98 protein-coding genes (1 of these 98 running past the window's edge) are annotated in these 115,343 nt (G+C 59.0%); 44 read left to right on the top strand and 54 right to left on the bottom strand.

Annotated elements, in window-relative coordinates:
- Both AACY18_RS13655 and AACY18_RS13650 read left to right on the top strand, forming a co-directional pair.
- A protein-coding gene (locus AACY18_RS13655; RefSeq protein WP_339465170.1) for a histone deacetylase family protein crosses the window boundary here: on the top strand, positions 1-249 show its 3' portion. 777 nt of this gene lie to the left of the window's left edge; the window shows 249 of its 1,026 coding nt (coding positions 778-1,026); its start codon lies beyond the left edge, outside the window; the stop codon is at positions 247-249.
- A 155-nt stretch (positions 250-404) separates the two neighbouring features.
- Positions 405-4,991: a dermonecrotic toxin domain-containing protein gene (locus tag AACY18_RS13650; RefSeq protein ID WP_339465169.1), complete on the top strand. Its 4,587-nt coding sequence runs from the start codon at positions 405-407 to the stop codon at positions 4,989-4,991.
- On the opposite strand, the gene pdxR is transcribed toward AACY18_RS13650, so the two are convergent.
- On the bottom strand, positions 4,948-6,501 hold the full coding sequence (gene pdxR / locus AACY18_RS13645; RefSeq protein WP_339431504.1) for a MocR-like pyridoxine biosynthesis transcription factor PdxR: 1,554 nt from the start codon (positions 6,499-6,501) through the stop codon (positions 4,948-4,950). The genes AACY18_RS13650 and pdxR overlap by 44 nt on opposite strands.
- A gap of 92 nt (positions 6,502-6,593) precedes the next feature.
- On the opposite strand from pdxR, the gene AACY18_RS13640 reads away from it, so the two are divergent.
- Genes AACY18_RS13640 through AACY18_RS13630 form a run of 3 tightly spaced genes read left to right on the top strand, consistent with a single transcriptional unit; the run spans position 6,594 to position 8,358 of the window.
- The gene (locus AACY18_RS13640; protein WP_339431503.1) at positions 6,594-7,217 is read left to right on the top strand and encodes an FMN-binding negative transcriptional regulator; all 624 of its coding nucleotides are present in this window, start codon (positions 6,594-6,596) and stop codon (positions 7,215-7,217) included.
- Positions 7,218-7,227: 10 nt separating this feature from the next.
- On the top strand, positions 7,228-7,674 hold the full coding sequence (locus AACY18_RS13635) for a GNAT family N-acetyltransferase (RefSeq protein WP_339431502.1): 447 nt from the start codon (positions 7,228-7,230) through the stop codon (positions 7,672-7,674).
- 12 nt (positions 7,675-7,686) lie between these two features.
- Positions 7,687-8,358: a GNAT family N-acetyltransferase gene (locus AACY18_RS13630; RefSeq protein WP_339465168.1), complete on the top strand. Its 672-nt coding sequence runs from the start codon at positions 7,687-7,689 to the stop codon at positions 8,356-8,358.
- Between the two features lie 254 nt (positions 8,359-8,612).
- Here the strand turns inward: AACY18_RS13630 and AACY18_RS13625 are convergent, their stop codons facing one another.
- The gene (locus AACY18_RS13625; RefSeq protein WP_339465167.1) at positions 8,613-8,978 is read right to left on the bottom strand and encodes a DUF6124 family protein; all 366 of its coding nucleotides are present in this window, start codon (positions 8,976-8,978) and stop codon (positions 8,613-8,615) included.
- Between the two features lie 599 nt (positions 8,979-9,577).
- On the opposite strand from AACY18_RS13625, the gene AACY18_RS13620 reads away from it, so the two are divergent.
- From AACY18_RS13620 to AACY18_RS13595, 6 genes are all read left to right on the top strand, one after another.
- Positions 9,578-11,653: a type VI secretion system Vgr family protein gene (locus tag AACY18_RS13620; RefSeq protein WP_339465166.1), complete on the top strand. Its 2,076-nt coding sequence runs from the start codon at positions 9,578-9,580 to the stop codon at positions 11,651-11,653.
- Positions 11,650-12,504, top strand: a complete 855-nt coding sequence (locus tag AACY18_RS13615; RefSeq protein WP_339465164.1) for a DUF4123 domain-containing protein — start codon at positions 11,650-11,652, stop codon at positions 12,502-12,504. The genes AACY18_RS13620 and AACY18_RS13615 overlap by 4 nt, the downstream gene beginning before the upstream one ends.
- Entirely contained in the window at positions 12,501-13,280 is a 780-nt protein-coding gene (locus AACY18_RS13610) for a hypothetical protein (protein WP_339465163.1), read from the top strand. Before AACY18_RS13615 ends, AACY18_RS13610 begins: the two co-directional genes overlap by 4 nt.
- A gap of 12 nt (positions 13,281-13,292) precedes the next feature.
- Positions 13,293-14,075 (top strand): hypothetical protein, encoded by a 783-nt coding sequence (locus AACY18_RS13605; protein WP_339465162.1) that lies wholly within the window; start codon positions 13,293-13,295, stop codon positions 14,073-14,075.
- A gap of 12 nt (positions 14,076-14,087) precedes the next feature.
- Positions 14,088-16,271 carry a lipase family protein gene (locus AACY18_RS13600; protein ID WP_339465161.1) on the top strand — a complete coding sequence of 728 codons (2,184 nt, stop codon included), beginning with the start codon at positions 14,088-14,090 and terminating at the stop codon, positions 16,269-16,271.
- Positions 16,272-16,354: 83 nt separating this feature from the next.
- Positions 16,355-17,329, top strand: a complete 975-nt coding sequence (locus AACY18_RS13595; RefSeq protein ID WP_339465160.1) for a hypothetical protein — start codon at positions 16,355-16,357, stop codon at positions 17,327-17,329.
- Positions 17,330-17,515: 186 nt separating this feature from the next.
- Here AACY18_RS13595 and AACY18_RS13590 read toward each other — a convergent pair whose 3' ends face one another.
- Positions 17,516-18,415, bottom strand: coding sequence for a homocysteine S-methyltransferase family protein (locus AACY18_RS13590; RefSeq protein ID WP_339465159.1), 900 nt, complete (start codon positions 18,413-18,415; stop codon positions 17,516-17,518).
- A 113-nt stretch (positions 18,416-18,528) separates the two neighbouring features.
- Between AACY18_RS13590 and AACY18_RS13585 the strand changes: the two genes are divergently transcribed.
- The 4 genes from AACY18_RS13585 (at position 18,529) to AACY18_RS13570 (ending at position 25,630) form a co-directional block, all read left to right on the top strand.
- Positions 18,529-19,350 carry an ABC transporter substrate-binding protein gene (locus tag AACY18_RS13585; protein ID WP_339431492.1) on the top strand — a complete coding sequence of 274 codons (822 nt, stop codon included), beginning with the start codon at positions 18,529-18,531 and terminating at the stop codon, positions 19,348-19,350.
- Complete coding sequence (locus AACY18_RS13580) at positions 19,347-20,183, top strand: amino acid ABC transporter permease (protein ID WP_339431491.1); 837 nt, start codon at positions 19,347-19,349, stop codon at positions 20,181-20,183. Before AACY18_RS13585 ends, AACY18_RS13580 begins: the two co-directional genes overlap by 4 nt.
- 85 nt (positions 20,184-20,268) lie before the next feature.
- Positions 20,269-23,226, top strand: coding sequence for an autotransporter outer membrane beta-barrel domain-containing protein (locus AACY18_RS13575; RefSeq protein WP_339465158.1), 2,958 nt, complete (start codon positions 20,269-20,271; stop codon positions 23,224-23,226).
- A gap of 199 nt (positions 23,227-23,425) precedes the next feature.
- Positions 23,426-25,630 (top strand): autotransporter outer membrane beta-barrel domain-containing protein, encoded by a 2,205-nt coding sequence (locus AACY18_RS13570; protein WP_339465157.1) that lies wholly within the window; start codon positions 23,426-23,428, stop codon positions 25,628-25,630.
- 195 nt (positions 25,631-25,825) lie between these two features.
- On the opposite strand, the gene oadA is transcribed toward AACY18_RS13570, so the two are convergent.
- Entirely contained in the window at positions 25,826-27,634 is a 1,809-nt protein-coding gene (gene oadA / locus AACY18_RS13565) for a sodium-extruding oxaloacetate decarboxylase subunit alpha (RefSeq protein WP_339465155.1), read from the bottom strand.
- Positions 27,635-27,645: 11 nt separating this feature from the next.
- Positions 27,646-29,061 (bottom strand): acetyl-CoA carboxylase biotin carboxylase subunit, encoded by a 1,416-nt coding sequence (locus tag AACY18_RS13560; protein ID WP_339431487.1) that lies wholly within the window; start codon positions 29,059-29,061, stop codon positions 27,646-27,648.
- Between the two features lie 190 nt (positions 29,062-29,251).
- On the opposite strand from AACY18_RS13560, the gene AACY18_RS13555 reads away from it, so the two are divergent.
- Positions 29,252-30,214: a LysR family transcriptional regulator gene (locus AACY18_RS13555; protein ID WP_339465154.1), complete on the top strand. Its 963-nt coding sequence runs from the start codon at positions 29,252-29,254 to the stop codon at positions 30,212-30,214.
- Here the strand turns inward: AACY18_RS13555 and AACY18_RS13550 are convergent.
- From AACY18_RS13550 to AACY18_RS13540, 3 genes are all read right to left on the bottom strand, one after another.
- Complete coding sequence (locus AACY18_RS13550; RefSeq protein WP_339465153.1) at positions 30,156-30,368, bottom strand: PA3496 family putative envelope integrity protein; 213 nt, start codon at positions 30,366-30,368, stop codon at positions 30,156-30,158. The genes AACY18_RS13555 and AACY18_RS13550 overlap by 59 nt on opposite strands.
- Positions 30,369-30,573: 205 nt before the next feature.
- On the bottom strand, positions 30,574-31,440 hold the full coding sequence (hexR, locus tag AACY18_RS13545; RefSeq protein WP_007962240.1) for a transcriptional regulator HexR: 867 nt from the start codon (positions 31,438-31,440) through the stop codon (positions 30,574-30,576).
- 127 nt (positions 31,441-31,567) lie between these two features.
- Positions 31,568-34,441, bottom strand: coding sequence for a putative bifunctional diguanylate cyclase/phosphodiesterase (locus tag AACY18_RS13540; protein ID WP_339465152.1), 2,874 nt, complete (start codon positions 34,439-34,441; stop codon positions 31,568-31,570).
- Positions 34,442-34,698: 257 nt separating this feature from the next.
- On the opposite strand from AACY18_RS13540, the gene uvrD reads away from it, so the two are divergent.
- From uvrD to AACY18_RS13520, 4 genes are all read left to right on the top strand, one after another.
- Entirely contained in the window at positions 34,699-36,882 is a 2,184-nt protein-coding gene (gene uvrD, locus AACY18_RS13535) for a DNA helicase II (RefSeq protein WP_339465151.1), read from the top strand.
- A 135-nt stretch (positions 36,883-37,017) separates the two neighbouring features.
- Positions 37,018-37,458 carry an EamA family transporter gene (locus tag AACY18_RS13530; protein ID WP_339465150.1) on the top strand — a complete coding sequence of 147 codons (441 nt, stop codon included), beginning with the start codon at positions 37,018-37,020 and terminating at the stop codon, positions 37,456-37,458.
- A gap of 176 nt (positions 37,459-37,634) precedes the next feature.
- Entirely contained in the window at positions 37,635-38,501 is an 867-nt protein-coding gene (locus AACY18_RS13525; RefSeq protein WP_339431482.1) for a Tim44 domain-containing protein, read from the top strand.
- Positions 38,502-38,639: 138 nt separating this feature from the next.
- Complete coding sequence (locus AACY18_RS13520) at positions 38,640-39,047, top strand: SMI1/KNR4 family protein (protein ID WP_339431481.1); 408 nt, start codon at positions 38,640-38,642, stop codon at positions 39,045-39,047.
- Between the two features lie 21 nt (positions 39,048-39,068).
- Here the strand turns inward: AACY18_RS13520 and AACY18_RS13515 are convergent, their stop codons facing one another.
- A complete protein-coding gene (locus AACY18_RS13515; protein ID WP_339465148.1) occupies positions 39,069-40,832 on the bottom strand; it encodes a cation:proton antiporter in 1,764 nt (587 codons plus the stop codon).
- A 280-nt stretch (positions 40,833-41,112) separates the two neighbouring features.
- On the opposite strand from AACY18_RS13515, the gene AACY18_RS13510 reads away from it, so the two are divergent.
- Positions 41,113-41,595 carry an acyl-CoA thioesterase gene (locus tag AACY18_RS13510; protein WP_007989648.1) on the top strand — a complete coding sequence of 161 codons (483 nt, stop codon included), beginning with the start codon at positions 41,113-41,115 and terminating at the stop codon, positions 41,593-41,595.
- A gap of 135 nt (positions 41,596-41,730) precedes the next feature.
- Here the strand turns inward: AACY18_RS13510 and pdxY are convergent, their stop codons facing one another.
- Positions 41,731-42,603 carry a pyridoxal kinase PdxY gene (pdxY, locus tag AACY18_RS13505; protein ID WP_339431479.1) on the bottom strand — a complete coding sequence of 291 codons (873 nt, stop codon included), beginning with the start codon at positions 42,601-42,603 and terminating at the stop codon, positions 41,731-41,733.
- 117 nt (positions 42,604-42,720) lie between these two features.
- On the opposite strand from pdxY, the gene AACY18_RS13500 reads away from it, so the two are divergent.
- Positions 42,721-43,134, top strand: coding sequence for a DUF3301 domain-containing protein (locus AACY18_RS13500; protein WP_339431478.1), 414 nt, complete (start codon positions 42,721-42,723; stop codon positions 43,132-43,134).
- A 1-nt stretch (position 43,135) separates the two neighbouring features.
- Here AACY18_RS13500 and AACY18_RS13495 read toward each other — a convergent pair whose 3' ends face one another.
- Positions 43,136-44,107, bottom strand: a complete 972-nt coding sequence (locus AACY18_RS13495; protein WP_339465147.1) for a CobW family GTP-binding protein — start codon at positions 44,105-44,107, stop codon at positions 43,136-43,138.
- 28 nt (positions 44,108-44,135) lie between these two features.
- Between AACY18_RS13495 and AACY18_RS13490 the strand changes: the two genes are divergently transcribed.
- Positions 44,136-44,492, top strand: a complete 357-nt coding sequence (locus tag AACY18_RS13490; protein WP_339465146.1) for an NADH:ubiquinone oxidoreductase — start codon at positions 44,136-44,138, stop codon at positions 44,490-44,492.
- A gap of 4 nt (positions 44,493-44,496) precedes the next feature.
- Here the strand turns inward: AACY18_RS13490 and AACY18_RS13485 are convergent, their stop codons facing one another.
- Positions 44,497-45,147, bottom strand: coding sequence for a DUF1826 domain-containing protein (locus AACY18_RS13485; RefSeq protein WP_339465145.1), 651 nt, complete (start codon positions 45,145-45,147; stop codon positions 44,497-44,499).
- Positions 45,147-46,352 carry a zinc metallochaperone GTPase ZigA gene (gene zigA, locus AACY18_RS13480; RefSeq protein WP_339465144.1) on the bottom strand — a complete coding sequence of 402 codons (1,206 nt, stop codon included), beginning with the start codon at positions 46,350-46,352 and terminating at the stop codon, positions 45,147-45,149. Before zigA ends, AACY18_RS13485 begins: the two co-directional genes overlap by 1 nt.
- 223 nt (positions 46,353-46,575) lie before the next feature.
- On the opposite strand from zigA, the gene AACY18_RS13475 reads away from it, so the two are divergent.
- A complete protein-coding gene (locus AACY18_RS13475) occupies positions 46,576-46,953 on the top strand; it encodes a glutamine synthetase (RefSeq protein ID WP_339431473.1) in 378 nt (125 codons plus the stop codon).
- Here AACY18_RS13475 and AACY18_RS13470 read toward each other — a convergent pair.
- Positions 46,950-48,152 carry an N-acetylmuramoyl-L-alanine amidase gene (locus tag AACY18_RS13470; RefSeq protein WP_339465143.1) on the bottom strand — a complete coding sequence of 401 codons (1,203 nt, stop codon included), beginning with the start codon at positions 48,150-48,152 and terminating at the stop codon, positions 46,950-46,952. The two genes, AACY18_RS13475 and AACY18_RS13470, sit on opposite strands and share 4 nt — an antisense overlap.
- An 84-nt stretch (positions 48,153-48,236) precedes the next feature.
- Between AACY18_RS13470 and folE2 the strand changes: the two genes are divergently transcribed.
- From folE2 to AACY18_RS13445, 5 genes are read left to right on the top strand one after another with little or no spacing between them, the layout of a single operon-like run.
- Positions 48,237-49,133 carry a GTP cyclohydrolase FolE2 gene (gene folE2 / locus AACY18_RS13465; RefSeq protein WP_339431471.1) on the top strand — a complete coding sequence of 299 codons (897 nt, stop codon included), beginning with the start codon at positions 48,237-48,239 and terminating at the stop codon, positions 49,131-49,133.
- Positions 49,130-49,798, top strand: coding sequence for a metal ABC transporter ATP-binding protein (locus AACY18_RS13460; RefSeq protein WP_339431470.1), 669 nt, complete (start codon positions 49,130-49,132; stop codon positions 49,796-49,798). Before folE2 ends, AACY18_RS13460 begins: the two co-directional genes overlap by 4 nt.
- The gene (locus tag AACY18_RS13455; RefSeq protein WP_339465142.1) at positions 49,798-50,664 is read left to right on the top strand and encodes a metal ABC transporter permease; all 867 of its coding nucleotides are present in this window, start codon (positions 49,798-49,800) and stop codon (positions 50,662-50,664) included. Before AACY18_RS13460 ends, AACY18_RS13455 begins: the two co-directional genes overlap by 1 nt.
- 11 nt (positions 50,665-50,675) lie before the next feature.
- Complete coding sequence (locus AACY18_RS13450) at positions 50,676-51,551, top strand: metal ABC transporter substrate-binding protein (RefSeq protein WP_339431468.1); 876 nt, start codon at positions 50,676-50,678, stop codon at positions 51,549-51,551.
- A complete protein-coding gene (locus tag AACY18_RS13445; protein WP_339431467.1) occupies positions 51,548-52,108 on the top strand; it encodes a gamma carbonic anhydrase family protein in 561 nt (186 codons plus the stop codon). The genes AACY18_RS13450 and AACY18_RS13445 overlap by 4 nt, the downstream gene beginning before the upstream one ends.
- Positions 52,109-52,207: 99 nt before the next feature.
- Here AACY18_RS13445 and AACY18_RS13440 read toward each other — a convergent pair whose 3' ends face one another.
- Positions 52,208-52,726 carry a DUF3617 domain-containing protein gene (locus tag AACY18_RS13440; protein ID WP_339431466.1) on the bottom strand — a complete coding sequence of 173 codons (519 nt, stop codon included), beginning with the start codon at positions 52,724-52,726 and terminating at the stop codon, positions 52,208-52,210.
- Between the two features lie 131 nt (positions 52,727-52,857).
- Here AACY18_RS13440 and cls point away from each other — a divergent pair, with 131 nt between their 5' ends.
- Entirely contained in the window at positions 52,858-54,297 is a 1,440-nt protein-coding gene (gene cls, locus AACY18_RS13435; RefSeq protein ID WP_339431465.1) for a cardiolipin synthase, read from the top strand.
- Positions 54,298-54,332: 35 nt separating this feature from the next.
- Here the strand turns inward: cls and cfaB are convergent, their stop codons facing one another.
- The 8 genes from cfaB to hflK (AACY18_RS13395) all read right to left on the bottom strand — a co-directional run bounded on the left by cfaB (position 54,333) and on the right by hflK (AACY18_RS13395) (position 63,616).
- Positions 54,333-55,520 carry a C17 cyclopropane fatty acid synthase CfaB gene (cfaB, locus tag AACY18_RS13430; RefSeq protein WP_339465141.1) on the bottom strand — a complete coding sequence of 396 codons (1,188 nt, stop codon included), beginning with the start codon at positions 55,518-55,520 and terminating at the stop codon, positions 54,333-54,335.
- Between the two features lie 84 nt (positions 55,521-55,604).
- Positions 55,605-56,393: a DNA-binding domain-containing protein gene (locus AACY18_RS13425; protein WP_339431463.1), complete on the bottom strand. Its 789-nt coding sequence runs from the start codon at positions 56,391-56,393 to the stop codon at positions 55,605-55,607.
- On the bottom strand, positions 56,384-57,229 hold the full coding sequence (gene bufB, locus AACY18_RS13420) for an MNIO family bufferin maturase (RefSeq protein WP_339431462.1): 846 nt from the start codon (positions 57,227-57,229) through the stop codon (positions 56,384-56,386). Before bufB ends, AACY18_RS13425 begins: the two co-directional genes overlap by 10 nt.
- A 65-nt stretch (positions 57,230-57,294) precedes the next feature.
- Entirely contained in the window at positions 57,295-57,546 is a 252-nt protein-coding gene (bufA2, locus tag AACY18_RS13415; RefSeq protein ID WP_339431461.1) for a BufA2 family periplasmic bufferin-type metallophore, read from the bottom strand.
- A gap of 109 nt (positions 57,547-57,655) precedes the next feature.
- On the bottom strand, positions 57,656-59,563 hold the full coding sequence (locus AACY18_RS13410) for a heavy metal translocating P-type ATPase (RefSeq protein WP_339465140.1): 1,908 nt from the start codon (positions 59,561-59,563) through the stop codon (positions 57,656-57,658).
- Positions 59,560-60,621, bottom strand: a complete 1,062-nt coding sequence (hflK, locus tag AACY18_RS13405) for a protease modulator HflK (protein ID WP_339465139.1) — start codon at positions 60,619-60,621, stop codon at positions 59,560-59,562. The genes AACY18_RS13410 and hflK (AACY18_RS13405) overlap by 4 nt, the downstream gene beginning before the upstream one ends.
- Positions 60,618-61,658 (bottom strand): protease modulator HflC, encoded by a 1,041-nt coding sequence (gene hflC, locus AACY18_RS13400; RefSeq protein WP_339465138.1) that lies wholly within the window; start codon positions 61,656-61,658, stop codon positions 60,618-60,620. Before hflC ends, hflK (AACY18_RS13405) begins: the two co-directional genes overlap by 4 nt.
- Positions 61,655-63,616, bottom strand: a complete 1,962-nt coding sequence (hflK, locus tag AACY18_RS13395; RefSeq protein WP_339465137.1) for a protease modulator HflK — start codon at positions 63,614-63,616, stop codon at positions 61,655-61,657. The genes hflC and hflK (AACY18_RS13395) overlap by 4 nt, the downstream gene beginning before the upstream one ends.
- 211 nt (positions 63,617-63,827) lie before the next feature.
- On the opposite strand from hflK (AACY18_RS13395), the gene lpdA reads away from it, so the two are divergent.
- Positions 63,828-65,228: a dihydrolipoyl dehydrogenase gene (gene lpdA, locus AACY18_RS13390; RefSeq protein WP_339465135.1), complete on the top strand. Its 1,401-nt coding sequence runs from the start codon at positions 63,828-63,830 to the stop codon at positions 65,226-65,228.
- Between the two features lie 162 nt (positions 65,229-65,390).
- Here the strand turns inward: lpdA and AACY18_RS13385 are convergent, their stop codons facing one another.
- Positions 65,391-65,864 (bottom strand): Lrp/AsnC family transcriptional regulator, encoded by a 474-nt coding sequence (locus AACY18_RS13385; protein ID WP_221731842.1) that lies wholly within the window; start codon positions 65,862-65,864, stop codon positions 65,391-65,393.
- Positions 65,865-66,008: 144 nt separating this feature from the next.
- Here AACY18_RS13385 and AACY18_RS13380 point away from each other — a divergent pair, with 144 nt between their 5' ends.
- Positions 66,009-66,638 carry a LysE family translocator gene (locus AACY18_RS13380; RefSeq protein WP_339465133.1) on the top strand — a complete coding sequence of 210 codons (630 nt, stop codon included), beginning with the start codon at positions 66,009-66,011 and terminating at the stop codon, positions 66,636-66,638.
- Here the strand turns inward: AACY18_RS13380 and AACY18_RS13375 are convergent.
- The 6 genes from AACY18_RS13375 to AACY18_RS13350 all read right to left on the bottom strand — a co-directional run bounded on the left by AACY18_RS13375 (position 66,635) and on the right by AACY18_RS13350 (position 74,827).
- Positions 66,635-68,773: a hypothetical protein gene (locus AACY18_RS13375; RefSeq protein WP_339465131.1), complete on the bottom strand. Its 2,139-nt coding sequence runs from the start codon at positions 68,771-68,773 to the stop codon at positions 66,635-66,637. The genes AACY18_RS13380 and AACY18_RS13375 overlap by 4 nt on opposite strands.
- Positions 68,760-69,944: a DUF3142 domain-containing protein gene (locus AACY18_RS13370; protein ID WP_339465129.1), complete on the bottom strand. Its 1,185-nt coding sequence runs from the start codon at positions 69,942-69,944 to the stop codon at positions 68,760-68,762. Before AACY18_RS13370 ends, AACY18_RS13375 begins: the two co-directional genes overlap by 14 nt.
- A 62-nt stretch (positions 69,945-70,006) precedes the next feature.
- On the bottom strand, positions 70,007-70,822 hold the full coding sequence (locus AACY18_RS13365; RefSeq protein ID WP_339431452.1) for a class I SAM-dependent methyltransferase: 816 nt from the start codon (positions 70,820-70,822) through the stop codon (positions 70,007-70,009).
- Positions 70,816-71,970: an acyltransferase family protein gene (locus AACY18_RS13360; protein ID WP_339465128.1), complete on the bottom strand. Its 1,155-nt coding sequence runs from the start codon at positions 71,968-71,970 to the stop codon at positions 70,816-70,818. Before AACY18_RS13360 ends, AACY18_RS13365 begins: the two co-directional genes overlap by 7 nt.
- Positions 71,967-73,268 carry a glycosyltransferase gene (locus AACY18_RS13355; RefSeq protein WP_339465127.1) on the bottom strand — a complete coding sequence of 434 codons (1,302 nt, stop codon included), beginning with the start codon at positions 73,266-73,268 and terminating at the stop codon, positions 71,967-71,969. Before AACY18_RS13355 ends, AACY18_RS13360 begins: the two co-directional genes overlap by 4 nt.
- Positions 73,262-74,827, bottom strand: coding sequence for a glycosyltransferase (locus tag AACY18_RS13350; protein WP_339465125.1), 1,566 nt, complete (start codon positions 74,825-74,827; stop codon positions 73,262-73,264). The genes AACY18_RS13355 and AACY18_RS13350 overlap by 7 nt, the downstream gene beginning before the upstream one ends.
- A 426-nt stretch (positions 74,828-75,253) precedes the next feature.
- Here AACY18_RS13350 and AACY18_RS13345 point away from each other — a divergent pair, with 426 nt between their 5' ends.
- Genes AACY18_RS13345 through AACY18_RS13310 form a run of 8 tightly spaced genes read left to right on the top strand, consistent with a single transcriptional unit; the run spans position 75,254 to position 84,242 of the window.
- Positions 75,254-76,168: a GDP-mannose 4,6-dehydratase gene (locus tag AACY18_RS13345; protein WP_339431448.1), complete on the top strand. Its 915-nt coding sequence runs from the start codon at positions 75,254-75,256 to the stop codon at positions 76,166-76,168.
- A complete protein-coding gene (gene gmd / locus AACY18_RS13340; RefSeq protein WP_339431447.1) occupies positions 76,165-77,136 on the top strand; it encodes a GDP-mannose 4,6-dehydratase in 972 nt (323 codons plus the stop codon). The genes AACY18_RS13345 and gmd overlap by 4 nt, the downstream gene beginning before the upstream one ends.
- Positions 77,137-77,139: 3 nt before the next feature.
- Positions 77,140-78,582 (top strand): mannose-1-phosphate guanylyltransferase/mannose-6-phosphate isomerase, encoded by a 1,443-nt coding sequence (locus AACY18_RS13335; RefSeq protein ID WP_339431446.1) that lies wholly within the window; start codon positions 77,140-77,142, stop codon positions 78,580-78,582.
- Positions 78,583-79,380, top strand: coding sequence for an ABC transporter permease (locus AACY18_RS13330; protein WP_339465123.1), 798 nt, complete (start codon positions 78,583-78,585; stop codon positions 79,378-79,380).
- Positions 79,380-80,633 carry an ABC transporter ATP-binding protein gene (locus AACY18_RS13325; RefSeq protein WP_339431444.1) on the top strand — a complete coding sequence of 418 codons (1,254 nt, stop codon included), beginning with the start codon at positions 79,380-79,382 and terminating at the stop codon, positions 80,631-80,633. The genes AACY18_RS13330 and AACY18_RS13325 overlap by 1 nt, the downstream gene beginning before the upstream one ends.
- A complete protein-coding gene (locus AACY18_RS13320; protein ID WP_339465122.1) occupies positions 80,630-81,997 on the top strand; it encodes a glycosyltransferase family 4 protein in 1,368 nt (455 codons plus the stop codon). Before AACY18_RS13325 ends, AACY18_RS13320 begins: the two co-directional genes overlap by 4 nt.
- Positions 81,981-83,111 (top strand): glycosyltransferase family 4 protein, encoded by a 1,131-nt coding sequence (locus AACY18_RS13315; RefSeq protein WP_339465121.1) that lies wholly within the window; start codon positions 81,981-81,983, stop codon positions 83,109-83,111. The genes AACY18_RS13320 and AACY18_RS13315 overlap by 17 nt, the downstream gene beginning before the upstream one ends.
- On the top strand, positions 83,112-84,242 hold the full coding sequence (locus AACY18_RS13310) for a glycosyltransferase family 4 protein (RefSeq protein WP_339431441.1): 1,131 nt from the start codon (positions 83,112-83,114) through the stop codon (positions 84,240-84,242). It begins immediately after the preceding gene.
- 46 nt (positions 84,243-84,288) lie between these two features.
- On the opposite strand, the gene AACY18_RS13305 is transcribed toward AACY18_RS13310, so the two are convergent.
- The 24 genes from AACY18_RS13305 to rpmH all read right to left on the bottom strand — a co-directional run bounded on the left by AACY18_RS13305 (position 84,289) and on the right by rpmH (position 108,394).
- Entirely contained in the window at positions 84,289-86,319 is a 2,031-nt protein-coding gene (locus tag AACY18_RS13305; protein WP_339431440.1) for a pyridoxamine 5'-phosphate oxidase family protein, read from the bottom strand.
- 45 nt (positions 86,320-86,364) lie between these two features.
- Positions 86,365-86,991, bottom strand: a complete 627-nt coding sequence (locus tag AACY18_RS13300; protein ID WP_339431439.1) for a glutathione S-transferase family protein — start codon at positions 86,989-86,991, stop codon at positions 86,365-86,367.
- Between the two features lie 104 nt (positions 86,992-87,095).
- Positions 87,096-88,022, bottom strand: a complete 927-nt coding sequence (locus AACY18_RS13295) for a LysR family transcriptional regulator (protein ID WP_339431438.1) — start codon at positions 88,020-88,022, stop codon at positions 87,096-87,098.
- Positions 88,023-88,097: 75 nt separating this feature from the next.
- On the bottom strand, positions 88,098-89,930 hold the full coding sequence (gene glmS / locus AACY18_RS13290; RefSeq protein ID WP_339431437.1) for a glutamine--fructose-6-phosphate transaminase (isomerizing): 1,833 nt from the start codon (positions 89,928-89,930) through the stop codon (positions 88,098-88,100).
- A 2-nt stretch (positions 89,931-89,932) separates the two neighbouring features.
- Positions 89,933-90,709, bottom strand: coding sequence for a DeoR/GlpR family DNA-binding transcription regulator (locus tag AACY18_RS13285; RefSeq protein ID WP_339465120.1), 777 nt, complete (start codon positions 90,707-90,709; stop codon positions 89,933-89,935).
- A 214-nt stretch (positions 90,710-90,923) separates the two neighbouring features.
- Positions 90,924-92,291 (bottom strand): bifunctional UDP-N-acetylglucosamine diphosphorylase/glucosamine-1-phosphate N-acetyltransferase GlmU, encoded by a 1,368-nt coding sequence (glmU, locus tag AACY18_RS13280; protein WP_339465119.1) that lies wholly within the window; start codon positions 92,289-92,291, stop codon positions 90,924-90,926.
- 117 nt (positions 92,292-92,408) lie between these two features.
- Positions 92,409-92,834 carry a F0F1 ATP synthase subunit epsilon gene (locus AACY18_RS13275; protein WP_339431434.1) on the bottom strand — a complete coding sequence of 142 codons (426 nt, stop codon included), beginning with the start codon at positions 92,832-92,834 and terminating at the stop codon, positions 92,409-92,411.
- A 45-nt stretch (positions 92,835-92,879) separates the two neighbouring features.
- Positions 92,880-94,259, bottom strand: a complete 1,380-nt coding sequence (atpD, locus tag AACY18_RS13270; RefSeq protein WP_339431433.1) for a F0F1 ATP synthase subunit beta — start codon at positions 94,257-94,259, stop codon at positions 92,880-92,882.
- A 27-nt stretch (positions 94,260-94,286) separates the two neighbouring features.
- Complete coding sequence (gene atpG / locus AACY18_RS13265; RefSeq protein WP_007911960.1) at positions 94,287-95,147, bottom strand: F0F1 ATP synthase subunit gamma; 861 nt, start codon at positions 95,145-95,147, stop codon at positions 94,287-94,289.
- A 50-nt stretch (positions 95,148-95,197) separates the two neighbouring features.
- Positions 95,198-96,742, bottom strand: coding sequence for a F0F1 ATP synthase subunit alpha (atpA, locus tag AACY18_RS13260; protein ID WP_016984064.1), 1,545 nt, complete (start codon positions 96,740-96,742; stop codon positions 95,198-95,200).
- A gap of 21 nt (positions 96,743-96,763) precedes the next feature.
- Positions 96,764-97,300, bottom strand: a complete 537-nt coding sequence (locus AACY18_RS13255; protein WP_007911956.1) for a F0F1 ATP synthase subunit delta — start codon at positions 97,298-97,300, stop codon at positions 96,764-96,766.
- 12 nt (positions 97,301-97,312) lie between these two features.
- Entirely contained in the window at positions 97,313-97,783 is a 471-nt protein-coding gene (locus AACY18_RS13250) for a F0F1 ATP synthase subunit B (protein WP_221733261.1), read from the bottom strand.
- A gap of 59 nt (positions 97,784-97,842) precedes the next feature.
- The gene (atpE, locus tag AACY18_RS13245; protein WP_003097235.1) at positions 97,843-98,100 is read right to left on the bottom strand and encodes a F0F1 ATP synthase subunit C; all 258 of its coding nucleotides are present in this window, start codon (positions 98,098-98,100) and stop codon (positions 97,843-97,845) included.
- 133 nt (positions 98,101-98,233) lie between these two features.
- Positions 98,234-99,103, bottom strand: a complete 870-nt coding sequence (gene atpB / locus AACY18_RS13240; protein WP_339431432.1) for a F0F1 ATP synthase subunit A — start codon at positions 99,101-99,103, stop codon at positions 98,234-98,236.
- 16 nt (positions 99,104-99,119) lie between these two features.
- On the bottom strand, positions 99,120-99,527 hold the full coding sequence (locus AACY18_RS13235) for a F0F1 ATP synthase subunit I (RefSeq protein WP_339431431.1): 408 nt from the start codon (positions 99,525-99,527) through the stop codon (positions 99,120-99,122).
- Between the two features lie 148 nt (positions 99,528-99,675).
- On the bottom strand, positions 99,676-100,548 hold the full coding sequence (locus AACY18_RS13230; RefSeq protein WP_339465117.1) for a ParB/RepB/Spo0J family partition protein: 873 nt from the start codon (positions 100,546-100,548) through the stop codon (positions 99,676-99,678).
- 9 nt (positions 100,549-100,557) lie between these two features.
- Positions 100,558-101,355, bottom strand: coding sequence for a ParA family protein (locus tag AACY18_RS13225; protein ID WP_221733258.1), 798 nt, complete (start codon positions 101,353-101,355; stop codon positions 100,558-100,560).
- Positions 101,356-101,373: 18 nt separating this feature from the next.
- Positions 101,374-102,018: a 16S rRNA (guanine(527)-N(7))-methyltransferase RsmG gene (gene rsmG, locus AACY18_RS13220; RefSeq protein ID WP_339431429.1), complete on the bottom strand. Its 645-nt coding sequence runs from the start codon at positions 102,016-102,018 to the stop codon at positions 101,374-101,376.
- A complete protein-coding gene (mnmG, locus tag AACY18_RS13215) occupies positions 102,015-103,913 on the bottom strand; it encodes a tRNA uridine-5-carboxymethylaminomethyl(34) synthesis enzyme MnmG (RefSeq protein ID WP_339465115.1) in 1,899 nt (632 codons plus the stop codon). The genes rsmG and mnmG overlap by 4 nt, the downstream gene beginning before the upstream one ends.
- Positions 103,914-104,466: 553 nt before the next feature.
- Positions 104,467-105,837 (bottom strand): tRNA uridine-5-carboxymethylaminomethyl(34) synthesis GTPase MnmE, encoded by a 1,371-nt coding sequence (mnmE, locus tag AACY18_RS13210; RefSeq protein ID WP_339465114.1) that lies wholly within the window; start codon positions 105,835-105,837, stop codon positions 104,467-104,469.
- An 81-nt stretch (positions 105,838-105,918) separates the two neighbouring features.
- The gene (yidC, locus tag AACY18_RS13205; protein ID WP_339431426.1) at positions 105,919-107,601 is read right to left on the bottom strand and encodes a membrane protein insertase YidC; all 1,683 of its coding nucleotides are present in this window, start codon (positions 107,599-107,601) and stop codon (positions 105,919-105,921) included.
- Positions 107,602-107,603: 2 nt separating this feature from the next.
- Positions 107,604-107,849: a membrane protein insertion efficiency factor YidD gene (yidD, locus tag AACY18_RS13200; protein ID WP_010465488.1), complete on the bottom strand. Its 246-nt coding sequence runs from the start codon at positions 107,847-107,849 to the stop codon at positions 107,604-107,606.
- Positions 107,842-108,243, bottom strand: coding sequence for a ribonuclease P protein component (rnpA, locus tag AACY18_RS13195; protein ID WP_339431538.1), 402 nt, complete (start codon positions 108,241-108,243; stop codon positions 107,842-107,844). Before rnpA ends, yidD begins: the two co-directional genes overlap by 8 nt.
- Before the next feature lie 16 nt (positions 108,244-108,259).
- Positions 108,260-108,394: a 50S ribosomal protein L34 gene (gene rpmH / locus AACY18_RS13190; RefSeq protein ID WP_003213577.1), complete on the bottom strand. Its 135-nt coding sequence runs from the start codon at positions 108,392-108,394 to the stop codon at positions 108,260-108,262.
- Positions 108,395-108,959: 565 nt separating this feature from the next.
- Here rpmH and dnaA point away from each other — a divergent pair.
- From dnaA to gyrB, 4 genes are read left to right on the top strand one after another with little or no spacing between them, the layout of a single operon-like run.
- Complete coding sequence (gene dnaA, locus AACY18_RS13185; RefSeq protein ID WP_339431425.1) at positions 108,960-110,483, top strand: chromosomal replication initiator protein DnaA; 1,524 nt, start codon at positions 108,960-108,962, stop codon at positions 110,481-110,483.
- Positions 110,484-110,522: 39 nt separating this feature from the next.
- Positions 110,523-111,626, top strand: coding sequence for a DNA polymerase III subunit beta (gene dnaN / locus AACY18_RS13180; protein WP_221733252.1), 1,104 nt, complete (start codon positions 110,523-110,525; stop codon positions 111,624-111,626).
- A 14-nt stretch (positions 111,627-111,640) separates the two neighbouring features.
- Positions 111,641-112,744, top strand: a complete 1,104-nt coding sequence (recF, locus tag AACY18_RS13175; protein ID WP_053125303.1) for a DNA replication/repair protein RecF — start codon at positions 111,641-111,643, stop codon at positions 112,742-112,744.
- A 5-nt stretch (positions 112,745-112,749) separates the two neighbouring features.
- Positions 112,750-115,167, top strand: a complete 2,418-nt coding sequence (gene gyrB / locus AACY18_RS13170; RefSeq protein WP_339465113.1) for a DNA topoisomerase (ATP-hydrolyzing) subunit B — start codon at positions 112,750-112,752, stop codon at positions 115,165-115,167.
- Positions 115,168-115,343: the final 176 nt, after the last annotated feature.

Genomic DNA, 115,343 nt, shown 5'->3' with positions numbered 1-115,343 from the left:
GCTGCGCTGGAACAGGCCTGCAACGAGATCGACCGCTACGGCGCCGACATCATCGTGGTGTCGCTCGGTGTCGACACATTCAAGGACGATCCGATCTCGCAATTCAAACTCGATAGCCCCGACTACCTGGCGATGGGCAAGCGTATTGCCGCCCTCGGCAAACCAACGCTGTTTGTCATGGAGGGCGGTTACGCAGTGGAGGAAATCGGCATCAACGCGGTGAACGTGCTTGAAGGGTTTGAACGATAAAAAGCGCCTGAAACGGATTGGCACGGCAAGACCCGCTTTGGCGGGTCTTTTTTTGTCTGCGAGATGTATGTACCGCACGCCGCTGAAACGCGGCCTCTACCTTGCCCTGATTCGACGCCCTTAAGCGTGCCCCCCAATCAGAGCAGGTGTTGCCCATGTCCGAACATTCTTCAGCCAGTGCCGTTGATGTAGTCACCCAACTGGTGACCGGCCCCTCAGTGCGAGAAGTCGCCACAAAGACATTGCGTCCGGCACTCAAGACGCTGTACCCGGACCTCAATATCGACCCGCAACTGGCGATGGTCGTGAAACCGACCTGGATCATTCAGAACGACAAAGTCATTCCCGGCCGCCCTCAGATCGAATCGCTGACTGATGCGTTGGTACGCTTGGGCCTGTCCGGCACGGCGGAGACCTACCTCGATGGTGAACACTTTCTGACCTTGCAGCCCGATATCCAGACGGCTGTCCAGTTGCCGGTCAAGATCGACGCCATCGGTTTGCTGCTCAACGAACTGGCGCCTTTGCTGTTCATCGCCTTCAAGGAACAACACGTCGACTACTGGGATGAATTCACGTATCCGGGACAGCCGCGCTGGCAAAAAATGTCCGATGCCTTGCGTAATCTGTGGAACGTCGACGCCAGTCTTGGCTGGGATGCCGACCAGCGTGCCATTGCCCACGCCGTCTACCAAAACCCGGACAAACAACAACGTCTCAACGACGCCTACAAGACTCGCGCCTGCCTGATAGACCTCGACCGGGACGACGCAAAACACCCGGAACACTTGACCCTGCTTGATTGTGCCGTGCTGATCGGAACTGTCGAAAAGCGCACAGTGGTTCTTACCCACTCGGTGGTCCACGGTTTTCAGTGCTTCGACTCGCTGGATGCATTCGGCGAAGCCCTGCCGCAGTTCTGGCAGAGCGTTTCCAGTGCTGGCCTGAAGTGGCGACTGGTCGAGCCGCAGGGCCATTTCTTCGATCATCAGGCCTGCACACTGATCGCCCTGGAGGCCGAAGCCTTGGGCAAGATCAATTTTTTTCAAGACTCGACCCTCGACAACCTCTTCCCTCGCCAGGGCTCAGCGACCACCACCCGGGCCACACCGCGTCTCAAACCGCATATAGATCGTCTGGGGCCGCTACTGCCCGCCTGGCTGGACAATGCCCTTCCCGCCGATCAAACCCGTTACAGCCGACACCTGCTGGATCTGACGACGGTGCAGCATTCCAACCAGGGAAAAACGTTTCAGAGCGAAGTGGTCAGCCTGCAAAAATTCACCCGCCAGGCCCTGAAGCAGCAGATGCTCAAGGAGCATCCGACAGCGGACAAGATCGAGATCGATGACCTCCAGATCACCATCACCAGCCTGGTGGTATGGGGCACGTTCGTATTGCCGGGCAATATTCAGACTCAGACGCTTTCGCTCAGTGAACTGGCCCTGCAAAACCTGGCGGGCCAGCCCCTGGGCAATAAAACCGTGCACTACAACGGCGACCACGCGTTACCAGACTGGCTGACCGTGACCTACCTTGAAAAACTGGTGAGTACCGTCGACATCGGCAAGACCTACCCGCAGTACCTGCAAAAATTGCTGATTGACGACACCCGGCAAGCGACAGAACTGCAAGCGCTCTACACCAGCCAGTTACCCATAGAACTGCCGCTCCTGGCGCTGCAACACAAGATCCAGGGCAAAGCAGGCATGGATGAAAAAGGGTACCGATATGTCGCCGCAGCACTGGGCAACACCGCAGAGCAGCGGCACATCGATGGCGAGGAGATTGTCATTCGGCCTTTGTCGCTCATCGCCCACCGCAGCAGTTCACGCACGGATGTCGTCAACAACATGTTTGTCATCGGTCCGAGGGAAGTGGAAAAAGGCCCCTGCGTACTCTATCGACCGCTGTTCGAAATGGCGCTGATCCAGTATCCAGGCCACGCCAACCTGCTCTACGCCATCGAGCATTCGCGACAGCTTCGCGAGTCGGTACTCGCCTGGTTGCCGGACGATGTGCGCTTCAATTACAGCCAGTTCGTATTCACCGCCAGGCTGCCCTCGGTGTGGACGATCCCGCAACTGCTGGTGAACCCGACCACCGCGTTCGACATGTCAGGGCCTGTTGCATTGGGGACCGCTGCGATTGAGAGCGATGTGCGGGGAACACTGTATGAGAGCAACGTCCAGGCCGTCATCACACAAGCCGAACGGCAATCGGTATCGGATGCGGAGGCACGCTGGGCGACACTTAAACGCGGCGGTTGGATGGTGTTCAACGCAGCGTTGCCATTCCTCGGTCGCAGTGCCGGCACGGCAGCGTGGATCTGGCAGATCATGGACGATTTGCAGGAAATCAGCGATGTCGAGAATGAACAGACCGACAAAACTGCCTGGACAGCAATCGCCGACATTCTCCTCGCCTTGGGCATGGTACTGGCCCATCGTGCAGCGGTCGGGAACAAGCCGCAGCATGAATCGATTGCGACGACGCCAGAAGAGACGCCACCCGTAACGTCCGCCCCCAAGACCATCAAACCGCAGCGTTTGCCGGACATGGCCGGTACCGAACTGCCTGTCGCTCATCACATGTCGCTCAATACGGTGACCGCACTGAAGCGCTCCCCCGTCGCACTTGCAGCGCTGCTCGACAGTTTCAAGATCGACAAACCCAAAGAACTCGGCGCCGAAGCCAACGAAGGGGTGCATCGCCACCTCTACGCAAAACAGAAGAAATGGTACGCATCGGTCGGCGACCGCTGGTTCGAAGTACTGATCAACGAAAACCAGGACGTACAGATCATCGACTCGCGCCGGCACCCCACCCTCGCGGGGCCGTTGCTGACCCGCACCGCCGGCGGTCAATGGATCATCGACCTGAGATTGCGCCTGCGTGGCGGTGGACTGCGCAGTGGGCGCGAACAGGAAAGAGGCAAGAACCTCAGAAAAGTACAGGCACTGATTGCCGAAATCGAAGCTTTCGACAACACGATGGCAGACAAGCAGAGTCAACTCGACGCGGCCCATAACGCAATGCACGATACATCGTCGACCGTGGACGAAGCCGTTGGCAAAAAGTACCTGGACACCCTCGACTCGCTCGACAAGGCGTACGCGGCAAACGTCGAGAAAATCAAGTCACTGAACCGCAAACAGACAGTGCCCAACTATCGGACAGTCATGATCGAACGCCTGCAGATGCTGTTGTTTCTGGGGCAGGAATGGCTCAGCCAGCACAACACCGATTTTCAGACCAATGTGAACGCGACCATCTCGATGATCGCTGACCACACCCATGTCGAACCGCAAAAGTTTATCCAGTCCTGTGAAAACATCACCGATCAAACCCAAGGCATCATCGAAAAGATCGAGGCTGCCCATGCCCGGTTCGCAGAACTCGAGCTGCTCGGCAAAGAAGCCGTAGAGACCGTTTCAACTTATCGAAAGGCACTCCCGAGCTACGACCTCAATGACCTCAAGCTGTTGCAGATCAGTCTTGGGCAAGAGATCTGCGTCAAGCCCGGCGAGACCGCGACTCGGGCAGACGCGCAACAGGCACTGGAAACGCTCATCGAGGATGCTGCGCTGAATATTCAGAGCTCGATGAATCTGACCGCCGATGAGAGCCTGAGCAACTTGCGCGATCGAATCGAAGCCCTGAGCAACGTTTCCGAGCAGTTTGCCGCGGTGGACCAACGTTTTGCCGACCTAGTCGCGGAGTTTCCCGATCAACTCCAGACCACTCGGCTGGGGCATGTACGGACTCGGGTCATCGAATTCAAAGCACACACAGACGTGCGTCTGGCTGACCTGCTGCGCAATAAACATCTGCTGGAGCCGTTGCCAGGCCCAGCGAAACCGACGTCGAGTCGCAAGATCATCAGCACCAGATTCAAGGGCACGCTCGTTGGGGAACGGAAAAAAAGCACGGATGGCCTAGACACCGAACTGGTCGAGGTGCGCGGAGAACTGACCGGCGTTATTGCCACGTTTCACGAAAAATCGCCCGGTGTATGGGTCGAACACGGCATCACCAAAACCCAACCTGCCAAGGCCAGACCGAACATCAAAAAAGCGGTCGAACACGCAAAAGCATTACTCGATGGCCTGGCGGCGTTCCACCGGCGCACCGAGGCGCGCATCAAACGAGGTCAACGTATCCCGGTCGAGATTGAGGAGATCTACCATGAGGAAGCCGAGCGCTTGCGCAAAGCCGGCGAAGCGCTTGATGAGGCAATGACGGCCGCCAATCTGACCGTCGACCCGAAGCATCCGACGGCCGCTCTCGGTCATGCACTGAGCAATGCGGCAACCGCACTCTACGAAAAAGGCACCAGTGCCCGCATCAGGATCATCAAACAACAACCTCCGACGGCAGCCCGAGTGGAGTGGCTCAAAAACAAGCTAGAGGTGCAGATAACGCAAACGGTCACCCGGCGCAGCCTCAAGGGGCAGGACAAGGACTTCCTCGACGAATATGAAGTGAGCGACGCCAAAACCGCAAAAGTGCTGTGGTATGCGCACTTTCACTATAAAAATGCCAGCGACGCGTCCGCTTCGTTCACCGCCGGGCACATGAAAACCCTCCAGCAACGGCGCCTGGGCGGCAAGCTTGACCTGCGCAACAAAAGTAACCAGCAACTGATCGAAATCTATCGCAGCCAGATCGGCAGTACATTGGCGCAAACCCTGTTTTTCAAACCTGCCACGCCTGTCGCAGACGCATCAGTGCGGCTCTGATCCCAGGCTCCGGCACGGCGGCAAAGCCCAGCACCAGTCCGGCACGCTGATCGGCTGAAGTCAGGGAATCGGGCAGCCAGTAATGGCTCAAGCCGTTGATTTCCACATCCACGCGGGCGGCTTGTTCAACCAATTGCTGCTCGCGCTCGATGCTGTTCACGGCCACCGTCAGGTGCAGCCCGGCAGACACCGCCGGCAGCTTGCCCACACCGGCGATTGCCGTCGGCCAGCCGTCCAGCAATGCATTGCGACGGTTGAGTGCTGCCCGACGCATACGCCGGATATGGCGCTGGAAATGCCCGGCGGCCATGAACTCGGCCATCACCATTTGCGTACTCACCTCGGAATGCCGGACGTCCACTGCCCGGCGTTGCGAGAACGCGTCCACCAGCCCCGGTGGCAGCACCAGATAGCCCAGTCGCAACGCCGGGAACGCGACTTTGCCGAAGGTGCCGACATACAGCACTCGCCCCTGTCGATCGAGCGCCGCCAACGGTGCCAATGGCGCGCCGGTGTAGCGGTACTCACCGTCGTAGTCATCCTCGATGATCCAGCCCTGGGTGCGTTCGGCCCAGGCCAGCAACTCAAGCCGTCGCGCCAGGCTCATCACCACACCCGTCGGGTATTGATGCGACGGCGTCACATAAGCCACGCGACAGTCACTGGCTGCCGACAGCGCCGAGCAATCCATGCCCTCTTCATCCACGGCGATACCGTGTAAACGGCCACCCGCCACCGCGAACGCATGGCCGGCCGCTCGGTAACCCGGATTTTCGATACCGACGCCATCACCCGGCGCCACCAGTAGCTGTGCACAAAGACTGATGCCTTGCTGTGCGCCGCTGGTGATCACAATTTGTTCAGCCGAACACTGCATGCCACGCGAACTGCGCAAATAAGCGGCAATCAGACCGCGCAAACGCGCATCGCCAGCCGGGTCGCCGTAGCACAGTTGCTGAAGATCGGGTTTGCGCCAAAAAGCCGCGTTGAGCTTGGCCCACACGTCAAAGGGGAACAGATCGAAGGCTGGAACGCCCACTCGAAATGCGCGGGGCGGACCACTGGGAGGTTTGGGTAAATGATTGTTTCTGACCCGGCACAGCGGATCGCTGTGGATAACTTTACTGGACGGATCAACAGGTAAATCCAGCCAATTTGTGGATAAGTCTGTGGGTAAGCCTGTTGAAAACCCTGTGGATACTTTTGTGGATAGTTTTTCCGCCGATAACGCGGCTTGGGGTAATTGCGCGACGTAGGTGCCATCACCGACTCGCCCCTCGATAAAGCCTTCGGCGTATAGCTGATCGTAGGCGCGCACCACACTGTTACGGGAAATGCCCAGCGCCGCCGCCAGATCACGGCTGGCCGGCAGGCGTGTGCCGCCGCACAGGCGCCCGTCCAGCACACGCAAACGCAGCGCCTGATAGAGCTGGCGGGTCAAGCCCAAGCGACGGTCGAGCTCGATACCCGCCGGATTGAAGGGCATGGACAACGTGGGCGATTCAGGCATGGCAATGGACCTATGAAATGGGTCGTCAATGGCTCTTACAACAGACCAATAGCCTGCCTAGGATGCAGGCATTCGCCAAGGAAAATTTCTCCATGTACACGCCCCGCGCCTTTGCCATCGACGAGTTGTCGCAACTCCACGAACTGATCCTCGCCACCCGCCTCGCCATTCTGGTGACCCACGGCGAAAACGGTCTGCAAGCCAGCCATGTGCCGGTGTTGCTGCATTGCGAGCAAGGCGAGAACGGCACGCTCTACGGGCATCTGGCCAAGGCCAATGCACAGTGGAAAGACTTGCGCGACGGGGCTCAAGCGATGCTGATCTTTGCCGGCCCGGACGCCTACGTCAGCCCGGGCTTTTACCCGAGCAAGGCCGAGCACGGCAAAGTCGTGCCAACCTGGAACTACATCGCGGTGCACGCCTACGGCCACGCCGAAACCTTCAGCGACGGCGGACGGCTGCTCGACATCGTCAGCACCCTCACCGACCGCCATGAAGCGGGCCGCGCACAACCGTGGAAGGTTGACGACGCCCCCGCCGATTACATCGACGGCATGCTCAAGGCCATCGTCGGTTTTGCCATTCCCATCGACCGACTGGAAGGCAAGCGCAAGCTCAGCCAGAACCGCAGCCCCGCCGACATTGCCGGCGTGCGCGAAGGCCTGGCCGCCAGCCCCGACATCAATGATCAAACCCTCGCCCACTTGATGCGTTAAGGAATTCACCATGAGTCAGATCGAGATCCGCCCAGTCACCGCCAATGATCACGCCGCCTGGCTGCCGCTGTGGCAGACCTACCTGCGTTTCTACAACACCGAGCTGCTCGAGGCCGTAACCCATAGCACTTGGCAGCGCCTGCTCGACCCCAGCGAGCCAACCCACGCCGCCCTCGCCTGGGCCGATGGCAAAGCCGTGGGCATGGTGCACTACATCTACCATCGCTCGAACTGGAGCATCGAAAACGCCTGCTACCTGCAAGACTTGCTGGTGGCGCCTGAAACCCGCGGCACCGGCGTCGGTCGCCTGCTGATCGAACACGTCTACGCCACGGCCAAGGCTGACGGTTGCGCCAAAGTGCATTGGCTGACCCACGAAACCAACGCCACCGCGATCCAGCTCTACGAGCGCATCGCCGAACGCCCAGGCTTCATCCAGTTTCGCAAAGCCCTTTAAGGAGAGACACACATGACTGCTTCACTGGCCGACTGGAAAGGTGTCCCCGCCCCCACGACCACACTGATCGAAGGCCGCTTCATTCGCCTGGAAAGACTCGACCCGGCCCGTCACGCCGACGAGTTGTTCAACGCCCTGCAAGGCCCCGGCGCCGACCCGAAACTGTGGAACTATCTGCCTTACGGCCCATTCCCTGAGCGCAGCGTGTTCAATGACTGGCTGAACAACCACGCGGCCAGCAGCGATCCGTATTTCTTCAGCGTCATCGACCGCGCCACAGGTCAGGTGCAAGGCATCCTCAGCCTGATGTCGATTGTCCCGGCCCAGGGCCGCATCGAAATCGGCCACGTCACCTTCGGTGCACCGATGCAGCGCACGCCGAAAAGCACCGAGGCGGTTTACTTGTTGGCCAAATACTCCTTTGAGCTGGGCTACCGTCGCCTCGAATGGAAGTGCAACAACGGCAACGCCCGCTCCAAATACGCCGCCGAGCGCTTGGGTTTCAGCTTCGAAGGCGTGTTTCGCCAGCACATGGTGGTCAAGGGCGAGAACCGCGACACTGCGTGGTATTCGATTCTCGATGGTGAGTGGCCGGCGATTGCGGCCGGGTTTGAGCGGTGGTTGTCCGATGAAAACCAGACGCCTGACGGGCAGGTGAAAGGGCTGGTCGAGTGCCGCTCCTGAGCGTCTGAAAGCAAAAGATCGCAGCCTGGCAGGCAGCGATCTTTTGATGTTTAACGGACATCTCGCCGAATTCGCATCACGCCCATCTTCATCCCAAACGGGCGATTGTATGTTTTCAACAAGCACAGTGCGTTCGGCAACGGTCAGGCTTATTTCAGACCCCACTTTTTCAATCGCTGGTCAATCACGCCTCAATAGCGTATTTCCCAACCAATGCGCTGGCGGCACATGCGCATGCGCCGCCAGCACGTTAATCACTCCGTGGGCACTAACCTATCCAGCACCCGATTAACCGCCAGCTCTGCCAGCATCACCACCTGCGCGATGCCTTGCAGGGTTTTGCGGTTCGAGCCTTCAACCATTGCCGCGTGGTTGTTGAGCATGACGGTGGCGGAACCGAGCGTTTCACTGGCGTCGGCCAGCAGGGATTCGGAGTCAGCCTCGGGGTGCGCCATGTACAGCGTGCTGGGTGTGTAGGGCGTGGCCATGATGGCGGCGGCCGGTGGGCAGAGATAGTGGTCGAGGGCGCGCTCGGCGGCTTCATGGAATTTCTTTGAATCGGGCGATTCGTAGGGGGATGCCGGATCTGTGACCGGCGGGTTTGGCGTTACTTTGAACATCGGAGTGTACCTCTATGAGGCCGCACCATCCCGCTGCTAAACGATAGGGTGGCGGCTGTGCGCAAGTTAGCAGACCGGTCACTCCGAAACCCGGCGCACCCGAAGGTGCCATGCGCACAGCCACCATCAAGCGCAGGCAAATGCCTGACCGGATGAGACTTGTACGACCGGAATGAAACGAAGCCGGGCTGCTAAACCCGATCACTGGGAATCAGTGACCCGATCAAGTTACGCAGCCAGCCCTGGGCGCACAAGCCGGCGGATTCTGGCGTAGCCGTAGGCAACGACGCAAGGATTTGTAGGTCGCGAGGCGTAAAGCCAATAGGTCTTAAACGAGAACAACGCCAGATGTTTACTACACAAAAATAATTGGCGATTTGTCTGACGTATTTGAGCCGCATACATGCCAAGAATCCGAGCCTCGCAATAGCGTCAGTGAAGAGGCAACCGAACCACACGAACAATCAAGGTCCTTTCCTTCAACCCCATAGGACCCCTCCTACATTTTTTCTTCGGCACGTTTGTTAGCTTTCGGCACTTGTATCTGCCTTCACGCATTCAGATACAAATTCCCTCAGCGACCGTCGAAGGAACAAAGGATGCCTAGCCCCAGCCCTCTCGCACGTTTCAATCTGACCATTGATAGTCTGGAGCACGACCTTCAAGTCCTGGAGTTCACCGGTCAGGAAGCGATCAGCACACCCTATGTCTTTGACGTGGTGCTGGTCAGCGAGAGGCCGAATCTCGATCTTGAAAGCCTGCTGCACAAACAAGCGTTTCTGGCATTCAGCGACGGTCGCAATGGCATCCATGGGCAAATCCATCGCGTTGCGCAAGGCGACGCTGGCAAACGTCTGACGCGTTACAACCTCACGCTTGTTCCTCGGGTGGCTTATTTGGGCCACCGCATCAACCAACGTATTTTTCAACAGCTGACCGTCCCGCAAATCATTGCGCAGGTGCTGGAAGAACACGGCATCCACCGCGACCTTCATCTGTTTCAGTTGGGTGCCATTTATCCGGATCGCGAGTACTGCGTGCAGTACGACGAATCAGATCTGCACTTCGTCCAAAGGCTCTGCCAAGAAGAAGGCATTCATTACCACTTTCGGCACAGTCGCGAAAAACACCTGATGGTATTTGGGGACGACCAAACCGTATTCCCCAGGCTTGACCGGCCAACACCCTACAAACAAAACAGCGGCATGGTTGCCGAGGGACCCGTGATCAAACGATTCGACCTGCGAGTCGAAGCGCGCACCAGTCGCACCACTCGCCGTGACTACGACTTCGAGAAATCCCGAATTCTTCTGGAGTCCAACTACGAACCTGGCACCGAACTCACGCAGCCTGACCTGGAAGATTACGACTACCCCGGCCGCTTCACCCAGCGTGAGCGCGGCAAGTTTTTAACCAAACGGGCACTGGAGCGCCATCGTGCCGACTATCGGCAGGCTGAAGGCAAAAGCGATCAGCAGACGTTGGTATCCGGGCATTTTATGGAGATGTCCGAGCATTCACGCACGCAGTGGAATGCGCTTTGGTTGCTGACAGAAGTGCGCCACGAATGTAAGCAGCCGCAAGTGCTGGAAGAGAGCATCACCAGCGCAGGCTCCGCGCAAGAACATGACTTTGTTCAAGGTTATCGAAATCAATTTGTCGCGACGCCTTGGGACGTTTTCTACCGACCGCCACACCATTACCAAAAGCCGCGAATACTGGGTAGCCAGACCGCCATGGTCACCGGTCCCAAAGGCGAGGAAATCCACTGCGACCCCTTCGGCAGGGTCAAGGCTCAGTTTTTTTGGGACAGAGAAGGTCGTAACGACGACAAAAGCAGTTGCTGGTTGCGGGTGTCGTCCAATTGGGCCGGCAACGCCCATGGCAGCGTCACTATTCCGAGAGTGGGCATGGAGGTGCTGGTCAGCTTCCTGGAAGGCGATCCTGATCAACCGGTGATCAGTGGCTGTCTGGCCAACAGCGCCAACCCGGTGCCCTACGAACTGCCCGCGCACAAAACCCGAAGTGTGTTTCGCTCACGCAGTTCACCCGATAGCGGCGGATTCAACGAATTGCACCTGGAAGATCGCGCCGGGCAGGAGTTGATCTACCTGCGTGCCCAACGCGACATGGAGCACAAGGTCGAAAACGACAGTCGACTTGAAGTCGGCAACGAACGCCGGGAAACCATCAAGGGCAACAGCATCACCGTGCTGGGAGCCGAAGAACACCGAACCATCACCGCCGACCGCAAAGTGCAACTCAAGGCCAATGACTATCTGCATGTCGCGAGCAACAGCCAGACCCGAGTCGACCAAACGCTGGTGGTTGAGGCTGGCCAGCAAGTGCACATCAAGGCTGGGGCGCACCTGACGCTGGATGCTGGCGCGAGCATCAGCCTCAAGGCCGGTGGGCAGCACATTGTGATCGGCCATGCGGGCATTTTCAGCAGCAGCGAAATCCAGATCGGGGGTGCCCCGGTGGCGGGTTCCGCTGCCGCATTGTCAATGCCGGGGGCCAATGACGCCTTGGCGATGCCAGCAGAACGGCCGCCCATGATTGCGCCCAGCCAGAACGAATTGATGGCCGCCAGCAGCGTTATGGGATCGGACTTCTGCCCCATCTGCGAGGCCTGTCGTGCGGGTATTTGCCTGCCCCGGGGAGCCGCCGCATGACTGACTCGCTACCCCGCCAATGGATGAGAGAACAGCAACGTTCAGGTTTTGCCTTGTGCGTCGTTCTGGACTCACAGAACGAGCGCGACCTGCGCCAATCCCTTTTAAAAACCAGCCAATTCGACCAATACCTGAGTGTTTACGGTGAAACGTTGGTGGCTGATCTGGCGGATGCCGGGCCATTCATCTTCACTTTCGATCAGCCTGACGACAGCCGCATCAGTGAACTGCTGAAGAATCCGCAACGCAACTGGGGCTGGTTTGCCAGCCTTCAAAAAGGCGATTTGAGCAGGCTGGTCAAACATTGGCACGAACGCCTGATCATCGGTGCCCGCCCACATCAGGCGCTGTACCGCTTTCACGATAATCGGGTATTGAGCCGCGCCCTCGCGCACCTGCCTGAGGACGCCTGGCCGGCCTACCTCGGGCCAGCGATCAGCGTGTGTTACTGGCAAGGCACACACTGGCAAAGCACGAACAATCCCGCCCCCGGCAGCTACCCAGTGCCAGATCAGCCGCTGTGGCATCAAGTGCCAGCGCCCAACCAACAGACGGATGAAATTCGCCGCAGCAATGCTCATCGCTATCTGCTGGCGGAGCATGTCCAGGCTTACGCCAAACTTGCCGAACACCATGATCCTGATACGTGGCTGCGCAACAGACTGGCGCAGGCGCAAACGTGGGGTTGGCTGGCACCGGAGCAACTGGAGTTTTTGCTGACCCAGAGCCTGCAGGCGCAGGGCTACACGTTGGCGCCGCACTGGCAGGTTCGGGCCGGTGAAACGCCGAGTGAGCATTTCGAGCGGGTGTCGCAAACAACAGCATTTTGGCAAGGAGAAGCCGCCCTATGAAATGCCTGATTCGCACAGCAAGTCTGGGTTTTGGCCTCGCGTTAACCGCAGGCTGTGCGAGCAGCCACAGTCAGCCGAATACCTTCACCTTCACCGCCGATATGCCGCCCGACTTTGCATACGTTGCAGTGGTTTATTACATGCCTGCCAAGGGCGAAACCTGCACCGTTGAAAAAAAGGCCAACTTGGCACCCGTGTTCAACGGCGAGTGGCGAACGGAATACAAACCTGATGCTGAAATAACGATTCGCAGAACCCGTAGCGGCTGTCCGTTGGTGATCAATCGCATCGAACTGAAAATCTACGCGACTTACGGTAAGGATCGGGGAGATTTTGGCGCCGACAGCGCCAGGGTGTTCATTCGGAATGAGGTGGAAGATCAGTACAGAAACGTTTTCAACGAAGCGGGTGAAAGTACCTTTTACGGTGAATGCCAACAGCTGTTTCGTACTTCGGGTAAGCCCCGAATCCTCAGAAAACTCCTCGACTGCAAAACGATCGGTGCCCAGGGGGAGTTGCGACGAGGCAAACCTTCCGCCGCTTATACCCCGGACCAACTGCCGGGTAAGACCGTGAAGATGCACATCAAATTGGCCAGCGAGGAAGAGCCGGCCTTCAAGGATACGTGGGTCAAGGTGCCGAACGGCTGGAAGCGTTGTATGGGCAAAAATTTTGAGGATCAAGACGCTTATTGCTTTGGCAATTACAAAGACTTCAGCAGCTTTCAGATGCCAGACGTCCGGCAATGCACCATCTATCCCGGTTGCACGGAATAAGGACATTACTCAATGACTACCTCGTATCCCCTGCTTAAAAGCTCTGTTTTGGGTTGTTGCTTCGTTGGCATTTCAGGCTGCGTGAGCAGTCAGCCGAATACGTTCACTTTCACCGCCGATATGCCGCCCGACTTCACCTATGAGGCCATCGCAGTGTATGTGCCTGCCAAAGGGGAAACCTGCACCGTGCCGGGCGGACGAGGCACTGGAGTTGGTTACAACCTGAAATGGCGTGAAAACTATCAGCCCAACTCCGAAATAGCCCTGCGCAGAACTGTCAGCGGATGCCCGCTGGTGATAAGCCGCATCGAGCTGGAAATCTATGCGACTTACGGTAAAGACCGGGGAGATTTTGGCGCTGACAGCGCCAGAGTGTTCATTCGGAATGAGGTGAAAGATCAGTACAAAAGCGTCTTTAACGAAGCAGGCGAAAGCACCTTCTACGGTGAATGCCAACAGCTCTTCCGAACGGTAGGGCCAAAACGGCGCATCGTGAAACTCCTCGATTGCAAGACTACCGATGCTCAGGGCGAGCTGAAAAGAGGCAAGCCTTCCGCGGCTTATACCCCGGACCAACTGCCGGGTAAGACCGTGAAGATGCACATCAAATTGGCCGACGAGGAGAAACCCGGCTGGGGAGATACGTGGGTGAAGGTTCCGAATGGCTGGAAGCGTTGCATGGGCAGAGGACTTGAAGATCAACGAGGTTATTGCAACGGTAACTACACCGACTTCAGCACTTTTCAGATGCCAGACGGCCGGCAATGCACCATTTATCCCGGTTGCACGGAATAAGGAGGTTTCGACATGACATCAATGGAAAAAGAGCTGGAATCTCCACTGAGCAGCCGCGTATTGACATGCCCAGCACAGGGTCGGTGGAGCAGCTTTCAATTAGTCGACGAGTTTGGTTCTGGCGAACCGTATGAAGGCTTGGCCTACGTCGTAGTCGATTCGGAAGGAAAAACCTACGATGGCAATCTCGATGGCACTGGCACAGGCAAAGTTTCTGAGCACTTCGCAGGGCCGATAGCACTCACCTTTGATCAGAAGTACCAAGGGGAAGAAGAGCTATACAAGGACTTACAAGCAAGACCTCATTACCCCCTGAAAATTACTGAACTTCAGGTACGCGCCGAACAAACCCGCTACCTGAACCACAACTCGACCCGCACCAGAGAAAACCCCGCACAAGCCTGCGCCGATGAATTCTTTCAGGTGGAAGTGCGTCATCTGGTCAAGCATGTTTCGCATTTGCCACCGCAGGTTTACAGCCATTACCCGCCCGGGTCGGGGCCGGCGAAGATCATGGGTAAGCATGGTGAGCGCGGTGTTGCCCTCATGCCGCTAAAACATACGGTGCTGGAAGTACGCCCGATGCGCGCCTTGCGCCCCATGCTGTCAATCGACGCTGGGGTCTGTGCGCTAAACCTCTATCAACTGGCGCTCATGTCCACCCTGAGCTATTGCCCGTTTGGTCAGAAGCCGGATAAACACCCCGTCGAAACGAAGACTGTGCGCTTCCCCTTGCAACCCACTGTTGGTAACTGGTTCGGGGATGCACTGGCCAAATTCGAAGAGCTTGGCAAAGTCGATGCGACGCAGACATCAGCGTATTACCCGCTTTTTGAAGATGTGCCGTACTCCAGGCGACTGGAGATCGTGCCGTTCGACCCAGATCTCTATGACGCAAACAAACCTGAACGGGAAGACGAGCAGGAGCACCCCGCCAAGATCCATTTCTTCGACGACAGGATCTTGGGTAAGCAGTCCACCGATACCCAAGCCTTCATCACCCACCACGACGAATTAATCCTGATTTCCGTGCGTGGCACCTATGAAATCATCGCGGATGGCCTGCGCGATGCCGATGCGTTTCAAGTGCCGTTCGAAGAACACGGCAGCAAGGTGCACCGTGGCTTTTACGAAGCGGCACAGAAAGCCTATGGTTTCGTCGTGAAATACCTCGACAGGTTTTATACCGGTCAAAAACTGCTGATCTGTGGGCACAGTCTCGGAGGCGCAGTGGCATTGCTGCTGTCGGAAATGCTGCGTCGGCGAGCAGACTTCAACTACAACATCCAGCTCTACACCTACGGCGCCCCCCGCGCCGGTGACGCCCTGTTCACCAAAGGCGCAGAGCCGCTGGAACATCACCGCATGGTCGCCCACAACGACCCGGTGCCCAGTGTGCCCGGCACCTGGATGAACACCAAAACGAGTGTTTACGGAACAGGTGCGGCACTGACCTTCGTCAACGTGCCCGTTGGCCTCTCGGTGTTTGTCGCCGGTATTACCAACTGGACCGGCGAACCCTACGAGCACCACGGCAAGCTGTACCACGCGATGCCGGTGCAGTTTGATCGCAATGAAAAGTCCATGATCCTGTGGGAGCCCGGTTGCGACACCGTTGCCCAGCATGCCGCCTGCTCGGTGGCCATTCAGCAAAAAAACGGCCTCCCGGATCGACCTTCGTTACTGACGCAACTCTTCAATGCCGGCAGCCACTCGATGGTCGGCAGCTACATTCCGGCGTGCTGGGCAACGCTGAAACGTTGGCAGGAAGCGCAATCAGCAAACCGATCCCTCGTATCGGATAGAGAGTTTGAGTGGATGCAAAAAGCGCTGGCGAGCATTACTTTGCAGTTGCGGCAAAAGCGCGACCAGACACGCCCGGACGCTTACGTTCGCCATCATGAAAAAACCATCGAAGCGCTCAATCGCGAGATCGACAAAATACAAATGTCGCTTGATCGCCTCAAAACCTTGCGTCAACAGCGCATCACCGAAAAAAAGGTCTACGGATCACTTTCGGACCAGCCCGAGCCGCTGTCTGAAAGCCTGTCGCGCTGGCTTGCCCATTCGGAAAACAAAGTCGTCGAGCAGTTGGCCATGGCGCCCACCAGCAAAAGTGATGACGGGCTACTGGCGTCGATCTACGGCCATACAGTGGGTGCGCCGCATACGCTGGATATCGATTCATTCATCTAAAAACAGTCCGGCACCCTCGCCATTTGCGTGTCTTGCGGGTAACCCGCGCCCGAAGGCTGCCCGGTTAACCCGCGAGGTTTTCCATGAAAGATTCAAGTTCAATGTCCGAAGCTCAAGCGCTGCCTGATTATCACCAATGCCTCCCCGCCGAACTCCACAGCCATGCGGATGATTTCATTCGCTATTTGCACGAACTGCCCAAGAGATCGCCGGTCGAGTGCCCGCTGTGCGGTCATCCACGCTTCAGACTGGAAACCAGCCAGAAAACACGCCTGCCTTTTTACCGCTGTGTGGCCTGCAACAAAGGCTTTAACTGTCTCTCGAAAACACCGTTTTCGAAAGTCGGGCTAATGCACCTCTGGTCAACCTTTGGTCAATACCTGTTGGCGGGTTGGTCGATGCGAGGTATTGCCGAAGCCATGAATATTGCCCCCAGCACCACTTCGCGGTGGAACAAACACTGCCGCACCGTCATGGCTAAAGACTTTCCAACGTTGTATCAGTGGTGGGCGGCACGCCAGGATCGAATCGATCTGGAGCCACCCGCACCTATTGCGGCTCAGGCCCAAGCGTTTCTGAGTGGGCTGGAGCATTTGCTCACGACTCCTCAAGCAGTCTGTCCAAAGTGCGGTTCACCTGACATGAAGCGTTTCGATGAGCGCCGCCCTGATTTTCGTTGCCCAGGCTGTTACAGCACTGTGAGTTTGCTGCAGGGCACGCTACTGGCCCGATTGGGTTATCCAGAGCATTGGCTGGGTTTTGTTCAAGGCTTGATCAACGGCGAGAGCGTGACTGATTTACAGCGGCGTACAGGCCTTTGCCAGCAGACGTGCAAGCGTTGGCAAGTACGTTTCATGCGGATGTTTGAAGAACAGGGCCACACCGATCTGGCACAGTGGATTACATGGCTGCGCAGCCGTCGGGTTAAAGAAGTGAGTGATTTTGTGCGAGACGGCGGGGAGCTGGAAGCGATTACAGGTTCTCGTTATTCCGCCAATTCAGGACGGCGATTTGCCGTTCCCCCGAAGAACCCGTGGAAGCGCAAACCCGATAAGTAGGCCGTAGGAGCATTTAACGCCGCGCACTTTTATCGGCGCACCGGGTTGGTCAGGGGGCGATGGCAGAAGTCATGGGACAGACCTCATCAAGCAGATGAGGCCAATCCTGGAGTCGCTATGCGTCCGTCATGTGGGATGGCCCCTACACCCTGGAGCTGCCGCAGGCTGCGATCTTTTGATCTTCTCTCAAGCGAGTTTCTGCGCCAGCACCGCAATGTGCTCCGGGCCGATCCCGCAGCAACCGCCCAAGTGACTGGCGCCGCGCTGCTGCCAATCAATCGCCCATTGCAGATAGCCGGGTGGATCGAGGTCTTCGCGCAACGGATCGAGTCCGTCATTGGCCGTCGCTTCCTTAGGCTGCGGCGGGAAGGCGTTGGCATAGGCGCCGATGTTTATCTTCACCCCCAGACGTTCGAAGGTCGCGCGTGCCGCGTCAATCGCCGCGCCGATCACTTCCGGCTGACTGCAATTGAACAACAGCGTCTCGACGCCCAACTCAGCCGCCGCTGCAGCCGCTTCGGCCACCGGCTCGCCGGAACGCAAACGCGGCACTTCGTCGGTGTCTTCGTCCTTCAAGGTAAACGACAGCCAGAACGGCTTGCCGTCCTGCGGCAGCCCGGCGTGAATGGCGCGCGCCTCGACGATCGAGCTTTGGGTTTCCGCCAGCCAAAGATCAACGTGCGGTGCCAGCCCCTTGACCAACGGGCCCAGCAACTCGGTCACCCGGGACGCCTCGAACAGATCCGGACGATAGGAGCCAAACAACGGCGGCAACGAACCGGCCACTCGCACCGCTTTGCCCGAAGCCTGCACCGCACGCCGCGCCAGTTCACCGGCCAACGCCGCCAGCGCCTGCCCTTCAGCGGCGAAACGTTCTTCGCCGATGTGGAACGGCACCACCGCGTAACTGTTGCTGGTGATCACATTGGCCCCGCTGGCGATGTAAGCGGCGTGTACCGCTTCCACCGCCTGCGGCGCTTCGCTCAACGCCAGCGCTGACCACTCGGGTTGCCGGAATGGCGCACCGGCGCGTTGCAACTCACGGCCCATGCCGCCATCGAGAATAATCGTGCTTGCTGCGCCCATATGCCTTTCACTCATAAGCTTATGAAAATAACTCACTATCAGAGTCGTTCTTATAACTATTTAATACGCACCATTCCGTTAATGACAACCTCTTTTTCAACCAGGGATCGACTGTGAAATTTCAACCGCTACTGGCCCTGGGCCTGACGATTCTGGCCGCCTCCTCCCAAGCCTTCGGCGGCGCCACACTGGATCGCGTCGAGCAGAAAAAAGAACTGGTTGGCGTGCTGATGGAAAGTTATCCACCGTTCTCGTTTCTCAACGAAGACAACCAGCTCGACGGTTTCGACGTTGATGTCGCCAAAGCCGTGGCGGACAAACTGGGGGTTAAGCTGCGTCTGGAAACGCCGTCCTGGGACGTCATCGCCGCCGGCCGCTGGAGCGGGCGCTACGACATCTGCATCTGCTCGATGACCCCGAGCAAGGCCCGCGCCGAAGTGTTCGATTTCCCGGTCGAGTACTACGCCTCCCCTGCGGTGATCGTGGTCAACGCCAAGGATGACCGCATCCACGGTGCCAAGGACCTGAGCGGTATGAAGGTCGGCCTCACCAGCGCCTCCAGCTACGAAAGTTATCTGAACAAGAATCTGGTCATCGAAGGCGCCGAAGACACGCAGTTGCAGTACCCGTTCGAAGACGTGCAGATCGCACCGTACGATACCGACAACGTTGCCTTCCAGGACCTGGGCCTGGGGGCCGGTGTGCGTCTGGACGCGATCCTCACCAACCTCGTCACCGCGCAGCCACGCCTGAACGAAGACAAACGCTTCAAACTGGCCGGTGCGCCGCTGTATTCGGAACCGAATTCGGTGGCCATCGAAAAGGGTGACGCCCAGTGGGATGCCAAAGTGCGCGAGGTGTTTGCGCAGCTCAAGCAGGACGGCACCCTGAGCAAGCTCTCACAAAAATGGATCGGCGCCGACATCAGTCAATGACTTCTTTCCCGACACCTCCACAGCCACCGCAACCGGTGGCTGCATCACGCCTGCAACGGCTCTTCGGTTTTCGTACGCGGTTGTACCTGACCTGGGCGGCGATGTTCTGCCTGTGCGCCGGGTTCTTCCTGAGCTTCGACCTGAAGTTCTCGATCATCCTCGACAAGCTGCCCAACCTGGTCGGCCTGAAGCTGGCACCCAATGGCTTCCTGCAAGGCGCGGCGCTGACGTTGTTTCTGTGCGTGTGCTCGATAGTCGCCTCGTCATTGCTGGGCTTCGTCACCGCGTTGGGGCGCTTGTCGAAAAGTGCCGTGGCGTTTGGCATCGCCAGTTTTTACGCTTCGTTTTTTCGTGGCACGCCGCTGCTGATCCAGATCCTGCTGATCTATCTCGGCTTGCCGCAATTGGGCATCGTACCCGGCGCCATCGTTGCCGGGATCATCGCCCTGTCGCTGAACTATGGCGCTTATCTCAGCGAAATTTTCCGCGCCGGCATCCTCGGCGTCCCCTATGGTCAACGCGAAGCGTCACTGGCGCTGGGCATGCGGGAGTCGGTGATTTTCTGGCGCATCACCCTGCCCCAGGCCATGCGCACGATCATCCCGCCAACCACCAACCAATTCATTTCCATGCTCAAAGACTCGTCGCTGATCTCGGTGATGGGCGTTTGGGAGGTGATGTTTCTGGCGCAGTCGTATGGTCGATCAAGCTATCGCTACATCGAAATGCTCACGACCGCCGCGATCATTTACTGGGTGATGTCGATCGGGCTTGAGCTGATTCAGGCACGCATGGAGCGCCATTACGGCAAGGCTTACGAACGCCGTACCTAAGGTGCTCTGCACTATCACCGACATCATTCTGTAAAACCCCATCGCTATACAGGACGGCCCGCTTATAACAAAAGGCCGTCCGCCCATGCCCTTCTCGCCTCAGCGATTGTCCCTCGCCATCGCCCTGTTGATCGCCACCACGGCCGCTCACGGCAAAACCGTGCAGATCGACAGCGCCACCACGGCTTCGCAAACCCTCGGTGGCAGCGACACGCTGACGATTTCGGCGCCGGGCAGCATCACCAACAGTGGCAAGGCTGTCAGCCTGAAGGACAACACCAGCGGTGTCGGCGTGGTGATCGATAACGCCGGCAACATCATCTCCACTGGCGGCCGGGCCATCGACAGCAGCGGCGACCTGAGCCAGGCACGCAATTACGCCCTCTACAACCGCAGCGGCGGGCAGATCCTCGGTGCCAATGATGCGTTGCGCATCGACAGCAACTTCGTCAGCGGCAGCCTGTTGATCGACAACAGTGGCGTCATTCGCTCCACCACCGGCCAAGGGCTGGACCTGGATGCGCTGCGCAGCGACGGGGTGAAAACCACGATCATCAACCGTGCGGGGGGGCTGATTCGCGGCGAGGCCAGCGACGGCATGAAGACCGGCGCCAATGCGACGATTACCAACTACGGCGAGATCTCGACGGGCGATTCGCACAACGCCGACCAAAAATTCGACGGCATCGATATCGATACCGCCACGGGTGTGTCGATCACCAACGACGGCGTCATTTCCGGCGGCCGCCACGGCATCACCACTGACCTGGGCGCGACACTGGTCAACTACGGACAGATCACCGGGCGCAACGGCTCGGGCTTCGGCTCCGACGGCGATGGTACGGTGATCAACCACGGCACCATTACCGGCGCGTACGCCGGGCTGCAAGCCAACGGTGATGGCGACGGCGTGGACATCGACAAGATCGCCCACATCGAAAACTACGGCACCATTCAAGGCGTTGGCGCGGGCGGTGTCGACAAGGGCGGGTTCGCCAACGGCAGTGAAGGCATCGCCCTGGGCGGCGGCTACATTTTCAACGCCAGCGGCGCCCTGATCAGCGGCGCTAACAGCGCGATCCTGGTAGACGACGGTAGCGACGGCTCGGGGCTGGCGGCAACCACGCTGGAAAACTTCGGCACCGTCCAGGGCCTCGACGGTTTTGGCGTGAAGTTCGTCGGTGAGTTCGCCGACAACGTGGTCAACGGCGGCACCCTCAGCGGCAGCAATGGCCTGGCACTGGATCTGGGCGGTGGCAACGACAGCCTGACCTTGCGCAATGGCAGCCGCTTTATCGGTGTGGTCGATGGCGGCAGCGGTTACGACCGGGTGGTGATGGACGACGTGGCGGGTGGCAGCTTCAGCGACAGTCGCAATTTCGAGTGGCTGGAGGTCAAGCAAGGCGCGTGGACGCTGACCGGTAGCGGCGATTTCAGCGACGGCGGCGCAGTGCGCAACGGCGCGACGCTAATCAACCAGGGCGCTATCGCCGGCAACCTCACCGTGGATGCTGGCGGGGTGTATGCCGGGGGCGGTTCGGTGGGCAGCCTCAACGTCAACGGTACATTGCGCACAGACACGGGCCTGGGCCGCGCGACGATTGTGCGTGACTTGAACATGGGCAGCGCAGCCACCCTCGCCTACGGCGTCAACGCCGACGGCAGCAGCGCGCCAGTGCAGGTCGGCGGCACCGCGAATCTCAACGGCGCGACCCTGGCCGTTAATCCCGGCAGCGGCACCTATCCGTGGCAGAGCCATTACACCGTGCTGCAAGCCACGCAGGTCAACGGCACCTTCGGCAAGGTCAGCAGCGATTACGCCTTTCTCACACCCACGCTGGCCTACACGCCAACTCAAGTCGGCCTGACGTACACCCGTAACGACGTCGCCTTCAAAGATTTCGCCGCCACCGGCAACGGCAGTAGCGCCGCCAACAGTCTGGCCTCAATGGGCAAGCACAACGCGCTATACAACGCCCTGCTCAACACCACCCAAAGCACTGCCGGCGCGGCAATCGAGCAACTGGCCGGGGCCAGCAATGCCAACCTGACCAGCGCCACCCTTGGCGCCAGCAGCCAGGTGGGCAACAGCATGCTCTCGGCAATGCAGCAAATCGGCGGCAGCCCGGGACTGATGGTCGGCCTCGATCAACACGAAACCCCTGTGCTGGCGGCCAACGGCGTGCCGTCCGAGGCGCGCAACCTGAACGATCCGAACGCTCGCGGCCGCCTCTGGCTGCAAGCCATCGGCGGCTACGGCAAGCTCGACGGCGAACACGGCAGCAGCGGTCTGGAGCAACGCTCAAAGGGCAGCGTGCTCGGTGCCGACTGGTCGCTGAATTCAGCATGGCGATTGGGCGTATTGGGCGGTTATTCGACAACCGATCTGGACGCCACAGGCGTCGATGGCAATGTCGAGAGCTGGCATGCCGGTGTTTATGCCCTGCATCAGAACGGCCCGCTCTCACTGCGCCTCGGCGCGGCATACAGCGGCCATCAAGGCGAAAGCAAACGCACCATCGCTTTCAACGGTTTCAGTGATCGCCCCAAAGGCGACTATGACGCCGACAGCCAGCAAGCCTTCGCCGAACTCGGTTACGCCATGGGCAGCGGCCGCCTCAGCGCCGAACCATTCGCCAGCCTCGGCTACCAGCGCTACCACCGCGACAGCTACCGGGAAAAGGGCGGCGCCGCTGCGCTGCAAGTCGACAGCCAGACCCAGGACAACTTCAGCAGCACCTTCGGCCTGCGCCTGGCGCACCTGAGCAGTCTGGACAACGGCATGAGCCTGACGCCACGCATGGCGGCGGGCTGGAAACACACTTACGGCGACGTCAGCAGCTCGACGCGCCAGGCCTTTGTGGTGGGCGGCACGGCGTTCAATGTGGACGGCAGTTCTTTGGATCGGGACAGTCTGGTGCTGGAGGCCGGGCTGGACGTGGGGATTTCTGCTCGGCATACGCTGGGGGTGGGGTATAGCGGCGAAATCGGCAGCAACAGTCGCAATCACGGGTTGATCGGGCAGTGGCAGATGAGTTTTTGATCGTTGAATAGCCAGTGTGGTCTTGATTAGTCGTAGGAAAAGGAGCCGGTATAGTCGCGTAAAAATACCGGTTCCGGATATAGCGGAAGATTTCGACAAAATGACGCGACAGCGCCTGCAAAACGGCGGGAAGTAGCCGACATCAAAATTTTTGCTGCGTCCCTAGAGTTTGGCCTTCTTTCAAAAAAGGCCTTGCTTGATGCTCATTCAACACACATTCAAACCACAACACTTGGCTTTAGCCATTGCGTTGGCGCTGGGCTGCGCAAAGATTGCAAACGCCCAGCAACTACCTGAAGCCTCTGACGCTGCGTCCACCGCGCAGGTGCCAGAACAGCCCGAAGACACCGTCTATGCAGAATCTCTTGGGAGGATTAAGGACTTTATCAACGATAAAGCGACCGTTCCGATTGCCTTCAATACACCCCAGAGCACTTTTCGAGGAACGGAACTCAACGATTTGATCGCTCTTCAAGACGACGCAAGCTTCACGGGGCAGTTGGATGGTGGCAAGGGGGACAACATGCTGCTACTGGATATCTCCGAGGGGGGCACGCTGAAAGACACCCGCAATTTCAATGCACTGTTTCTCGTACGCGGAGACTGGACGCTGAGCACAAAGGGAGACTTCAACCAAGGCGTGCTGGTAACACACAACGGTGCGCTGACCAACCAGGGCACCATCAGCGGTGGGGCGGTTACCGCTGGCAAACTCTTCAACAATGGAAGCATAAAAGGGGATGTCTATGTCGAGAACGGCGGCAGCTTTGCGGGTAAGGGCTCGGTAGGAAACTTGCACGTTAACGGCCTGCTCATGGTCAATGGATTGCATGGTAGCCCTCGAGTGAAAGGCAGTTTGAGCCTATCCCCGAATGCTGAACTGTCTTATGAGGTCGCCCCCGGCAGCAGTGGTCAAACGATCAAGGTAGACGGCACTGCCAAACTTGAAGGCGCCACCTTGAAAGTCGTTGCAGTTGCAGGGGAATACCCGCAAAGCAGCCAGTACAAAATCATCGAAGCCAGCAAGGTTGAAGGTCAGTTCGGCACGATACTGAACGATCTGGCGTTCATGACAGCCACACCTCAATACAACAAAAAATCTGTGGGACTGACCTACGCACGCAACGAGGTATCCCTGCCTAGCGTGGCCACCACCGACAACGGTCGTGCAGTAGCCGAAAGTATTGAAGAGCCATCGATCCCGGATCGACCACCGATATCAGCACCACTGCCGACAACAACGGCCGTACTGGCGACAAGTCCATCTTCCACGTCAGAAGAAGCACCCATTTCAGAAGACGCGGTGGCGGTGCGTGCCGCCCCTGTCGCCACACCGCCAGCCCCTCAAACAGCGGCCCCCCAAAACGCTGCGGTCGTCGCACTGTTGGCTAGCGACAAAAGCACCGCACCGATTGCCATCGAGCAGTTGGCCGCCGGCAGCAACGCCAACCTCGCCAAAGCCACATTGAGCAGCGTCACGCCCGTGAGCGCGAGCATGCTTTCGGCCATGCGCCAACTGGATAGCCGCTCGGGCGCTGCGTCTGGCTCTGGCAGTTCACCCCGGCAGGCGGCCGGCAGTGCAGACTCCGGACGCGTCTGGGTTCAGGCCATCGGCCATGGTGGCAAGGTCGATCGCGATCACGACAGCACCCTGAAACACGCCACCCAGGGTCTGGTCATGGGCGCGGATTGGCGACTCGATGAGCAATGGCATATCGGCCTGCTGGGCGGTAAATCCCAGACGAAACTGGATGCCCGCCAGTACGATGGCGACCTCGACAGCTGGCACCTCGGCGCCTATGCCGTGCGCCAGGACGGGCCACTGGCCCTGCGCCTCGGGGCGACCTACGCCAGCCATGACGGCAGCAGCAAACGTCGAGTGGTGTTCAAGGGCTTCAGCGACCGCCTGAAGGGCAACTACGACGCCAACACCCAGCAGGCCTTTGCCGAACTGGGCTTCAATTTCGGCCATAACAACGTGACACTCGAACCGTTCGCCAGCCTCGGCTATCAGCGTTATCAACGTGACAGCTACAGCGAAAAAGGCGGCGATGCGGCGCTGAAGGTGTTCGGGCAAACCCGCGACAACCTCAGCAGCCTCTTCGGCCTGCGTGCAGCGAAAATCAGCCGACTGGACAACGGCATGAGCCTGACGCCGCGATTCGCCGCAGGCTGGAAACATACCTTCGGCGAACTCGACAGCGATGCCCGCCAACAACTGCTCAAGGGTGGGAAACGCTTTGAAGTGGCCGGTGCCGCGCTGGATCGAAACAGTCTGGGCGTCGATGCTGGCCTCGACCTTGGCCTGTCGGCCAACCACACCTTTGGGCTAGGCATCACGGGGGATTTCGGAACCGAAAGCCGTACTCACAGTGTGATGGGCCAGTGGCGAATGGCGTTCTGATGGTCTGAACACTGTCCCTGTGGGAGATTGCTCGCGAAGAGGGAGTGTCAGTCGACATGATCTGTGACTGATACACCGCATTCGCGAGCAAGCCCGCTCCCACACGGGATTTGCGTGATTCAGTCAAAACCCGGACGAAAAAAAGGGGAGCACATGCCCCCCCGAGGTTTAAAGCGTTGTACCGAGGCTGTTATCTCAGCCTTCGATCTCGATCAGGATTTCACCCGGATTGACCCGGTCGCCCTTGGCCACATGAATCGCCGTGACCTTACCGGCAACAGCGGCCTGGACTTCGGTTTCCATCTTCATGGCTTCGGTAATCAACACCGCTTGGCCGGCCTTGACGGTATCGCCCTCCTTGACCAGCACGTCGACGATGTTGCCCGGCATGGTGGTGCTGACGTGGCCCGGCGCCGAGGCTTGCTTGCGCTTGCTGCTGCCACCGCCGACGAATTCGTTGAGCGGTTCGAACACCACTTCTTCCGGCATGCCGTCGATGGACAGGTAGAAGTGACGCTTGCCTTCAGCCTTGACGCCAACACCGGTGATGTCGACGCGGTAGGTTTCGCCGTGAACGTCGATGACGAACTCGGTCGGCACACCTTCGCCGCCCGACGACGCGACTTTGCCGGCTTCAGGAATCGGCAACAGCACCTCCGGCGTGAGGGTGCCGGCGGCTCGCTCTTCGAGGAACTTGCGACCGATTTCCGGGAACATGGCGAAGGTCAACACGTCTTCTTCGGACTTGGCCAGTGCGCCGATATCGGCTCGCAGCTTGGTCATTTCCGGCTTGAGCAGATCGGCCGGACGTACGTCGATCACTTCTTCGCTGCCGATGGCCTGACGACGCAGTTTCTCGTTGACCACGCCCGGCGCTTTGCCGTAGCCACCCTGCAAATACAGCTTCACTTCGTTGGTGATGGTCTTGTAGCGCTCGCTGGCCAGCACGTTGAAGAACGCCTGAGTGCCGACGATCTGCGAAGTCGGGGTCACCAGCGGTGGGTAGCCGAGGTCCTCACGCACACGCGGGATTTCCGCCAGCACTTCGGCCATGCGGTTCAGGGCGCCCTGCTCTTTCAACTGGTTGGCGAGGTTGGAGATCATCCCGCCCGGCACCTGGTTGACTTGAACGCGAGTGTCGACCGCTGTGAATTCGCTTTCAAACTGGTGGTACTTCTTGCGCACGGCATAGAAGTACAGACCGATCTCTTGCAGCAGTTCAAGGTTCAGACCGGTGTCGTACTCGGTGCCTTTAAGAGCGGCGACCATCGACTCGGTGCCCGGATGGCTGGTGCCCGAGGCGAAGCTGGAGATTGCGGTGTCGATGTGGTCGGCACCGTTTTCGATTGCCTTGAGCTGGCACATGGCAGCCAGACCAGCCGTGTCGTGGGAGTGGATGAACACGGGCAGCGACTGTTCGGCTTTCAACGCCCTGACCAACTCACCCGTGGCGTACGGGGTCAGCAGACCGGCCATGTCCTTGATCGCCACCGAGTCGCAACCCATGGCTTCCATTTGCTTGGCCTGCGCCACAAAGGCGTCGATGGTGTGCACCGGGCTGGTGGTGTAAGCGATGGTGCCCTGGGCATGTTTGCCCGCCGCTTTCACCGCTTCGATGGCCACGCGCAAGTTACGCACGTCGTTCATCGCGTCGAAGATGCGGAACACGTCGATACCGTTGACTGCGGCCTTGGCGACGAAGGCTTTGACCACGTCGTCGCTGTAGTGGCGGTAGCCGAGCAGGTTCTGCCCGCGCAGGAGCATTTGCAGACGCGTGTTAGGCAGCGCGGCGCGCAGTTGGCGCAGGCGCTCCCACGGGTCTTCTTTCAGAAAGCGTACGCAGGCGTCGAAGGTCGCGCCGCCCCAGCATTCCAGCGACCAGTAGCCGACTTTGTCGAGCTTGTCGCAGATCGGCAGCATGTCTTCGGTGCGCATGCGGGTGGCGAGCAGCGATTGGTGGGCGTCGCGCAGGATGGTGTCGGTTACAAAAATCTTTTTGGTCATTGTTCTATTCCTCACAGGCCTGCGTGGGCGGCGATGGCGGCGGCGATGGCCAGGGCCAGCTCTTCGGGTTTGCGCTTGATCGAGTAGTTGGTCAGTTCAGGATGGCTTTCAACGAAGCTGGTATTGAACTGGCCGCTACGGAATTCCGGGTTGCGCAGGATTTCCTGATAGTACGCGGCAGTGGTCTTCACGCCTTGCAGACGCATGTCGTCGAGTGCGCGCAGGCCACGGTCCATCGCCTCTTCCCAGGTCAGTGCCCACACAACCAGCTTCAGGCACATGGAGTCGTAGTAAGGCGGAATGGTGTAGCCGGTGTAGATCGCCGTGTCGGTACGCACGCCCGGGCCACCCGGGGCGTAGTAACGAGTGATCTTGCCGAAGCTCGGCAGGAAGTTGTTTTTCGGGTCTTCGGCGTTGATGCGAAACTGCAACGCAAAACCACGGTGCTGAATGTCTTCCTGCTTCACCGACAGCGGCAGGCCGGAAGCGATGCGAATCTGCTCACGGACGATGTCGATCCCGGTGATTTCTTCGGTGATGGTGTGCTCCACCTGCACCCGGGTGTTCATTTCCATGAAGTACACCTCGCCCTCGGCGAGCAGAAACTCCACGGTGCCAGCATTCTCATAGCCCACAGCCTTGGCCGCACGCACCGACAGGTCGCCGATGTAGGCGCGCTGTTCCGGGGTCAGTTGCGGGCTCGGGGCGATTTCGATCAGCTTCTGGTTGCGGCGCTGGATCGAGCAGTCACGCTCGAACAGGTGCACCACGTTGCCAAAGCTGTCGCCGAGGATCTGCGCTTCGATGTGCTTGGGATTGACGATGCATTTTTCCAGGAACACTTGCGCCGAACCGAAGGCCTTGGTGGCTTCGGAGATAACGCGAGGGAAGTTCTGTTCGAGTTCTTCGCGGCTGTTGCAGCGCCGGATACCGCGGCCACCGCCACCGGAGGTGGCTTTGAGCATCACCGGGTAGCCGATGCGGTCGCCTTCAGTGAGGGCTTCTTCAATACCCGATACGTTGCCTTCGGTGCCTGGGGTGACCGGTACGCCGGCCTTGATCATGCTGCGGCGCGCTTCGGTCTTGTCGCCCATGCGGCGGATGACTTCTGCCGAGGGGCCAATGAATTTAATACCGCGTTCGGCGCAGATGTCTGCCAGTTCAGCGTTTTCCGAAAGGAAACCGTAACCGGGGTGCAGTGCATCGCAACCGGTTTCAACCGCCAGGTTCACCAGTTTGCGCGGGTTCAGATAACCGGCCAGTGGCTCGGCACCGATGCTGTAGGCCTCGTCCGCACGCTTCACATGCAAGGCATGGCGGTCGGCGTCGGAAAAAATCGCAACCGAGCGAATGCCCATTTCGGCGCAGGCTCGCACGATTCGTACGGCAATCTCACCACGGTTGGCGATCAGGATCTTTGTTATCACTTGGAGGTTCCCTTGAGCCGGTGGCACCACGACCTGCTAGACCCAGGTCGACGCGTGACCAAATGTTTCAATTTAGTCGCGACTCCACACTAGCGCTCGAAAGGAATTAACAAAAATGAATAAAAATTGGGTCAGGCATAAGCAAAGACTTATAGTTGAAGCACTCGCCAGCCTTCAGAGCCTGTAAAAAATGCGTAAGTCCCTGATGCGTATGACATTGCGTCAATTGCAGATCTTCAACGAAGTGTGTGATTTGCGCTCCTACAGCCGCGCGGCGGATGAAATGTCTCTCACGCAACCGGCCGTCAGCCTTCAGATTCGTCAGCTCGAGGAGCTGATCGGGCAGCCATTATTCGATTACGTCGGCAAAAAACTCTACATGACCGAAGCCGCCGAAGCTCTGCAGCGCGCCAGCCGGGACATTTTCGGGCGCCTGGAAAACCTCGATATGCAGCTGTCGGACATGCAGGGTTCACTGCAAGGCCAACTGAAACTGGCCGTGGAATCCAGCGCCAAGTATTTCGTACCGCACCTGTTCGCCGCCTTCAAGCGTCAGCACCCGGAGGTGAACCTGCAACTGACCGTGGTCAACCGTGGCCAAGTCATTCGGCGCCTCTCGGATAACCGTGACGACCTGGTGATCATGTCGATGGTGCCTCAGGACATGGGCCTGGAGTTCCTGCCATTCCTCAACAACCCGATTGTTGCCGTGGCCCGCCCGGATCATCCGCTGGCGCACTTGGGGACGTTGCGCTTGCAGGATCTGGAGCCTTACACCTTGCTGATCCGCGAACCGGGCTCAGGTACACGACTGGCCTGCGAGGAATACTTCAAAGAGAAACGCGTGCACTTCACCCAGACTCAGGAAGTGGCCTCGGCCGAAGCTCAGCGCGAATGCGTGGTGGCGGGCCTGGGCGTGGCGCTGTTGACGCGCCACGCCCTGAACCTGGAGCTGGCGACCGGTGGCCTGGTCGAGCTGCCGGTCGAAGAGTTGCCACTGTTTCGCAGTTGGTGCCTGGTGCAAGCCAAAGCCAAACGGCTGTCACCGGTGGCACACGCCTTCCTGGCGTTTATCCGCAGCGAACGGGCACAGATCAGCGCGCTGGTTGAACGCTTCGACGGGAAGCTACCGGTGCCGCGTGCCAGTAATTGAGTTTGCCTTCCTCGGGAAAATCTCCGATCTGGGCCTGAAGCTGGCGGAGTTCGAAGCGATCTTCGATGGCACGGCGAAATTCCATGCGGCGCTGATCTTCCTGCTGACGACGGGTTTTCGCTGCGCTGTTGCGTTCTTCGTAGGGCTGAGCCATTTCGAGTCTCCCAAGGCGAGTACGGGAGTTTCACGATAGGCGCGAGGGATGACGGTTTGGCTTCGCGGGGATGACAGTGCGATGAAAGTTTCGCAGGGCGAGGGTGTTTTAGGGAATGCCTTCGCGAGCAAACCCGCTCCCACAGTGGATCTGCCGCGGACACACCTCTTGTGTCCAGGGGATCAAATGTGGGCGCGACCTTGCTTTAGTCGTCTAAGGCTTTCACAGCTTTTGGTGAGAGCCGCAAGCTGCGCAGGCTGCGCTTCACGCTCTTGAGGTGGTTGACCAGACTCGGCCCCCGCGCCATGGCCACGCCCATCGCCAAGACGTCGATGACCACCAGATGCGCAATGCGCGAAGTCAGCGGCGTATAGATTTCGGTGTCTTCATGCACATCGATCGCCAGATTGACCGTGGACAATTCAGCCAACGGCGTCTGGCTCGGGCACAACGTGATCAGTGACGCGCCGCTCTCGCGCACCAGGTTGGCAGTAATCAGCAAATCCTTCGAACGCCCGGACTGGGAAATGCAGATCGCCACGTCGGTCGGCTTCAACGTCACCGCCGACATCGCTTGCATGTGCGGGTCGGAATACGCCGCCGCCGTCAGCAGCAAGCGGAAGAACTTGTGCTGCGCGTCCGCCGCCACGGCGCCCGATGCGCCAAAGCCATAGAACTCGACGCGCTGGGCCTGGGACATCAGCGTCACTGCGCGCTGCAGTTCCACCGGATCGAGCTTCTCGCGAACCTCCATCAGGGTGTGCAACGTCGTGTCGAAAATCTTCAGGCTGTAATCGGCGACCGAGTCGTCCTCATGGATCGCGAACTGGCCGAAACTGGCACCGGCGGCCAGGCTCTGCGCCAGTTTGAGTTTCAGATCCTGAAATCCGGAGCAACCGATGGCACGGCAAAAACGCACGATGGTTGGCTCGCTGATGCCGACGCTGTGGGCCAGGTCGGCCATGGAACTGTGCATCACCGCCGCAGGGTCAAGCAGCACGTGGTCGGCGACCTTGAGCTCCGACTTGCGTAACAGGTGACGTGATTGGGCGATGTGTTGCAGCAGATTCACGGGGCTGGACTCTTCTTATGGTCGGGGATGTAGCAAGCTTGTAGTTATACTACATGAATCGGCTTTTTGCCTGCTCAATGCGTAACTCCATGCCCCCATATCAGGCGCGATGGCATACATGTAGCCCTTAAAACGTATTGTCCTGTTCGCGCAAAAGCCCGGCCAGATCGGCAGCTTCCACCGGTCGACTGATCAGATAACCCTGCACTTCATCGCAACGCTCGGCACGCAAAAATTCCAGTTGCTCCTGCCGCTCGACCCCCTCGGCCACCACTTTCAGCGACAACCCATGGGCCATGGCGATGATCGCCCGGGTGATCGCCGCGTCTTCACTGCCCTCCCCCAAACCCCGGATAAACGCCTGATCGATCTTCACGTAATCCACCGGGATGCGCTTGAGGTAACTGAGCGACGAATAGCCTGTGCCGAAATCATCAATCGCCAGTTTCACCCCCAGATCGCGCAGTTGCTGGAAGGTCGCGATGATGTGTTCGACGCTGTCGAGCAACTGGCTCTCGGTCAGTTCCAGTTCGAGGTAGTGCGGCGCCAGCCCGGTTTCTTCCAGCACCTGGCGCACCAGACTGACCAGTTTGCCTTGGCGCAACTGGTGCACCGACAGGTTCACCGAAACACGGATCGGCGCCAGCCCCTGACGCTGCCATTCGCACGCCTGCCAGCAGGCCTGGCGCAGCACGAATTCGCCGATCGGCCCGATCAGTCCGGTTTCTTCGGCCAGACCGATGAAGTCCCCCGGCGGCACTCGGCCCATGGTTGGATGATCCCAGCGCACCAGCGCTTCCGCCGCATTCAGGCGCCCGGTCTCCAGGCACAGCTTGGGCTGGTAGAACACCTTCAACTGCTGCTCTTCGATGGCTTTGCGCAACTGGTTTTCCAGTTGCAAGCGCTCAAGGGTGCTGGCCTGCAAGCTGTCGGTATAAAACTGGAAGTTGTTGCCGCCCAAATGTTTGGCATGTTGCATGGCCATGTTCGACTGACTGAGCAGCGCGGAAATCTCCCGCGCATTGTCCGGCAACATGCTGATGCCCATCGATGCACTGACCACCAACTCATGGCCTTCGACCGTCAGCGGCAGGCGCAGTTTGGCCGCCAATCGCGTGGCCACTCGGGCCAGACTCGACAGGTTGCCGTAGGCATCGAAGAGCACCGCAAATTCGTCGCCGGACAACCGGGCAATGGTGTCGGCTTCCGGTAAGGCATTAACCAACCGTCGCGCCATTTTTTGCAGCAACTGGTCAGCGATTTCGTGACCCAGACTGTCATTGAGCAGTTTGAAGCGATCCAGATTGATGTGCAGCAGCGCCAGACTGCGTCGCCCGCCCTGCCGCACCCGTTGATGCGCTTCGTGCAGGCGTTCGCGGAACAGCGAGCGGTTGGCCAGACCTGTGAGTTCGTCGTAATGGGCCAGATAACGCATGCGCTCTTCGGATTCGCGCCGTGCTGACAGATCGGCGAAAAAGCCCACGATATGGCTGACATTTCCCCGACTATCGCGCACCGCGTTAAGTTGTAGCCACTGCGGATACAGCTCACCGTTCTTGCGGGTCTCCACCAGTTCGCCCTGCCAACTGCCGTGCTGTTCCAGCGCATGGCGGATCGCAACGTAATGGCGGCGGGCATCGCGGCTGCACGGCAACTCGACGACGTTACGCCCCAGCATGTCGTCGATGTCGTACCCCGTGACCCGACTGAAGGCCTGATTGATCGCGATCAGCGCGTAGTTCGGATCGAGAATCACGATGCCTTCGCTGGCCGCTTCAAACACGGTCGCCGCCAGTCGCTGCTGTTCTTCAAGGTGTTTACTGGCGCTGATGTCGCGGCGCGTGCCGAGCATGCGGATCACCCGCCCGCTCTCGCTGCGCTCAACGGCGCGACCACGGTCCTCGATCCACACCCAGTGGCCGTCGCCGTGACGCACGCGGTATTCGATCTGGTAGTCCTCGGTGCGGCCCTTCAAATGCTCGATCAGCGCGTGTTTGAGCACCGGCAGGTCTTGCGGGTGCAGCCGCGGCTTGAGGTCGCGCAGGATCGCTGTGACGTATTCCGGGGCGAGGCCGAACAGCTCCTGAATCTGCGTGTGATGGACTTCGTCGGTTTGCAGATTCCAGTCCCACAGCCCCAACTCACTGGCTTTCAACGCCAGTGCCAGGCGCGCCTCGCTTTTGCTCAACGCCTGGTTAGCGGCGTCCAGTTCACGACTGCGCTGGGCGACGCGGTCTTCCAGTTCGACCTGCGCTTCGCGCAATTGGCCCTCGGCACAGCGACGGTGCTCGATTTCCCTGGCCAGCTCCTGATTGAGTTGCTCGCTGCGCGACTGCGTCTGTTGCAGGTGTTCGATCAGGTGCTGATTCTGGAAGCGTCGCAGCAAACCGCGATCGATCAGACGATTGACCTGCCACGCCACCACGCTCAGCGAACCCAGCAGGATCAGCCCCAGCCAACCCCAGCCGCGCGCCTGCTCATCGCCGCCCCAGAACAGAAAACCGATCGCCGGCAGCAGGCACGGCAAGGTAAAGGACAAGAACGCCGGCAGGCTCACGGCATAGGCAACACTGGCCGAGAGGGTCGCGGCGCCGATCAGGCCGAACACCCAGGCTTGCTGCATGAAATTGTCGGCCGGCACCAGAGCGATGCCAGCCCCGGCCAGGGTCAGGCCGGTCATGGTCGAGCCGATCAGGAACATCCGGAACCAGATCGGCTGGGCTTGACGATGGGGAATCGCCGAATCGAACGCGGCCACCTGAATCACCCGTAATGCGACCAGCAACAGCAACCACACCAGCCAGACGCTGACCACGAAGTAACGCTGCGGGCTCCAGAGCAAACCGGCGCAGACCAGACCATTGATCAACATGAACAGCGTGGGCAATAAAGAGCCCTGATACAGCAGGCGTGTGCGCTCGACCGCCATTTCGGTGGCGTAATGCCGGCGAATAACCCGGGGTTCCACAGAGGGGCCCGACAGTTCGGAGCTGAGGGTCATGGGCAACGTTCTTGTTCTTATAAGGAGGGCGTGCGCCCGAAACGTGGACGGAGCATACACAAGCCGATCCTGTTGCCAAACTGCTCCAGATCATAATTTCACGGAAACTTTTCGCCCCCTCGCCACTGAAAAAACCCGCAAAGCGAGGCGGGCTGACGCCTGTAGGCAGTGACCGACCGGTCGTCACTGGCAGGACTTTCATCGGCTAATGCAAAGCTCGGTTTGCCCGGGCCTGCGGCGCGCCCTAGAATGCCCCGATGCGCGATGATCTCTCCCTTCTGCTGAACTCCCTCAACGATGCCCAACGCCAGGCCGTAGCGGCCCCCGTTGGCCGTCAGTTGGTCCTGGCCGGTGCTGGCTCCGGTAAAACCCGAGTGCTGGTGCACCGTATCGCCTGGTTGATCCAGGTCGAAAACGCCTCGCCCCACTCCATTTTGTCGGTGACCTTCACCAACAAGGCCGCTGCCGAGATGCGTCATCGCATCGAGCAGTTGCTGGGTATCAACCCGGCGGGCATGTGGGTCGGCACCTTCCACGGCCTGGCGCACCGCTTGCTGCGGGCACACTGGCAGGAAGCGGGCTTGAGCCAGACTTTCCAGATTCTCGACAGCGACGATCAGCAGCGGCTGGTCAAGCGAGTGATTCGCGAGCTGGGTCTGGACGAACAACGCTGGCCGGCCCGTCAGGCCCAGTGGTTCATCAATGGGCAGAAAGACGAAGGTCTGCGTCCCAAACACATTCAGGCCAGCGGCGATCTGTACCTGGCAACCATGCGCAGCATCTATGAGGCCTACGAGGCGGCTTGCCTGCGTGCCGGCGTCATTGACTTCTCTGAGCTGCTGCTGCGCGCGCTCGACCTGTGGCGCGATCATCCGGGCCTGTTGGCGCATTATCAGAAGCGTTTCCGGCACATTCTGGTGGACGAATTCCAGGACACCAACGCCGTGCAGTACGCCTGGTTGCGTCTGCTGGGCAAGGGCGGCGACAGCCTGATGGTGGTTGGCGATGACGACCAGTCGATCTACGGCTGGCGCGGCGCGAAAATCGAAAACATTCATCAGTACTCCTCCGACTTCCCGGATTCGGTGACCATTCGCCTGGAGCAGAACTACCGCTCCACCGCCGGCATCCTAAAGGCCGCCAACGCCCTGATCGCCAACAACACCGGACGCCTGGGTAAAGAGCTGTGGACCGACGGCGGCGATGGCGAAGCGATCAATCTGTACGCCGCGTTCAATGAACACGACGAAGCACGCTACGTTGTCGAAACCATCGAAAGTGCGCTGAAAACCGGCCTGGCACGCAGCGATATCGCGATTCTGTACCGCTCCAATGCCCAATCGCGCGTTCTGGAAGAAGCCTTGCTGCGCGAACGCATTCCGTATCGCATTTACGGCGGCCAGCGCTTCTTCGAGCGGGCGGAAATCAAAAACGCCATGGCCTATCTGCGCTTGCTGGAAGGTCGCGGCAACGATGCGGCACTGGAGCGGGTGATCAACGTCCCGGCCCGCGGCATCGGCGAGAAAACCGTCGAAGCAATCCGCGAGCATGCGCGCCACAGCGATGTGTCGATGTGGGAAGCCATGCGCCAACTGGTCGCCAATAAAGGCCTGACCGGTCGGGCGGCTGGCGCGTTGGGGGCGTTTATCGAGCTGATCGAGAACCTCGCCGCCAAATGCATGGAGATGCCGCTGCATCTGATGACGCAGACCGTCATCGAGCAATCCGGCCTCATCGCGTATCACGAAGCGGAAAAAGGCGAGAAAGGCCAGGCCCGGGTGGAAAACCTTGAAGAACTGGTCAGCGCTGCACGCAACTTCGAGACCACCGAAGAAGACGAAGAACTGTCACCACTGGCGGCATTCCTCGGCCACGCTTCGCTAGAGGCCGGCGACACTCAGGCCGATGAGCATGAAGACAGCATTCAGTTGATGACCCTGCACAGCGCCAAAGGCCTGGAATTCCCTTACGTGTTCCTGGTGGGTATGGAAGAAGGCCTGTTCCCGCACAAGATGAGCCTGGAAGAACCGGGACGCCTTGAGGAAGAACGGCGTCTGGCCTATGTCGGTATCACCCGGGCGATGCAGAATCTGGTGATGACCTATGCTGAAACCCGACGCCTGTACGGCAGCGAAACCTACAACAAGGTGTCGCGTTTCATACGAGAAGTGCCGAAGGGTCTGATCCAGGAAGTGCGCTTGTCGAACAGCGTCAGCCGACCATTTGGCGGCAACCAGTCGATGAGTGGCAGCAACCTGTTCAGCGGCAGCGAAATTCCGGAAACCGGCTTCAGCCTCGGCCAGACCGTGCGTCACTCGATCTTTGGCGACGGGGTGATCCTGAATTTCGAAGGCGCCGGCGCTCAGGCCAGGGTGCAGGTGAATTTCGGCGAAGGCAGCAAGTGGCTGATGTTGGGCTACGCGAAGCTCGAAGCCATATAAGCCTTACGGCGTCCCTGAGGGAGCGGGCTTGCTCGCGAAAGCGGTCTTTCATTCAACACTGCGTTGGCTGACACGCCCTGATCGCGAGCAAGCTCGCGCCCCACAGGGGCTGGCGCTAATCATCGGGATAGCCACATGGGCTCAGGCTTCTTTTCCTCCTGGACATTCTGGGCACTGCTCTCGGCCACTTTCGCCGCGTTGACGGCGATCTTCGCTAAAGTCGGCATCGAAAACGTCAATTCCGACTTCGCCACCCTCCTGCGCACCATCGTGGTACTGGTCAGCCTGGCCTTGATTTTGTACGCCACGGGCCAATATCAGTCATTGGGATCAATATCCGCCAAGAGCTATCTGTTCCTGCTGTTATCCGGCCTGGGCACCGGCGCATCTTGGCTGTGCTATTTCCGGGCGCTAAAGGTCGGCCCGGCCTCGCTGGTGGCTCCAGTCGACAAGCTCAGCGTGGTGCTGGTGGCAGTGCTCGGCGTGATCCTGCTGGGCGAGAAACTCGACCTGCGTCAATGGGGTGGAGTCGGTCTGATTACGGCCGGTGTGGTGATGCTGGCGTTTCGTCGCTGAGCAAATTTCTCACTGAACCCATCCCGATTTCCTACAGACAAAAGTACATAGCCTTATTGCCTGGACCAAGCTGAACGTAACCTGTCAGGCAAAAGCCCGAAACACTCTCTCGCTAGCCAGTAACACTTCAGCTGTGCAACATGGCGCGCGTGTCTCCACAAACGGGTATTCCCTTTATGAAACGTTTTCTTAGCATCGCCATGGCGTTGTGCATCGGCCTGACGATGAGCCTCGACGCCAACGCCAAGCGCTTTGGTGGTGGCAAAAGCGCCGGCGCTGCGCCGACGCACCAGACCAGCCAGATGGCTCCCTCTTCCTCAGGCATGGGCGGCGCTGCGGCGACTGCCGGTGCCGCTGGCGCCGCTGCCAAGGCCGGCGGTGCTTCGCGCTGGCTCGGCCCTCTGGCCGGCATTGCCGCCGGTGGCCTGCTCGCATCCATGTTCATGGGCGGCGGCTTCCAGGGCATGCAGATCTTCGACATCCTGATCATGGGCTTGATCGCGTTCGTGATCTTCCGTTTCATCGCCGCTCGTCGCCGCAAGCAGCAAGAGCAATTCGCTCCGGCCGGCGCGCCGATGCAGCGTGAAACGTTCGAGCAAAAGCCTGCGGCCATGGGTTCGATCTTCGGTGGTTCGGCTGCACCGGCTGCCGCCCGTCCGGTAATCAACGCGCCGGCCTGGTTCAACGAACAGAACTTCCTTGAAGCTGCGCGCAGCCACTTCCAGTCGCTGCAGCAGCACTGGGATGCCAACGAAATGGACAAGATCGCCGAGTTCGTGACCCCGCAAATGCTCGAGTTCCTCAAGCGTGAGCGTGCGGATCTGGGCGACGCGTTCCAGTCGACCTACATCGACAACCTCCAGGTGCAACTGGACGGCGTCGATGACCGTGCCGACAAGACTATCGCCACCCTGACTTTCAGCGGTGTGTCGAAGACTTCGCGTTTCGACCAGGGCGAAGTGTTCAGCGAAAGCTGGAACATGGAACGTCCGCAGGGCGACAACCAGCCTTGGCTGGTCGCCGGTATCCGCCAGAACGGCTGATACCCTCTGCGTCAAGCATGCGCTTATGAAAACCCTGGACTCGTCCGGGGTTTTTCTATTTCACGGTTGCATCTATAGCGAGCTACTGTATAAACCGGCCCATATAAACCGCGCCATTCAAGCAAGAGGATCCCGGACGTGGAAGAAATCATCGAACAACTGCGCGAAGCCAACGAACCCGTACCGGTTCCATTGGAGTTGCCTGACGAAGATCTGCTGGTCGAAATCGAAGAACAACTGTTCATCGATATTCCGTTTGTCTTCAAAGAGTTTTTGCTGACCGTCAGCGATGTGGTTTACGGCAGCCTGGAACCCGTGACCGTGACCGACCCACAATCCCACACTTACTTGCCGGAGGTTGCCGCCAACGCCTGGGATGTCGGTGTTGATCGCAGCCTGATCCCGATCTGTCAGGACGGCGACGACTACTACTGTGTCGAGGAAGACGGCACAGTGGTGCTGTGGCAGGCCGAAGAAGAGCTGGTTGCCGAAGAAACCTGGGAATCGGTGTGGCACTGGGCGCGGGACGTCTGGCTGGAAAGCTGATCGGCCAAGCGCCCCGAGTGGTCAGTGCCCCGACGACTCCTTGTGATTGTCGAGGGTTTCCAGCAAGGCCACCTGCATCCGCGTGTGCACGCGGATGAACCAGCGCCAGAGCAGCGCCGCCACGGCGGCCGCGACCACGGCGATCAGCACCAGCAACTTGTTGGTCGGCAAAATACTGGCCGACAAGGCTGCCAGCAGCAGAAAAATCACCAGCAGCGAGAGAATCGGGATCACTTCGCAGATCACCCGGCGCACTCGCTGCGTGTGACGCCCAGCCATCTGCGGCTTCACGCCCATCTCCGCCAGCAACATCGACAGCGCCTTGAGCTTGCGGTACGCCGCAATCAAGAACGGCAGCGACACCAGCAGCGCTCCACCCCAGATCAATGCTTTCTGCCAGCTCGGATCGCTGATCCACTCCTGCATCCAGACCGACAGACGTCCGGCAAAGAATGCGCCGGTGAAGAAGATCGCAATCACCAGCGCCAGATTGACCCCGACCTGCAACAGAATCCGCCGAATCATCGCCGCCAGCATCGCGCCCTCGCCCTGCGGCTGAATGCTGCGCAGCCATTCGCCATACATCCCGAACACTCGCGAGAGACGTTGCGGCATGGCGGCAGACAGCTTGATCGACAGCGGATCAGCGGCGCGAATCAGATAAGGCGTCAGCAGTGTAGTGATCACCGACACTGCCACGGCAACCGGATAAAGGAAGTGACTGGTCACCTGCAAAGTCATGCCCAGTGCCGCGATAATGAAGGAAAATTCGCCAATCTGTGACAGCCCCATCCCTACCCGCAGTGAGGTGCGTCCGTCATTGCCGGCGATAAAGGCGCCGAGGCCGCAGGACAGCATCTTGCCCAGCACCACGGCGACGGTGATGACCGCAATCGGCCACGCATATTGCAGCAGGATCATCGGGTCGAGCATCAGGCCGATGGCCACAAAGAAGATCGCGCTGAACAGATCACGAATCGGCTCGATCAGCCGTTCGATTTTCAGCAGTTGCCGTGACTCGGCCATGATTGCGCCGATCAGGAATGCGCCCAGCACCATGCTGTATTCGAGCTTGACGACCAGCAGGCAAAAGCCGAAACACAGGCCCAGCACGGTGATCAGCAGCATCTCGTTGCTTTCGAATTTGGCGACGTAAGCCAGCAAGCGTGGCACCAACAGAATGCCGATCACCAGCGCAACAATCATGAACAGCGACAGCTTGCCGACCGTGGAGAACACTTCGCCGGAGCTCACCGTGCCGCTGACGGCGATGCTCGACAGCAGGGCAATAATGCCGATGCCGAGGATGTCTTCGACGATCAACACACCGAAGATCAACTGCGCGAAGCGCTCGTTCTTCATTTTCAGATCATTGAGCGCCTTGACGATGATGGTGGTCGAGGAGATTGCCAGGATCGCGCCGAGAAACAGCGAGTCCATGGTGCTCCAGTCAAACCAGCGACCAATCTCATAGCCGATCCAGATCATCAGGACGATTTCGAGGAACGCCGCGATAAACGCCGTGGCGCCGACCTTGAACAGCTTGCGCAGGCTGAACTCAAGGCCCAGGCAGAACATCAGGAAAATCACCCCCAGTTCGGCGAGGGTCTTGATCGTTTCTTCGTCGTGGATGAAGCCGAACGGCGGGGTGTGTGGGCCGATGATGAAACCGGCAACGATGTAACCGAGCACCACCGGTTGCTTGAACCGGTGAAACAGGACAGTTACCACGCCAGCGACCAACATGATCACCGCCAGATCCTGAATAAAGCTGATGGCATGCATGGCGTGGGCTCCTTGATTGGCCAAGCGCGCAGTCAGACGCCAGAGAGGTCTGAGGGTGCTCGGAAAAATCCGCGTTTGTTGTGGGAACGGCCTTTTTACGCGGGTTTTTGCAGGGTAGCACCGCGACTTCGGGCTGGAAGGCAGTGCAATATATGGAAACAGAACGATCCCGGCGTGACGGCGACCTGTCGCCCGGCGTCCCGATAACGGCACTTTTGAAAAGTGACCAGGCACCCGCAGAGGTGCTTCCAGCAATCCAGCCTTGATCCGTGAGAACGTTATGGAACCCGGAAACGCCCAGCTGTCGATGACGGTACTGATGACCCCCGACATGGCCAACTTCTCAGGCAATGTCCACGGCGGCACCCTGCTCAAATACCTCGACGAAGTGGCCTACGCCTGCGCGAGCCGCTATGCCGGCCGCTATGTGGTGACCCTGTCGGTGGATCAGGTGATTTTCCGCGAGCCGATCCATGTCGGCGAACTGGTGACGTTCCTCGCCTCGGTCAACTACACCGGCAACACGTCGATGGAAGTCGGCATCAAAGTGGTGACCGAGAACATCCGCGAACGCTCGGTGCGCCACACCAACAGTTGCTTCTTCACCATGGTCGCGGTGGATGATCAGCGCAAGCCGGCGCCCGTGCCGCCACTGCAACCCCAGAACAGTGAAGACAAGCGTCGTTACATGCAGGCCCAGCAGCGCCGGCAGATTCGTCAGGAGCTGGAGAAGCGTTACCAGGACATCAAGGGCGACGCCTGATCGATCCTTTGGGACGATGTCGCTTTACAGATAGCCTTCGCGAGCAAGCCCGCTCCTGCATTTAATCGCAGCGCTCCCATGAGAACGCGGTCGAATGTGGGAGCGGGCTTGCTCGCGAATGGGCGCGATGCGGTCTTACAGACTGATCGCCGTAGCCTCGAACTTCACTCGCGGATGCGCAATTCGGTCCTGCGCCCGCACCAGTTGCAGTTCGTAACTGGCGCTCGCCTGAGTCTCCAGCAACACTTCATGCACCGCCGCCGCCGTGAATTCGAACGCGGCCACCAGGCTGTCGCCCAGCAGCACCCGCGCCAGGAACAGACCGGACGTCAGATCGCCCACGCCCACCGGCTGGCGCGGGAACGCCAGCAACGGACGGCGCAGATGCCAACTGCCCTCGGCAGTCACCAACAACATCTCGAAGCCATCCGCCGGTTTACCCGGGTAATCCAGATGTTTGACCAGCACCGCTTTCGGCCCGCGCGCCAACAATGCCCGCGCCATCGCCAGGCAATCGAACAAGGACTGCGGCTTGCGCCCGGAGAAGCTGTCCAGTTCCAGTTGGTTCGGACACATAATGTCCGCCACCGCGGCCGCCTCTTCCAACAAGAAGTCGCTGACCTCCGTCGGCACGCTGCAACCCTTCTGCGGGTGCCCCATCACCGGATCACACAGATAGAGCGCCTTCGGGTTGACCGATTTGATGCGCGCAACGCCGCTGAGAATCGCCCGCCCCTGTGCGGCGCTGCCCAGATACCCCGAGAGCACCGCATCGCAGTTGCCCAGTTCGCCAATCGCAGCGATGCCTTCGACCAGTTCGGGAATCTGCTGAGGCGACAGCACTTCACCAGCCCACTGACCGTATTGGGTGTGGTTGGAGAACTGCACGGTGTTGAGTGGCCAGACATTCACCCCGACCCGCTGCATCGGGAAAACCGCTGCACTGTTACCGGCGTGGCCAAACACCACATGGGACTGAATGGCGAGCAGATGAGGCGTACGTTTCATTCGGGTTTTTCCGTAAAACGATTGAAATTCAAGCCGCGCAGTATGCGACGAAACGCAGTCTGTACGACAGACCGGCGACGCAGTTAAGCTGACGCCATCTTTTGGAGTTTGATGTTGATGCTGACCCTCGAAAACATCTTTGTGTTGATGCTGTTTGCCGCTGCCGGCGCGTGGCTTTGGCACAACCACGGCTTGCGCGAGCGAGCGCTGGAGCGGGTCAAGCAGCATTGCCTGAACGTGCGCGTCGAGTTGCTCGACGGCAACGTTGCGCTCAAGAAGATCGGCTTGATCAAGGACGCCAACGGTCGCCGACGTCTGGCGCGGGTGTACACCTTCGAATTCACGGTGACCGGCGAAACCCGCCACAACGGCACCATCACCCAGTTTGGCGCCCACAGCGCGCAGATCGAACTGGCACCCTACCCGGCGCCGTTCGACGATACGCCGCCCGTGGTCGAAGTCCACAAGCCTCGCGCCGAAGTGATCGAACTGAGTCAGTGGCGGCAGGAACACACCAAATGGAAGCCGTGAGTCAGCTCGCCTGAGTCCGGCACTGCGCCAACCCTGCCTGCAGTTGATCGATATTCTGCGAGTCGGCGAAGATCAGCTCGATTCGCGAATCCTTTCGCCATTCACTGGTTTGCCAAGTCAGCTCGGCGTTATCCAGAGCATTTGCCGAAAACCAACCGTCGGCGCTGTGGATAACCAGTTTGGCCCTGGCCCAGACAAGGCTTTGAAGCCAAACAGCCATTCGCTGCTGATCGAACGTCTGGCTCGGATGCCAGCGCCACCCCATGCTCCAACCGCCCTCCTGTGCCCGACTCAGGCAAATCGGTAGCGTCGGATCGCTCCAGACCGCCGGCATCTGCGCCAATCCTTTGGGCGCGACCCAGTTATCCACACCCGCCACCGCTTGCACGGCCAGGCCCGGCAGTTCGCTCAAGGGCAGTTGCGCCTGTTGCGTCCAGATCAGCCTGACGGGCGGCAACTGACTGGCTATTTTCTGGCGGGCGCTCCCATCCAGGCCTTCAGCCTTGTTCAGCAACAGTAAACCGGCACGGTCCAACGCTTGCTGTTGCGCTGTCGGCAGCGCTTTCCCCGCGTTGAGCGACTGGGCATCCAGCACCAGCACACACGGTTGTATCGCCAGTACGCCCTGCCATGGCGCTTCGCTCAGCTGTTCAAGTAACTGCGCGGGATGGCCCAGCCCGGAAGGCTCGATAAACAGCCGATCCGGTTTGGCCTTGCGCAGCAAACGTCCAAGGCCGACCTGAAACGGCGCACCATTCACGCAACACAAACAGCCTCCGGCCACTTCACCCAGTGCGATACCATCGCCGTCGCGAGTCAACAGCGCAGCGTCCAGGCCGATCTGACCGAACTCGTTGATGAGCACGGCCCAGCGTTCACCGACCGGTCGTTGCGCCATGAGCTGGCGAATCAGGCTGGTCTTGCCGGCGCCCAAAGGGCCGGCGATGACATGGGTAGGAATGTTCTGCAACATGGCCGGGAATTTTCTGAGGAGAGCGAAGATGCGTTGGAGGGGATGGTCGTTGTTGCTGATGCTGGTGTCGAGCGAAGTGTTGGCCCAGGCCTGCGTGGTGCACAGCCAGAGCGAGCGGCTCGACGTCAAAGTCTGCCAGCAGAACCGCAACATCCCGGAAAAACTGTTCAACGACGGCTTCTGCCAACCCACGTTGGCCGGGCAAAAAGTCGAGGTGCAGTACCTCGACCAGTGCCCGACCGGAGCCTTCGGCGTGTGCAGCAACGCGCAAGTCGCCAATATGCCCTATCGCCAGGATACTCACTATTACGGCGTGGCCACGGATGCCGCTTATCTACAGCCCTATTGCGAGGGGCAGAGCCAAGGCAAATGGCTCAAGCCTTGAAGCGTTAGCCGAGCCAGTCGAGGGTCAGAATCAGCCGACGCTCGCCGGCCGCCGGCTGGGGCGAGCGATGAATCAAGCCAAAACCTTCATTGCCGTGCCACTTTTCGCCCTTGAATAACGCGACTTCACCGCTGGCCAGTTGCTGGATCTGTGCCGAGTCTTGCGGCTGCGAATTCGCCTGGCCCAGTTGCTGACGATCCATCGTGCCTTCTTTGAGCCATTGACTGCCGACACCCGCATACGTGGTGATCAGCCGTACCGGCACATGATCAACGTGAAAACGCGGACACATGGCCTTATCCAGCACCCGCAGACGCAAGCCGATACGCCGGGCGCCGAGCAGACACGCGAAGGCGCTGACCAGCCACTTCAGGTCTGCGATAAAGCCCTCGTAACCCTGCAGATCGCGAAATCCGCCCGCCAACCCGGTGAGATCCGGCTCGGCCTCTTCATCAGCGATATCCAGGCACAGCGACTCCGCCAAGGGTTCGTTGAGTGACAGTAGCAAATCAGCGAAATCAGCGATGTGCCGCGGTAGTTGCCGCTGCCAGACCGCCAGGTTTGTTTCGTCCTCAAGAATGCGTGCCAGCACTTTGGGCGTGGGCCCCTGATGCTGATAGCGGGTGCAGTTTTGCAACATGTTGAGCGCAAGCATCAGGCGGCCTCTTCATGCCAGGGACCGAACGGATCCGGCATCGATCGCCAACCTTCGACGCCGATCGCCATTTCATCATCGTTCAGCAAACACTCGTCGAGTTCGGCAGAAAGCTGCACGAAATCGATGTTCTGACCGATAAACACCAACTCCTGACGGCAGTCTCCGACGCTGGCGGTCCAGTTTTCCATGATCGCGGCGGTACTGTCCTGATCCTGCGGCCATTGGTTTTTCGGCACGAAACGCCACCAGCGTCCGGCAAAACCATGGCGCATCAAACCACCGGCCTGGGACCAACTGCCCGCGTCAGCAGGCTTGCTCGCCAGCCAGAAGAAGCCTTTGGAGCGCAGCAATTTGCCGTTGAGCCACGGACGATCAATGAAGTTGTAAAAACGCTGCGGGTGGAAGGGGCGGCGCGCGCGATAGGCGGTAGAGGCGATGCCATATTCATCCGTTTCCGGGACGTGCTCACCGCGCAGCTCCTGCAACCAACCGGGGGCTTGCGCAGCTTTTTCAAAATCGAAACGACCCGTGTTGAGAATTTTGTCCAACGGCACTTCGCCCATGACCATCGGGATTATTTCGGCCTGAGCATTGAGGCATTTGAGGATGGCGATCAGTTGTTCGCGCTCGCTCTGGCTGATCAGATCGATCTTGCTGATCAGCAACACGTCGGCGAACTCGACTTGCTCAATGAGCAGATCAGTGATGGAGCGCTCGTCCTCCTCACCGAGGGTTTCACCACGGGAGGCAAGGCTTTCGGCGGCCTGGTAGTCGAGGAGAAAATTCATGCCGTCGACGACTGTGACCATGGTGTCGAGACGGGCGATGTCAGCGAGGCTCTGTCCCTGCTCATCGCGGAAGGTGAAGGTCTCCGCCACCGGCAGTGGCTCGGAGATCCCCGTTGACTCGATCAACAAGTAATCGAAGCGGCCATCACGGGCGAGCTTGCTGACTTCCTCAAGCAAGTCCTCACGTAACGTACAGCAGATACAGCCGTTACTCATTTCCACGAGTTTTTCTTCGGCGCGGTTCAGGCTGACATCGCGCTGGACTTCGCTGCCATCAATGTTGATTTCGCTCATATCATTGACGATGACGGCGACGCGCAAACCGTTTCGATTACGTAGTACGTAATTCAAAAGTGTACTTTTACCGGCGCCAAGAAATCCGGAAAGTACGGTGACGGGCAATTCGGCTGACATTGGATAATCCTCATTAGATAGCAGCCGATCAACGCATTGGTTGCGCATAACGTTTTCTAGCCCCCACACGACAGGTTCGTGGAAGGTGAACGCTTGAAATCGGCCGGCTCAGGCTCAGTTCAAATTAATGTTATATTATAACAACATGAATAGACCAGCCCGCCTCTTGCCCAAAACGACGAAGAGCAGGAAGCTGCAACCCCTCTCACGCCCGGGAAACGCTATGAAAAATGCGCTGAAATGCTCGCTATTGAGCCTCACGCTGTTAACGACTGGCAGCGTTTGCGCGCAAATTCCGGAGCTCGCCAAGTGCACACGCAGCGCTAATCTGCTGGCCTGCGTCGATGCCGATGGCAACGCCTATAGCGTCAATACGGTAGGCAACACGCTCTATCTGCGCGGCTTTGAAAAAAGCAGCCAGCGTTACTGGGCGCAAACCAACAGTCGGTTCGGTCAACTGACGTTCTTCACCGGCGTCGCCTCCGACGGGGAAGCCTGGGTGGGCTATACCCGTCGGGTTGGTTGGACGACTATCAACCGCTTCTCCAGTTCGGGCGGTAGCAGCGCGAAGTTCACTTGTAGCCGAATCACCGGCTGCTAGGCCTGCGTTTTTTGCCGGGTCTGCTGCCACGCGAGGTAGCTGTCGATGGGCGGATTTTTTTCAAAGTAGCGCTGCAGCCCGTCAAATAAACCATCAGCGACGGCCTGTTGATGCCGCGTCGTGACCAGCCGCTGACTGTCACGCACGTTGGAAATAAAGCCGGTTTCCACCAGGATCGAGGGCACATCTGGCGATTTCAAAACCGCGAAGCCTGCTTGCTCGACGCGCTTTTGGTGCAGCGTAGTAATGCCTGCAAGACTGCCGAGAACCGTTTTCCCAAGCTGCAAACTAGCTGCGATCGTCGCGTTCATCGACATGTCGAGAATCACCCCGGCGAGCATCGGATCCTTGTCTTTTAGATTAAGCAGGCTGGTGGCGCCGAGCAGATCGACACCGTTTTCGCGTTGCGCCATAAAGCGGGCAGTCGCTGATGTCGCGCCACCTTCAGACAGGCAATACACCGACGCGCCAGAGGCCGTCAGACGCGGCGCCGCATCGGCGTGTACCGAAATGAACATGTCGGCCTTGTGCTGACGAGCGATCTCGACACGCTTGCGCAAAGGCACGAAGAAGTCGTCGTTGCGCACCAGCTTCACGTCAAAACCTTTCTCTTTTTTCAGACGTTTGGCGAGCAACTTCGCGATGGATAACACCACATCCTTTTCCCGCTCTCCCTTGGCGCCGACTGCACCAGGGTCCTTTCCACCATGCCCAGGGTCGACAACCACGATAATGTCGCGCTTTGGATGAACCTTATCCAAGGATGTTTCACGTGGAACCATTGGCAATGCAAGGGGCTGCTTGGCGCTGACCAAATCCAACACAAGCCGATGCCCCTGACCCTCCTGTGGCGCCAGAAGGAAGCTGTTCAGCAGTACAGGACGGCTCAAATCGAGAACAATCCGCGTATCGCCACGGCCAAAAACGCCGGATCTGATAGATCGAATTACGGTGTTTTTTAACGCTAACTGACTGAAATCTGCGCTGACACTGGCCCCACTGAAATCAATAATGAGTCGCTCCGGAGCACTGAGCGTGAAGGTTTTGTAGCGTACCGGTCCGCTTAAATCGAAGACCAAACGCAGCTTTTCATCTGAACGCCAGAGTCGAGCGTTGCGGATTTGCGTAGCTGACACGCTGAAAGGGAGGGCGAAGGCCGCACTGGCCAGAATCAAATTGAGCAAGTGACGTCTGTGCATATGAAAGCCTGTTCATGAAAAAGGCATCGTGATTTGAATTGTTATAATGTAACATCTAATTCAATCAACACGATGGCCCCGAACATGAATTCGATGACACTCCCGGATATCGCCGCGCAGACGGCTCGCCAAGCTTTACCCCTCGAATGGGTGGGCATGTGCGGCATTGAGTTACCCGTGTTGCTGGAAGGCCAACGTCTGAGCGCCAAGGCGGATGCCGGTGTGAGTCTCGATGACGGTGAAGCACGCGGCATTCATATGTCGCGACTCTATGTGTCGTTAGCGGCCCTCGAACACACAAACCTCTCCCCCGGTTTTTTGCGCCAAATACTCCGTCATTTTCTCGATAGCCATGACGGCTTATCCAAAAATGCCTACCTGAATATCCACACCGATCTGCTATTGAAACGCCCCGCTTTGGTGAGCCCGCTGGCCGGGTGGCGATCCTACCCAGTGACCCTTTCAGCCAGCCTGAAAAACGAAATGTTCCACGTGGAACTCAAAATTGACGTGCAATATTCCTCGACGTGCCCTTGCTCTGCAGCACTGGCGAGGCAACTGATCCAGCAACAATTCATTGATGACTTCGCTAACAAACCGCTGCAACACGCCGACGTTTTGTCTTGGCTCGGTACGAACAAAGGCATCGTCGCCACGCCACACAGCCAACGCAGCACTGCGCAATTGCACCTGCAACTCGATGAATTTATCGATGAGCTGCCGATGAGCACGATTATCAACGATGCTGAAGCAGCCCTCGGCACCGCCGTCCAAACCGCTGTGAAACGTGCTGACGAACAAGCCTTCGCCTTGGCCAATGGACAGAATCTGATGTTCTGCGAAGACGCCGCTCGCCGACTGAATCTGGCCTTACGCCGCTCACCGGGCGTCAACGCCTTTCACCTGCGAGTGATTCACGCAGAAAGTCTGCACGCCCATGACGCCGTCGCCGAAAGTCGTTGGCACCGGGAGAACACATGATCCGCTGCCAATCCTTGAGCTGGGGCGCACCCGGCCAGCCGCTGACTTCGCCTCTGAGTCTGGAATTCGAAACAGGCAGTCTTACCGCGATCATTGGCGCCAACGGCTGCGGCAAAAGCAGTTTGTTGAAAGTGATGGCGGGCCTGCAAAAACCCCTGGCAGGCCACGTCACCCTGAGCGTTCCACGGCAGAGCGGACTGTCCTTCCTCCCACAACAACAGCATCTGGATCGGCAATTCCCGATTAGCCTGGAGGAGCTCGTGGCCGCCGGATTCTGGGGACGCAGACTGTCGACAACATTGCGCGCCCAGCGCCTCAAAACCGCACTGGAAAACTGGCACCTTGGTGGACTCGAGCGCCGTCCACTCATGGCGCTATCGGGCGGCGAATTACAACGCGCCCTGCTCGCTCGACTTAGCCTGACGGACACACCTGTGCTACTGCTGGACGAACCCCACGCCGCACTCGATGAACTCGGTCAGCAGTTACTCTGGCAACACATCCACGCATGGCATGCAGAGGGACGCACACTCGTCGTGGTGTGTCATGACCTGAGCGCCGTGCGCCAACACATCCCCCAAACCTTGCTGATCAAAAACACTGGCTGCATCTACGGTCCGAGCGCCGAACTGATCCGGCAAACACCTCATACGCAGGTAGCCTGATGCTCACCGTCGCCCACTTCTGGCAGCCGTTCAGCGAGTTCGTCTTCATGCGTCGCGCCTTGTTAGGCGGGCTGGTATTGGCCTGCAGCACCGCCCCCCTGGGTGTGTTTCTGATCTTGCGGCGCATGAGCCTGATTGGTGACGCCGTCGCCCACGGCATCCTTCCCGGCGCCGCATTGGGCTTCTGGTTCGCCGGCCTGAGTCTGCCGGCGCTGACACTCGGCGGCCTCGGTGCCGGTTTGACCATGGCCGGTCTCGCCGCGTGGATCACCCGACGCACGGGCCTGCGCGAAGACGCCAGCCTGGCGGCGATCTATCCAATCTCCCTGGCCGCCGGCGTGCTCATTCTTGGCGTGGCCGGCAAACGCCTCGACCTTTTGCACCTGCTGTTCGGCTCGGCCCTGGCCGTCGATGGACCAACCCTCAATGGCATGTTGTGGGTCTCGGCGCTGAGCCTGATGGCCATGACGCTCATCTACAAACCGCTGCTGCTCGATACTCTCGACCCTCTATTTTTGCGAACCGTCAGCCGCCTCGGCCCGCTCGCCCATGGTGTGTTTCTGACGCTGGTTGTACTGAATCTGGTGATCGGTTTCCAGGCGATCGGTGCGCTGATGGTGGTCGGGCTGATGATGCTTCCCGCTGCGGCTTCACGATTCTGGAGTCGACGCCTCCCCATCCTGATCGCCGTTGCAGCAACCCTGGGTTGCCTGTCGGTATGGCTCGGTTTGTTGCTGTCGTTCTATTACTCACTGCCCAGCGGCCCCGCCATCGTACTGGTCGCCGGGACAGGTTATCTGCTGTCCGTGGTGTTCGGACCGGTGCACGGCTTGTTGCGCCGCCCGCCTTTGCTCACATCCCAATGAGGTGTTTCCCGATGCGCGCTCTACTCGTGCTGTTCAGCCTGATGCTATCGATGTCGTTGTCGGCGGCAGAAAAATTGCCAGTGGTCACCAGCTTCAGCATCCTCGCCGACATGGTGCATCAGGTCGGCGGCGAGCATATCCAGATCACCAACATGGTCGGCCCGGACGCTGACGCACACACCTATGAGCCGACACCGGACGATGCCAAAGCCCTGCTCACGGCCAAACTGATCATCAAGAACGGGCTCGGTTTTGAACCATGGCTGGATCGTCTGGTGACCAGCACTGAGACCAAAGCCCCGGTCGTCAGTGCCAGTCACGGCGTGATTCCACGTTCGCTGGATGAGGACGGCGAGACCGTTCCCGACCCGCACGCCTGGCATAATCTGGCCAACACTGAGCTGTACATCGCCAACATCACCAAGGCACTGATCGCGGCTGACCCGGCGAACAAAGCCGATTACGAACGCAACAGCAAAACCTACCTGACGCACATCTACGCCCTCCTCGCCGAAGCCAAGGCCAAACTGGGTTCGCTACCGCCGGGCAATCGCAAGATCGTCACCAGCCATGATGCCTTCGGTTACCTCGGTCAGGCCTACGGTATCGACTTCATGGCTCCCCAGGGGCTGTCGACCGAGCGCGAACCGTCCGCCGCAGAAGTCGCGGCACTGATCACCCAGATCCGCCAGGCCCACGTCAAAGCAGTGTTCATGGAGAACATCAAGGACGCTCGCCTGCTCAAACAGATCGCCGACGAAAGCGGCGCGCACATCGGCGGCACGCTTTACTCGGACGCCCTCGCCGCGAGTGGCCCGGCCAGCACCTTCACCGGCTTGTTCGAATACAACCTCAACACCCTTTACGACGCGCTGAGCCGACCATGATCCGCAAAAATCCTTCAGGTGATTTACCGCACATTGCCGAATCGGCCTATGTCGACAAAACCGCGATCATCTGCGGCAAAGTGGTGATCGGCGAAAACGTCTTCGTCGGCCCGTACGCGGTCATCCGTGCGGACGAGGTGGATGCATCGGGCGGGATGGAGCCGATCACCATCGGCGCCAATTCGAACATTCAGGACGGTGTGGTGATCCACTCGAAATCCGGTGCCGCGGTGACCATCGGCGAGTTCAGCTCCATCGCACACCGCTCGATCGTGCACGGCCCGTGCGTGGTCGGCGACCGGGTATTCATCGGCTTCAACAGCGTGTTGTTCAACTGCGTGGTTGGCAGTGGCTGCGTGGTACGCCATAACTCCGTGGTCGATGGCCGCGATTTGCCAGACGCGTTCTATGTGCCCTCCACCACCCGCATCGGCCCGAACACCGACCTGTCGTTATTCACGCCGGTGAGTGTCAGCGCCTCGGAGTTTTCCGAAGACGTGGCGCGTACCAACGTCGATCTGGTGCGCGGCTACAAAGCCCTGCAGAACGAGTTCTGACCCCTCATTTTGATAAGGCTTTAAAGACGCGTTTACGAACAAGCCCGCTGCCACAAGGTCAACACTAGACCGGTGGCAGCGGGCTTGCTCGCGAAGCATTTAAGCTCTTGGTTTTACGGCGCCGCAATCCTGGCCCAGCCATACCGCGCGGGTTTCCAGACTGCCCTTCTGATTGATACCGATGGCGTTGAACGTACCGTTGGCGACCGTGGTGAATTCACGATCACTGAGGAACGTGGCCACGCCAGTGCCCTGCGCTCTCGGGCAACTGAAGCGGAATTTCCATTGGTTGCCGCTACGCTCGGTGATCTGCTGTTTGCAGCCCGATTGCGGATCAGCCAACGGAATATCATCGGTCGCCACTTGCTGCGGCGTCAGGCAGGCGCGGATGCCTTTACCGCCAATATTGATCCCGTTCTTTTCCAGCGCTGCCCGCTGTTGGGGAGTCATCTGTCCCTGGAGTTGGCCAAGGATCGATTGCACATCCATCGGTTGATCATCGACTTTCACATTGCTCGAGGTCATTTCCCACAGCCCCGGCTGCAGCATCTGCGCCTGAGCCATCACCGGCATTGCCAAACCCAGGCCCAGCGCCAAACCCAGCAGACGAACGTTCATCGATAAACTCCTGATCAGTAGTGGCCGTTAGACGTCAGCCGATTGCTTCGGTTCATGCACCAATTAAATAGCGACATTCGCGATAGAACATGGTCTGTTAAGCATTGAATCTTGCGGAGCAAGGCTGCCCCATGGATTATTTTGGACCGCACATTTTCGGTTATATGATCGCCCTGATACACACCCTCGGATTGATCGCCGCGATTCATGCGGTGTTGACCGTGCGCACGGCTCAGGGCTCGATCGCCTGGGCATTGTCGCTGATCTTCATTCCCTACCTGACGCTTATTCCTTACCTGGTGTTCGGACGCAGCACATTCGATGGGTACATCAAGGCGCGACGCCAGGCCAACGAACAGATGCGCCAGGCCATCTCCGAGCTGAACTGGCGTCCATGGGTAGAAGAAGCCCTGACTGCCCGCGCCTCGAATGCCTACGCCTCGCTACGCGCCATGCCCAAACTGGGCCGCATGCCGTGCCTGGCAAACAACCAAGTACAGTTGTTGGTGAATGGCACAGACACCTTCGATGCAATTTTTCATGCCATCGATCAAGCCCGCGAGGCGGTACTGATCCAGTTCTTCATCATTCATGACGACCGTCTCGGCCAACGCCTGCGCGATTTGCTGCTCAAGAAAGCCGCCGAAGGCGTGACCATCCATTTGCTCTTCGACGGCATCGGCAGCCACGCCCTGCCCCACAGCTATGTGCAGGCATTGCGTGATGGCGGCGTCGAAGTCAAAGCCTTCGCCACACGCAGCGGCTGGCTCAACCGCTTTCAGGTCAATTTCCGTAACCACCGCAAAATCGTCGTGGTCGATGGTGTGATCGGGTTTGTCGGCGGGCATAACGTCGGCGATGAATACATGGGGGAGAAACCACCGTTGGCGCCATGGCGCGACACCCATGTGCAGGTGCGAGGCCCGGTGGTGGCGTGCATGCAGGAATCCTTTGCTGAAGACTGGTTCTGGGCCGCGCGAACGTTACCGCCGCTCATCTTGCCGGATGAGTACCCCGACGATGGCGTGCTCTGCCAACTGCTCGCCAGTGGGCCGGCGGACGCTTATGAAACCTGTTCCCTGTTTTTCGTCGAAGCCATTCATGCCGCGACAGAACGGGTGTGGATCACCAGCCCTTACTTCATTCCTGACGAAGCCGTATTCGCGGCGTTAAGGCTGGCGGTTTTACGCGGTGTGGATGTGCGCTTGCTGCTGCCTTCGCGTCCCGATCACCGTATCGTCTATGCCGCCTCCAGCCTCTATGCGTTTGAAGCGGTTCGGGCAGGCGTGCGCGTATTCCGCTACCAACCGGGGTTCCTGCATCAGAAAGTCGTGTTGATCGACAGTGAGATCAGCGCCATCGGCAGTGCCAATCTGGACAACCGCTCGTTCCGGCTGAATTTCGAAGTGATGCTGCTGACCGTCGACAGCGATTTTGCCGCCAACGTGGAACACATGCTCAACGAGGATTTCGAGCAAGCCTTTGAGATCGCCAAAGAAGAAAGCCGGAAGATCCACCGCCTGCAACAACTCGGCATGCGGATCGCCCGGCTTATTTCACCGATTCTCTAAACGCTCCCTCCTACAGGTTGAGGGAGCGGTGGCTATCAAGGGTGGTAGATGTCGTCACGGGTCCAGGGCAGTTCATGGCTGCCATCGGCGTGCGCTTTCACCGCGAGAATCTGGTGCAGATTGATCCAGCCATGCGCAAATGCGTAAGCACAGCCGGCCAGGTACAGGCGCCAGATGCGCAGCGCCTGATCAGGCACCAGCTTCGCGGCGGCTTCGAGGTTGTCCTCCAGCCGCTCGCTCCAGTGATCGAGCGTACGGGCGTAATGCAGGCGCAGGCTTTCGACGTCGACAATCTCCAGCCCGGCTTCGCTGATCTCGCCCGAGATCATTGCCAGGTGCGGTAGCTCGCCGTTGGGGAATACATATTTCTCGATGAACTCCCCGGCACCACGCCCCACCGGACGACCATCGGTGTGCTTGGCGGTGATGCCATGGTTCATCACCAGACCGCCCTCCTTCACCGCGCCAAACAAGATTTTGCAGTATTCGGCGAGATTGGCGTGGCCGACGTGCTCAAACATACCGACGCTGACCACTTTGTCGAAACGCCCGTCCTGGGGCAGATCGCGGTAGTCGAGCAGTTGCAGTTCGATCAGGTCTTCCAGGCCTTCGGCTTTCACCCGCTCGCGGGCCAGTTCCAGTTGCGCGTTGCTGAGGGTGATGCCCAACACCTTGGCGCCGAACTCCCGGGCGGCGTAACGCGCCAGGCCGCCCCATCCACACCCGACATCCAGCAAATAGTCGCCTGGCTGCAAACGCAGCTTGCGACATAGATGCCGGAATTTGGCTTGTTGCGCCTGTTCAAGCGTTTCGCTGCCGGTCTCAAAGTAAGCGCAGGAGTACGCCATGTCGCTGTCTAGCCAGAGCTGGTAGAACGCGTTGGACAGGTCGTAATGATAGGAGATGGCTTTGGCGTCGGTTTCCTTGTCGTGCAGCGAGCGTACCGGATTGGTGTCGTCATCCTCATCGGACAAAGCACTGCTCCACTCGTCACAAACACGGATGACCTCGGCAATCGAACCTTCCAGTTCGAGCTTGCCCTCGACAAACGCCGCCCCCAGCGCATCGAGGCTTGGATGGGTCAATTGCGAAACCATCTGGGGATCCTTGACCACGATGGTGACACTGGGCGATGGCCCGAGATTGAACTCATGGCCATCCCAAAGTCGCAGACGAAGCGCAAGCTGCAGATTCTGTAAGGCCGGTGGAAGTTGCGCGAGCATGGAAAACTCCCCCTGTTTCAGAAGTCAAATCTGAGGGTAGACCATCCTTGAAAAATAGCAGGCTATCGATTTAATTAGCCTTATCTATTGTGGCAGACGCTCTAACAGGCCTTCCTGCACCCACTGTTTCAACCAGGTCACGGCCTGAAGTGGAGCGCCCTCTTCATAGATGACTGCTAACTCGGCGCACAGTTCGGCGAAACTCCAGCCTTCGTTTACCAAACCATTCAGAGCCTTGGCCTCGGCAGATTCCAGACTGCGGTAATGACAGATCAGATCGTTACGCCAGATCAGGTAGATCTGAGGGGTTTGGAGTGGCTGGCTGGGCGGGAAATCGGTTTGTTCCTTAACGGAACGCCACAGGGCGACGCTGTTGAACCGGCATTCCAGCCACTGAACGCACGGCGCGAGTTTGACCCGCAGCGTTGGCCATTCTTGCGCGGACAGCGTCGTCATGGTTTCCAGATTTAACGGCTCACCCGCTGGCGCATCGAAAGCCAAAGTGAATGCCCACTCGAGCCTCGCCATTTCAGCCAAAGGCGCACTGTGTTCAGGCACCAGATGCTCGCGAATAAACCCCTCGAAACCTTTACCCAACCAACGCAGGCTGTAATGCGCCGACGGGTATTGACGCAGGTACGCGGTGGCGAGCGAGTCGAACGCCTCGTCGCCCATCCAGTACCAGATCACCGGAAAATCGTTGCGCAACACTTCCAGTAGACGGGCCTGATAAGCGTTGTGATAGATCGCCAGACCGGTGCCGACATCCAGCGTAGGCCCGCCGATCAGACTGGCGCCCAGCAGCGGTTGGGCTGTGGCCGCCTCATCCAGCAAATACGACTCGAATGCCAATTGCCATTCTTTCAGGCGCATTGCTGTCTCCCGGCCAGAACCCTTTCACCCAGCGCCCGCGCCTTTTGCAGTTCATCGAGCAACTCTTCAAAAGGCGGAAAGTGATCGTCACGTTCCAGCAAAGTAGCCACCGGACCGAAGTGCTCCAACGTACGTTGATACAACGCCCAGACGGGGTCGCTCACCGGTTGGTCATGGGTATCGATGACGTAATCGCCGTAGTCACTGTGTCCCGCCAGATGCAGTTGACGCACCTTGTCGGTCGGCAGGCTGTGAATGAACGTCCACGGATCAAATCCATGATTGCGAGAACTGACGTAGACATTGTTGACGTCCAGCAGTAACTCACAACCGCTCTGCCGACTCAGGGCAGCAAGAAATTCCCATTCCGTGAAATCATCTGAGGCAGCTCGGACATAACTGGAGACGTTCTCCAGCACCAATGGCCGCTGCAAAACGTCCTGAACGTGGCGCACGCGTTCGGCAATGTATTCAAGACTTTCTTCGGTGTAAGGCAGAGGCAGCAAATCGTGCAACTGATGAGCGTTGCCGCGACTCCAGCACAAGTGATCGGAGATCCACGCGGGGTTGACCCGTTCGGCCAGTTGCTTGAGTTGTTTCAGATAGTCCACATCGAGGGCATGTGGCCCGCCGATGGAGAGTGAAACGCCATGCATCACCAGCGGATAACGCTCGGCAATGGCGTCCAGGTAATACAGGGCTTTACCGCCTTGCACCATGAAATTTTCGGAGACCACTTCAAACCAGTCCACGTTCGGCGACTGTTCGAGGATCTGCTGGTAGTAAGCGCTACGCAATCCCAGGCCATAGCCGAGGAAGGGGTCAGAGGCGGACATGTGCAGACTCCTGTTAAAAAGTGGCCGCAGTGGCGTGAGCCACTGCGGCGGCACTTGCCGGTCAGTTATTCGCCGACCTTGCCACCTGCTTCTTCGCAAGCCGCTTGAGTCATGGCTTTGAAACCCTGGCCTTTGCAGGAGCCTTGGCTTTTGCAAGCATGGTCTTTGGTTTTGCAGTCGTTCTGGCCTTTGCAGGCAGTCACGCCGTAGCAGTGAACGTTGGCATCAGCGGCCATCGCATTGGTGGCGACACCGGCAAACAGAGTGGCAGCGGCCAAAGCGAGAGCGGCACCAGCAGCAGCGGTCTTGATAGTCATTTTTCTTATCCTCGGTAATCGTCAGGGATGTCGGCTGGACGGTTTGTTCAGTCCCGACATAGCACTAGAGAGCGCTACCCCGACGGCGTTACAGAGGCCTAAAAAAAACTTAAATATCTTCTCTGAGCTTGAGCAACGGTTCCTGAAAACGCAGCAAACGCCCGGCGTTGCCCAGCACCAATAGCGTACTGAGGTTATGCAGCAACGCGGCAATCATCGCCCCGGCGGCACCCAGCCAGCCGAATGCGGCAAACACGACGATGGCCAGCGTCCAGCCCAGACCGATGATCACGTTGACCTGCAATGTCCTGCGGCACTGACGGCTTAGTCGCACGCAGGTGCCGAGCCGACGCAGATCACTGCCGATCAGCACGATGTCCGCCGAGGCCAACGCGATATCCGCACCACCCGCCCCCATCGCGACGCCAACCACGCCAGCCTTGAGCGCGAGCGAGTCGTTGATGCCGTCACCCACCACCATGGGCCGGAAGCCGTTGTCGATTTCCTTGAGCACGCGATTGAGCTTGTCCTCGGGCAAGGCTTGGGCTTGAACCTCCTGCAGGCCGACATCCCTGGCCAAGGTCTGGGCGACGCTTTGCCGATCACCGGTCAGCAACAACTGCCGGCCCAGGCCCAGCTCTCGTAATTCGCCAAGTGCAAGACGCGCTTCCGGTTTAACCGTGTCGGCCAACAACAACCACGCGAGAAACTCACCGTTCAGCGCCAGGCCGGCAATCGGCCCGTCATGTTCAGGAACCGGCGTTGTGGCGATAGCCAATTGCGCGAACAACTCCGGCCGCCCGAGTGCCGCCTCGCCCTGCCTGGTCGTGGCGACAACACCAAGCCCCTGCCGCTCGTGAATATCGCTAAGCGACAAGTATTCTTCCTGGGTAACCAGCCCGGCAAGCGCACGACTGACCGGGTGACTGCTCGCCGCGCCAAGACTGGCAGCCAGCGCCATGACAGAGGATGAATCCGCGCGAGCACTGTCGATCGACTGCAAGCGTAAAGTGCCGTAAGTCAGGGTCCCGGTCTTGTCGACCACCAGGGATGTGAGGTCGGCCAGCTCTTCGAGGAACGCCGAACTGCGGATCAGTATCCCGTGGCGCGCCGCCACCGCAACACCGGCAATCGCCGTGGCCGGTGCCGACAACACCAAGGCGCACGGACACGCCGCCACCAGCACCGCGAGCATCGCCTGCGCATCGTGGGTGATAAACCAGGTCACCGCCGCCAGCAGCAACACCAGCACCATGTAGCTGCCGGCATAACGTTCGAGCAACCGGGTGATCGGCGGCTTCGAGCGCTCGGCGTTTTGCATCAGTGCGATGACTTTACCCAGGGTCGACTCATCGCCCGTACGGGTCACTTCGACGCGCAGCAAACCGTCGAGATTGATCGCGCCACCGAACACGGTCATACCGACACCCGCCTCAACCGGTACGGACTCACCGGTAATCGACGCGGTGTCCAGGCTGGCTTGACCGAAAAGCACCCGGCCGTCCGCCGGGATGCGATCACCGGCCCGCACCTCAACCATGTCGCCGGATTTGAGCGTGCCGTTGTCCACTTCAATGATCGAACCGTCAGCCTGAATCTTGCGCGCATGGCTGCGGGTCAATTGACCGAGGGCGTGAATTGCTTCCTGCGAACCGATGACACTGCGCTCCTCCAGCACATGACCAAAAATCATGATGATCGGCAGCAGCGCCGCCGTCAGCAGATCGCCCGTCGCCCAGGCCCCCATCATCGCCAGGGCAATCAGTTGATCGGTAATGCCGTGCAGGCTCGGATAACGCAGGCTGTACCACGCCGAGCGCATGACCGGCACGGCCACCAACACAGAAGCAAAACCGAGCAGCAACTGACTGACGCCGGTTTGTTCCGGCACCTGCCAACGCCAGATCAGGCCCAAGCCAAGCAAACCCAGCGCGAGCATCGCCAAGGTCAATTGCCTCGCGGCGCGGCGTTGTTCGGCCGAGGACAACAGGCTCGGTGCAGCAGTGGTCGCACTCATTTACTGGCTCCCTGAATGATCAGGCGCGAATCGTCTTTCGGATCGACCGTGGTCACCGATCCGGCCTGACCGAGAATCTTCGGCATGCGCTCACGGTAAATCCGCAAGAGCATTTGCGGGTCGGTGCCTTGTTGCTGCGCCTTGGCCAGACTCAGCACTGTGGCGGTGTCGGCGGATGCTTTGGCCAAGCGTTCGCCGGCCTGGGCATGGGCAACCTGCAAGGTGCGATCGGCTTGTTCATTGGCGGTTTGGGTGAGTTTTTCGGCGTCTGTACGCGCATTGGCCACGGCTTTATCGGCTTGTTGGCTGGCGGTCAAAACCGCATTGAAGGCACTGACCGCTGGGCCTGGCAGACTCGATTGCACATCGACCCGCGCCACTTCAATCCCGATGCCCTGACCGCTCGCCTTCAACTCGGCCAAGCGTTTGTTGATGCCTTGCACCAGATCACCGCGCAACCGTTCACGGCGTTCAGCGGCCTGACTGTCGGCGCCGATCAGTTCCGGGCGGGCGACCAGAATGGTGTCCAGATCGCGCGCGGCGGTTAGCGCCACGGCACTGCGTGTGACCAGACGATCCAGCGCCGGCAGCACATGATCCCCCTGAATCACGAAGTCATACGGATCGGTCACCTTGTAAAACACCCGCACATCCAGCTGCACCACGCCCGCATCACCGGTCAATAAATAACCAGATCCGGCCAGCGCATCGCTCAAAGGCGTGGCGAAAGAGGCGACCCGGTCGGCCTTCAGCGCCTCCTCCGAGCGCAGAAGATTCTCCACTCGACGCTCGATCACCCGATCCGCCGCTGGTAGCAAAACCACCTGCTCGAACGGCTGCGGCCACGCCAATAACAGGCCAGCATTCTGAACGCGATCCAGCGCGCCAAAATGCAAAACCACGGCGCGATTCTGCGGGTCGATTTGCCGCACATTGGAAAATGCCCAAGCCAATGCGGCCAACACCGTCACCGCATACAGGGCAAGAAAGGCCAAACGTCCTGCCTGAATCCATGGGCTGTTCAGCGAATGTGTTCCACGTGGAACTTCTTCACTCATGGCTGCGATCCGGATTTACTGTCGAGATTGGGAGGGCCATCGACGAGCACGCGGAATGGCGCGGCATCGGTGCGCAGGATCAGTTTGGTGCCTGGCGTAACGATGGTGCCGAGGGTGTCGAGTGAACGCAGCAAGTTGTAAAGCTGCGGAGAACCGGCATAGGCGCGGCCGTAGATTTGCGCAGCTTCGACGCGCGATTGTGCTTCGATGTCCGCCGCTTTCACCGTTGCGTCTGCCTGAACAATCCGGGCATCGCGCTCGGCGGCAGAGCGGATCTGCGCCGCTTCACGCTTGCCGATGGCCGTGCGCTCAGTGGCGATGGTTTCACGCTCAGCGCGCATCCGATCAACGGTGGCGGTGAGCGTCACCGACGGCAACGTCAGCCGTTCGATGCCCACCTGCACCACGCGCACACCGTAAGTGGCGAGCAATTGCTGATCGATCTGCTGACGCAATTGCGCTTCAAAATCAGCAATGCGTACCTGACTCGCGTCGGTGTTCACCAGGCTCGCCAGATCAAAACTGCTGGCCGTGGTCTCGAGTGCCGAGCCGACAAACGTGCGGATCTGCCGGGCGGCTTCGTCCGGCTGGTTCTGCACCGCACGCATGAAGCGTTGCACATTGTCCGGATCACCCTGCACCTGCCAAGCGACGTAAGCCTGAACAATGATGCGCAAACCGTCGCGGGTACCGACATCCTGCAAGCCGCTGGAGGTGGTACGAAGGCGCAGATCCACCGGAATCGCCGCTTCGAACGGCGCCGGCCAGCGCCAGCTCAATCCTGGATCAAGCAACACCCGCGATGGGTTTCCGAAGCGCGTGATCACCGTGGCTTCACCGGAGCGAACTTGCACCAGGCTCGCAGCCGCAACGGCGAACGCGACCAACAACACCGCCCAACCCATGCGCCGCCATGGAAAGGGACCGGCTTCAGCCGGATCACCGTGGTGGTGATGTCCATGGTGATGGTGATGCCCGCCGTGGCCGTGATCGTGGCCGCTGTGGTCATGATGATCGTGAGTGTGCGACTGGCTCAATGGGCAACTCCTGGTTGAGCGGTGGTGCGCGCGGGCGTCGGGTCAGCCGGCAGCGTGAACGTTCGCAAGTCGATGGTCGGCGCGTTGCTGCTGCCACCCAGACGATGGTCAAGAATAAGCAGTTTGGCTTTGCTCAACCCAAGGCTCAGTTGGCTGAGGTATTGCTCCAGCACAAAGGCCTGGCCAGCACTGGCAAAGGCTTTTTGCTCAGCGCTGAATTTCAGATCCGCCGCCTGCGCCGTCGCGTTGATTTCACGCGCATTGGCGCTGGCCTGGTCGCGAGCAAGGCTGGCCTGCAACTGCGCCTGATTGCTCGCCTCTGCGGCAGCGCCACGCTCACGGGAGATCAGCGCCTGCGCACCGATCTGCGCGGCCTGCACACTGTGATAGGCATTGGCGGCACCGGCCGGCGGATGAATGGCCTCGACCACCGTGGCGAGAATCTCCACACCGCTGTCGAGTTTCTGCAGGTCACCTTGCACGGCACGACCGATCTCTTCGGCCAGCCCTGCCCTGTCCTCTCCGAGCAAACCGTCGAGGGTTCGCGAGGCGAAGTCGTGCACCAGAATCCGGCTGGCGGTGCTGCGAATCAACGTCGGCACATCGGCGCTGTTGTAGGTGGCGGCGAGCGCTGCCTGATCGCTCAGACCAATGCGATAGATGAAACGCACGTCCATGTTGACGATCTGAAAGCTCTGCTGCTCGCCACGGCGGCTGGCAATGACCTGGGACTTGTCGTTGACATGGCTGGCGTCCCACAAACGGTTGGCCGTCATCGGCGCCGGCCCTTCAGCAGGGTCGAGTTGAGCCGGTGCCGGGTTCTCACCGACACTGGTTGCCAATTCATGTACCACACCGTTTTCAACGCTCAACACGCGCCCCAACGGCCACGGCAAACCCGCGTGCAAACCGGGGCCGAAGACCTGCACCGGTTTACCGAAACGCTCGTAGATGCCCCGGCCTTGCAGTGGAATTTCGTGGAGGCCGGTCAATAACCAGCCCACCGCCACCACCAACGCCAACACTGGCAAAAACGCCCGGCGCATGTAACTGAACGCCCAGATCTGACGCAGATCGATACCGAAACGGTTGTGCAATTCATGCTGCAACGCGAGCAACGGCTGTGGCGGCCAGCGCAGCATGTCGGCGACAAAACTGCGGGCAAGCAGTGTCGGCTCAAGCTGTTCACGACGGGGACTGAACACCGACAATACGGCGCGCAATAGCAACTCGATCGCTACCATTGCCGGCAAGATACCCACCAAAACTGCCAAACGAATTGGCCACACCGCCTGCTCACTGGCGAACAACAAACACAGCGCGCCGAGTACCAGACTGATGATCGCCACGCGGGTCAGTTGTGCCAGCGATCCTGCTTCAGGCCATTGGGCAGGATTTTCCTGCGCCAGTTGCCGCTCCATCACCAGCAAACCGAACGCCAGCAGCAACGCCAATGCCGCACCGACCGTGGCAGACAATCCAACCGCCGCCGGTGCAAGTGCGAGGTTCCACACCTGCTCGATGCTGAGCATCACCAAGAGCGCCCAGCCGCCCAGCCACAAAGTCGCTGCGCCGATCTGGCCTAGCAGGTGCAAACCGCGCTGACTCAGGCGATCCAACAATCGTTCGTACCAGCCATTGGGCCCAGGCGGCACTTCATCAGCAAGCGCCGTTGGCGCCAGCGGATTGATCACCCGCTCGCGCCATTGCGTCACCCACCAGGCCGATTGCAGCCCGGCAACCAGCACCAGCAACGCCGCGCTTTGACTCACCAACAGCGGCAGCCACACCGATTGCGGCGCAAACAGCGCGACAAAAAACGCCAGAAGCCAACCCACCCCGGCCACGGCACCGAGACCGATCGCCACCCTGCGCAATCGTCGACCTTGTATGGCCGCCTGCTGAAAGCGTGGCAATCCGGTCACTTGCGTGCCATCAATCTCCAGATCGACTTGCATATCACCCCGAAATCACTGGTTCACTCTTCATATCGTTACGATATAACGAAAAGCGTGAAATATTCGTACACAATCACGTTTATTCAAAAACGCTCAACCTGTCGCTTGCCTGAAGCCTTGACCGAAATACCCGGAAACGCACATATTACGTCCGTAATTTTATTCGAGAACTACCTTTAGCCATCCGCATCCATCAATGAGGAGCAAGCGCATGAGCAACTATGACGTGGTGATTCTGGGCGGCGGTCCCGGCGGTTATAACGCGGCCATCCGCGCTGGGCAATTGGGCCTCAAGGCTGCCTGCGTTGAAGGCCGGGCGACCCTCGGCGGCACCTGCCTGAACGTCGGCTGCATGCCATCCAAAGCCTTGCTGCATGCCTCCGAGCTGTACGACGCGGCGATGGGCGCGGAGTTCGCCAATCTCGGGATCGAGGTCAAACCGACGCTGAACCTCGCACAGATGATGAAACAGAAAGACGAAAGCGTGACCGGCCTGACCAAAGGCATCGAGTTTCTGTTTCGCAAGAACAAGGTCGACTGGATCAAAGGCTGGGGCCACATCGACGGCCCGGGCAAAGTCACGGTGACAGGCGATCAGGGCAGCACGATCGAGCTGACCGCCAAGGACATCATCATCGCTACCGGCTCCGAGCCCACTCCCCTGCCAGGTGTCGACATCGATAACAAACGCATCCTCGATTCCACCGGTGCGTTGTCCCTGAGCGAAGTGCCAAAGCATCTGGTGGTGATTGGCGCCGGCGTGATCGGTCTCGAGCTCGGTTCGGTGTGGCGGCGTCTCGGCGCCCAAGTCACCGTGGTCGAATTCCTCGACCGCATCTGCCCCGGTGTCGATGCTGAGGCTGGCAAAACCCTGCAGCGCTCGCTGAGCAAACAAGGCATCGCGTTCAAATTGAGTTCCAAAGTCACCAGCGCCACTTCATCGGCCAACGGTGTTCAACTCAGTGTCGAGCCAGCGGCCGGTGGCACCGCTGAGTTACTGGAAGCCGATTACGTCCTGGTGGCGATTGGTCGCCGGCCCTACACCCAAGGCCTGGGCCTGGAGAACGTCGGTTTGAGCACCGACAAGCGCGGCATGCTGGCCAACAAGCAGCACCGCACCGAAGCGCCCGGCGTGTGGGTGATCGGCGACGTGACCTCAGGCCCGATGCTCGCGCACAAGGCAGAAGACGAGGCGATGGCCTGCGTCGAGCAGATTCACGGCAAGGCCGGTGAGGTCAATTACGATCTGATCCCTAACGTGATCTACACCAAACCGGAACTGGCCAGCATCGGCAAGACCGAAGAACAGCTCAAGGCTGAAGGCCGCGCCTACAAGGTCGGCAAGTTTCCGTTCACCGCCAATAGCCGGGCGAAGATCAATCACGAGACCGACGGTTTTGCCAAAGTCCTCGCCGACGAGCGCACGGATGAAGTGCTCGGCGTGCATCTGGTCGGCCCGAGCGTGAGTGAAATGATTGGCGAGTTTTGTGTGGCGATGGAGTTCAGCGCATCGGCCGAGGACATTGCCCTGACCTGCCACCCACACCCGACCCGGTCCGAGGCGCTGCGTCAGGCGGCGATGAATGTGCAGGGGATGGCGACGCAGATGTAAGCGCTGGCAGGACCATCGCCTTCGCGAGCAAGCCCGCTCCCACCCTGGGAATGCAATCCTCTGTGGGGGCGGGCCCTCAATCATGTAGAACTGCACGATTAAGCAATCTGTGGTTTAAAAAACTGAACCCCTACAGTTTGCTCGCCAAACGAGCCACTCGGTCTAGAGCGCAAGATGCCCCAACGGCAGCGCCCCCGGCGTCTTCACGGTGTGAATCGCGAAGTTGCTGCGAATGTCGCTCACCCCCGGCAACTTCAACAGACACCCCGTGAGAAAGCGGTCATACGCCCGCAGATCCGGCACCACGACCTGCAGCAGAAAATCCGACTCGCCTGACACCAGAAACGCCGAAATCACCTCGGGCAATGCCGTGACCGCCTGGTAAAACGCCTCGGCCTGTTCCTCGTTGTGTCGCTCGACCTTGACCCCGACAAACACCGTCAGCCCCAACCCCACCTCATCGCGATCGAGATTGGCCTGATAGCCGCGAATCACTCCCGCCTCTTCCAGCATCCGCACCCGACGCAAGCACGGCGATGCCGAGAGGCCGATTTCATCCGCCAGTTCGACATTGCTCAGGCGTCCGTCCCTTTGCAGAGCGGCGAGAATCTTGCGATCAAAGGCGTCAAGTTTCATGTTTGGCAGATTCCGATAGTCATGTCGCTTAAAGCCAGCAGGTTATGCCAATTCCAAGCGCATTTGAAGCTGACTACGCAAGCACCTGCCCCACACTTCGGCCCTAGACTGGCGTCACCGAATCGCCAATCAAAGGGGTGTAGCGTGGCAAGTCTCTGGCTGTTTTTCCTGGCATTGGCGGTGGTCTATTTGTTGCCCGGTCCGGACATGATCCTGTTGCTGCAGACCGGCGCCCGTCAGGGACGTGGCGCGGCACTGGCCACCGCGATAGGCCTGGCGATTGCCCGAAGCTGTCATGTGGCGTTGGCGGCGTTGGGGCTGGCGGCGCTGTTCAAGGCTGCGCCATGGACGTTCGAAGTGGTACGGCTGGCCGGGGCGGCGTATCTGTTGTGGATCGGCATTCAATGCCTGCGCAGCACGCTGGTGCCGAACCTGAATCCCAGCGACATTGCCGAGACTCGCGGGCAATGGCGTGAAGCGATACGGCGCGGCCTGCTGACCAATCTGCTCAACCCCAAGGCGTTGCTGTTCTGCTCAGTGTTGTTGCCGCAATTCATCGTCGCCGACGGCGCACCGGTACTGGGCCAATTCGCCCTGCTCGGCGCGATGCTGGTCGGCGCAGGCTTGCTGTTCGACAGCGCCTACGCCCTGACCGGCGCCGCACTGGGCCGTTGGCTGCAACACAGTCCAACGGCTCAACGCGTGCAGCAGTGGCTGTTCGGCGGCCTGTTGATCGGCTTCGCCGTGCGCCTGGCGTTTATCCAGCAGGCTTAGCCTTTGCGCACCTTGCGCTGGCGCCGGGTGATCAGCAATAACGCGGCGCCGACACCCAACACAATCGCACCGATCTGCACCGGCCACTTGTACGGCCGCAAGGTGTCGCGCACGGCATCAGTCACCTGGGTAACGTAACGCTTATCGGCGTTCTCGAAGTCCGGGTATGGACATTGATTGCCGAAATCCACAGCCCACGGCACGTACGGCCCTTCCTTCACATAACGCTGATACAGCGCGCTCAGATCGTCCGGGCTGCTGTTCCAACCGGCGGCGTTGCACAGCACGGCAGCAAACGCCTGACTGGTGTGCGGCAGATTATCGGCGGCTTTGCGGGCCAGTTCGGTGGCGACGAAACGGTAGTGATAACGCTGATCCGGCTGCGCTTCACTGGCTTTCTGACGTTGCAATTCGGCGTCACTTACCAGAGGACCGACTGTAAGTTCGGCCGTCTCCAGGCTGTAGTTGCCACCGAACGTGGCGTAGTCCGGGGCCATCTCGTAACCGAGGATATCCATGCCCCACTCGCGGGCCGTCCACGCTGCGTTGTACAGCGCACTGGCGCGCTTGGTCGGCCACCACGCGGCATCAGCCTTCATTCGTTGCTCGCCGTAGAGCCGGGCCTTGTTCTGCAGATCGGCACTGTCGAAATACCCGACCGCCTGCGCGTAATGGCCTTCGCGCAGCAAACGTCGACCGAGCAGATCGCGCAGGCGTACAGCAACCGGCAGCGGCACATAGTTGTCACGTTCCTGCTGGGTCAGCGCCGGCGGGGCCGGTACGTTGTCATCGACATACTGTTTGAGTTCATCGACCGTCAGCACACGCTCAGCGACCGTCGCGGCATCAAACCAATAGAGGTCATTGCTGCGATACAACTGCACAAAGGCTTGCAGGTATTCGCCCCGTTGCAACGCCAGAATCGCACTCTCGCCCTCGACCCGGCATTTGGGCTGCACACTTTCATACGCCCAGTCCGGCGTGCGTCGATAACCCCAGTCTTCGCTCTGCGGAAAGGCCTGCGCCGCTTTGGCGTAGGCCGCGGCGGCAGCGTTTTTATCGCCATCACGTACCGCCAGTTTTGCCCGTAACCACCAGGCCAGTCCGCCATCGCCCGCGTTCTCGAGGAAGGCCTTGGCGCTGGCGTAATCACCCTGTTGATAATTCAGCGCCGCCAGCCGGTCGGCGTTTTCCAGGCTGCCACGCGTGCTGTTCTGCAGCAGTTTGATGAGTTTTTTCTCGTTCGGCGGTTGCTCATCAAATGACCAGCCGACGCGACTGATCAACGACGCCGTGACCAGTTGTTGCACCGCTTTGCGTTGCAGCAGCTTCGCCAACTCGGCTTCGGGCAACTCGGCCAGTTCATTCATCACCTGTTTCAGCGAGGTGTAACCCACGGCGGAACCGTGCAGGTTTTGCGCTTCGTACAGTTCGATGGCGCCACTCCAATCGCCAGCGGTGCGCAACACCCGCGCCTCTTCACCAAGGCTGGCAACGCCCAGTTCCAGCGGGTCACTGAAGCCGTCGATGCTCATCTGCCGGGTTTGACGGAACGCTTGGCGCGATTGCTCAAGCGCCTGATCTGCGTCGTCCACCTCGCGGCTCATGGCAAACCAGGTGCGCCCCAAGGAGTACGCGGCCCACGTGCTGCGCAAGGGACGTTGATCGGCCGGCAGCGCCAGCAACTTGCCAAAATAGTCGACCGCCCGTTGATGATCGCCCGTGGCAAATGCCACCGCGCCCGCCACGTACAAACGCACTTCCGCCGGCAGGCTGGCGCCCTGCACCTCAACCTGACGCGCATCGGTCAGACCACGCAGTTGCTTGACCAGCGTTTGCTGTTCGGCGCTCAAGCCGGCCTGTTCGGCTTTATCGCGTGCCTCATTTGGCTCGCTCGCTTCACCGTACAGATCATTGGGATTGTGTGTGGCGGCGGTGACGTTTTTCAGCCCGGCGATGGTTTTGCCGAGGCGGCTGACCTCAAAGTTGAAGTTGCCTTCAGGCAGTTCCGCCAGCGTCTGCCCACGATTGTCGAGCAGGCGCATGGGGAAGTCCGGGCCGCAGGCCAGCGCCGAACCCAGCGGCAGGCTGAGGCTCAGGCAGAGCAGATGGCGGGGCCAGTTACGGGTCAACATGCGAACCTCCTTGATCAATAATTGCGCAACGCGCCCAACCGATGGCGCGCTGCCCGTCCGCAGGCAAGCGGCCGGCGCGCAAGCGGGTGAAGGTAAGCAGATCACGACTTTGTTGCAACGAGTATCCGGCGAGCGCATCGGCGCCTTCGCAGTCCCGGGCTTTAAGGGTGATGCGGGCGGGCCAGGCGCTGTCGAGGTTGCCGACATTGGCGAGGCTGATGTCGTAAAGGCCATTCTGTTCGCTGAGGCTCAAGCTGAGTTGGCTGTGCAGCGCATCACCCCGGGCAACGGCGCGCAGCGTGGTCAAGCTCCAGGCGCGGCGGTCGTTGGCCAGCGGCAAGCGAAACCAGATCAGCCCAGCCAGATGCGCAGGTGGGGCCTCACGCAATTGCTTGGCGAGTCGGCTCAATGGCACGGGATCGGCAAGCAATTCGCGGCGCTGACCGCCGCGCTCAAGCGGCACTTCGCTTTCCACCACTGGCGCGCCACCGGCATCCGGCAACAGCGCCACCCCATAGGCCGGCAGCGCCAGATAGAACGGCTTTTCAGAGACGTTGCCCCAGGCTTGGGCCCAACGCTGCGCCTGCTCAGCGTCGAACAGACCGCGGCGCGGGTCACTGACGGCATGCACTTGCAATACGCTGCTGTCGACCGAGGCCAGCAATGTCGGCAGTTGTGCACTGTCGAGCCACGCCGGCAGCGCGGTCATGCTCAGGGGTAAAGACGCCGGCAGTGCCGAACGCAGATGACTGAGAAATTGCGCGTAGGCTGGCAGCCGCGCATTCCCGGCATCGTGGTCGATCTCCACGCCACTGAGGGTCAGGCCCAACGCCTGCCAATCATTGACCAGTTGAAGGATCTGCGCCGTAACCTGCTGTTGATCCAGCCCCTTGAGTTGGCCGTCGAGACGAATCACCGCGATCAACGCGCGCCCATCGCTCTTCAGCAACGCAGGATCAATACGTGCCCGGCTCCATCCGGCGTTCGGGAACGCTTGCAGCGCCAACACCCGCAGGGTGGAAAAATCACCTCGGCTCTCGCGCAACGCCGCCTCATGGGCCGGCGTCCACTGGCGTTGCCAGACGTAGAGTTGTTGATCGAGCGGCGGCGTGTCCTGCTGTTCGCAAGCGGACAGCAAGATCAGTGCAACCATAACCACAATAAACCGCATACCTTGCTCAATCCCTGACAACTCAAGGCTGCAAGGTTACACAAAACCCTGCGTCAAAAGGTTCAAGGCTTGCGGGCAATGATCACCTGACTTTTGGCCACCACCGCATCCAGTGCCTGCTTGATTTGTGCCCCTCGTGGCGAGTCCAGCACCGCTTGCCAGGTGTCGGCCCAGTGGTTGAGCAACGGATGATCCGGGTTACCGAAGTCGACTTTGGCCTCCCAGAACAACAACATCCACATCGACCAGTAAAAGCCGTACTGGCTGTGGCTGATGACTTCCAGCCCCGCCTCGCTGACCATCGCCTTGAATTGCGCTTCGCTGATGATGCGGATGTGATTGGGCTTCTGGAAATACTCTGCGGCGGCGATGTCTTTTTGCAGGTCTTCGGAGCTTGGGTGCGGCACGCTCAACAGGTACAGCGCGCCCGGCTTGCCGACGCGCACCAGCTCCGCAAGAAACTGCGCAGGGTCGTCGACGTGCTCGATGACTTCAGTCGACACCACGCGGGTTGCCGTAGCGTCGGCAATCGGTAGCGGGTTGCAGTCGGTGACGTGGCATTCGATGTCGCGTGCCGGGGTGTCGCTCAGGCGCTGACGGGTGGCCTCGACCTTGGCGCCGTCAATGTCGGCGATGATGATCTTCGCCCCGCGCATGCCACAGAAATGCACGTTGCCGCCGTCACCACAACCGACGTCCAACAGCGTGTCATCGGCCGTCACCGCAAAGCCCTTGAACAGCTCGCCGGTTTCCTGATTGAACCAGCCGCTGAGCATTGCATCGTGCAGGCCGAGCATGTACGGGTCGGTCTTCTCGGCGGCCGCAACAGGGGCCGGTGCAGGCGTCGACGCCGTCAGTTTCTTGAAAAGGCTCAGCATGAGGTGGCTCCAGTGGATGAGACGGCGGTTCGCGAGGTACCGAGGCGTTTGACGAACGCGGCGCCACGGTTGCGCATGGGCATTTCAATGAAACGGTAATTGAGTTCACTGAGCAGCGCGATCAGGCCGAACGCCAGCAACAGCGTGATGACCGGGTGTCCCGCGGGACTCGGCAGGCCAGCGCTCTGCAAACGGAAGATCAGCTCACGCACCAGTTGATAGGCCGGAATATGGATCAGATAGATCCCGTAGGAACGGCTGCCGACCCATGCCAGAGAGCGCTGCACGCCCCCGACAGGCATCAGGTAATCACGGTTGTACGAGGCGATCCACACCAGCAGCGCGCCGAGCACAGCGATCGAACCGATGCGGTAATTGGCAAACGTGAAGCGGTCGGTGGCCATGAAGCTCAGCAACAAACTGATTACCAGCAGCGCGCAAATTCCCGCCCAGGGCTTGCGCAGAAATGTCGGTTCCCAGCGCTGATAACTCGGCTGTGCGCTCCACATCGCCAACAAGACGCCCAAGGCCAGGGCGTCGGTACGCACCACCATCAGCAGCGGGGTGCGCAGCGTGAAAAGCTGCACGGCGACCAGCGTCAGCAATGCCCACACCAGATGTTGACGACAGAGCACAATCAGCAGCGGGAACAGCAAGTAGAACTGCTCCTCCAGCGACAGGCTCCAGTAGACGAAACTGCTGCCGTATTCGTAATGAAAGAAGCTGTCGGCAAAGCGCAAGTTGGCGTATTGCAGCACCCCAGCCAGCGTCGCTTGCAGGTTGGCGTACAGCGTACCGAACGCCCCCGAGCGATTGAGAAGAACGCACGCCAGCAGCATCAGTGCCAGCCACAGCCAGGCTGAAGGCAATAAGCGAAAGGCACGGCGCAGCCAGAAATTCCGTGTCTGTACCCAGTATTCCTGACGGGTCGTGCAGACCCGCAGCGCCGGAATCAGGCTACGGGCTATGACGAATCCGGAGATGGCAAAAAAGAGATCGACGCCCCACCACGGTTGCGCCCAGCCATGGATTTTTTCCAGCAACGGCACCGAATCAGTGAACAGGCTGCCCTGTAAGTGATGAAACAGCACCCCGAGCACGGCGATGGCGCGCAGGACCTCAATGTCCATGATCCGTTTGCTGTTCATGATTCGGGAGCTTGCGCGACGCCAGCGCAGCGCTCGAACAACTGCGCGAGAAAGACCTGCAAACGCTGCTCGGCCACCGCCTGACTGCAAAACCCTTGCAGGCTGCTGACGGCTTGCGCCGACATCTGTGCATAGCGTGCCGGATCGTTTTTCGCCACGTCATAACTGGCTTTATAGGCTTGGCACAGTGACGCCCAGTTAGTCACGTAACGCAGCGTGCGGAACGCCTTGCGCGGATCGTGAGGCCAGGCCGTGAGTTCGTCGGTGGATTCGATCAGGAACGCATTATCGGCACTCAGGTAATCGATCATCGCCGTGGTACGCGGGGCCACCGCCGGTTTGCCACACGACATGAACTCCATCAGCGGCAGGCACTGGCCTTCGCCGTAGGAGGTATTCACGACATAGCGGGTCGCCTGCACCAGTCGCTCGTAATCGGGATCGGCAAGGTAACCGTAGATCAGCACGATGCGGCAGCGATAAGACTGATTTTTGTACAGGTGATGGAGGATGTCGCTGAGTGCTTCTTTGGCATCGTGGTGGGTGAGTTTGAGCACCAGCGTGGCGTCGTCGACGTCGCGAAAACTCACGCAGAAAGCGCTGAGCATGTCTTCCCAGTTCTTGCGGCCATCGCCCGGATTGAACACCGAGGTATACACCACACCGTCGAGCACCAGCTCCTGCTCGGTAACCGGCGCGGCAAAATCAATGCCTTTGCCGCGGCGCAAAGGTTTGGGCCCGAACGCATTCAGATCAAGTACGCGGCTGTCGACCACCAGACCTTTGATCTTCAAGCGAAACGATTGCCCCTCAGGATGCCGCTGCAACGGCGCACCCCGCGCCGCGAAACGATCCCAGACTGGCGCCGGCACCGCGACGATAGGGTAAGCCGCGCCCATCGCCTCGCGCACTGCGTTGACCGTATAACTGGAGTGAGTGATCGCCGCCCCGCAGGCGTGCAGCACGGTACGCCAGTCGTTGCGCGGTTCATCGGCAAACGCTTCGTTGGGGATGGTGCTGAACTCCCAGGCAAACACCGGCAGGGTCGGACAGGCCAGTTGCACCGGCGTGCGGTGGGGCGGGGAAAACGACAGGAACACGCAAGGTTCGCCACGGCCCAGGCACTCGCGATAGAGCGCGTCGACTTCACGCGGCGGATCGGCAACCTCCACCACCCGTCCAAGCCGTTCAAGCACCGGACGGTATTCCTTGAGCACGAAGTAATAGCTGTACTCCGAACGCCCGAGATTTTGCGCGATGGTGTGCTGGTTGGTTTCCGAATGAATGATGATCAGCATGAGGCGCTATCCGTCACTGTCGCAGCATCGGCGACTGGCGCTACCGGCCCGAAAAAATCCGCCATGCGTTTTTGCACCGGGGCGAAGGCACAGTAATCGTGCATGCGTTGCACTGCAGCAGCAGACATGCGCTGATAATCCTGCGGCTGTGTCTTGGCCATCCGGTAGCTCTGTTCGTAAGCGTTTTTCAGCGATCCCCAATCAGGGCGGTAACGCAGAGTGCGGTAAATGATGCGCGTGTCCTGTGGCCAGATGGTCAGCTCTTCGCTGGACTTGACCACAAACGCTACCGCGTCATCGATGTAGTCTTCCATGGCCGTATGATCCGGTGCGATCACCGGTTTGCCGCTGGACATGAACTCCATCAATGGCAGGCACAAGCCTTCGCAGCGTGAGGCGTTGACGTAAAAACTGGCAGCCTTGTAGAGCCCGGCGTACTGCGCATCGTCCAGATAGCCGTGCATCACTACCACCCGGCAGGCGAACGGCGTGAGCTGGGCGAGCAACGTCATCAACTCGTTGTAGTAGGACGCCAGATCGTTCTGGGTGATCTTCAACACCAGTGTCGCGTCGCTCGTTTGGCGAAAGGCCCAGCAGAACGCGGTGACCAGATGATGCCAGTTCTTGCGACCATCCTTGGGGTTGAACACGCTGACGTAGACCACACCGTCGACATGGGTCTGGACCACTGATGTGGTGTCCGGCAAATCCACCGGCAGCGGTTCATCCACGGGCACCGCTTGCGGGCCGCAGACCACCGCAAAGCGCTGTTCGAGCCAGCCGTGAAGGTTGTCCGAGACCAGGTCGCGAATGCCTTCCCAATACCAGTTGTGCAGAAACTTCACCCGAGGCACCGGCTCTGCTTGCTCGCGCCCCTGGTCTAGCGCCCACAGCCGCAGGTAATGCCGGGCGATGACCAAGCGCCGCTTGAAGGTCAGCGGTGGCGGGCGGGCGGCTTCAAGCGCGGCTTGCTCCTCAGGCGTCAGTGGTTTGGGGATCAACGCATCGGCAGACAGTTCGAGTGTGCGCGTATCGAAAATGCAGCCCTTGATCGCCAGCGTTGCACCCGGATTGACTGGCACAGGGACATGCTGCTGACGAACCTGCGCGTACTGCTCCCACAGCGGTGTCGGCAACACCAACACCGGAAAGTTTTCTCCCATGGCCCGGCGAATGGCCCGGGCAGTATGGCTCGACAGGGTGATGACCCGCCCCTGACGAGCGAGCATCTGCGTCCAGTCCTGTCGCGGATCGTTGTCCCACGACTCATCGGGGATCGAATCGAACTCCCACGCGACCACGCAAATCGTCGGGCATTGCAGGTCGACCGGGGTTTTCTGTGGCGGGGTGAATGACAGGAAAACGCTGTCTTCGCCGGCGGCGAGCCGTTGCCGATAAAGCGCATCGACGTCGGCAGTGGACGACACCACATGCACGCGCCCAAGGCTTTCCAGCACCGGGCGATAAGCCTTGAGCACGAAGTAGTAGCTGTATTCAGGACGCCCGAGGCTCTGGCTGATGGAGCTGTCGTTGACGTCCGAGTAGAGAATGAAATTCATGGCATCCCACGATGAAACTGCCGTCCTGGCCGCTTCATGCTATGACGACCAGGCGTTGGATCAAGTCGGCATCACCGAGACTTGTCCTTCGTCATCCAGCACGTCTTCGTTCTTGTTTTAGTGGTCGGTTTCACTCAGTTGCACACCCCTCTGGCGAACCTTGGGAGATGGCGACGAGGGGCATTCTAAACACATCCATCGCGGGTCCGGGAACCGCCCGGCGAGAATAAATCCAGCTACGCTAACGAGAACTGACCGGTCACGGTTTGGCCAGTTGAAATTGCTGCTCAATTGGCACAGATTGGTGCCAAACAACTACAACAACAGACTTCGCCTGTAGTCTTCCCGGTTTTTCCTCCGGTCTGACAGACCTTCCAACAAAGCCTGTAGGAAAGTGGCGCAAGTTCAAGACCAAGGGGTCGCTGTTTGAAAAAGCGTCTGTTCATCACGGGTCTCAGTGGATTCGTGGGACAACATATTCAGTCACGTCTGGCTTTGCCCGATTCATCGTGGGAGCTGCTGCCTGCCGCATCGCCCTACGACCTCACGAATGCGAACAGCCTTGTCGACCTGTGGCCGCAAATGCCCGATGCGGTGATTCATCTGGCCGGCCAGACCTTCGTCCCCGAAGCGTTCCGCGATCCGGCCCGCACCCTCGAAATCAATGTTTTCGGCACCCTCAACCTGCTGCAGGCGCTCAAGGCTCGTGGCTTCGCAGGCACTTTTCTGTATGTCAGTTCCGGCGACGTCTACGGCCAGGTGGGCGAAAGCGATCTGCCGATTACCGAGCAACACACCCCCTGCCCGCGCAACCCTTACGCCGTGAGCAAACTCTCGGCGGAGTTCCTCAGCCTGCAATGGGGCTTGAGCGAACACTGGCCGGTGCTGGTGGCGCGCCCGTTCAACCACATCGGCACCGGGCAGAAAGACAGCTTCGTCATCGCCAGCGCTGCACGCCAGATCAATCGCATCAAACAAGGCCTGCAAGCCCCGCAACTGGAAGTCGGCGATATCGACGTGACGCGTGATTTCCTTGATGTCGGCGACGTCGTATCGGCCTACTTCGCCCTGCTGGAAAAAGGCCAGCCGGGGCAGGTTTACAACATCTGCTCAGGGCGCGAGCAAAGCATTCGCAGCCTCATCGAACAGTTGGGCGATCTGGCCGAAGTCCAGATGCAACTGGTTCAGGACCCGGCGCGCATGCGTCGCGCCGATCAGCGCCGCGTTTGCGGCAGCCACGCAAAACTGGCCAAAACCACCGGATGGTCGCCAGTCATCACAACACAACAATCCCTGCGGGCGATCCTGTCCGACTGGGAGACGCGAGTACGACAAGAATGACAAAAAGTGCATTGATCACAGGGATCACCGGACAGGACGGCGCGTATCTGGCCAAGTTGCTGCTCGACAAGGGCTACAAGGTTTACGGCTTCGTGGCGCGCCGCAGCAGCGATTCGCGCTGGCGCTTGCGCGAGATGGGCGTCGAAGCCGACATCGTCTATCTGGACGGTGACATGGCCGATGCCTGCTCGGTGCAGCGTGCGGTTATCAAATCGGCGCCAGACGAAATCTACAACCTCGCCGCACAGAGTTTTGTCGCGGCCTCCTGGGATCAACCGGTGACCACCGGCATTGTCGATGGCCTCGGCGTCACGCATCTGCTCGAAGCGATCCGCCAGTTCAGCCCGCACACCCGCTTCTATCAGGCATCGACCAGCGAAATGTTCGGGCTGATCCAGGCTGAACAGCAGGACGAGAACACGCCGTTCTACCCGCGCAGTCCTTACGGCGTGGCCAAACTGTATGGCCACTGGATCACCGTCAACTACCGCGAAAGTTTCAATCTGCACGCCAGCAGCGGCATCCTCTTCAACCACGAATCACCGCTGCGCGGCATCGAGTTTGTTACCCGCAAGGTCACTGACGCTGCCGCCCGCATCAAGCAGGGCAAACAGCAGGCGCTGGCGCTGGGCAACATCGACGCCAAACGCGACTGGGGGTTTGCCGGCGACTACGTCGAGGCCATGTGGCTGATGCTGCAACAGGACAAGCCTGACGATTTCGTGGTCGCCACCGGTGTCACCACCACGGTGCGTGAAATGTGCCGCATCGCCTTCGATCACGTCGGCCTCAACTACCGCGATTACGTGAAGATCGACCCGGCGTTTTTCCGCCCGGCCGAAGTCGAAGTGCTGCTCGGCAACCCGGCCAAGGCTCAGCGCGTGCTGGGCTGGAAGCCGAAAACCGACCTGGACACCCTGATCCGCATGATGATGGATGCGGACATGAAACGCGTCGCCAAGGAGTAGGCCATGCTGATCCCCGTGATTCTGTCCGGCGGTGCCGGTACCCGTTTGTGGCCGGTGTCCCGCGAGGGCCATCCCAAGCCGTTCATGACCCTGCCCGACGGCCAGTCGCTGCTGGGCAAGACCTATCAGCGTGCAGCGGCGTTGCTGGACGGCTGGGGTGACATCGTCACGGTGACCAACCGCGAGTACTACTTCCAGAGCAAAGACCACTATGGCGCCGCCCACGTGTCGCGCCATCGCGGGCACTTTCTGCTGGAGCCGACCGGGCGCAACACGGCCCCGGCCATCGCAGCCGCCGCCCTGTCGCTGCAAGCGTTGCATGGCGACGAGGCGATCATGGTGGTAATGCCGGCCGACCATTTGATCGTCAATCAGGACGCGCTCAAGACGGCCGTCGAGCACGCGGTGAATCTGGCGAAGGACGGTTACCTGGTGACCTTCGGCGTGCTGCCGACCGCACCGGAAACCGGCTTCGGCTATATCGAAACCGGTGCGCCACTGGACGCCAAAGGCGCGGCCAAAGTGCAGCGCTTCGTGGAAAAACCCGACCTGCAAACCGCTACGCATTACCTGGAGAGCGGCAACTTCCTGTGGAACTCCGGCATGTTCTGCTTCACCACCGCTGCGGTGATCGCCGAGCTGCAACTGCACGCGCCGCAACTGCTGGAGCAGACCCGCGCCTGCATGGCCGCCAGCGTCCCGGTGGAGACCGTCGGCTGCCTGCAACAGGAACTGTCGCCTGCGCTGTTCGCTGAAATCACCGACATCTCCATCGACTACGCGTTGATGGAGCGCTCGGAAAAAGTCGTGGTCGTGCCTGCCGGTTTCGACTGGAGCGACATCGGTTCGTGGGGCGCCGTCGCGGCGCTGGTCCCGGCCGATGCCGACAACAACCGCGCCAGCGGCGAAGCAATCTTCATCGACAGCCACAACAACTTCGTCCAGAGCGAGGGCCGACTGGTCGCCGCCGTGGGGGTGGATAACCTTATTGTGGTCGACACCGCCGATGCCGTGCTGATCGCCCACGCCGACCGTGCACAGGATGTGCGGCGCGTCGCCAAGCAGCTCAAGGACAAATCCCACGAAGCCTATCGCCTGCACCGTACGGTCAGCCGTCCGTGGGGCACCTACACCGTCCTTGAGGAAGGCCCGCGCTTCAAGATCAAACGCATCGTGGTCAAACCCGGCGGCAAGCTGTCCCTGCAAATGCACCATCACCGCAACGAGCACTGGGTGGTGGTCGAAGGCATGGCCAAGGTCACCAATAATGGCTCCGGCACGACGTTGGTGGCCAAGAACGAATCGACGTTCATTGCCGCCGGCCACCGCCATCGCCTGGAAAATCCCGGGGTGATCGACCTGGTGATCATCGAAGTGCAAAGCGGCGAATACCTGGGAGAGGACGACATCGTTCGCTTCGAAGACCACTACGGCAGGACGGTTTGAATGCTGTTTTCCCTGTACCGCTCGCTGCACAGCTACCGCGGATTCATCCTCGGTAGCGTCAAGCGAGAGTTTCAAGCGCGCTATCGCAACTCGCTGTTCGGTGCGTTGTGGCCGATCTTCAACCCGTTGTCGATGATCGTCGTCTACACCGTGATCTTTTCCCACATCATGCGCGCGCGACTGCCGGGTGTGGACGACAGCATGGCCTACAGCGTCTACCTCTGCGCCGGGCTCCTGGCGTGGGGACTGTTTTCGGAAATCACCCTGCGCAGCCAGACCATGTTTCTGGACAACGCCAACCTGCTGAAGAAAATCAGCTTCCCGCGGATCTGCCTGCCAGTGATCGTGCTGATCAATGCCGGGATCAACTTCGCGATCATCATCGGTCTGTTTCTGGGCTTTCTGCTGGTCTCCGGGCGCTGGCCGGGCATGGCCTTGCTGGCGCTGTTGCCGCTGATCCTCCTGCAAATGATGTTCTGTGCCGGCCTGGGAATGGTGCTTGGCGTACTCAACGTGTTCTTTCGTGATGTCGGCCAGCTCTTCGCGATCTGCCTGCAATTCTGGTTCTGGCTCACACCGATCGTGTACCCGATCAGCATCCTTCCGGAATGGGTTCAGCATCTGTTGCAGCTCAACCCGCTGACCAACCTGATTGCCAGCTATCAGAATCTGTTCCTTTACGGGCAGTGGCCGGTCTGGAGTTCGCTGCTGCCGATTTTCGTCGCGGGCGCGTTGTTGTGTGTCATCGGCCTGCGGCTGTTTCGCCAGCGCGTCGGCGAAATGGTGGATGAACTCTGATGGGGCATATCCGTGTGACCGGCCTGAGCAAGGCCTACAAGCAATACCCCAACCGCTGGGCGCGCCTGGCCGAGTGGCTGATTCCGTTCTCGCCTCTGCGCCATCATCAGCACTGGGTGCTGCGAGATGTCGAATTCGAGATCGCACCCGGCGAAGCGGTGGGCATTGTCGGCGCCAACGGTGCCGGCAAAAGTACCTTGTTGAAGATGATCACCGGCACCACGCAACCCACCGGTGGCAAGATCGAAATCGAAGGCCGGGTGGCGGCATTGCTGGAACTGGGCATGGGCTTTCACGCCGACTTTACCGGTCGCCAGAACGCGATCATGGCTGGGCAGTTGCTGGGCATGCAGCTTGAAGAAATCGAAGCGCTGATGCCTGAAATCGAGTACTTCGCCGAGATTGGCGAGGCCATCGACCACCCGGTGCGTACCTACTCCAGCGGCATGCAGATGCGCCTGGCGTTCAGCGTCGCCACCGCCCGCCGACCGGACATCCTGATCGTCGACGAAGCGCTGTCAGTGGGTGACGCCTACTTCCAGCACAAGAGCTTCGAGCGCATTCGCAGCTTTCGCAAGGCCGGCACCACCCTGTTGATCGTGTCTCACGATCGCTCAGCCATTCAATCGATCTGCGACTCGGCGATCCTGCTCAAGGATGGCCGCATGGCCATGTACGACAAACCGGAAGTGGTGCTCGATTATTACAACGCGTTGATGGCCGAACGCGAAGGCCAGGTCGTGCGTCAGGAAATGCTCGCCGGCGGCGAGGTGCAGACCGTGTCGGGTACCGGTGAGGCCGCCATTCTTGGCGTGCGTTTACTGAATGAACAGGATCACAGCATCGACGCCGCCGAAGTCGGTCAACCGGTGGTGCTGGAAGTCCAGGTTGAGGTGCGCAAGGACATTGAGCGGTTGGTGCTGGGCTTCATCCTCAAGGATCGTCTGGGCCAGATGATGTACGGCATCAACACCCATCGCCAGGACAAGGCACTGACCGATCTGCGTGCCGGCGAACGCTTCACCTACCGCTTTGCGTTCATCATGGGCCTGGGCAAGGGCAACTATTCGGTGTCGCTGAGCCTGTCGCGTCTGGACTCTCATCTGGATCGCAACTTCGAATGGCGGGACTACGGCCTGGTATTTCACGTCATCAACAATCGTCAGGAAGATTTCGTCGGCTGTTCGTGGCTCAACGCCCAAACCACGATTACCCGTCATACCGAAGCCAGACTTGCCGAGCGCGCGCCATGACCCGCTTGCTGGTGGAATGCACCCATGTGTTCAAACACCCGAAGGTCAACTCGGGCATCCAGCGGGTGGTGCGCAACGTCATCAAGCAATTGCCTTCGAGTGCCGAGGGCGTCGAATGCGTGCCAGTCATTGTGCTGCGCGGCCAACTCTATCGCGTACAGCACCTGGCACCTCTGGACACCCCGCTGTTCAACGCCTTGGCCAGTTTCGGCGAACGCCTGGAACGCATGGCCCATCGGTTCGGGCAATGGCATCAACGACTCGACGCCCAGTGCACAGCAAAACTGGCGCGACGCTCACTGTATGTCTCGTATCGCTTGACGGCCTTCGGTGTATTTGGCCTGCCGTTACGTTTTATCGGGGCGATCAATCGGACCCAACTGCCAAAACGCTGTTCACCCTTGCAGCATCAGACCGGCGACCAACTGGTGCTACTGGATTCGTCCTGGCATTCGGATTTTTTCATGGCTGTAGAACGGCTCAAACGCGAGGGCGTCGGGATCATTGCGGTGATCTACGACCTGATCCCCCTGACCCATCCGCAGTTCTACGACACGCGGCTGGTGCGGGTTTTCAGTGAGTGGTTCGACTGGATCACCCGAACGGCCGACGGCTACATGGCAATTTCCGCCACCGTGCGCGATCAAGTGCGCGAAGAACTACAGCGCCGGATCGGTGCAGAACGCACCGACAAACACTGGTTCGATTACTTCCATCTCGGTTCCGAACTGGATCTGCACAGCGCCAAGGCCACCGTGGCCGCGTCCCTGCAACGGCTGTTCGCCAATCCTGAGCCGGTGTTTTTGATGGTCAGCACCATCGAACCGCGCAAGAACCACGAATACCTGCTCGACGCCTTCGACCGCGCCTGGGCCACCGGCTCGACCGCGCGGCTGTGCATTGCCGGGCGCATTGGCTGGAAGTGCGACGCCCTGCTCGCCCGGGTGCGCAATCATCCCGAGTTGAACCGGCGACTGTTCATGTTCAACGACCTGAACGACACCAGCCTGGAACACGCTTACGCCCACGCCAGTGCATTGGTGTTCCCCTCGTTCGTTGAAGGCTTCGGCCTGCCACTGGTGGAAGCCATGCAGCGCGGCTTGCCGGCGATGGGCAGTGACATTGCGGTGTTCCGCGAAATAGGCGGCGAGTTCATGGCGTACTTCGATCTGCAGGAACCGCAAAGCCTCGCCGACCTGATCAACACCTTCCAGCGCAGCGGACAGTTCCCCGCCGCCCGCGACGTGGCCGATTGGCAATGGATCGGTTGGCGCGAAGCCAGCGCGCAACTGGCCGAACGCAGCGTGCGCAATGTGCAGCAGGCGCCAGCGGCGCAAGCGAGGCGACATGCGCATTGCCCTTAACGCACGGATTCTCCAGGCGCCGCGCACCGGTATCGGCCATTACGTCGCCGAACTGGTCAACGCCTTGCGCAACGAACCCGATGTTGAAGTGACGTTGTTTCACGGCTGGGGCTGGAGTTCAGCGCTGCCGGAAGCGGCCATGCCCGGCTATTCGCGGTTGACGCCACTGCTGCGGCAGATTCCCGGGGCTTATCAGGCGCGCCGCTGGCTTGAACAAAAACGCTTCGATCAGGGCCGCACCCAAGGCATCGACCTGTATCACGAGCCGAGCCTGTGGCCCCTGGCCTTCGACGGTCCGACCGTGATCACGCTACACGACCTGACGCACCTGAATTTTCCCGACACTCAGCCGCCCGCGCGACTCAAGGAAATCGAACGGCGACTGGCGGCTGGCGTACAGCAAGCGCGGCTGATTCTGACCGACTCGCAGGCCATTGCCGACGAAGCCCAGGAACATTTCGGGCTGCCGGCCGAGCGTTTTATCGTGGCGCCGCTGGGTGTCTGCGAGCGTTTCCATCCGCGTGAGGCGCACACCCTCGACGCCGTGCTCAAGGCCCATGCGGTCGAGGTGCGTGAATACTTCCTGTGTGTCGGCACTCTGGAGCCGCGCAAAAACCTGAGCCTGGCTCTGCGCGCCCATGCCCTGCTGCCGAACGCCGTGCGTGAACGTTTTCCGCTGCTGATCGTCGGCATGGCCGGCTGGCAGCGTGAACAGTTCAGCGACGAACTGCGTCAGGCACTGGCCAGCGGGCATGTGTGCCTGCTCGGTTATCTGCCCGATGAACAAGTCGCGCAATTGTTGGCCGGCGCCCGGGCGCTGATTTTTCCGTCGCGGTACGAAGGCTTCGGCCTTCCTGTGCTGGAAGCGATGGCCAGCGGCACGCCGGTGGTGGTCACCCGCGCTTCGGCGATGCCGGAAGTGGCGGGCGCTGCCGGCAACTATATTGAAGCTGACGATGCAGACGGCTTGCGTGACGTGATGAGCCGACTGATCGACGATCAAGCACATTGGCAGGCATGCCGAGAAGCCGGATTACAGCAGTCACGGCTTTTTTCCTGGGAACGTTGTGCACAGGCTACGGCCGGTGCCTACCGCCAGGCCATGGGAGGTTGAATGCGAGTTCTTCATTTTTTCAAGACGTACCTGCCTGATTCGGTCGGCGGCATCGAGCAAGTGATCTTCCAACTGTGCGAAAGTGGTGCCCAACACGGTGTCGACGGCCAGGTGCTGACGCTCAGCGCCGACCCGAATCCGCCGGTGGTGCAACTGGGTCAGCACGAAGTGCACCGCGCCAAACTCGACATCCAGTTCGCCTCAACCGGGTTTTCCTGGAGCGTGTTCAAGCAGTTTCGCGAAATGGCCGCCGAGGCGGACGTGGTCAATTACCACTTCCCGTGGCCGTTCATGGACCTGGTGCATTTCGCCAGCGCCATCAAGAAACCCAGCGTGGTCACCTACCACTCGGACATCATTCGTCAAAAACACCTGCTCAAACTCTACCGGCCACTGATGAACCGCTTCCTCGCCAGTGCCGACCGTATTGTCGCGGCCTCGCCCAATTACCTGCACACCAGCGATGTCCTGCAGCAGTTTCAGGACAAGACCCGGGTGATTCCCTACGGCTTGAACAAAGCAGGTTATCCACAGGCGGACAGTGAGCGGATGAACCACTGGCGGCAAAAGCTTGGGGATAAGTTTTTCCTGTTCGTCGGGGTGATGCGCTATTACAAAGGCCTGCACATCCTGCTCGACGCCATGAAAGATGTGGACTATCCGGTGGTCATCGTCGGCGCCGGGCCGCTGGAGCAGGCACTGCACGCCCAGGCAGCAGCGCTGGGGCTGCGTAACATTCATTTCCTCGGACGCCTTGGGGATGAGGACAAGGTCGCACTGCTGCAATTGAGCTACACGATTGTCTTCCCGTCGCACCTGCGCTCCGAAGCGTTCGGCATCTCGCTGCTGGAAGGCGCGATGTACGGAAAACCGATGATCTCCAGCGAGATCGGCACCGGCACCAGCTACATCAATATCCACAACGAGACGGGACTGGTGGTGCCGCCAAGTCATCCACAGGCATTTCGCGAGGCGATGCGCACCCTGTGGGAAAACCCGCTGCGCGCTGCAGAGATGGGAGTGAAGGCGCAGGCCCGTTACCGGCAGTTATTCACAGCCGATGAAATGGGCCGCAAGTGGACAGCGCTTTATCAGGAACTGCTGGAAGAAAAATCGCTGTCCTACGCCTGACTTTCGCTTGAAACATGTCTCCTCGGTGGCGAATGGAGGATCGGGTTTAAAGATCCAGCACCAGCGGTTGCTCGCTCTGCGCCGGCACCGCACAGCAAATCAGCACCTGTCCCTCTTCCGGGATATCGGCGGGGGGCTGTGGATAATTCACCGCACCGCTGACCAACCGGGTCTTGCAGGTACCGCACGAACCACCACGGCAACTGAATTCCGGACGCAATCCGCGACTTTCCGCCAGCTCCAGCAAACTGCCACCGTCCGGTTGCCAACGGGCCTCCTTGGCCGAGCGTTCGAACACCACGGGCACGGAGGTGGTGGCGGCCGGGGGCTGCTCAATCGTGATGGCGTCCGCATCGGCACGCCGCTTAAGGGTCGAAGGGCCGAAAGTCTCGGCGTGGATCTGCGCATCGCGCACGTCCAGTTCGCGCAAGCTGTCGTACAGACCTTGGGTGAAAGCGCCGGGGCCACACAGAACAAAGTCGATCTGATCGTAATCCTCGACCGCCAGCAGATTCCTCAGCACCGCGTCATCGATGCGCCCGTGCAGGTCAAAATCTTCACCTTCGTGTGCATCCTCTTCCGGCTGACTGAGCAAACGCAGAACCCGCACCGCATCGCCCGCACTGTCCAACAAACGGTCCAGTTCCTTGCGAAACGGTTGATCGGCCAGGCTGCGCGAACTCTGCAGCAACCACGTCGGACGAATCCTGCGCGTGCGCAAACCTTGATAAACCACTTCGCGCAGCATCGACAGCAGCGGCGTAATGCCGACCCCGGCCGCCAACAGCACCAGCGGCCGGCGTTCCAGCGGCGCCACGGTGAAATGCCCTTGCGGCGCTCGCGCCTCCAACACGTCACCCACCTGGATCTGCTCATGCAAATGGCTCGACACGCGGCCTTCGCGCTTCACACTGATCCGGTAAAAACCATCCGATGGCGCACTCGACAGGCTGTAAGTGCGGATGTGCACCTCGCCATCGAGAGTAAAACGCAGCGGTAGATGCTGACCCGCGAGAAACACCGGCAAACCGGCGCCATCGTCCGGCTCCAGGTAAATGGAGCGGATGTTGCGACTTTCTGCCTCGATCTTCGCCACCCGCAGCGGCCGCCAACGGTTACCCAACGCCTGTGCCTGCAAACGGGCATCGGCCTCGGCCCAGTTGCCGGTCAGCAGACTGGTGGGCGACATGCCATCGAAGCGCCAGCGCAAGGCCAGCGCTGCCGGGCGCCGCACCAGTTTTTCCACATCAAATGTCCACAGCCGTTCGGCCCCCTGGAAAGCCTCGATCTGTGGCCCATCGAGGACGATTTCCGTACGGCCGCTCAGGTGCAGCAAATCGCCTGTGGAAAAGTCGATGAACAGCAAGCCAGCCTTGGGGTTGAGCAGCAGATTGCCGAGGGTGTTGAAGTGCAGGTTGCCGGCAAAATCCGGGATGGTCAGACGATTGCCTTCTACGCGTACGAAACCGGCCTGACCGCCACGGTGGGAAACGTCCACTGATCGCTGGCCATCGACATCGACGTAACTGGCGATAAAGAACGTGTCGGCGCTGGCGATCAACGCGGCACCCGCGTCGTCCAGCGCATCCAGATGCCGCGCCGGCCGCGACGCGGGATCAGTCAGCGGCACCCGCTGAAACTGGCGCAACTGAATGTACTGCGGGCAGTTGCCGAAGGCCTGATCCACCGTCACGTCGAAACCGCTCGCCTCAAGATTAGTGACATGACCATTGAGCCGGTTGCGCCGACGGGTGTGCAACTCGATGCCGAGCAAACCGACCGGCTCTCCATGACGAATCGGCGCCGGATCATCATCGGCGGGCAGGCTGGCAAATTGCAGGCGCTGCGGATCGGGCGAATGGGCGAACCCCGGCGCACCTTCCAGCACGCTGGCCCAAGGACGCCCCTCGGCATCCACTGCGCCGTACAACATGAACGGCAATTGCTGATAGAACTCACGGTGCTGGTCCGGCATCCAGGTACGAATGACCTTACGCCCGAATGCTTCCATGCGCTCGGCCACCCCCACATGCTCTTGCAGTTGCCGCTCGCCCGCGTGCCAAGGTGAACGTTCCATCACGACCTCTCCTCTGCCCCTGCGGCGCAGTGTGGATGATGAGCATCAGACTGCGGTTTGCAGACCGGCGACGGTGCGCGGCATGCCGACAAAACCGGGCAGTGCTTCGACCCGAGCCAGCCAGGCGCGCACGTTGCCATAGTCATCCAGCGACACGTTGCCTTCCGGCGCGTGGGCAATGTAGCTGTAGGCCGACACGTCGGCGATGGTCGGCTCGCTGCCCGCCAGATACGGTGTGTTGCCCAGTTCGACTTCCATCACCTTGAGCAGGTTGTGCGCACGGGCAATCACTTCTTCAGCATTGAGTTTCGCCCCGAACACCGTGATCAACCGTGCTGCCGCCGGGCCAAAGGCGATTGGCCCGGCGGCTGCCGACAACCAGCGCTGCACCCGTGCGGCGCCCAGCGGATCGCTTGGCAGCCAGCGGCCATTGCCATATTTCTGCGCCAGATACACCAGAATCGCGTTGGAATCAGCCAACACCACGCCATTGTCATCAATGGCCGGTACCTGACCGAAACTGTTGATCGCCAGATACGCCGGCTGTTTGTGCTCGCCTTTGGCCAGATCGACGAAGATCAGTTCGGTCGGCAGTTGCAACAGCGACAGCATCAGCTCAACCCGGTGGGCGTGGCCGGAACGAGGGAAGTTGTAGAGTTTGATCGGTTGCATGGTCGACTCCGCTGGATGATCGCACCGCCCAAGGGTGGCAGCGCTGATGGAGCCCATCTTCTACCTATCCTTGAAGCAACAGAATCACCAGCATTTGCAATCGATTATTTCTTCTCATGCAATAAAGCGGCATTTTTCAGCCCCGGATGCTCACGCAGAGCATTTACCGTGAAATCAACAAAACTGCGCACCCGCGCCGGCGCCTTGCGCCCGCCCTGATACACCACATGAATCGGCAGCGGCGGCAGTTCGAAGTCAGCGAGGACGATTTCCAGTTCGCCGGCCGCGACCTTGTTCGCCACTTGATAGGAAAGCACCCGGGTCAGCCCCAGTCCCAGACACGCGGCCGTGATCGCAGCCTGATTGGCGGTGACTACCAGACGCGGCTCCGGGCGCACGATCAATGGTTCGCCCTGTTCGAGAAACGGCCAGGTGCGTATCTGGCCGGTGGCCGAAGTCGCCACCACGGGCAAACCGGCCAACGCCTGAGGATGCGTGGGGCGGCCGTGATCGGCCAGGTATTGCGGCGAACCGCAAACCACCCGCCGAACCTCGCCCACGCGAATCGCATGCTGATTGCTGTCCGCCAGTTCACCGATGCGCACCGCGACATCGATACCCTCCTCAACCATGCTCACCACCCGATCGAGCAACAGGGCATTGATCGAAACGTCCGGATACTGCGCCAGATAACCGGCCATCACCGGCGTGACAAACAACTCGCCAAACAACACCGGCGCCGTCACCGTCAATTGCCCACGGGGCTGGGCGTGACTGCCGGCAGCCGAATCCTCGGCTTCCTGCACCTCGGCGAGAATTCTGCGACAGTCCTCCAGATAACGTTGCCCCGCCTCGCTCAAATGCACGCTGCGCGTGGTTCGAATCAGCAATTGCGTACCGATGCGCTGCTCCAGTGCGGCCACAGCACGGGTGACGCTGGCGGCGGACAGGCCCAGATGCCGTGCGGCGGCGGCAAAGCCTTGCTCCTTGGCGACGGCGGCAAAGACTTGCATTTCCTGGAAGCGATCCATGGATACCCTCGAATCAGATACAAAAATCGCAGCCGAAGCTGCGATTTTTTGGGGTCGAACTCAGCTGTGGATAACTTATTCCACCGTTACCGACTTCGCCAGGTTACGCGGCTGATCCACGTCCGTGCCCTTGAGCACAGCAACGTAGTACGACAGCAGTTGTAGCGGAATGGTGTAGAGGATTGGCGACAGGATGTCGTGGATGTGCGGCATCTGCACGACGTGGGTGCCTTCGCCGTTGGTCATCCCGGCTTTTTCGTCGGCGAACACGACCAGTTCGCCACCACGCGCACGCACTTCCTGCAGGTTGGACTTAAGCTTCTCCAGCAGTTCGTTGTTCGGCGCTACGGTGACCACCGGCATGTCGTTATCCACAAGCGCGAGCGGGCCGTGCTTCAGCTCTCCGGCTGGATAGGCTTCGGCGTGGATGTAGGAGATCTCCTTGAGTTTCAAGGCGCCTTCCATCGCGACCGGGAATTGCGCACCGCGACCGAGGAACAAGGTATGGTTCTTCTCGGCGAACAGTTCGGCGACTTTCTCGACCGTGCTGTCCATCGCCAGGGCTTCGCCCAGGCGGGTTGGCAGGCGACGCAGTTCTTCCACCAGCGTGGCTTCAATGCCTTTGGCCAGCGTGCCGCGCACTTGGCCCAGCGAAAGGGTCAGCAGCAACAGACCGACCAATTGCGTGGTGAAGGCTTTGGTCGAGGCGACACCGATTTCGCGCCCGGCCTGGGTCAGCAGGGTCAGGTCGGATTCGCGTACCAGCGAACTGATGCCGACGTTGCAGATCGCCAGGCTGGCGAGAAAGCCCAGCTCTTTGGCGTTGCGCAGCGCGGCCAGGGTGTCGGCGGTTTCGCCGGACTGCGAGATCGTGACAAACAAGGTATCTGGCTGCACCACCACTTTGCGGTAGCGGAACTCGCTGGCGACTTCGACCTGGCAAGGGATACCAGCCAGTTCTTCGAGCCAGTAACGCGCAACCATACCAGCGTGGTAACTGGTGCCGCAGGCCACGATCTGCACATTGCGTACTTTGGCGAACAGTTCGGCCGCTTGCGGGCCGAATGCCTGTACCAGCACTTGATCATTGCTCAGACGACCTTCGAGGGTGCGCTGAACAACGGTCGGCTGCTCGTGGATTTCCTTGAGCATGTAGTGACGGAACTCACCCTTGTCCGCTGCTTCGGCACCGTCGCTGTACTGCACGGTCTGGCGCTCGACAGCGTTGCCCTGAACATCCCAGATCTGCACGTTATCACGACGAATTTCGGCGATATCGCCCTCTTCCAGGTACATGAAGCGGTCTGTGACCTGGCGCAACGCCAGTTGATCGGAAGCGAGGAAGTTCTCGCCCAGACCCAGACCGATCACCAGTGGACTGCCACTGCGGGCGGCGACCAGACAATCCGGTTGCTTGGCATTGATCACTGCCAGACCGTAAGCACCGTGCAGTTCTTTAACAGTGGCTTTGAGGGCGCCGGTCAGGTCAGGTTGCTCCTTGAGCTTTTCGCTGAGCAGGTGGGCAATGACTTCAGTGTCAGTGTCCGAAGTAAACACGTAACCCAGCGCTTTGAGTTGTTCACGCAGAGCTTCGTGGTTTTCGATGATGCCGTTGTGCACCACCGCGATGTCACCGGAGAAATGCGGGTGGGCGTTGCGTTCACACGGTGCGCCGTGGGTTGCCCAACGGGTGTGGGCAATTCCGAGACGGCCGATCAGTGGATGCTCAGCCAACGCGGTTTCGAGTTCGCTGACTTTGCCCGGGCGACGCATGCGCTCCAGGGTTTCGTCGTTGGTGTAGACCGCTACACCTGCGCTGTCATAGCCACGGTATTCGAGGCGCTTGAGGCCTTCGAGCAGGATGGCGGTGATATTACGTTCAGCCACTGCGCCGACAATTCCACACATGCTTATTTCTCCTGACTGACAGCCGCGCAAATCAAAGTGATGCCGCGGGCCTGAATCTGATCGCGGGCCTCATGGGGCAGGCGATCATCGGTAATGAGGGTATGGACACTGCTCCATGGCAGCTCCAGGTTGGGAATCTTTCGGCCGATCTTGTCGGCCTCGACCATCACGATCACTTCGCGCGCGACTTCAGCCATCACCCGGCTCAAACCCAGCAGCTCATTAAACGTGGTGGTGCCGCGCACCAGGTCGATGCCGTCGGCACCAATGAACAACTGATCGAAGTCGTAAGAGCGTAGTACCTGCTCGGCCACCTGGCCCTGAAAGGATTCCGAATGCGGATCCCAGGTGCCGCCGGTCATCAGCAGCACGGGCTCGTGTTCGAGTTCGCTCAAGGCGTTGGCGACGTGCAGCGAGTTGGTCATCACCACCAGACCCGGCTGTTGGCCGAGTTCGGGAATCATAGCGGCGGTGGTGCTGCCACTGTCGATGATGATGCGTGCGTGTTCACGGATTCGTTTTACCGCTGCACGCGCAATCGCCTGCTTGTATCTGGAAACGCTTTGGGCAGTTTCCGCGACCAGTTCCTGGGGCATGGTGATCGCCCCGCCGTAGCGACGCAGCAACAGACCGTGACTTTCCAGCGCGGCGAGATCCTTGCGAATCGTAACTTCGGAAGTTTCGAAGCGCTTGGCCAGTTCATCCACACTCACTTCGCCCTGCTCGTTGAGCAAGGCCAGTATGTTGTGGCGGCGTTGGGGTGTGTTGCGTTTCGACATGGTGATTTAATGTTTCGTTTCGAAAGATAACGGAACTAATCAAAACCTATTGCTGAAAGGTCGTCAAGCGGCGGGCCGACTTTTTTGAGAGCGCCACAAACCAAAATGGGAGCGGGCTTGCTCGCGAATGCGGCGTATCAGTCACTGATTGTGTGCCTGATGCACCGCATTCGCGAGCAAGCCCGCTCCCACATGGAACAACATTGTGGATAACTCAGCTCTTCTTGATCTTCTCCGGCCGTTTCCAGCCATCGATGTTCTTTTGCCGCGCACGACCAACAGCCAACTGCGCGTTATCCACATTTTGAGTAATGGTCGAACCGGCCGCTGTGGTTGCACCGCTGGAGATATCCACAGGTGCGACCAATGAGTTGTTCGAACCAATGAACACATCTTCGCCCAACACGGTTTTCCACTTGTTGGCGCCATCGTAGTTACAGGTAATCGTGCCGGCACCTATGTTGGTGCGAGCACCGATTTCGGCGTCGCCCAGGTAGGTCAGATGTCCAGCCTTGGCGCCCTCACCCATACGGGCGTTTTTCAGTTCAACGAAGTTACCCACATGGGCACGGGCCTCCAGCACAGTGCCTGGACGCAGGCGAGCAAACGGGCCGGCATCGCTGCCTTCACCGAGAACCGCGCCTTCGATGTGGCTGTTGGCTTTGACGATCACGCCTTTGCGCAGCGTACTGTCCTTGATCACGCAATTCGGGCCAATCACCACGTCATCTTCAATAACGACGTTGCCTTCGAGAATCACGTTGATATCGATCAGTACGTCGCGACCGACGGTCACCTCGCCGCGCACATCAAAACGTGCCGGGTCACGCAGGGTAACGCCCTGCGCCATCAGGCGGCGACCGGCGCGCAACTGGTAATGACGCTCCAGTTCGGACAGTTGCTTGCGGTCGTTGGCGCCCTGCACTTCCATCGGATCGTGCGGCTGTTCCGTGGCCACCACCAGACCGTCGTTGACCGCCATTTCGATCACGTCCGTCAGGTAATACTCGCCCTGCGCGTTGTTGTTCGACAGGCGGCTCATCCAGTCGGCCAGACGATTGGCTGGCACGGCGAGAATGCCGGTGTTGCCTTCGGTGATTGCACGTTGGGCTTGACTGGCATCTTTGTGCTCGACGATGGCGGCGACTTTGCCATCGGCGTCGCGCACGATGCGGCCATAGCCCGTCGGATCGTCCAGCTCGACGGTCAGCAAACCCATCTGGCCTGGAACGACGTGCTTGAGCAGGCGTTGCAAGGTCTCGACTTCAATCAGCGGCACATCACCGTAAAGAATCAGCACGGTGTCGGCAGTAATGAAAGGCACTGCCTGGGCGGTCGCATGGCCGGTGCCCAGTTGCTTGTCCTGCAGCACGAAATTCAGATCATCAGCGGCCAGACGTTCACGTACCACATCGGCACCGTGGCCAATGACTACATGGATACGTTGTGGATCAAGTTGCCGGGCACTGTGGATAACATGGCCCAACATGGAATTGCCGGCAATCGGGTGCAAGACCTTCGGCAACGCCGAACGCATACGAGTGCCTTGACCGGCCGCGAGGATAACAATTTCGAGAGACATGACTGGCTACCAATCCTGGGTGGTCAGCAACTGCGACCGGGTTGTAAAAATCGGAAAAGAAAAAAGGGTAGCCGAGGCTACCCTTTTTTATCAATCGCACAACAAGTGACTGACGGATTAACCGCCAAACTTCTTGCGGATCTGCTGGACGGTGCGCAGCTGAGCTGCGGCCTCGGCCAGACGTGTAGCAGCGGCGCCGTAGTCGAACTCCGCGCCACGTTCATGCAACGCCTTCTCGGCAGCCTGGACGGCTTGCTGAGCGGAGGCTTCATCCAGGTCGGCAGCACGTTGCACAGTGTCGGCAAGCACCTTGACCATGTTCGGCTGAACCTCGAGGAAACCACCGGAGATGTAAAACACCTCGGCTTCCCCGCCTTGCTTGATCAGGCGGATTGGACCCGGCTTGAGATTAGTGATCAGCGGCGCGTGACCCAGAGCGATACCAAGATCACCCAGTGCACCGTGCGCAATCACCATCTCGACCAGGCCGGAAAAGATTTCCCCTTCCGCGCTGACGATATCGCAATGGACTGTCATAGCCATCTGATTGCCTCAACCTAAATTAGCGCCCGTTGCCGGGCGCCGGGATTACAGTTTCTTGGCTTTCTCGATCGCTTCTTCGATGCCGCCAACCATGTAGAACGCTTGTTCTGGCAGGTGGTCGTAGTCACCGTTGAGGATGCCTTTGAAGCCAGCAATGGTGTCTTTCAGGGAAACGTATTTACCCGAAGCACCGGTGAAGACTTCAGCCACGAAGAACGGCTGCGACAAGAAGCGCTGGATCTTACGAGCACGGTTAACCAACTGTTTGTCGGCTTCCGAAAGCTCGTCCATACCCAGGATCGCGATGATGTCTTTCAGCTCTTTGTAACGTTGCAGAACGTACTGAACGCCGCGAGCGGTGTCGTAGTGATCCTGACCGATTACGTTCGGGTCCAGCTGGCGCGAAGTCGAATCCAGTGGATCTACCGCCGGGTAGATACCCAGGGATGCGATGTCACGGGACAGAACGACGGTGGCGTCCAAGTGGGCGAAGGTGGTCGCAGGCGACGGGTCGGTCAAGTCATCCGCAGGTACGTATACCGCTTGGATCGAAGTGATCGAACCTTCCTTGGTCGAAGTGATACGTTCTTGCAGAACGCCCATCTCTTCAGCCAGGGTCGGCTGGTAACCTACTGCCGAAGGCATACGGCCCAGCAGTGCGGATACTTCAGTACCGGCCAGGGTGTAACGATAGATGTTGTCGACGAACAGCAGAACGTCGTTACCTTCGTCACGGAACTTCTCGGCCATGGTCAGGCCAGTCAGTGCTACGCGCAGACGGTTACCCGGCGGCTCGTTCATCTGACCGTAAACCAGTGCCACTTTGTCCAGAACGTTGGAGTCCTTCATCTCGTGGTAGAAGTCGTTACCCTCACGAGTACGCTCACCCACACCGGCGAACACGGAATAACCGCTGTGCTCGATGGCGATGTTACGGATCAGTTCCATCATGTTTACGGTTTTGCCTACACCGGCACCACCGAACAGACCGACTTTACCGCCTTTGGCAAACGGGCAAACTAGGTCGATAACCTTGATGCCGGTTTCCAGCAGGTCGTTGCCGCCTGCCTGTTCAGCGAACGAAGGCGCTGGACGGTGAATGCCCCAACGTTCTTCGGTGTCGATCGGGCCAGCTTCGTCGATCGGGTTACCGAGCACGTCCATGATCCGGCCCAGGGTCGCTTTACCGACCGGTACGGAGATGGCTGCGCCAGAGTCGGTAACTTCCAGACCGCGCTTCAAGCCCTCGGTGGAACCCATCGCAATGGTACGAACCACGCCGTCGCCCAGCTGCTGCTGAACTTCCAGAGTGGTTCCGGCCGCGCTTTGAACTGTCAGCGCGTTGTAGATGCTCGGTACGCTGTCGCGTGGAAATTCCACGTCGATAACGGCGCCGATGATTTGAACGATACGTCCGCTACTCATAGCTGGATCCTCTGAATATTTGAACCGTTAAACCGCGGCAGCGCCGCCGACGATTTCCGAGATCTCTTGGGTGATCGCAGCCTGACGCGCCTTGTTGTAGATCAGCTGCAAATCGCTGATCAAATCACCGGCGTTGTCGGTAGCGTTCTTCATCGCGATCATCCGCGCAGCTTGTTCAGCCGCGTTGTTCTCGACCACCGCCTGGTAGACCTGCGACTCAACGTAGCGGACCATCAAGCCATCAAGCAGCTCTTTGGCATCCGGTTCGTAGAGATAGTCCCAGTGGTGCTTGAGATCCTGATCCGGGGTGGCCACCAGTGGAATCAACTGCTCCACGGTAGGCTGTTGCGTCATGGTGTTGATGAACTTGTTGGACACCACGGACAGGCGGTCAATACGGCCGTCCAGGTAGGCATCCAGCATCACCTTGACGCTGCCGATCAGATCATTGATCGACGGCTCTTCACCCAGGTGGCTGATAGCTGCAACGACGTTACCGCCGAAGTTGCGGAAAAAGGCCGCACCCTTGCTACCAACAACACACAGATCAATCTCGACGCCGTTTTCGCGGTTTACCGCCATGTCCTTGACCAGGGCCTTGAACAGGTTGGTGTTCAAGCCACCGCACAAACCACGGTCACTGCTCACGACGACATAACCGACACGCTTGATTTCGCGGTCGATCATGAACGGGTGGCGGTATTCCGGGTTGGCGTTGGCCAGATGCCCAATTACCTGGCGGATACGCTCCGCATAAGGACGGCTAGCAGCCATGCGCATTTGTGCCTTGCGCATTTTGCTGACCGCCACTTTTTCCATGGCGCTGGTAATCTTTTGCGTGCTTTTGATGCTCGCAATCTTACTGCGAATCTCTTTTGCGCCTGCCATGTAACACCTATCAGGTTAGCAAGCGGGAGCCTCGCGGCTCCCGCTGCGGCTTACCAGGTTTGGGTGGCCTTGAACTTCTCGATACCGGCTTTCATGCCAGCGTCGATTTCGTCATTGAAGTCACCTTTAACGTTGATCTTGGCCATCAAATCGGCGTGATCGCGGTTGAAGAAAGCAATCAGCGCTTGTTCGAAGCTGCCGATCTTGGCGATTTCAATGTCAGTCAGGAACCCACGCTCAGCGGCATACAGCGACAGCGCCATGTCAGCGATCGACATTGGTGCGTATTGCTTCTGCTTCATCAGCTCGGTAACGCGCTGACCATGCTCAAGTTGCTTACGGGTCGCTTCGTCCAGGTCAGAAGCGAACTGGGCGAATGCCGCCAGTTCACGGTACTGAGCCAGAGCGGTACGGATACCACCGGACAGCTTCTTGATGATCTTGGTCTGAGCAGCACCACCCACACGGGATACCGAAACACCGGCGTTCACTGCAGGGCGGATGCCCGAGTTGAACATGGCCGATTCCAGGAAGATCTGACCGTCGGTGATGGAAATCACGTTGGTCGGAACGAACGCGGAAACGTCGCCAGCCTGGGTTTCGATGATCGGCAGTGCGGTCAGGGAACCGGTTTTTCCGGTCACTGCGCCGTTGGTGAACTTCTCTACGTATTCTTCCGAAACGCGGGATGCGCGCTCCAGCAGGCGGGAGTGGAGATAGAACACGTCGCCTGGGTAAGCTTCACGGCCTGGTGGACGGCGCAGCAGCAGGGAAATCTGGCGGTAAGCCACTGCCTGCTTGGACAGATCGTCATAAACGATCAGCGCGTCTTCACCGCGGTCGCGGAAGAATTCACCCATGGTGCAACCGGAGTACGGTGCCAGGAATTGCAGCGCAGGAGATTCCGAAGCACTGGCAGCCACGATGATCGTGTTGGCCAGGGCGCCGTTTTCTTCCAGCTTGCGAACCACGTTGGCGATGGTCGATTGTTTCTGACCGATAGCAACGTAGACGCAGAAAATGCCGCTGTCTTTCTGGTTGATGATCGCGTCGATCGCCAGAGCGGTTTTACCGATCTGACGGTCACCGATGATCAGCTCACGCTGGCCACGGCCGACAGGGATCATGGCATCGACAGCCTTGTAGCCAGTCTGTACAGGCTGGTCTACCGACTTACGCCAGATCACGCCCGGAGCAACTTTCTCGACCGCGTCGGTCTCGGTGTTGCCCAGTGGACCTTTGCCGTCAACAGGGTTACCCAGTGCGTCGACTACGCGACCCAGCAGTTCCTTACCAACCGGAACTTCGAGGATGCGGCCTGTGCACTTGGCGCTCATGCCTTCAGCCAGAGACTGGTAAGCACCCAAAACAACGGCACCTACGGAGTCTTGCTCCAGGTTGAGGGCCATACCGTAGACGCCGCCCGGAAACTCGATCATCTCGCCGTACATGACGTCGGCCAGACCGTGAATCCGCACGATGCCGTCAGATACGCTGACGACAGTGCCTTCGTTACGGGCTTGGGAGGTCACATCGAGCTTGTCGATGCGGCCCTTGATAATTTCACTTATTTCGGAAGGATTGAGTTGCTGCATTGCTCTGCTGCCCCTTCAAACTCAAGATTTCAATGCTTCGGCAAGTTTCGCGATTTTGCCGCGAATCGAGCCATCGATAACCAGGTCGCCGGCGCGGATAACGACACCACCTATTAGGGCGGCATCCTCCGCAACTTGCAGGCGCACTTCCCGGTTGAGTCGTGCACTGAGAACCTTGGCGAGTTTGTCTTGCTGTTCTTGGTTCAATGCAAAAGCACTGGTCACTTCAACGTCTACCGATTTCTCTTGTTCAGCCTTGTACAGGTCGAAAAGAGCGGCGATCTCCGGCAGAAGCGGGAGACGGTCGTTTTCGGCAACGACATTGATGAAGTTCTGTGCCTTGGCATCAAACTTGTCGCCGCACACGTCAATAAACGTGGCGGCCTTTTCTGCGCTCGTCAGTCGCGGGGCCTTGAGCACGCGCTGCATGGTGTCGTCTTGTGACACCGCTGCAGCCAGGCCGAGCATGGCTGACCAATTGGCCAGTTGCTGGTGGGCCTGAGCGTGCTCGAAGGCCGCCTTAGCGTAAGGTCGGGCCAACGTGGTCAGTTCTGCCATGATCGCCCTCGCTTAGATTTCAGCAGCCAGTTGGTTAACCAGCTCTGCGTGCGCGTTTTGATCGATTGTGGCACCCAGGATCTTCTCGGCGCCGCCGACAGCCAGCATGCCCACTTGGGCGCGCAGTTTGTCTTTGACACTGTTCAGTTCCTGTTCGATCTCGGCTTGAGCCTGAACCTTCACACGGTCAGCGTCGACACGGGCCTTTTCAACGGCCTCTTCGACAATCTGGTTACCGCGTTTCTTGGCTTGCTCGATGATTTCAGCTGCCTGAGCTTTCGCTTCGCGCAGTTGCTGACCCGCTTTTTCTTGGGCCAACTCCAGGTCGCGAGCTGCTCGGCTGGCAGCGTCCAGGCCATCAGCGATCTTCTTTTGACGTTCGTGCAGTGCCGTAATGACCGGAGGCCATACAAACTTCATGCAGAACAGTACAAAAATCAGGAACGCAACGGACTGGCCAATCAGGGTCGCATTAATGTTCACGCCAACACCTCGCAGTTACGTTGTCCATCACATCAAATTACTCGGAAGAATCCGGGTAATTAGCCAGCGATCTGACCAACGAACGGGTTCGCAAAGGTGAAGAACAGAGCGATACCAACACCGATCATGGTTACGGCGTCGAGCAGACCGGCAACGATGAACATTTTAACTTGCAGCATTGGAACCATTTCTGGCTGACGCGCTGCGCCTTCCAGGAACTTGCCGCCCAGCAGGCCGAAACCAATTGCGGTACCCAGTGCGCCCAGGCCGATCAACAGTGCAACAGCGATAGCGGTTAGACCAACTACAGTTTCCATCTTTCCTCCCGACTTTTACGTCGTATGGTTTAGGTTTTTTAGATTAAAGCGGTAAAACAAATCGTTTCAGGTGCCCTGTGAAGAGCCCCTTCCCGTATTACCGGGAAGGACATCAGACTAGTCGAGACTGGCCTTAATGGTTTTCTTCGTGCGCCATCGACAGGTAGACGATGGTCAGCATCATGAAGATGAACGCCTGCAGGGTGATGATCAGGATGTGGAACACCGCCCACGCCCACTGCAGAACAACGCCCAGGCCGCTCAGCCAGAGCAGGCCGCTGCCGAACATCACAGCGATCAGAATGAACACCAGCTCACCGGCATACATGTTGCCGAACAGACGCAGAGCCAGAGAGATCGGTTTGGCGATAAGGGTCACGAACTCCAGCAGGAAGTTCACCGGAATCAGCAGCGCCTGAACGAAGATGTTCTTGCTACCGAACGGGTGCAAGGTGAGTTCGCCGATGAAGCCGCCGAAGCCCTTGATCTTGATGCTGTAGAAAATGATCAGTGCGAACACCGAGAACGCCATGCCCAGCGTCGCGTTCGGGTCGGTCGTCGACACGGCACGGAACGGGATGTGGTGGTCGCCGGTGATCAGGATGGCCAACTGAGGAATCCAGTCGACCGGTACCAGGTCGACGGCGTTCATCAGGAACACCCAGACGAAGATGGTCAGTGCCAGCGGTGCAATCACCGGGCTACGGCCATGGAAGCTGTCTTTCACGCTGCCATCGACGAATTCGACCAATACTTCAACGAAGTTCTGCAAAGCACCTGGCTGACCCGAAGTCGCCTTCTTTGCCGCCATGCGGAAAAGAAGAACGAAGATCAGACCCAGCGCGACCGACCAGCCGAGGGTATCGACGTGGAAAGCCCAAAAGCCCATTTCTTTGGCTTCTGCTGCGGTGTGAGCAAAGCCCCAGCCGCCGTTGGGTAGCTGACCGAAGGTCAGGTTCTGCAAGTGGTGCTGGATATAGCCCGAAGCGGTTGTCTCTGCCATGGTTGCCTCAAACGCCCTAAGGTCTCGAAAGTCTTGTTCTCATCAGCAGGGGAGCGAACCAGCTGACCGACTGAGTCAGCACGAACACGCCGAATACTGCTACCGGCGCCAGTGGCTTCACACCTGCAAACACCAGTGCAAAGAGCACTGCCGTCAAAATAAGTTTGCCTGCCTCGCCGGCATAAAAAGACCGGACGATGGACTGGGCTGCTCGGGCGCCGGAAAACCGAAATGCCTTGTGAGCGAAATAAACATTGGGCAGCAAGGCTATCAGGCCTCCGCAAAGTCCCGAGTATCCGGCAACGACTCCGTGCCATTGCCAGAGCGCCAAAGCGCCAACGAGCAAAATGACAAATTGAGCCATCAACACCGGAAAAACCGCCAGGCGATGGAACGGCAGGCGGTTTGGCTTGCGGGTTTCCATCACGATTGCTCTCCAATGGTCGGCTGCCGAAATTCAATAACTTGGCATAATTTGTGCCGACAAAATGCGCGCAGAGTATAGGGGCGGTTCTGCCCCTATTCAACTGTCAGGTAGTGATTTCCGACTGCTCGCTACATGAGGAAATGTTTCAGCGGATGTGTGCGAGCACACCTTGAAGCTCATCGAGGGAGTTGTAACCAATCACCAACTGCCCTTTCCCCTTCTTGCCGTGGCGAATCTGCACCGCAGAGCCTAGGCGCTCGGCCAGACGCTGTTCGAGGCGGGCGATATCCGGGTCGGGTTTGCTGGCTTCCACAGGCTCCGGTTTACCACTCAACCATTGGCGAACCAGCGCCTCGGTTTGGCGCACGGTGAGGCCGCGTGCGACAACATGTCGCGCCCCCTCCACCTGCTGATTGTCCGGCAGACCGAGCAAAGCACGGGCATGACCCATTTCAAGGTCACCGTGGGACAACATGGTCTTGATGACTTCCGGCAGTGCAATAAGTCGCAACAGGTTAGCCACAGTGACGCGAGACTTACCCACAGCCTCGGCGACTTGCTGCTGAGTCAGCTGGAATTCCTGCTGCAACCGTTGCAACGCGACCGCTTCCTCGATCGGATTGAGATCTTCACGCTGAATGTTCTCGATCAGCGCTATGGCGATCGCGGTTTCATCCGGTACGTCGCGAACCATCGCCGGGATGGTTTCCTGCCCGGCCTGCTGACTGGCGCGCCAGCGGCGTTCACCGGCGATGATTTCAAAGCGGCCGCCACCAATCGGACGAACCACGATCGGCTGCATCACGCCCTGTGCCTTGATCGACTGTGCCAACTCTTCGAGCGCCTGCGGGTCCATATCCCGGCGTGGCTGATACTTGCCACGCTGCAGCAGGTCCAGTGGCAGGTGCTGCAGTTCACGGGTATCCGCTTGCGCCGCTTGTTCTTCCAGCGCACTGACAGTCGGACCACTCAGCAGTGCATCCAGTCCACGTCCGAGACCTCGTTTCTTGACGGCCATGGGGATTCCTTAAGTTGCCTGAGCAGCGGCGATACGTGAATTTTTGCGCTGACGGCGAACCATTTCGCCCGCCAATGCCAGATAAGCCAATGCGCCGCGCGATTGCTTGTCGTAGGCCAGCGCCGGCATGCCGTAACTTGGCGCTTCAGCCAGACGAATGTTACGCGGGATCACCGTGTCGTAGAGTTGATCGCCGAAGTGCTCTTTGAGCTGCGCCGAAACGTCGTTCATCAGGCTCAGGCGCGGGTCGTACATGGTCCGCAGCAGGCCTTCGACTTTCAGGTTGGGATTGAGCAGTTCAGCGATGCGCTTGATGTTATCCACAAGGTCGCTCAAACCTTCCAGCGCAAAGTACTCGCACTGCATGGGGATAATCACGCCATCAGCAGCCACCAATGCGTTCAGTGTGAGCATCGACAGGGACGGCGGGCAGTCGATCAGAATGTAATCGTAGTTTTCACGGATCGGCGCCAGCGCGCTGCGCAGGCGGCTTTCCTTCATCTGCATTTCCAGCAGAACCACTTCAGCCGCGGTCAGGTCGCGGTTGGCCGGCAGCAGTTGATAACCGCCATGCTCGGAGTAGTGCATGGCCTGAGTCAGATCGCATTCGCCGATCAGCAGGTCATAGACCGAGTTTTCCAGGCCATGTTTATCCACACCGCTACCCATGGTGGCGTTGCCCTGTGGATCGAGATCGATCAACAGCACCCGGCGCTTGGTTGCGACCAGGGATGCTGCGAGGTTGATGCAGGTGGTGGTCTTGCCCACACCACCCTTCTGGTTCGCTATCGCGAATACCTTAGCCATTCTTGCTTGTGTTCCCAATCATGCCGTGCGGCGCAGTATCAGCAGATGGCGTTGGCCTTGGCAACCGGGTACGGCCAAGGCGTGTTCGCTATCGAGTTTGAAGTCTGCCGGCAATGCTACCAGCTCATCGGCCGGATGAACGCCCTTCATTGCCAGCCAGCGTGTATCCGCGTCGCCCAGATGGCGAGTCCAGTTGGTGAAGTTCTCCATGCTGCTGAACGCCCGGGAAATAATTCCGTTGAAGGGTTGTGCTGGCTGCAGAGCTTCGACACGACTGTGGATAACTTGGAGGTTATCCAGTTTCAATTCGAGTTTGACCTGGGTCAGGAAGCGGGTTTTCTTGCCGTTGCTGTCCAGACAGGTCACTTGCGAGTCTGGATACAGGATCGCCAACGGGATGCCCGGCATGCCGCCACCACTGCCAACATCGAGCCAGCGGCCGTTTTCGATGAACGACATCACACTCAGACTATCGAGCAGGTGGCGAGAAACCATTTCGTCAGGATCGCGAACAGCCGTGAGGTTGTAGGCCTGGTTCCACTTGATCAACAGTGCCAGATAACCCAGCAGCAATTCATGCTGGGTTTCACTGAGATTGACACCGAGCTCGCGGGCTCCTGTGGATAACTCTTCAGCGTGTTGCGAAGTGACCTTAGAACTCAAGCGCTTTGCTCCAACTGACGGCCCGCGCCGCGTTTTTTCAAATGAATCATCAACAGCGAAATCGCTGCCGGGGTCACGCCAGGGATACGCGAAGCCTGCCCAAGCGTCTCTGGACGGGTCGCGCCGAGCTTGCTCTGGATCTCCTTGGAGAGACCGGAAATGTTGGTGTAATCGATATCCACAGGCAGCTTCGTGTCTTCACTGGCGCGCAGACGGGCGATTTCGTCCTGTTGACGAGCGATGTAACCGGCGTATTTGGTCTTGATTTCAACCTGTTCGGCAACCTGGGGGTCTTCGGCACCGTTGCCGGTCACTTCGACCAGACCAGCGTAGTCGATTTCCGGACGACTCAAGAGGTTGAGCAAGTTGTATTCGTGGGTCAGCGGTGTGCCGAATTTTTCCGCAATCGCATCGCCTTGCGGTGTACCCGGGCGAACCCAGGTGCTTTTCAGGCGCTGCTCTTCGAGTTCGATGCTTTCGCGTTTCTTGCAGAAGGCCGCCCAACGCGCGTCATCGACCAGACCCAGCTCGCGACCTTTTTCGGTCAGACGCAGGTCGGCATTGTCCTCGCGCAGGATCAGGCGGTACTCGGCCCGGGAAGTGAACATGCGGTACGGCTCTTGTGTGCCGAGGGTGATCAGGTCGTCGACCAACACGCCGATGTACGCTTCATCACGGCGCGGGCACCAGGGTTCTTTGCCTTTGGCACGCAAAGCGGCGTTGGCACCGGCAAGCAAACCTTGCGCACCGGCTTCTTCGTAACCGGTCGTGCCGTTGATTTGCCCGGCGAAGAACAGACCGCCGATGACTTTGGTTTCCAGGCTGTACTTCAGATCCCGCGGGTCGAAGTAGTCGTACTCGATCGCATAACCCGGACGCACGATGTGCGCGTTTTCCATGCCGCGGATCGATTGCACGATCTGCAATTGCACGTCGAACGGCAAGCTTGTGGATATCCCGTTCGGATACAGCTCATGGGTGGTCAAACCTTCCGGTTCGATAAACACCTGATGGCTTTCCTTGTCGGCAAAGCGGTGGATCTTGTCTTCGATCGACGGGCAATAACGCGGGCCGATGCCTTCGATTTCACCGGCAGCGGAATACATCGGCGAACGGTCGAGGTTCGCGGCAATGATTTCGTGGGTGCGGGCGTTAGTGTGAGTAATCCAGCAGCTCACTTGGCGTGGATGCTGTTCTTTGTTGCCCATGAACGACATCACAGGGATCGGCGTATCCCCTGGCTGCTCGGTCATCACCGAGAAATCCACAGACTTGCCGTCGATACGCGGTGGCGTACCGGTTTTCAAACGACCGACACGCAGTGGCAGTTCACGCAGACGGTGAGCCAGCGCGATGGACGGTGGATCACCGGCACGGCCGCCGGAAAAATTCTGCAAACCGATGTGGATAAGTCCGCCGAGGAATGTTCCGGTGGTCAACACCACGGAGTCTGCGAAGAAACGCAGACCCATTTGCGTAACAACACCGCGCACTTGTTCCTGCTCAACGATCAGGTCGTCGGCAGCCTGTTGAAATATCCACAGGTTCGGCTGGTTTTCCAGAATTTCGCGGACAGCGGCTTTGTAAAGAATGCGGTCCGCTTGTGCACGGGTTGCACGTACGGCCGGGCCTTTACGGCTGTTCAAAACGCGAAACTGGATGCCGCCTTTATCGGTAGCCATGGCCATCGCACCGCCGAGGGCGTCGATTTCCTTGACCAGATGGCTTTTGCCAATGCCACCGATAGCCGGGTTGCAACTCATGGCGCCGAGGGTTTCCACGTTATGCGTCAGCAACAGGGTTTTTGCCCCCATACGTGCTGAGGCCAGTGCTGCCTCGGTACCGGCATGACCGCCGCCGATGACGATCACTTCAAAACGGGAAGGGAAATCCACCACGCACCTCGTGCCTGCTTAAGTAGGTCATTCAGGAAAAATTTGAGATCAGGTTTTTGGACCTGGTCGGCAAGTATAGGGACTTCGCCCTTCCTAAAGAACCCTTTGCACAAAATTTAACCAGCTGTGGAGAACTCGAGGTTAAAAGAATAAAAAAGAAAGAAATTTATAAAACCTTTGTTTTTATGTTTATTCTTACTGACCCGCCTTTCTGTGGATAAATCTCTACAGCCCTTTATATTCAATGTGTACAGAGATTCAAAACCCTGTGCCCATGTACCAATGAGGTCCTTGGATAACCGGTGTAAGCCTGTGGATGAAAGGGGTTGTTATCCACAGGGTGGGTTATATCCAGTTTTTTGGCCCTGTTATCAACTGACCTCAGAGGCAGTTATTCACAGGGCTTAATCCACAGAAATCTGTTGAATGAGCGCGAGTCGGGTACAGGGAGTCCGCTCAGGAAGAACACATCTGCCCGGCACTCAAGGAAGGATTTATAAAAAGAGGGAGTCAGACAGGCCGCGATTGGGCCTGTCTGTGAACAGCAGAAGGACTATTTTCCGATGCAGAAGCTGGAAAATATCCGTCCGAGCAGATCATCGGAGCTGAATGCTCCAGTGATTTCACCCAGCGAGTGCTGGGCCTGACGTAAATCTTCAGCCAACAGCTCGCCAGCGCCAGCCAAGGTTAATTGCGCACGACCGTGTTCAAGGGCCGCACTGGCATGGCGTAACGCTTCCAGGTGTCGCCGGCGGGCACTGAAACTGCTTTCCGAGGTTTGTTCGTAACCCATGCAGGCCTTGAGATGTTCGCGCAGCAATTCCAGGCCTTCGCCCGCCGATTTGGCGCTCAGGCTGATAGTCACATGGCCGTCATCGCTGACTTCCAGAACAATCGCTTCACCGGTCAGGTCTGCCTTGTTACGGATCAGGGTAACTTTGGCGGGATCGGGACGGATTTCGAGGAATTCGGGCCACAAGGCGAACGGATCCAGCGCTTCTGGAGCTGTCGCATCGACTACCAGCAGCACACGATCGGCTTCACCAATGGCTTTCAAAGCGCGCTCGACTCCGATTTTCTCCACCTGGTCGTCGGTATCACGCAGACCGGCGGTATCCACAACGTGCAGCGGCATGCCATCGATGTGGATGTGTTCGCGCAAGATGTCTCGGGTGGTACCGGCAATCTCGGTCACGATCGCGGCTTCGCGCCCGGCCAATGCATTCAGCAGGCTCGACTTGCCGGCATTCGGCCGTCCAGCGATCACCACCGTCATGCCGTCACGCAGCAAGGCACCCTGGCCGGCTTCGCACAGCACTGTGGATAATTCATCACGCACCTTGTCGAGCATGCTCAGCACATGGCCATCGGCGAGGAAGTCGATTTCTTCTTCCGGGAAGTCGATGGCAGCTTCGACGTAGATGCGTAGACCGATCAACTGTTCGGTGAGGTTATGCACACGTTGAGAAAACGCACCCTGCAAGGAACGCAGCGCGTTACGCGCTGCCTGTGCAGAACTGGCTTCGATCAGGTCCGCGATGGCTTCGGCCTGGGCCAGGTCGAGTTTGTCATTGAGGAACGCTCGCTCACTGAATTCCCCCGGGCGAGCCAAACGGCAACCCAGTTCGAGACATCGTTTGAGCAGCATATCGAGTACGATCGGGCCGCCATGGCCCTGCAATTCCAGTACGTCTTCACCGGTGAACGAGTTAGGCCCAGGGAAGTACAACGCCAGGCCTTCGTCCAACACCTGCTGATCGTCGCTGTAAAACGGTCCGTAATGGGCGTAACGCGGTTTCAGTTCTCGGCCGCTGATGGCTTTGGCTGCAACACTGGCCAACGGCCCGGAAATACGGACGATGCCCACACCGCCACGACCTTGAGCGGTGGCAACGGCTGCAATGGTTTCACGAGGTGTGCTCATAAACCGGAATCCAGACAAAAGTGACAGATAGCAAAACGCCCCACTAGGGGGCGTTTTGAGTGGTGTTATCCACAGAGCAAGTTACGCCTCGGCTTTTTTCGTCGCCGCTTCGATCTTACGCGTGATGTACCACTGCTGGGTAATCGACAGGCAGTTGTTCACAACCCAGTACAGCACCAGACCAGCCGGGAACCACAGGAAGAAGAAGGTGAAGATGATTGGCATCATTTTCATGACCTTCGCCTGCATCGGATCCGGAGGAGTCGGGTTCAACTGCTGCTGGATGAACATGGTTGCACCCATGATGATCGGCAGAATGAAAAACGGATCCTTGATCGACAGGTCAGTGATCCACAGCATGAATGGCGCTTGGCGCATTTCCACGCTTTCCAGCAGAACCCAGTACAGCGAAAGGAAAACCGGCATCTGCACAAGGATCGGCAAGCAGCCGCCCAGTGGATTGATCTTCTCTTTCTTGTACAGCTCCATCATGGCTTGCGACATTTTCTGCCGGTCATCGCCATGTTGTTCTTTCAGTGCAGCCAGTTTCGGCGCAACGGCACGCATGCGCGCCATCGATTTGTAGCTGGCAGCCGACAGAGGGAAGAAAAGCCCTTTGATCAGCATGGTCAGGAAGATGATCGACCAGCCCCAGTTACCCACAATCGCGTGGATATGTTGCAGCAGCCAGAAGATTGGCTGGGCAATGAACCAGAGGATGCCATAGTCGACGGTCAGTTCCAGGCCTGGGGACAACTGTTTAAGCACTGCCTGGCTTTTCGGACCTGCGTACAGAACAGCACTGGTTTCAACTTTGGCACCTGGGGCAGCGGTCAGTGTAGGACCGGTGTAACCGATGATGTAGTTGCCTTTGCTGTCTTTACGGGTCTGGACGATGTTGTTTTCGCCCTTGGCCGGAATCCATGCAGTCACGAAGTAGTGTTGCAGCCAGGCTACCCAACCACCGGTGACAGTTTCTTTGAGTTGGCCCTTGTCCATGTCCTTCATGGACACTTTCTTGTACGGCTCCGAACTTGTCCACAGGGCGGCGCCCAGGTAAGTCGCGGTACCGGTGGCAGTAGTGGACGAAGGATCGGCGCTGTTATCGCGCTTCAACTGGGCGAACATCGCGCCGTTCCAGGGCTGAGCGCTCTGGTTATCCACAATGTAGGAAACGGCTACGTCATACAGGCCACGTTTCAAGGTGAAACGCTTGATGTAATTGACGCCGTCCTTGCTGAACTTCAGGTCTACGACCAGTTGGTCCTGACCGTCAGCCAGTTGATAAGTCTTCTTCTCCGAGGAGTAGACAGGGCGACCTGCCGGATTGGCGTCCGGACCGTTGGTGCCGATCAGACCGCTTTGCGCCAGATAAACACGCTCGCCGCCGTTATCGAACAGCTGGAAAGGAACGTCCGGACGATCCTGACGACGTGGATACAGAGGCAAGGTCAGTTGAGCAACGTCACCACCTTGTGGATCGATCGCAAGATCGAGCACGTCGGTTTTGATCTGGATCAGATCCTTGCTGGCGGCTACCGGTGTTTCGGCAGGTGCGCTGGTATCGCTTGCGGCACGCGGAATATCGTCACTGGCTTCAGCATTATTGCCAGTGGCGGTGTCCGGCAAACCGGATGTAGTCGTACTGGAAGCAACATTCTGAGTCGGCAGGGCAGCTTGGCCATAGTCCTGGTTCCATTTAAGAACCATAACGTAGGCCACGATTGCCAGGGCGACGATCAGGATCGTGCGTTTGATATCCATGATTACTCGGCCATCGAAGAAGAACGGGAGGTAGGGATAGGTGGAACCGGGTCATAACCACCGGGATTCCACGGATGACAGCGACCTAAACGACGAAAGGTCAGCCAGCCACCGCGCAGAAGGCCATGATTTTCAATGGCTTCATACGCGTAGCAGGAACAACTGGGGTAGAAGCGACAGTGACTGGCCATCAGAGGACTAATGGCATAGCGATAAAACTGGATCGGAACGAGGGCCAGTTTACGCATCTGAACTGTCTACCCCTACAGTTTCGGTTTTGACTGCTGGAACTGGCTTGTTACGTGCCAAACGCTTCCAGAGTTTGCCGAAATGCTGAATCAATTCGGGGTTTTCTACATCACCTAAACCTTTGCGCGCGACGATAACGATATCCCAACCAACCAGTGAATCCTGGTGAAGACGGAACGATTCGCGCATCAAACGTTTGAGGCGATTGCGCTCAACGGAGAGCTTTACGCTCTTTTTCCCGATAACCAGCCCTAGACGGGGGTGATCAAGATCGTTGTTGCGTGCAAGGAGCAGGAGATTTTTCCCCGGAACCTTGCCGGTAGGGGAGTCAAAGACTGCCTTGAAATGCCGGGCGGTAAGCAGACGCTTTTCCCGACTGAAGTCCTGACTCACCTCCAGTGCCGGATTATCAAACTGCCAGACGCGCACGACCTTTGGCGCGACGACGCGACAGGACGGCACGACCGTTTTTGGTAGCCATGCGAGCACGGAAACCGTGGGTACGAGCGCGTTTGATAGTGCTTGGTTGGAAAGTACGTTTCATGTCGTGTTACCTGGTTCGTCCACAACGGGCCGGAATGGCCCCCGTTTTAAGAGACCGGGGATTCTAGAGAAAGCAAGCCTTCAGGTCAATTTCCAACCAACGTTTCCTTATAAATAGATCACGAGGCGTTTTTGGCCGACACCCTGTTCGCCATACATAAAAATAAAGAAGGGAATTATTTAAAGCTTTTCTGTAAAGCTTATAAAAGCTAGACCCGGCCCTGACTGTGGATAACTGCTTTCAGCCCTTGTTTTGCTTCGTGTACAGCCAATGACAACTACAGTGGAAAACGGTGTTCAGCCTGTGCTGCGCTGTCGGATAAGCTGTGTGTGGAATGGGCAGTTATCCACAGCCTGGTTGTCCACCGAGTTCAACCCCCACTTGTCCAGTGACCTTAGAGGCGGTTATCCACAGAGCTTATTCACACACCGTTGGTCGCCTTTTTTCCAGTTAACGCATTGATAAATCATGTTCACCGGGCAACCTGCATGTGGATAAGTAAACGGCTCGCCGCTACAATGGCCGCTTGTTTTTGCCTCACCGGCTTTCAACTTAGGGGATATCCGTGTCAGTGGAACTTTGGCAGCAGTGCGTGGAGCTTTTGCGCGAGGAGCTGCCGGCCCAACAATTCAACACCTGGATCCGTCCACTACAGGTCGAAGCCGAAGGCGACGAGTTGCGCGTTTACGCACCGAACCGTTTTGTCCTGGACTGGGTCAACGAAAAGTACCTGGGGCGCGTCCTTGAACTGCTTGATGAGCACGGCAACGGCATGGCGCCAGCGTTGTCCTTATTAATAGGCAGCAAACGCAGTTCGGCACCTCGTGCAGCACCCAATGCTCCGTTGGCCGCCGCGCAAGCTTCCCAGGCCCAGGCAAATGCCGCGCCTGCCAGCACGCCAGCGCCCGCCCCGACGCCAGCGGCGGCCAAGCGTTCTACTCAGAAAACCGCCGAAGTCAGTGAAGAGCCGTCCCGCGACAGCTTCGATCCGATGGCCGGTGCCGCGTCGCAGCAAGCCCCGGTTCGCGCCGAACAGCGCACCGTGCAGGTCGAGGGTGCGCTCAAGCACACCAGTTATCTGAACCGCACGTTCACCTTCGAGAACTTCGTCGAAGGCAAGTCCAACCAACTCGCCCGAGCGGCAGCCTGGCAAGTGGCAGACAACCCCAAGCATGGCTACAACCCGCTGTTCCTTTATGGTGGAGTGGGTCTGGGTAAAACCCACTTGATGCACGCGGTGGGTAACCATCTATTAAAGAAGAATCCGAATGCCAAGGTCGTGTACCTGCATTCAGAGCGTTTCGTGGCCGACATGGTCAAGGCACTGCAACTGAACGCGATCAACGAATTCAAGCGTTTCTACCGTTCGGTGGACGCTTTGCTGATCGACGATATTCAGTTTTTCGCCCGCAAAGAGCGCTCGCAGGAAGAGTTTTTCCACACTTTCAACGCCCTGCTTGAAGGTGGCCAACAGGTCATTCTCACCAGTGACCGCTACCCGAAAGAAATCGAAGGCCTTGAAGAACGCCTCAAATCCCGATTCGGGTGGGGGCTGACGGTTGCCGTCGAGCCGCCGGAACTGGAAACCCGTGTAGCGATCTTGATGAAAAAGGCCGACCAGGCCAAAGTCGAGTTGCCTCACGACGCAGCGTTCTTCATCGCCCAGCGAATTCGCTCCAACGTCCGCGAGCTGGAAGGTGCGCTGAAACGCGTAATCGCCCACTCGCACTTCATGGGCCGCGACATCACCATCGAGCTGATTCGCGAATCCCTGAAAGACCTGTTGGCGTTGCAGGACAAACTGGTCTCTGTGGATAACATTCAGCGCACTGTCGCCGAATACTACAAGATCAAGATCTCCGACCTGCTGTCCAAGCGCCGTTCGCGCTCGGTGGCTCGTCCGCGTCAGGTGGCCATGGCATTGTCCAAGGAACTGACCAACCACAGCTTGCCGGAAATCGGCGATGTGTTTGGCGGTCGCGACCACACGACAGTTTTGCACGCCTGCCGCAAGATCAACGAACTTAAGGAATCCGACGCGGACATCCGCGAGGACTACAAGAACCTGCTGCGTACACTGACCACTTGATGAACACCAGCGCAGCTTATTAAGGCAAGGGACTAGACCATGCATTTCACCATTCAACGCGAAGCCCTGTTGAAACCCCTGCAACTGGTCGCAGGCGTCGTCGAGCGCCGACAGACCTTGCCGGTACTCTCCAACGTGCTGCTGGTTGTCGAAGGCCAGCAACTGTCGCTGACCGGTACCGATCTGGAGGTCGAGCTGGTTGGTCGCGTGCAACTTGAAGAACCGGCCGAGACAGGCTCCATCACCGTGCCTGCGCGCAAGCTGATGGACATTTGCAAAAGCCTGCCTAACGACGCGTTGATCGACATCAAGCTCGACGAGCAGAAGCTGGTGGTGAAGGCCGGTCGCAGCCGCTTCACCCTGTCGACCCTGCCAGCCAACGATTTCCCGACGGTTGAAGAGGGGCCGGGTTCGCTGACCTGCAGCCTTGAGCAAAGCAAACTGCGTCGTCTGATCGAACGCACCAGCTTCGCCATGGCCCAGCAGGATGTACGCTACTACCTCAACGGTATGTTGCTTGAAGTATCGGCCGGCGTGATCCGCGCGGTGGCTACCGACGGCCACCGTCTGGCAATGTGCTCGATGCAGGCCGATATCGGTCAGCCGGATCGCCACCAGGTGATCGTGCCGCGCAAAGGTATTCTCGAACTGGCGCGTCTGCTCACCGAGCCGGACGGCAACGTCAGCATCGTTCTTGGTCAGCACCACATCAGAGCCACTACCGGTGAATTCACCTTCACCTCGAAACTGGTCGACGGTAAGTTCCCGGACTACGAGCGTGTTCTGCCCAAGGGCGGCGACAAGCTAGTGTTGGGCGATCGTCAGGCGCTGCGTGAAGCGTTCAGCCGTACTGCGATTCTGTCCAACGAGAAGTACCGTGGTATCCGTCTGCAACTGGCCAGTGGTCAGTTGAAGATCCAGGCCAACAACCCGGAGCAGGAAGAAGCGGAAGAAGAAGTGGGCGTTGAGTACAACGGCGGCTCCCTGGAAATTGGCTTCAACGTGAGCTATCTGCTCGACGTGTTGGGCGTAATGACTACCGAGCAGGTTCGTCTGATCCTGTCCGACTCCAACAGCAGTGCGCTGGTGCAAGAGTCTGACAACGACGATTCGGCTTACGTTGTCATGCCGATGCGCCTGTAATCAGCTGACTCTGGATGTCCTTAAGTCGTGTTTCGGTCACCGCGGTGCGCAATCTACACCCGGTGACCTTCTCCCCGTCCCCCCGCATCAATATCCTTTACGGCGCCAACGGCAGCGGCAAAACCAGTGTTCTGGAAGCCATTCATCTGCTGGGGCTTGCCCGTTCGTTTCGTAGCACGAGGCTGCTGCCGGTCATCCAGTACGAACAACTCGCTTGCACCGTGTTCGGTCAGGTGGAACTGGCCGAAGGTGGGCACAGTGCTCTGGGGATATCCCGCGACCGTCAGGGCGAGTTTCAGATCCGCATCGACGGCCAGAACGCCCGTAGTGCCGCGCAACTTGCAGAAATACTGCCGCTCCAGTTGATTAACCCGGACAGCTTTCGCCTGCTCGAAGGCGCGCCCAAGATTCGCCGGCAGTTTCTCGATTGGGGCGTGTTCCACGTCGAGCCGCGCTTCATGGCCACCTGGCAGCGCTTGCAGAAGGCCCTGCGCCAGAGAAACTCTTGGCTGCGGCATGGTACACTTGACGCCGTTTCGCAAGCGGTTTGGGACAGGGAGCTGTGCCAGGCCAGCGCTGAAATAGATGAATACCGCCGCGCTTACATCAAAGCCTTGAAACCAGTCTTTGAACAAACCTTGAGTGAACTGGTTGAACTCGAGGGTTTGACGCTCAGCTATTACCGAGGCTGGGACAAAGACCGGGAGCTGAGTGCCGTACTTGCCGGATCCCTGCAACGGGATCAGCAAATGGGTCATACCCAGGCTGGACCACAACGGGCTGATTTGCGTCTTAGATTGGGCGCACACAACGCCGCGGACATTTTGTCCCGGGGTCAGCAGAAGTTGGTGGTCTGTGCATTGCGGATTGCCCAGGGGCACTTGGTTAGCCAGGCCCGCCGCGGCCAATGTATTTATCTGGTGGATGACTTGCCGTCCGAATTGGACGAGAACCACCGTCGCGCGTTGTGCCGTTTGCTGGAAGACTTACGCTGCCAGGTTTTTATCACCTGTGTAGATCATGAATTATTGAGGGAAGGCTGGCAGACGGAAACGCCAGTCGCCCTGTTCCACGTGGAACAGGGCCGTATCACCCAGACCCACGACCATCGGGAGTGAAGGCATTGAGCGAAGAAAATACGTACGACTCAACGAGCATTAAAGTGCTGAAAGGCCTGGATGCCGTACGCAAACGTCCCGGTATGTACATTGGTGACACCGACGATGGTAGCGGTCTGCACCATATGGTGTTCGAAGTGGTCGACAACTCGATCGACGAAGCCCTCGCCGGCCACTGCGATGACATCAGCATCATCATCCACCCGGATGAGTCCATCACCGTTAAAGATAACGGTCGTGGCATCCCGGTCGACGTGCACAAAGAGGAGGGCGTTTCCGCCGCAGAGGTCATCATGACCGTCCTCCATGCTGGCGGTAAGTTCGACGACAACTCCTACAAAGTATCCGGCGGTCTGCACGGTGTAGGTGTTTCGGTAGTGAACGCGCTGTCCGAGGAGCTGGTGCTGACTGTGCGTCGCAGCGGCAAGATCTGGGAACAGACCTACGTCCACGGCGTACCTCAGGCACCGATGGCCATCGTAGGCGACAGCGAGACCACCGGCACCCAGATCCACTTCAAGGCTTCCAGTGAAACCTTCAAAAACATTCACTTCAGCTGGGACATCCTGGCCAAGCGGATTCGCGAACTGTCTTTCCTCAACTCCGGTGTCGGCATCGTCCTCAAGGACGAGCGCAGCGGCAAGGAAGAACTGTTCAAGTACGAAGGCGGCCTGCGTGCGTTCGTTGAATACCTGAACACCAACAAGACTGCGGTCAACCAGGTGTTCCACTTCAACATTCAGCGTGAAGACGGCATTGGCGTGGAAATCGCCCTGCAGTGGAACGACAGCTTCAACGAGAACCTGTTGTGCTTCACAAACAACATTCCGCAACGCGACGGTGGTACTCACCTGGTGGGTTTCCGTTCCGCACTGACGCGTAACCTGAACAACTACATCGAGCAGGAAGGCCTGGCGAAGAAGCACAAAGTCGCCACCACCGGTGACGATGCCCGTGAAGGCCTGACCGCGATCATCTCGGTGAAGGTGCCGGATCCCAAGTTCAGCTCCCAGACCAAAGACAAGCTGGTTTCTTCGGAAGTGAAGACCGCGGTCGAACAGGAAATGGGCAAGTACTTCTCCGACTTCCTGCTAGAAAACCCGAACGAAGCCAAGCTTGTCGTCGGCAAGATGATCGACGCCGCCCGTGCTCGTGAAGCCGCGCGCAAGGCCCGTGAGATGACCCGCCGCAAAGGCGCGCTGGACATCGCCGGTTTGCCAGGCAAACTCGCGGACTGCCAGGAAAAAGACCCGGCGCTGTCCGAACTGTACCTTGTGGAAGGTGACTCTGCGGGCGGCTCTGCCAAGCAGGGACGTAACCGCAAGACTCAAGCCATCCTGCCGTTGAAGGGTAAGATCCTCAACGTCGAGAAAGCACGTTTCGACAAGATGATCTCTTCCCAGGAAGTGGGCACCTTAATCACCGCGCTGGGCTGCGGTATTGGTCGCGAAGAGTACAACATCGACAAGTTGCGCTATCACAACATCATCATCATGACCGATGCTGACGTCGACGGTTCACACATTCGTACCCTGCTGCTGACCTTCTTCTTCCGTCAGTTGCCAGAACTGATTGAACGCGGCTATATCTACATCGCCCAACCGCCGCTGTACAAAGTCAAGAAGGGTAAGCAAGAGCAATACATCAAAGACGACGACGCCATGGAAGAGTACATGACGCAGTCGGCCCTGGAAGACGCGAGCCTGCACCTGAACGAAGATGCCCCGGGCATTTCTGGCGGAGCGCTGGAGCGTCTGGTCAATGACTTCCGCATGGTAATGAAGACCCTCAAGCGTCTGTCGCGCCTGTACCCACAGGAACTGACCGAGCACTTCATCTACCTGCCGGCCGTGAGCCTGGAAACGCTCGGCGACCACGCCGCGATGCAAGAGTGGCTGGCCCAGTACGAAGTCCGCCTGCGCACCAATGAGAAGTCCGGCCTGGTCTACAAGGCCAGCCTGCGTGAAGATCGTGAACGCGGCGTTTGGCTGCCAGAAGTCGAACTGATTTCCCACGGCCTGTCGAACTACGTCACATTCAACCGCGATTTCTTCGGCAGCAATGACTACAAAACCGTCGTCACCCTCGGCGCTCAGCTCAGCACTCTGCTCGACGAAGGCGCTTATATCCAGCGTGGCGAGCGAAAGAAAGCGGTTACCGAGTTCAAGGAAGCTTTGGACTGGCTGATGGCTGAAAGCACCAAGCGCCACACCATTCAGCGATACAAAGGTTTGGGCGAAATGAACCCGGATCAGCTGTGGGAAACCACCATGGACCCAAGCGTGCGTCGCATGCTCAAAGTTACCATCGAAGACGCCATTGGCGCAGACCAGATCTTCAACACCCTGATGGGTGATGCGGTCGAACCTCGCCGTGACTTCATCGAGAGTAATGCTTTGGCGGTTTCGAACCTGGACTTTTGATTTCGTGTTTGGCGCTTTTAACGGTTCGATCTTCTCGGTCGAAAGCGGAGAAAAAGAGGTGTTGACAGCAGCGTGTAACGCTGTAGAATTCGCCTCCCGCTGACGAGAGATCGAAGGCGCAAGTGGTTGAAGTTGTTGAAGAATTCTTCGAAAACTTCTGAAAATAACCACTTGAC

Origin of the sequence: Pseudomonas sp. EA_65y_Pfl2_P74 (genome assembly GCF_963970575.1) — a bacterium.
Lineage (GTDB): Bacteria > Pseudomonadota > Gammaproteobacteria > Pseudomonadales > Pseudomonadaceae > Aquipseudomonas > Aquipseudomonas baetica_A.
This window is presented reverse-complemented; position numbering and strand designations above follow the sequence as displayed.

Excerpts from the sequence above, each read along its gene's own strand:
- AACY18_RS13650 (WP_339465169.1), top strand. The coding sequence starts at position 405 with ATGTCCGAACATTCTTCAGCCAGTGCCGTTGATGTAGTCACCCAACTG.
- pdxR (WP_339431504.1), bottom strand. The coding sequence starts at position 6,501 with ATGCCTGAATCGCCCACGTTGTCCATGCCCTTCAATCCGGCGGGTATC.
- AACY18_RS13640 (WP_339431503.1), top strand. The coding sequence starts at position 6,594 with ATGTACACGCCCCGCGCCTTTGCCATCGACGAGTTGTCGCAACTCCAC.
- AACY18_RS13635 (WP_339431502.1), top strand. The coding sequence starts at position 7,228 with ATGAGTCAGATCGAGATCCGCCCAGTCACCGCCAATGATCACGCCGCC.
- AACY18_RS13630 (WP_339465168.1), top strand. The coding sequence starts at position 7,687 with ATGACTGCTTCACTGGCCGACTGGAAAGGTGTCCCCGCCCCCACGACC.
- AACY18_RS13625 (WP_339465167.1), bottom strand. The coding sequence starts at position 8,978 with ATGTTCAAAGTAACGCCAAACCCGCCGGTCACAGATCCGGCATCCCCC.
- AACY18_RS13620 (WP_339465166.1), top strand. The coding sequence starts at position 9,578 with ATGCCTAGCCCCAGCCCTCTCGCACGTTTCAATCTGACCATTGATAGT.
- AACY18_RS13615 (WP_339465164.1), top strand. The coding sequence starts at position 11,650 with ATGACTGACTCGCTACCCCGCCAATGGATGAGAGAACAGCAACGTTCA.
- AACY18_RS13610 (WP_339465163.1), top strand. The coding sequence starts at position 12,501 with ATGAAATGCCTGATTCGCACAGCAAGTCTGGGTTTTGGCCTCGCGTTA.
- AACY18_RS13605 (WP_339465162.1), top strand. The coding sequence starts at position 13,293 with ATGACTACCTCGTATCCCCTGCTTAAAAGCTCTGTTTTGGGTTGTTGC.
- AACY18_RS13600 (WP_339465161.1), top strand. The coding sequence starts at position 14,088 with ATGACATCAATGGAAAAAGAGCTGGAATCTCCACTGAGCAGCCGCGTA.
- AACY18_RS13595 (WP_339465160.1), top strand. The coding sequence starts at position 16,355 with ATGAAAGATTCAAGTTCAATGTCCGAAGCTCAAGCGCTGCCTGATTAT.
- AACY18_RS13590 (WP_339465159.1), bottom strand. The coding sequence starts at position 18,415 with ATGGGCGCAGCAAGCACGATTATTCTCGATGGCGGCATGGGCCGTGAG.
- AACY18_RS13580 (WP_339431491.1), top strand. The coding sequence starts at position 19,347 with ATGACTTCTTTCCCGACACCTCCACAGCCACCGCAACCGGTGGCTGCA.
- AACY18_RS13575 (WP_339465158.1), top strand. The coding sequence starts at position 20,269 with ATGCCCTTCTCGCCTCAGCGATTGTCCCTCGCCATCGCCCTGTTGATC.
- AACY18_RS13570 (WP_339465157.1), top strand. The coding sequence starts at position 23,426 with ATGCTCATTCAACACACATTCAAACCACAACACTTGGCTTTAGCCATT.
- oadA (WP_339465155.1), bottom strand. The coding sequence starts at position 27,634 with ATGACCAAAAAGATTTTTGTAACCGACACCATCCTGCGCGACGCCCAC.
- AACY18_RS13555 (WP_339465154.1), top strand. The coding sequence starts at position 29,252 with ATGCGTAAGTCCCTGATGCGTATGACATTGCGTCAATTGCAGATCTTC.
- AACY18_RS13550 (WP_339465153.1), bottom strand. The coding sequence starts at position 30,368 with ATGGCTCAGCCCTACGAAGAACGCAACAGCGCAGCGAAAACCCGTCGT.
- AACY18_RS13540 (WP_339465152.1), bottom strand. The coding sequence starts at position 34,441 with ATGACCCTCAGCTCCGAACTGTCGGGCCCCTCTGTGGAACCCCGGGTT.
- uvrD (WP_339465151.1), top strand. The coding sequence starts at position 34,699 with ATGCGCGATGATCTCTCCCTTCTGCTGAACTCCCTCAACGATGCCCAA.
- AACY18_RS13530 (WP_339465150.1), top strand. The coding sequence starts at position 37,018 with ATGGGCTCAGGCTTCTTTTCCTCCTGGACATTCTGGGCACTGCTCTCG.
- AACY18_RS13525 (WP_339431482.1), top strand. The coding sequence starts at position 37,635 with ATGAAACGTTTTCTTAGCATCGCCATGGCGTTGTGCATCGGCCTGACG.
- AACY18_RS13515 (WP_339465148.1), bottom strand. The coding sequence starts at position 40,832 with ATGCATGCCATCAGCTTTATTCAGGATCTGGCGGTGATCATGTTGGTC.
- AACY18_RS13510 (WP_007989648.1), top strand. The coding sequence starts at position 41,113 with ATGGAACCCGGAAACGCCCAGCTGTCGATGACGGTACTGATGACCCCC.
- pdxY (WP_339431479.1), bottom strand. The coding sequence starts at position 42,603 with ATGAAACGTACGCCTCATCTGCTCGCCATTCAGTCCCATGTGGTGTTT.
- AACY18_RS13500 (WP_339431478.1), top strand. The coding sequence starts at position 42,721 with ATGCTGACCCTCGAAAACATCTTTGTGTTGATGCTGTTTGCCGCTGCC.
- AACY18_RS13495 (WP_339465147.1), bottom strand. The coding sequence starts at position 44,107 with ATGTTGCAGAACATTCCTACCCATGTCATCGCCGGCCCTTTGGGCGCC.
- AACY18_RS13490 (WP_339465146.1), top strand. The coding sequence starts at position 44,136 with ATGCGTTGGAGGGGATGGTCGTTGTTGCTGATGCTGGTGTCGAGCGAA.
- AACY18_RS13485 (WP_339465145.1), bottom strand. The coding sequence starts at position 45,147 with ATGCTTGCGCTCAACATGTTGCAAAACTGCACCCGCTATCAGCATCAG.
- zigA (WP_339465144.1), bottom strand. The coding sequence starts at position 46,352 with ATGTCAGCCGAATTGCCCGTCACCGTACTTTCCGGATTTCTTGGCGCC.
- AACY18_RS13475 (WP_339431473.1), top strand. The coding sequence starts at position 46,576 with ATGAAAAATGCGCTGAAATGCTCGCTATTGAGCCTCACGCTGTTAACG.
- AACY18_RS13470 (WP_339465143.1), bottom strand. The coding sequence starts at position 48,152 with ATGCACAGACGTCACTTGCTCAATTTGATTCTGGCCAGTGCGGCCTTC.
- folE2 (WP_339431471.1), top strand. The coding sequence starts at position 48,237 with ATGAATTCGATGACACTCCCGGATATCGCCGCGCAGACGGCTCGCCAA.
- AACY18_RS13460 (WP_339431470.1), top strand. The coding sequence starts at position 49,130 with ATGATCCGCTGCCAATCCTTGAGCTGGGGCGCACCCGGCCAGCCGCTG.
- AACY18_RS13455 (WP_339465142.1), top strand. The coding sequence starts at position 49,798 with ATGCTCACCGTCGCCCACTTCTGGCAGCCGTTCAGCGAGTTCGTCTTC.
- AACY18_RS13450 (WP_339431468.1), top strand. The coding sequence starts at position 50,676 with ATGCGCGCTCTACTCGTGCTGTTCAGCCTGATGCTATCGATGTCGTTG.
- AACY18_RS13445 (WP_339431467.1), top strand. The coding sequence starts at position 51,548 with ATGATCCGCAAAAATCCTTCAGGTGATTTACCGCACATTGCCGAATCG.
- AACY18_RS13440 (WP_339431466.1), bottom strand. The coding sequence starts at position 52,726 with ATGAACGTTCGTCTGCTGGGTTTGGCGCTGGGCCTGGGTTTGGCAATG.
- cls (WP_339431465.1), top strand. The coding sequence starts at position 52,858 with ATGGATTATTTTGGACCGCACATTTTCGGTTATATGATCGCCCTGATA.
- cfaB (WP_339465141.1), bottom strand. The coding sequence starts at position 55,520 with ATGCTCGCGCAACTTCCACCGGCCTTACAGAATCTGCAGCTTGCGCTT.
- AACY18_RS13425 (WP_339431463.1), bottom strand. The coding sequence starts at position 56,393 with ATGCGCCTGAAAGAATGGCAATTGGCATTCGAGTCGTATTTGCTGGAT.
- bufB (WP_339431462.1), bottom strand. The coding sequence starts at position 57,229 with ATGTCCGCCTCTGACCCCTTCCTCGGCTATGGCCTGGGATTGCGTAGC.
- bufA2 (WP_339431461.1), bottom strand. The coding sequence starts at position 57,546 with ATGACTATCAAGACCGCTGCTGCTGGTGCCGCTCTCGCTTTGGCCGCT.
- AACY18_RS13410 (WP_339465140.1), bottom strand. The coding sequence starts at position 59,563 with ATGAGTGCGACCACTGCTGCACCGAGCCTGTTGTCCTCGGCCGAACAA.
- hflK (WP_339465139.1), bottom strand. The coding sequence starts at position 60,621 with ATGAGTGAAGAAGTTCCACGTGGAACACATTCGCTGAACAGCCCATGG.
- hflK (WP_339465137.1), bottom strand. The coding sequence starts at position 63,616 with ATGCAAGTCGATCTGGAGATTGATGGCACGCAAGTGACCGGATTGCCA.
- lpdA (WP_339465135.1), top strand. The coding sequence starts at position 63,828 with ATGAGCAACTATGACGTGGTGATTCTGGGCGGCGGTCCCGGCGGTTAT.
- AACY18_RS13385 (WP_221731842.1), bottom strand. The coding sequence starts at position 65,864 with ATGAAACTTGACGCCTTTGATCGCAAGATTCTCGCCGCTCTGCAAAGG.
- AACY18_RS13375 (WP_339465131.1), bottom strand. The coding sequence starts at position 68,773 with ATGTTGACCCGTAACTGGCCCCGCCATCTGCTCTGCCTGAGCCTCAGC.
- AACY18_RS13370 (WP_339465129.1), bottom strand. The coding sequence starts at position 69,944 with ATGCGGTTTATTGTGGTTATGGTTGCACTGATCTTGCTGTCCGCTTGC.
- AACY18_RS13365 (WP_339431452.1), bottom strand. The coding sequence starts at position 70,822 with ATGCTGAGCCTTTTCAAGAAACTGACGGCGTCGACGCCTGCACCGGCC.
- AACY18_RS13360 (WP_339465128.1), bottom strand. The coding sequence starts at position 71,970 with ATGAACAGCAAACGGATCATGGACATTGAGGTCCTGCGCGCCATCGCC.
- AACY18_RS13355 (WP_339465127.1), bottom strand. The coding sequence starts at position 73,268 with ATGCTGATCATCATTCATTCGGAAACCAACCAGCACACCATCGCGCAA.
- AACY18_RS13350 (WP_339465125.1), bottom strand. The coding sequence starts at position 74,827 with ATGAATTTCATTCTCTACTCGGACGTCAACGACAGCTCCATCAGCCAG.
- gmd (WP_339431447.1), top strand. The coding sequence starts at position 76,165 with ATGACAAAAAGTGCATTGATCACAGGGATCACCGGACAGGACGGCGCG.
- AACY18_RS13335 (WP_339431446.1), top strand. The coding sequence starts at position 77,140 with ATGCTGATCCCCGTGATTCTGTCCGGCGGTGCCGGTACCCGTTTGTGG.
- AACY18_RS13330 (WP_339465123.1), top strand. The coding sequence starts at position 78,583 with ATGCTGTTTTCCCTGTACCGCTCGCTGCACAGCTACCGCGGATTCATC.
- AACY18_RS13325 (WP_339431444.1), top strand. The coding sequence starts at position 79,380 with ATGGGGCATATCCGTGTGACCGGCCTGAGCAAGGCCTACAAGCAATAC.
- AACY18_RS13320 (WP_339465122.1), top strand. The coding sequence starts at position 80,630 with ATGACCCGCTTGCTGGTGGAATGCACCCATGTGTTCAAACACCCGAAG.
- AACY18_RS13315 (WP_339465121.1), top strand. The coding sequence starts at position 81,981 with ATGCGCATTGCCCTTAACGCACGGATTCTCCAGGCGCCGCGCACCGGT.
- AACY18_RS13310 (WP_339431441.1), top strand. The coding sequence starts at position 83,112 with ATGCGAGTTCTTCATTTTTTCAAGACGTACCTGCCTGATTCGGTCGGC.
- AACY18_RS13305 (WP_339431440.1), bottom strand. The coding sequence starts at position 86,319 with ATGGAACGTTCACCTTGGCACGCGGGCGAGCGGCAACTGCAAGAGCAT.
- AACY18_RS13300 (WP_339431439.1), bottom strand. The coding sequence starts at position 86,991 with ATGCAACCGATCAAACTCTACAACTTCCCTCGTTCCGGCCACGCCCAC.
- AACY18_RS13295 (WP_339431438.1), bottom strand. The coding sequence starts at position 88,022 with ATGGATCGCTTCCAGGAAATGCAAGTCTTTGCCGCCGTCGCCAAGGAG.
- glmS (WP_339431437.1), bottom strand. The coding sequence starts at position 89,930 with ATGTGTGGAATTGTCGGCGCAGTGGCTGAACGTAATATCACCGCCATC.
- AACY18_RS13285 (WP_339465120.1), bottom strand. The coding sequence starts at position 90,709 with ATGTCGAAACGCAACACACCCCAACGCCGCCACAACATACTGGCCTTG.
- glmU (WP_339465119.1), bottom strand. The coding sequence starts at position 92,291 with ATGTCTCTCGAAATTGTTATCCTCGCGGCCGGTCAAGGCACTCGTATG.
- AACY18_RS13275 (WP_339431434.1), bottom strand. The coding sequence starts at position 92,834 with ATGGCTATGACAGTCCATTGCGATATCGTCAGCGCGGAAGGGGAAATC.
- atpD (WP_339431433.1), bottom strand. The coding sequence starts at position 94,259 with ATGAGTAGCGGACGTATCGTTCAAATCATCGGCGCCGTTATCGACGTG.
- atpG (WP_007911960.1), bottom strand. The coding sequence starts at position 95,147 with ATGGCAGGCGCAAAAGAGATTCGCAGTAAGATTGCGAGCATCAAAAGC.
- atpA (WP_016984064.1), bottom strand. The coding sequence starts at position 96,742 with ATGCAGCAACTCAATCCTTCCGAAATAAGTGAAATTATCAAGGGCCGC.
- AACY18_RS13255 (WP_007911956.1), bottom strand. The coding sequence starts at position 97,300 with ATGGCAGAACTGACCACGTTGGCCCGACCTTACGCTAAGGCGGCCTTC.
- atpE (WP_003097235.1), bottom strand. The coding sequence starts at position 98,100 with ATGGAAACTGTAGTTGGTCTAACCGCTATCGCTGTTGCACTGTTGATC.
- atpB (WP_339431432.1), bottom strand. The coding sequence starts at position 99,103 with ATGGCAGAGACAACCGCTTCGGGCTATATCCAGCACCACTTGCAGAAC.
- AACY18_RS13235 (WP_339431431.1), bottom strand. The coding sequence starts at position 99,527 with ATGGAAACCCGCAAGCCAAACCGCCTGCCGTTCCATCGCCTGGCGGTT.
- AACY18_RS13230 (WP_339465117.1), bottom strand. The coding sequence starts at position 100,548 with ATGGCCGTCAAGAAACGAGGTCTCGGACGTGGACTGGATGCACTGCTG.
- AACY18_RS13225 (WP_221733258.1), bottom strand. The coding sequence starts at position 101,355 with ATGGCTAAGGTATTCGCGATAGCGAACCAGAAGGGTGGTGTGGGCAAG.
- mnmE (WP_339465114.1), bottom strand. The coding sequence starts at position 105,837 with ATGAGCACACCTCGTGAAACCATTGCAGCCGTTGCCACCGCTCAAGGT.
- yidC (WP_339431426.1), bottom strand. The coding sequence starts at position 107,601 with ATGGATATCAAACGCACGATCCTGATCGTCGCCCTGGCAATCGTGGCC.
- yidD (WP_010465488.1), bottom strand. The coding sequence starts at position 107,849 with ATGCGTAAACTGGCCCTCGTTCCGATCCAGTTTTATCGCTATGCCATT.
- rpmH (WP_003213577.1), bottom strand. The coding sequence starts at position 108,394 with ATGAAACGTACTTTCCAACCAAGCACTATCAAACGCGCTCGTACCCAC.
- dnaN (WP_221733252.1), top strand. The coding sequence starts at position 110,523 with ATGCATTTCACCATTCAACGCGAAGCCCTGTTGAAACCCCTGCAACTG.
- recF (WP_053125303.1), top strand. The coding sequence starts at position 111,641 with ATGTCCTTAAGTCGTGTTTCGGTCACCGCGGTGCGCAATCTACACCCG.